Origin of the sequence: Rhizobium beringeri, from assembly GCF_004306515.1 — a bacterium.
Lineage (GTDB): Bacteria > Pseudomonadota > Alphaproteobacteria > Rhizobiales > Rhizobiaceae > Rhizobium > Rhizobium beringeri.
Map to the genome: position 1 here is coordinate 627,579 of NZ_SILG01000001.1, position 84,585 is coordinate 712,163.

Below are 84,585 nucleotides of genomic sequence, written 5' to 3' on the forward strand. Positions count from 1 at the left end.
ACCGATGAGCGGTTTTGCCGAGAGCGCCGATGTCGAGGCGACGATCAAGAAGGTCGACACGGCCAACCTCGTGCTGACGCTCGACGACGGCAAGACCTATCAGGCGCCCGAGGAATTCAATTTCGACGGCCTCGAAGCCGGCGTGAAGGTGATCGTCTTCTATACCGAGGTCGACGGCAAACGCGTCATCAACGATCTCGACATCGTCAAATAGGCAGTTCTCTGGAGAATGATCGGGTGAGGTACGCGCCGATGGCTGCAACCTCTGTGGACAGCACAGGCCGAACAGCTCGTTCGCATTCCAATCCGACCTGTTGGAGCGCCTGGCTGGCTGGCAATCCTTACAGCCAGACGATCGTCCGCTCCGTGGTTTCGATCCTGATGATCCGGTCCTGCGGGATCGCGCCTTCCGCAGCGGTGCTTTTCGGCAGGTCGGCGATCGTCTGGAAAAGCGTGCGGATGACGCCGCCATGTGTCACGCAAACCGTCGGACGATCGACGGAGTTCAGCCATGAGCCGGTGCGCCAGGAGAGGATTTCGTAGCTTTCCGCATCATCGCCGGGCGGGATGAAATCCCATTTCGAGGCATTGCGTTCCGCCACCCGCTCACCCTGCGTCGCCTTCAGCTCCTTGAGCGTCGAGCCCTCCCAGTCGCCGAAGGAAATTTCCACCAGCCTCGGATCGGTGCGATAGGTCAGCGGCGGCAGGCCCATGGCGGTGCGCATGATCTCCATGGTCGCGCGTGTTCGCCCGAGCGGGCTTGCGACGAAATCGAATTGGTCGATCGTGTCGCCGAGAATCCCGGCAAGCGCGATGCCATTCTGCCGGGCCTGTTCCAGGCCCGTGGCATTCATCGGGATATCCTTCTGACCCTGCAGGCGACGCTCGGCATTCCAGGCGGTCTGGCCGTGTCTGATCACGTAGATAAGCACGGTCTCAGCTCCGCTCGAAATGCTCTAGTCCTTGATGACGGAAATGTCGGGCGCGTCGACCGCCTTCATGCCGATGACATGATAGCCGCTGTCGGCATGGTGCACTTCGCCGGTGACGGAGCGCGACAGGTCCGACAGGAGATAGAGGCCGACATCGCCGACTTCCTCAATGGTGACGGTACGGCGCAGCGGCGCGTTATATTCGTTCCACTTCAGAATATAGCGGAAATCGCCAATGCCCGAGGCGGCAAGCGTCTTGATCGGTCCGGCCGAGACGGCGTTGACGCGGATGTTCTGCGGCCCGAGGTCTACGGCAAGATACTTGACGCTGGCTTCGAGCGCGGCCTTGGCCACGCCCATGACGTTATAGTTCGGCATCACCTTTTCGGCGCCGTAATAGGTCAGCGTCAGCATGGCGCCGCCATCCGTCATCAGCTTCTCGGCGCGGCGTGCGACCGAGGTGAAGGAATAGACGGAGATCTGCATCGTCTTGGTGAAATTGTCGGGCGAGGTGTCGACGTAGCGGCCGGTCAGCTCGTCCTTGTCGGAAAAGCCGATCGCATGCACGAGGAAATCGATCTTGCCCCAGAGCTTTTGGACGTTTTCGAAAACGGCGTCGATGGTCGCTTCGTCGGCGACGTCACAGTGGCCGACGAGCGTCGCGCCGATTTCGGCGGCGAGCGGCTCGACACGCTTCTTCAGCGCATCGCCCTGATAGGTGAGCGCAACTTCTCCGCCCTGCGCATGAATGGCCTTGGCAATACCCCACGCAATCGAACGATTGTTGGCGACACCCATGATGACGCCGCGTTTGCCTGCCATGAGGCCGGATGCTTGAGCCATATTTCGCTCCCTAGGATTCTGATCGATCCTGCCTATGGCATAGGCCGTTAATCGGTTCAAGCTTGGCCGGGATCATCAACTGTTAGGGATCGTAATAAAGGGTGCGAATGTCATAAAAATTTCATAGGAACAGGCCTTCGCGCATGCTCCGCATGAGATCGGTGATTTTATCGTCGGGTTTTTCCCACAAGATAATGCGCAATTCGACGACGAGATCGCCTCTGCCGCCCTCTTCGCGGGGCAATCCCTGGCCGGGAATTCTAATCGTCTTGTCCGAGCCGGACCATGCGGGGATCGTCACGTTCAGCGGCCCGCTCGGTCCCTCGATGCGCGCTTCGGTGCCGAGCACGGCATTTTCGATGCTAAGCGGCAGCACGGCGTGCAGATCGAAACCGTCGACCGAAAAACGCGGATCGGGCGCAATGCGAATGTTGATGACGGCGTCGCCGCGCTGCATGCCCGGCAGTTTGAATCCCTGTCCCTTGAGCCGCAGCTCGTAACCGTCCGTCGTGCCGGCCGGCAATGCGAAGCCGATTTCACGGCCCTCCGGCAGCGATGCAGTGATCCAGCCGCTCTTCAACACGTCGTCGATCGTCACCGTCGCCGTCGTCACCTCATCCGGTGCTTTATCGAGGCCGGTATCCTTGGCGCCGGTGAAACGGCGCACCAGGTTTGTCAGGATGCTGAGCGGCAGCGACAGGTTGGCGGCGGCATTTGCCCCAGCTTCGCCCGCTTCCTCGTCGCCCTTGGTGTCGGCCTCGGCGGCATCGCCATCCATGCGCTTGCCGGCATCGCCCTGGGCGTTTTGTGTCTGCTGATTTTGGGCTTGCTGATATTGCGTCTGCTGGGCGCGACCCTGCGCCTGGCCACTGGCAGCTGCGCGGGCCTGGGCGCCGAAAATGCGATCCACCATCTCGTCGGCAGCCTCGGCGGAACCTGCCTGTTGCCTGGAGCCGTCGGCGGCAGCCTTCTGGGCGGCGCGCGCCAATTCTTCCATCACGCGTTCGGCATTGGCCTGCGCCGCCTTGGCGCGCACGGCCGCCTCGCGGGCCGCCTGGCGCTGCTGCATGATCGTCTGTTCGTGCTTCTTGGCTTCGGCCATCCGCAGGGCATTGTCGAACAGGCTGCGTTTGCGCGGATCCTTCAGCGTTTCATAGGCGCGGCCGATCTCGGCGAACCGGGCCGTCGCTGTCGGATCATCCTGATTGTGGTCGGGATGGGCTGATTTGGCCATGTTGCGCCAAGCCGCCTTGATCTCGTCTACTGCCGCGTCGCGCTTGACGCCCAGAATTTTATAAGGATCGCGCATGTCAAAACCGCCGGTGTTGTGATGCGGCAAGCCTCGTCCTTGCCCGGCATCCCCGTCCAATAGAGCGTGTGTGGCGCACCCGCCCCAAAGGCAGGAAGAACCACTCTCAACGCCGATCCTGCGGCGGAGTTGCTAATCACTTGTTATTTCTGTGCAGAGATGTGGGGTGTTTCGCGGCGAATGGTTAGCTCTTTGCTAAGCATTGGGCAGAAAGCGGTCGCGCGTTAACCTGTTGGGGACGGCGCTATGCGTCTTTTCGAACGCGCAAAGGGACGCTGTAATATTTTGAACTACCTTAGAGCCTTTCCTGGTCAGATTGAATCATTCTGTTGGCTCAAACGGAGTCGGATGGTCGACCGGCCGGCGCGCGTCGTAGCCCAGCTCTACGGCCAAGCCGGCCGGTCGATCAGCCGGCCCGTTTCAGCCAACCTTCCCGCAGATTTGCCTGGCAATTCTGCAAGACTTAGAAGCGCCGGACGCACCTATTGCTTCGCATGGCGAAGCAGTGCGGCCGGTGGGCCGGGCATCTTTCCGCCAGGATCAAAGGCGATCGGCTCGGACGTACCAGGAGGTATGCCCTTCGCCAATCGCCTTTGCCCTGACGAAAACCTGCTCCGGCAGAAGGCTTCAATCTAACCCGGAAAGGCTCTAGGAGGATCAGCTCTCCGGCTGGAAACTCAGAAGCTGCCAGTTGCCGCCGCCGACAAGGCAGGTCTTGCCGTAGAATTTGGCGATGCCGACATAGGAATGCCGGGTCGTGCGGAACTGGCGGCAGACCTGGCCGGACTCGTTGTTCTCGACGATCGTCTCGATGACGCCGGCGCTGCCGGTCGATGCATTTGCCCAGGGAAGCGGCTGGCCCTCGAGCCTTTGCACGTCGGCCGAGGTCACGGCATTGCGCACGGTCATCTCGTCGGAAAGCGTGTCGGTGCTCGGCGGCGTCTGCGGCACGGTGCCGGTTGCCACCGACCGGTCGACCTTGGCGTCACTCAAGAAATCCATACCGCCGCTGACGCAGCCGGAAAGCGATAACATCGCGGTGCTGATGACGAAGAACGCGCGGCTGCGTCGCCGCAGGCCCCTTGTATGGCGAGATGACTTTGTTATGACTTCCACCCTGCATCCTGTCCAGTTATCAAAAGCTGGGCGAGTTTTGAATAATCCGGGGCATTTGAACCAATATGTCGGCAAACGAGTTAACAAGCGGTGACTTTACCGAAAGTGGCGAACCCTTCAAGCTCTTTGCCGAATGGCTGAAAGAAGCCGAGGCCTCCGAGCCCAACGACCCGAATGCGGTGGCGCTGGCAACGGTCGATGAGGATGGTCTTCCCAATGTCCGCATGGTTCTCCTGAAGGGATTCGACGACGACGGTTTCGTCTTCTACACCAATTTCGAGAGCCAGAAGGGCCGCGAAATTCTTGGCCAGAAAAAGGCTGCCATGTGCTTTCACTGGAAAAGCCTGCGCCGCCAGGTGAGGCTGCGCGGCCCCGTCGAGATCGTCACAGATGCCGAAGCGGACGACTATTTCAAGACGCGTGCGCGCGGCAGCCGCATCGGCGCCTGGGCCTCCAAACAATCCCGTCCGCTCGAAAGCCGTTTCGCGCTGGAAAAGGCGGTGGCCGAATATACCGCCCGCTATGCCATCGGCGAGATTCCGCGCCCCGCCCACTGGTCGGGCTTCCGCATCCGGCCGACCTCGATCGAATTCTGGAAAGATCAGAAATTCCGCCTGCACGACCGGGTCGAATTCCGCCGGCCATCACCGGAAGGCGAATGGGACAAGGTGCGGATGTATCCGTAACGGGCTTTACCTGCCCATCAGCTTCAGCGGTATGCCGGAAGCAAGCGCCGAGACGTAGCGTCGCTTCTGGTAGAAGCCGTTGAGCGAAATGCGTGGGAGATAGCCGGTCAGCTTCGCTGCCGGCAGCCCGGGTTGCGTGGTGACCGCGAGGGTAAAGCCGAGATTGCGAGCGATGCGCGCCTCGCGGGCGGTCGCAGCCTCCGGCGTGCCATAGGGATAGGCGATCGTCTCGGGACGGATACCGGTCACCGCTTCGAGGTAATCGGCCGAAGCCTGCATTTCTATTCGTGCTTCGGCTTCCGGCAGCCGGGCCAGTGCGCGATGGCTGAGCGTATGGGCGCCGAGCGTTGCGAGCGGATGTGCCGCCAGCCATTGCAATTCGCCAGGCCCCATCACCAGCTCGCGGACGATATCCGTCGGCTCGATGCCGTTTTCCCGCGCCAGCAGATCGATGGCGGCGACGGCGCGCGCCTCGTCGGAGCGGTGGATATAGGCGGCGAAGCGATCGAAGGCATGCCATTGCAGCTGCGGACTGTCGAGCGCGAGCCGCTCCATGCCGCGGCCGAAATCGAAGCGGATTTCCGGCACCTGGCGTAAGAGGATCGCCAGCGTCTCCCACCAGATGCTGTGGGAGCCCTCGGCAAAACCCTTGGCGACGAACACCGTGAACGGCGCTTGATGCCGCTCGAATACCGGCAGCGCATGTTCCAGATTGTTGCTGTATCCATCGTCGAGCGTGAAGGCAGCAAACGGCGCTCCTCCCTCGGGCTCCGCCAGCAGCACCGGCACCTCGCCGAGCGGCACGAAGCGATAACCCTCCCGCCGCAGCCGCCGCAGCGCCGCGTCGAGAAAACGCGGGGTGATTTCGAGATGCGCATTCGGCTCGAAGGCCTCTGGCACGTGCGGGCGGACATGATGCAGCGTGAAGACGACGCCGCGCCCGCGCGCTTCGCGCATCAGCCCGGCCGAGGCAAGCAGCCAGGAAACCTCGAGCCCGGCGCCGATCGCTGCGCGTTTTGCCAGTCGCTTGAATTGTCCCGTCATGCGGCGCCCGTCCCTTGCCTTTGCGGGAAACTAGCAAGTGCGACTTAAGCCTTGCTGAATCCCTGTTCGGAACAGGTCTTTGATTTCCTGTTAACCAAGGTGATGAAAAGACTAGAAAAATGATAGGCGTTGCCTCAAAGTCGCGCCAAACTTGCGGCTTCTGTCACATTACGGCACAAATGCCGGTCTGACCGAGAGCCCGGATCAAGGGCTGCGCATCAGGGGCCAGCATATCAGGGGCCAGCGTATGAGGGGAAAGTGCATGAGAAAGCTTTTGGCGGCTGTTTTGACCGTAACGCTTGCCGTTTCGGCGCCCCTTGCGGCCCTTGCCGGAAATGCTTCGCTGATCCTCGATGCCCGGACCGGCAAGGTTCTCGCCGCCGAAAATGCCGATACGCTGAACCATCCGGCCTCGCTGACGAAGATGATGACGCTCTATCTCACCTTCGAGGCGTTGAAGCGCGGCAAGATCGCCTGGGACACTCCGATCACGATTTCGAAATACGCCGCCGCACGGCCGCCGACCAAGCTTGGCGTCAAGGCGGGCGGCACGATCACCGTGCGCGAGGCGGTCTATGGCATGATCGTCAAATCGGCCAATGATGCCGCCTCCGCCATGGGCGAAAAGCTCGCCGGCTCGGAAAGCGGTTTTGCCCGGGTGATGACGGCCAAAGCCCGCCAGCTCGGCATGAGCCGCACCGTCTTCGTCAACGCATCCGGCCTGCCGGACGGCCGCCAGGTCACCACGGCGCGTGACATGTCGACGCTCGCCGTCGCATTGATGAAGAATTATCCGAACGAATACCGGCTGTTTTCAACGGCAAGCTTCAATTTCCGTGGCCGAACCGTGCGCGGCCACAACAATCTCATGTACCGCTATCAAGGCATGGACGGCATCAAGACGGGTTATACCAACGCTTCCGGCTTCAACCTCGTCAGCGCGGTCAGGGATGGCAACCGCCGCGTGGTCGGCGTCGTGCTCGGCGGCCGCACCGCCCGCAGCCGCGACGCCAAGATGGCTGGTTTGCTCGACCGCTATCTCGGCCGTGCCTCGTCTTCCGGCGGCGCAAAGCTGGTGGCGAGCGTCGGCGCGAAAGAAACTGTCGAAGTCGCGTCCGCCGCTGACGCGTCCGATGTTCCGGTGCCGCTCAACGCACCGCGCCAGACCGACGATCTCGCAGCCAAGAGCCTGGCTTATGCCGATGACTCCGTCGTGCCGCTGGATCGTCCCGTCGCTTTGGACGAGATCCTGAACGCCGGCAAGACGCCAAAGACATCAGCAGAGAAGGCCAATGGCGACTGGCAGATTCAGATCTCGGCCGCCCCTAGCGCCGATGCGGCGCGCGCGCTTCTCGCCCAGGCGAAGTCGGAAGCCGGCGCGCCGCTCGTTTCCGCTTCGCCCTATACCGAGGCGGTCGGGCAGGGGGCCAACAAGATCTATCGCGCCCGCTTCGTCGGCTTCGCCAGCAAGGATGCCGCCGTCTCGGCCTGCGATGCCCTGAAGCAGCGCTCCTATGACTGCATGCTGCTGCCGGATCGCGGCTGATCGCCGCCCCGCACTCTGGGCAATCCTGTTCTGGACAATTGTTGGGAATCAGCGTCTCCTCCATAAACAAAAGGAGAACGTCCATGCTGCGCCGCCTCGCCGATCAGTTCGAAACCTCATCCGCGGCCTATGCCGCAGCCAATGGCATCGAGCGGGACCCCGACTGGTTTCTCTTGAAGCTGCAGGAGGAGGTGGGTGAACTCACCCAGGCCTGGAACCGCCTGACCGGCCGCGGGCGCCGCAGGGACCGGACGCCGGAAGAACTCGACCGCGATCTCGCCGACGAAACCGCCGACCTGCTCGGCCACATCCTGCTCTTTGCCCGCCGCAACGATATCGATCTTGCCGCCGCTATCGAGCGGAAGTGGCGGTTCCAGCCGGCGCTGACGTCGAAGGGCTGATGCAAGGCGCTCCACGTTTACGTGCGGCCGTCGGTCTTCGGAAACTTAAATCAGCCGACCTTATAGCGGTAGAATTTGCTGTCCACCGCCATCAGCGGGAAGGAGCGGGGCAGGGCGCTCTTGGCGATCTCGGTAAAGCCGTTCTTCTCGTAGAAGCGATGCGCGGCGACGAACTTGTCGGTTGTGCCGAGGAAGATATCGGTGAGACCAACATCCCTGGCGTGGGCAAACAGGCGATCGAGGAGCCGCGCCGCGACGCCATGCTCGCGGCCGCGAACCTCAGCTGAGACGAACATCTTGCGTAGCGCCGCATGGTTGTTGCCGATATCCTTGAGCCCGACCGTGCCGACGATGGCGCCATCCTTGACGGCGACCCAGAACTGCCCCTTGCCGGACTGGTAGAAATCCGGGATGACCCTGAGATCCGGCTGCGCATCCACGGTGATATCGATGCCGAATTCCTCGCGCTGGATCGGCAGGATCACCGAAAGCACGGCATCGGCGTCATCGACTGTGAAGGTCCTGATTTCGACGTCCGCCATGACCGATCCTTTTGCCTCAGGTCTGCGTGCCGCCGACCGTTACCTGATCCATGCGCAGATGCGGCTGGCCGACGCCGACGGGAACCCATTGGCCGGCCTTGCCGCAATTGCCGATGCCGGTATCGAGCTTCATGTCATTGCCGATCATCGACACCCGCTTCATCGCATCCGGCCCGTTGCCGATCAGCATCGCACCCTTGATCGGCGCACCGACCTTGCCGTTCTCGATCAGATAGGCCTCGGTGCAGCCGAAGACGAACTTGCCGGAGGTGATGTCCACCTGGCCGCCGCCGAAGGAGACGGCATAGATGCCCTTCTTCACCGAGGCGATGATTTCCTCAGGCGTCTTGTCGCCGCCGAGCATGTAGGTGTTGGTCATGCGCGGCATCGGCACATGGGAATAGCCCTGGCGGCGGCCGTTGCCGGTCGGCGCCATGCCCATCAGCCGGGCATTCTGCCGATCCTGCATATAGCCGACGAGCTTGCCGTTTTCGATCAGCACGTTGTAGGCAGACGGCGTGCCCTCGTCGTCGATGGTGATCGAGCCGCGGCGATTGTCGATCGTGCCGTCATCGACGACGGTGACGCCGGGAGCGGCGACCATCTGGCCGAGAAGACCTGAAAAGGCCGAGGTTTTCTTGCGGTTGAAATCGCCTTCCAGCCCATGACCGACGGCCTCGTGCAGCATCACGCCCGGCCAGCCCGAGCCGAGAACGACGTCCATCGTGCCCGCCGGCGCATCGATCGCCTCGAGATTGACGAGCGCCTGGCGCAGCGCCTCGTCGGCGCCGTATTGCCAGCTGCCTTCGGCGATGAAATCGCCGAAGCCGATGCGCCCGCCGTGGCCATAGGAGCCACTCTCCTGCCGCTCGCCTTCGCCGACCATCACCGAAATGTTGATGCGCGTCATCGGCCTGATGTCGCGGACGCGGTGTCCGTCGGCGCGCAGGATGTCGACGACCTGCCAGCTTGCGGCGACCGAGGCCGTCACCTGCCGCACCTTGTCATCCTTGCCCCTCAGATAGGCATCGATGTCCTGCAGGACCTTGACCTTCTCCTCGAAGCTCGGCTGGCCGATCGGGTTCTCGTCGCTGTAGAATTTCTTGTTGGTGCCTTGCGGTGCTGCCGCGTAGGAGCCGGAATAGCCGCGTGTCACCGCGCCGACCGCATCGGCCGCACGCTTCAGCGCCGCCACCGAGAGATCGCCGGCATGGGCATAGCCGACCGCTTCGCCGGCAACGGCGCGCAGGCCGAAACCCTGTTCGGTGTTGAAGCTGCCGCCCTTCAGCCGGCCATTGTCGAAGGTCAGCGCTTCTGCCTGCGCATGCTCGATGAACAGTTCGCCGTCATCGGCGCCCGAAAGCGCCTCAGCCACGTGCTTGCGCATCGTCGCTTCATCGGCATCGAAAAGCGTCAGGAGATCGGTGGTCATGGTATGGCTCCAATGGGCATGCGTTCAGGAGTGCACTTACTCCTAGATAGGGCTCCACATAATAAGGAGTGAAGCCCCGCCGTCGAATTATTCTTTTTTAATGGGATGTGAGAGTTTCCACCGCCTTGTGCTGCGTGGCGGCGCGGCCTTTCTACATAATCAGCTTGGGAGCCGATTTGTTCGAGATGGCGAGCAAACAAATGCCCCTCACCCTAACCTACCAGGTCGAGCCACTCGTCTCGACCCGTCCTGCGGACCCCCGTAAAAACGGGGCGAGGGGACGTGCCTTGCGCGAGGTGAGTGGGGAACGGAGATGTTGCGGCATATCCCCTTCGCCCCGTTTACGGGGAGAAGGTGCCGGCAGGCGGATGAGGGGGCGGACCTACGGAAGCTGCCAATTGCCCTCAGGGCAGGGCATCGAAACCTTCGGCGAAGCCCTTGAGGTCCACGGGGATGCCGATGCCTTCTTCCGGGGTCTGGAAGACGATGAAGGTTGCCTGGGCGCCGCTGCGGAAGGTCTTGAGCAGCTCGTCCTCGAGCACGACTTCGGCATAACAGCCATCGGCGAAGCAGCGGACGAAATAGGCGCGGCCGATATCCTTGCCGTCGACATTGAGCCCGAGGCCGTTCGGCAGCAGCACGCCGAGTGGCGCCAGCACGCGCAGAATCTTCGACTTGCGATCGGCCGTCTTCAGCACGACCACGGAAAGCCCGACTTCCGGCCGATCCTCGGCGATGACGTTTTGCATCAGCGCGCATTGTTCGGTCGCAGCCCCGGCCGGCTTGTCGCAGACGACAGACCATGCGCCATGATTGGACTTTACCGTGCCGGGCGCCGGCGGCTGCGTCTGGCCGGGTGTCACCTGTTCGACATTCGGTTTGGCGGCGCTCGGCTGTTGCGGCGCCGGAGCAGGGGTCGGCGCCGGCGCCGAAGCGGGGGGCTTGGCCTGTGACGGGGCGGGTTGCTGCTGTGCGAAAACGGGCGTCGTCGCTGCGGCCGCGATGCTGGCAGTCAGGAGAAGTGACTGCGCGAGGGAACGGAAACCCATGGAAACCTCTGGATATCGAATCATTGCGGCTATTGTTGAAGCTGCCCACCAAAAATGAAAAGCCCCACCCCGTGAAAACCGGGGGACTGCGGCGGAAATTGGACCTTTGCGAAATAATGTGTCGCGCGCGGATTGGCCGGAAAGCCGATTTTTCATATGCTGATGAAAAACTTGGGATGTTTTGCCGTTCTGACCTGCCTATGCTTTGAGCAAAAATGCCGCATAGACAATTGCTCTGACCTGTTGCGGCAAATGCCAAACTGTGGTTTGAAGCGCTGAAGATGGCAAGGATTCTGCGTTCTATTTTGCAGGTCAAGCGCTCGAGGGAGATAATAAGGTGATGAAGAAGGCTTATGCAGCCCTGACCACGCTGGTCTGTCTGCTTTTTGCTTCCGGCACATATGCCGACCAGCCCATGCCGTGGCAGGCAACGCTGCAGCCGGCGGCAACGCCGATCATGCGGGAAATCCATTGGTTCGAACAATATACCCTGTGGTTTATCGTTCCGATCACGCTTTTCGTCCTGGTCCTGCTCATCGTCGTCTGTTTCAAGTTCCGCGCCAGCGCGAACCCGGTTCCCTCGAAGACGAGCCACAACACGCTGATCGAGATTGCCTGGACCGTGGGGCCGGTCCTGGTGCTTCTTCTTCTCGCCATTCCTTCGTTCAACCTGCTGACGGCGCAGCTGACGCTGCCTGAAAACCCCGACGTCACGATCAAGGCGACCGCCACCCAGTGGCAGTGGAACTACGAATATGAAGGTTCGGGCGAAAGCCCGCTGGCTTTCGATTCCTACCTCTTGAAGGATCAGGACCGCGCGGCCGCCGGCAAGGAAGACAAGTCGATCTATCCCAGACTTCTGGCCGTCGATAACGAGCTGGTCCTGCCGGTCAACAAGACGGTCCGTGTTCTCGTGACCTCAGCGCCGACCGACGTCATCCACGCTTTCGCCATGCCTTCCTTCGGCGTCAAGATCGATGCCGTGCCGGGCCGCCTGAACGAGACCTGGTTCAGGGCCGAACGCGAAGGCCTGTTCTACGGCCAGTGTTCCGAGCTCTGCGGCAAGGACCATGCGTTCATGCCGATCGCCATCCGCGTCGTCTCCGAGGACAAGTACAAGCAGTGGCTGACCGCAGCCGCCAGCGACCTGCCCGGCGCCTACAAGACACTCATGGCTGCAACCGATGGTCCCGCAAAGACCGTCAACGTCGCCGAAGCACAGTAATTAAGGGGACCGGGACAATGGCTGGACCTTCCGCTCACGACGATCATTCTCATGATCACGCCCACCATGACCACGCGCATGACGATCACCATGATCACGCGCACAAGCCGAGCTTTGCCAATCGCTGGCTGTTTTCGACCAACCACAAGGACATCGGCACGCTCTACCTGATCTTCGCGATCATTGCCGGCATCATCGGCGGCGCGCTGTCGGTTGCCATGCGCATGGAGCTGCAGGAACCGGGCATCCAGATCTTCCACGGACTGGCCTCGATGGTCTACGGCTATGAGGGCGATGCCGCAATCGACGGCGCCAAGCAGATGTTCAACATGTTCACGACAGCGCACGCGCTGATCATGATCTTCTTCATGGTCATGCCGGCGATGATCGGTGGTTTTGCCAACTGGATGGTGCCGATCATGATCGGCGCGCCTGACATGGCTTTCCCGCGTCTGAACAACATCTCCTTCTGGCTCATCGTTCCCGCCTTCGCGCTGCTGCTGCTGTCGATGTTCGTCGAAGGCCCGGCAGGCGCTTATGGCACGGGCGGCGGCTGGACGATGTATCCGCCGCTGGCAACGACCGGCACGCCGGGACCGGCGGTCGATCTTGCGATCTTTGCCCTCCACATTGCCGGCGCCTCGTCGATCCTCGGTGCGATCAACTTCATCACCACGATCCTCAACATGCGCGCTCCCGGCATGACGCTGCACAAGATGCCGCTGTTTGCCTGGTCCGTGCTGATCACCGCCTTCCTGCTGCTGCTGTCGCTGCCGGTTCTGGCAGGCGGCATCACCATGCTGCTCACCGACCGCAACTTCGGTACCTCCTTCTTCTCTCCGGAAGGCGGCGGCGACCCGATCCTTTACCAGCACCTGTTCTGGTTCTTCGGTCACCCCGAGGTCTACATCCTCATCCTGCCGGGCTTCGGCATGGTCAGCCACATCATCTCGACCTTTTCGAAGAAGCCGATCTTCGGCTACCTCGGCATGGCCTACGCCATGGTCGCGATCGGCGCCGTCGGCTTCGTCGTCTGGGCCCACCACATGTACACGGTCGGCCTGTCGCTCGACGCGCAGCGCTACTTCGTCTTCGCGACGATGGTCATCGCCGTCCCGACGGGCGTGAAGATCTTCTCTTGGATCGCGACGATGTGGGGCGGCTCGATCTCGTTCCGCACGCCGATGCTCTGGGCGATCGGCTTCATCTTCCTGTTCACGGTCGGCGGCGTCACCGGCGTCCAGCTCGCCAATGCCGGTCTCGACCGCTCGCTGCATGACACCTATTACGTCGTGGCCCACTTCCACTACGTTCTGTCGCTCGGCGCCGTCTTCGCGATCTTCGCCGGCTGGTACTACTGGTTCCCGAAGATGACCGGCTACATGTACAACGAGCTGGTCGGCAAGCTGCATTTCTGGATCATGTTCATCGGCGTCAACCTGGTGTTCTTCCCGCAGCACTTCCTCGGCCTTGCCGGCATGCCGCGCCGCTACATCGATTATCCGGATGCCTTTGCCGGCTGGAACTATGTTTCCTCCATCGGCTCCTACATCTCGGCCTTCGGTGTGCTGATCTTCCTCTACGGCGTCTTCGAAGCCTTCGCCAAGAAGCGCGTCGCCGGCGACAATCCGTGGGGTGAGGGTGCAACGACGCTCGAATGGCAGTTGCCTTCGCCGCCGCCCTATCACCAGTGGGAACAGCTTCCGCGCATCAAGTAATTTGCGCGGACATCAGGACGCCGCTTTCGATACGGCGTCCTGATGGTAAGACATTCAGGACAGAATGATGACGGTCATCGACAATCACGAGGTGCTTGCAAAGGACGGCGAATTGTCGGAAGCGAGTGCGCGCGATTATTTCGAATTGTTGAAGCCACGGGTCATGTCGCTCGTGGTCTTCACTGCCTTTGCCGGTCTGGTGCTGGCGCCGGGCCACATCCATCCCGTCCTCGGCCTGATCGCCATTCTCTGTATCGCCGTCGGCGCCGGCGCCTCCGGTGCGCTGAACATGTGGTATGACGCCGATATCGACGCCATCATGAGCCGCACCGCCAACCGTCCGATCCCGGCCGGCCGCATCGCACCGTCCGAGGCTCTCGCCTTCGGCCTGGTGCTGTCAGGCTTCTCGGTGGTGATCCTCGGCCTGGCCGTCAACTGGCTCTCGGCCGGCATCCTCGCCTTCACCATCTTCTTCTATGCCGTCGTCTACACCATGTGGCTGAAGCGCTCGACGCCGCAGAACATCGTCATCGGCGGCGCTGCCGGCGCCTTCCCGCCGATGATCGGCTGGGCCTGCGTGACCAACAGCGTGACGATCGAGAGCACCGTTCTCTTCCTCATCATCTTCCTGTGGACACCGGCGCATTTCTGGGCGCTTGCCCTCTTCAAGATGCGCGATTACGAGGCCGTCGGCGTGCCGATGCTGCCGAACGTCGCCGGCGAGCGGGTGACCAAGCATCAGATCGTCGCCTATGCGGTGCTGACCGCCGTCTGCGCGGTATTGCCGTCCTTCCTCGGTTTCGCGAGCCTCGGTTATGGCCTCGTCGCTGCGGCCCTCGGCGCGATCTTCATATACTGTTCCATCGCCGTCTGGCGCATGCCCGACGGCGATGTGAAGATGATCCCGGCGAAGAAGCTCTTCGGCTTCTCGATCTTCTATCTCTTCGCCGTGTTCTCCGCCTTGATGATCGACCGGCTGGCCTCGCTGCTGGTCTCGCATGCGGGAGGTTGGTTCTGATGGAATTGATCAAGCTTACGGAAGCGCAGCGCAAGTCGCGCCGCAACCGCAACGTCGCCCTCGGGCTGGTGCTTGCCGGCCTCGTCATTCTCTTCTACGCGATCACCATCGTGAAGATCGGCGGGGGAGTGGCGGGATGAGCGAAAACGCCGATACACCGAAGAAGCAGGGCCGCAACAACGGCGCCGTCGTGATGATGTGCCTGAGCTTCGTCTTCGGCATGGGCGCGATGAGCTATGCCGCCGTGCCGCTTTATCGCATCTTCTGCCAGGTGACCGGCTATAACGGCACGACGCAGCGCGTCGACCAGGTGTCGAGCGTCGTGCTCGACCGCACGATGCGCGTCACCTTCGACGCCAATGTTGCGCCCGGCCTGCAATGGGAATTCAAGCCGGTCGAGCGCGAGGTCAATCCGAAGATCGGCGAGACGATCCAGGTCAATTTCACCGCCGAGAATCGTTCGAACGAAACCCAGCGCGGCCAGGCGGTTTTCAACGTCACGCCGGGGGAAGCGGGCGTCTATTTCAACAAGGTGCAATGTTTCTGCTTTACGGAAACGGACCTGAAGCCGGGCGAGAAGCTCGACATGCCTGTCGTGTTCTACATCGATCCTGAAATCGTCAAGGCCGTGGAATCCAGGGATATCCACACGGTCACGCTGTCATATACGTTCTACCCGAAAGAGGGTCCGAAGCCGGTGGCTTCGAATGAGGGTGGAGCGGAGAAGATTGAAAAGAAACTTTGATCAAGGCTCGTTTCCGGCTATGCCGGGAGCGGAGTGAAGGAAGACATCCGGGGATAACGACATGGCCGATGCTCACCAGAAGAATCACGACTATCACATCATCGATCCGAGCCCGTGGCCGATTCTCGCCTCGCTCGGCGCCTTCATCATGGCGATCGGCGGCGTCTGCTACATGCGTTATCTCAACGGCGGTTCGTTCAAGGTCGCCGGCGCGGAGCTCGCCAATCCCTGGCTCTTCTACATCGGCTTCGCGCTGGTGCTCTATGTCATGTACGGCTGGTGGGCCGATACGGTGAAGGAAGCCCATGAGGGCGCCCATACCCGCGTCGTCTCGCTGCACCTGCGCTACGGCATGATCATGTTCATCGCTTCGGAAGTGATGTTCTTCGTCGCCTGGTTCTGGGCCTATTTCGACGCCAGCCTCTATCCGAACGAAGCGATCCAGGCCTCGCGCCTGCTCTATACCGGCGGCACCTGGCCGCCGAAGGGCATCGAGGTCCTCGATCCCTGGCACCTGCCGATCTACAACACCGTCATCCTGCTCCTGTCGGGCACGACGGTCACCTGGGCGCACCATGCGCTGCTGCACAACGACCGCAAGGGCCTGATCCAGGGCCTGACGCTGACGGTGGTGCTCGGCGTGTTGTTCTCCAGCGTCCAGGCCTATGAATATGCCCACGCGCCCTTCGCCTTCAAGAATTCGATCTACGGCGCGACCTTCTTCATGGCGACCGGCTTCCACGGTTTCCACGTCCTCGTCGGCACGATCTTCCTGGGTGTCTGCCTGATCCGCGCGCTGCGCGGCGACTTCACCCCGAAGCAGCATTTCGGCTTCGAGGCGGCAGCCTGGTACTGGCATTTCGTCGACGTCGTCTGGCTGTTCCTGTTCTTCTGCATCTACGTTTGGGGCGGCTGGGGCGCACCCCTCGCAGCCGGCTGATCGGAACCATAGTCAAGCAAAAGGCGGGCCTCGTGCCCGCCTTTTTTATTGGCAAATCTCGTTTTGCTTGGCCTCGTGCCACGGCTGTTCGGTTAGAGCTCTGGCTGCCCCTCACCCTCACCCTCTCCCCGTTCTGACGGGGAGAGGGGACGTGCCCTGCGAGAGGTGAGCGGCGAACGGAGAGGCCGCGGCATATCCCTTCTCCCCCGCAGGCGGGGGTCTGAAGGACGGGTCGAGACCTGTGGCTCGACCCCGGTCGGTGCCGGCAGCCGGCAGCGGCAATCTCCTGGCTGAGGTTAGGACCCCTTCGAGCTAGCTCTTTTCGCCTCAGCGCGCCCCGGCGATCCGTTCGAAAGCCGAAGGCTGGGGAATACCGAGATCCAGCTGGTGGCGGATCGCCTCGGCGCATTCGAGCGGTGTCAGCACTGACGTATCGACCTCCATATCGTAGATGCCGGGCCGATGAACCTCGTCCTGCCAGCGTTGCACCGGTTCTGGAACGGGCACGTCCTCCGTGGCGCTGAGATAAACCGTCTCGCGCCCTTCCTGGACAATCTCGCGCCGCTGCATGATTGTCTCGATCGGACAGCGCACGCCGACGAACAGCACGGGGAAGTCTTCCAGGCGCCGGGCGCAATCGCCGAGGATGCCGAGCGGCTGCGAATAGCTGTCATGGTGGCCGAGATCGGCGATGACATTGAGGCCCAGGCTGGCATGGATTGCGATCGATTCGTAGAGTGCCGCATAAAAGAAAGGCACCAGTTCCTCCAGGTCCGGCCGCTCGCCGCCCGGCCGCAGTCCGATGCCCGGCAGGTAGCGCTTCGGTGTCATGGCATTGTAGCCGTCGACGCCGAGGTTGAGCCACGGCCCCTCGAAGTGTTCCTGTACTGCGCGCGCGATGCTTGATTTGCCGCTCCGCGGCGCGCCGTTCAGGATAATGATCTGCACGGAATGGTTATCACTGGTCATCAGTCTTCTTCTTCTGTTTGGCGCGAATCACTACAGCGCCGCGCGACTTTTCAGACGCGGCAAGGACGCTGTAACACTTTGAATTGCTGTTTAGTTCCTCACATCGATTCCGATGTGAAGAACTATCAGCGGGACGAAAAAGCGCAGGCATTTCCATTCGGGATGCGAATACTTTATGGGAGAGTTAAGGCAGCATCGAAAAAGCCGCGGCCGCCAGGCTGTCGGAAGGAATGGCCGGAAGGAATGGAATGAACGAGGACAGCGCCCATTTTCCCCCCGTCGATCCGGTGAAAACCGGCATCAAGGGCTGCTGCCCGCGCTGCGGCCAGGGCAAGCTGTTCGACGGCCTGCTCGGCGTAAAGCCGCGTTGCGCCGCCTGCGGTCTCGATTATTCCTTTGCCGATTCCGGTGACGGCCCCGCCGTCTTCGTCATTCTCATCGTCGGCTTCATCATCATCGGCATGGTGTTGTGGCTGCAGGTGAATTACGGGCCGCCGATCTGGGTGCATATCCTGCTCTTTGCTCCGTTGACGATCGTCCTGTCGCTGCTGACGCTGCGCTGGTTCAAGGGCATCCTGATCGCCATGCAATACCGTCATAATGCCCGCGAAGGACGCCTGAGTGACTGAAATAGTGCATGTAACGCCGCGCCGCCGGCTGCCTGTCTTGACCGGTATCCTGGTGCTGATCGCCCTTGCCATCCTGATTTCGCTCGGCACCTGGCAGGTGGAGCGCCTGCACTGGAAAGAGGGCCTGCTCGCCGATATCGCCGCGCGGCAGGCAGCAAGCCCCGTGCCGCTTGCCGACATCGAGGCGATGGCGGCTGCAGGCGGCGACATCGAATACCGCAAGGTCACCGCCACCGGCCGCTATATCAACAACAAGGAGCGGCACTTCTTCGCCACCTGGCGCGGCCAGACCGGCTATTACATCTACACCCCGCTGGAGCTTGCCGACGGGCGCATTCTCTTCGTCAATCGCGGTTTCGTTCCCTTTGACAACAAGGAGCCTGAAATGCGCATGCAGGGCCAGCTGACGGATCAGCAGACCGTCACCGGCCTGGCGCGCGAAAAGCTTCCCGGCAAGCCCTCCTGGGTGGTGCCCGACAACGACGTCGCCAAGAACATTTTCTACTGGAAGGATCTCGACGTCATGGCCTCCAGCGTCGGGCTGGAGAAATCGAGCGTCATTCCCTTTTTCGTCGATGCCGATTCCACCCCCAATCCGGCCGGCCTGCCGATCGGCGGCGTCACCCAGGTGGATCTGCCGAACGACCATCTGCAATATGCTTTCACCTGGTACGGACTGGCCGCCGTGCTTATCGTCGTGGTGGCGATCTCCTGGTTCCGCAAGGGCGCCAAGACACCTCAGCAATAGTATCACTTCAATTCTCGACCATATTGGGCTAGAGGTCCCTAAATCTCTCAACCCGGAACAGACATGAATATTGCGGCGAAACCTCCTTTGACGATCAGGCTCTGCGGTCCGCGCGGCTTCTGCGCCGGTGTCGACCGTGCCATCCAGATTGTCGTGCTGGCGCTGAAATCCTATGGCGCGCCGGTCTATGTGCGCCACGAGATCGTCCACAATCGTTATGTCGTCGAGGGACTGGAGGCCAAGGGCGCCGTCTTCGTCGAGGAGCTGGACGAGATCCCGGCCGAACATCGTGCCCAGCCGGTGGTCTTCTCCGCCCATGGCGTGCCGAAATCCGTGCCGGAGGATGCGGCAAGCCGCAACCTTTTCTATCTCGACGCCACCTGCCCGCTGGTCTCCAAGGTCCACAAGCAGGCAATGCGCCACAATCGCCTCGGCCGCCATGTCGTCCTTATCGGCCATGCCGGTCATCCGGAGGTGATCGGTACGATGGGTCAGCTGCCGGAGGGGTCCGTTTCGCTGATCGAGACGATCGAGGATGCCGACGCCTATGTCCCCGTCGATCCCGACAATCTCGGCTATGTCACCCAGACGACGCTGTCGGTCGATGACACCGCCGGCGTCATCGCCCGCCTGCACGAACGCTTCCCGAACCTGATGGCGCCGGCAGCGGATTCGATCTGTTATGCGACGACCAACCGCCAGGAAGTGGTGAAGCAGGCAGCCCCGGGCTGCGATCTCTTCATCATAGTCGGCGCGCCGAATTCGTCCAATTCCAAGCGCCTCGTCGAAGTGGCGCTCAGGGCAGGGGCGAAGAAGTCCATCCTCGTGCAGCGCGCCGCCGAGCTCGACTGGGACGAGATCGGCACGATTTCGACGCTCGGCCTTTCCGCCGGCGCTTCCGCCCCCGAGGTCATCGTCAACGAGATCATCGAGGCTTTCCGCGCCCGCTTCGACGCTCGCGTCGAATTGGCCGAAACGGTGCAGGAAACCGAAAACTTCCTCGTCAACCGCGAACTGCGCAATATCGAGCTGACGGCGGCCGACATGGCTTTCGTCAACGGCTAGATCGGCCATTCGGCCTGGCGTGCACTCCGGCAAATCCAATATCAACAAGGCATGAAGGGCGAGACCTCACTTGGCAGTCTATACCGATATCGCCGAAGACGATCTGAAGTGGTTCCTGACGGAATATGACACAGGCACGCTGCTTTCCTACAAGGGGATCGCCGAAGGCGTCGAAAACTCCAACTTCCTGCTTCACACCTCCAAGGATCCGCTGATCCTGACGCTCTATGAGAAGCGCGTGGAAAAGAACGACCTGCCTTTCTTCCTCGGCCTGATGCAGCATCTCGCCGCCCGTGGTCTCTCCTGCCCGCTGCCTCTGCCGCGCCGGGATGGCGCGCTGCTCGGTTCACTCTCCGGCCGCCCGGCGGCGCTGATCTCCTTCCTCGAAGGCATGTGGCTGAGAAAGCCGGAGGCCAAGCACTGCCGCGAAGTGGGCAGGGCGCTGGCCGAGATGCATGTGGCCGGCGATGGTTTCGAGCTGAAGCGGGCGAATGCGCTGTCGATCGACGGCTGGCGGGGGCTGTGGGAAAAATCCGAAGCGCGAGCTGGCGAGGTCGAGCCCGGCCTGCAGACCGAAATCCGCAGCGAACTCGACTTCCTCTCCGCCGCTTGGCCGAGTGGCCTGCCGGCCGGCGTCATCCATGCCGACCTCTTCCCCGACAACGTCTTCTTCCTCGGCGACCAGCTCTCCGGCCTGATCGATTTCTATTTCGCCTGCAACGATCTGCTCGCCTATGACGTCTCGATCTGCCTGAATGCCTGGTGCTTCGAGAAGGACGGCGCCTACAACATCACCAAGGGCACGGCGATGCTCGAGGGTTACCAGAGCGTCCGGCCGTTGAGCGATGCCGAAATCGCTGCCCTGCCGGTATTGTCGCGTGGGTCCGCGCTGCGCTTCTTCCTGACCCGGCTCTATGACTGGCTGACGACGCCTGAGGGCGCCATGGTCACCAAGAAGGACCCGCTCGAATATCTTCGCAAGCTGCGGTTCCACCGCCAGATCAAATCGCCCGCCGAATACGGATTGAGCCTATGAAACACGTCGATATCTTCACCGACGGCGCATGCTCCGGCAATCCCGGCCCCGGCGGCTGGGGCGCGGTGCTGCGTTACGGCGATGTCGAAAAAGAGCTTTGCGGCGGCGAGGCGGACACGACGAACAATCGCATGGAACTGCTGGCGGCAATCTCGGCGCTATCGGCCTTGAAGAGCCCTTGCGAGGTCGATCTCTATACCGACAGCGCCTATGTCAAGGACGGCATCTCCAAGTGGATTTTCGGCTGGAAGAAAAACGGCTGGAAGACCGCTGACAAGAAGCCGGTGAAGAATGCCGAGCTCTGGCAGGCGCTGGAGGCGGCCCGTGACCGCCACAAGGTGACGCTGCACTGGGTCAAGGGCCATGCCGGCCACCCGGAAAACGAACGCGCCGACGAACTCGCCCGCCGGGGCATGGAACCCTTCAAGAAGGGCAAGGCGGTTTCGTTTTAAGTGTGCAGCCTCACGATAGCGACGGTTTTTCCAGCTCCTCAAGCCGCCTGCTGCTGCGGCGCCGTTGCGGCGCCCTGGATCAGCCGGTGCAGATATTCGAGCTTTGCCACGACAGGTGAGGACAGCACGAAGGGGTAGGAGTCCGGCTGCCCCATGCTGCGCTGGATGGCGTTGATCGCCAGGCTGAGCGGCACCCAGGCGCTGACCAGCTGTTCGGCGCTTCTTGCCCTGTAAGGGATGAAATCCACCTCGCCGGCGATTTCCTCATGGCCGCGCGGGTCGATGGCGATGCCGAAGGCGCGCGCCGTTTCGAGCGTATCGACGATATGGAGGTAATGCGCGAAGCATTCGGCGAAATCTTCCCAGGGGTGCGACGCCGCATAGGCGCTGATGAAATTGTCCTGCCATCCCAAGGGCGCGCCGCCGGCATAATGGGTCTGCAGGGCTGCCATATAATCCTGCCGTTCGTCGCCGAAGACGGCGCGGAAATCGGCAAGGCCGCCCCGATCGCGCACCAGCTTGTTCCAGATGAAATGGCCGGCCTCGTGGCGGAAATGACCGAGCAGCGTGCGATAGGGTTCGTTCATCGAGCTGCGCGCCTGTTCGCGCGTCGCATCGTCGGCCTCTGCGGCGCGGATGGTGATCAGGCCTTCCTCGTGGCCGGTCATGGCCGGCACGATATAACCGTTGCTCTCTATCGAATCCTCGAGGAAATCGAAGACCAGGCCGCCTTGCGGGTCTTTCGCCCGATCGGGATGCGGCAGTTTCCAGCGCAGCAGCGAATAAAACAGATGACGCTGCGCCTGGCTGATGCGCCGCCAGCGATCGATGCCGTCCTGGGTATCGGTGTTCGGAACCAGCCGGTTATGGCGGCAGGCAACGCAGAATTCGCTCTCGCCGTCACCGTCCACCAGCCAGTTGCAGATATCGAGGCTGGCATTGGCGCAGAAGTGGACGTCGCGATCGGGATCCGAAACGAGCTGCCAGAGTGTCTCGTCGCGCGGCTCCAGCGCATGCATCGCCAGATCGCCGGGCAGGAAGCCGAGGCGATGGTTGCACCGCACGCATCGACGGTTGTCGAAGTGAACGACCTGATCGCAGTTGTCGCAGGCAAAAAGCTTCATCGTATCTATCTCTGCAGAGCATGAGGGTGACGGATTAAAAATGCCCGCCGCGCGAGGGCGCAGCAGGCACGGTGATAAAGGATGAGCGTCAACTGCGCATTCCTTGAATCGGAAAACACAGCGTCCCGCGTCTTATCGCTGTCGCTCAGAGCCGATCGACGGCGCCCTTGAGCTTGTCCTTGACCTTGCCGGTTGCGACTTGTCCCTTGCCCTTGGCTTCCTGGACGGCGCCCTTGGCCTGCATCTCGCGATCGTCCGTCGCCTTGCCGACGGCCTGCTTGGTCTTGCCGGCAATTTCGTTTGCCTTACCGGAAATCTTGTCGCTGGTGCTACCCATGTGTGATGTCTCCTTGGTCGGCATGGGCCTTTTGTCCATGCTTGCCGAAATGAAACGTCACTCTTGGCTATTCGTTCCCGCTGCCGTCAGATCAGCTGTCGTCAGGCCAGCCTTCAGGCATGGCCGGCTTCGGCCGACAGCATCGCAGCGGTTACGCCCATGCCGGCGAGGGCCCGCTCGTATTTGTCGTCGAGGCTGCGGTCGAAGATCAACTCCTCGTTGGCCGGGCAGGTGAGCCAGCCATTGTTGACGACCTCGCTTTCGAGTTGGCCGGCCGACCAGGAGGAATAGCCGAGCAGCATCGTCGCCCGCGTCGGCCCATTGCCCTTGGAGATGGCGCGCACGATATCGAGCGTCGCCGTGAGGCAGATGTCGTCGCTGACGGGAATGCTGGAGTCGCTGGAATAATCGTCCGAATGCAGCACGAAACCACGGCCGCTTTCCACCGGGCCGCCGGTCTGGATCGGGAATTCGCGCGCCCGCTTCGGCAGCACGATCGAATCTTCCTGCTTGATCATGTCGAGATGCAGCAGCACATCGGTGAAGGTAAGGCTCTGAGGACGGTTGATGACGAAGCCCATGGCGCCGGCATCCGAATGCGCGCAGATGTAAATCACGGTGCGCGCAAAATTGCGGTCTTCCATGCCCGGCATGGCGATGAGGAACTGGCCATCGAAGAAGCCACGTTCCCGTCTGTTCTTCAGCGTCAATAAGGACATCGTTCCTCCTGCTGCTAGACCGCACCAAGGCCTCGACAAAAGAAACATGGGCCAATGTCACACATCAATCAACTGAAAATGAAGATTTAAATCGCCGCGACTTCTGGCGGCCAAACACCACATTCGGTAAACCTTTGTTCCATGATGATTATTTCCTCAGGCCCGCGCAGGCTTTTAATGGCGGTTGTGTCAGTGGCCGCAGCCCTTGTGCCGTTTTATTCCACCCATGCGGAAATGAGCGCCTGGGCGGACAACGAGGGCGGCCGCATGCGCCTCGTGGCGCTTGCGCCCGATGCCGGCGGCAAAATCCGCGCCGCTCTTCAGATCGAGCCGAAACCCGGCTGGATCACCTATTGGAAAGAGCCCGGCGGCAATGGCATTCCACCCCAGATCACCATCGCGGCGGAAAGCGGCGTCACGCTCGATGCCATCGCCTATCCCGTTCCGAAGCATTTTTTCACCGGCGCGATCGAGGATATCGCCTATGACGCGCCGGTGACGCTGCCGCTGTCGCTGACGGCGGCGGGCAAAGGCCCGGTTGCGATCGACGCTGCCGCCTTCATCGGCATCTGCAAGGATATCTGCATTCCCTTCCAGGCGAATTTTCAGCTGAAGCTTGGCCCCGCCATCCAGTCGCACCCGCAAGAGGAGGCGATCCTCCAGGCGGCCGATGCGAGCCTGCCGAAGCCGCCCTCGCAGGATTTCGGCGTGACGGCGCATGCGATGTCGCCCGACAGGAAGACGCTGTCGTTGACACTCGCTCTGCCGGGTGAGGGGCCGAGCGAGGGGAAGGCCGCGCCGGATATCATCGTCACCGGCCCGAGCGGCCATGCCTTCACCAAGCAGATCGGCGGCAAGCGCGACGGCGCCACCTTCAAGGTCGATGTCGCTATCGGCAAACTGCCTGAGAATTACGACATCTCCGGCAAGCGCTGGGGGGTGCTGGTCATCGACGGCGAAAGGGCGATGGAGACCACCCTTGCCTTTGAATGACCGGGTCTTATAGTCGCCGCAGAACCCCCGCGGCGCCCGCCGCCGCGAAGGCAGAACCCCAAAGCCAGAACCCAAGGAGAAGACCATGACCATCGCGATCGGCGACAAGCTTCCTGCCGCCACCTTCAAGGAAAAGACGACTGACGGCCCGGTCGAAATCACCACCGATCAGCTCTTCGCCGGCAAGCGCGTCGTGCTCTTTGCCGTGCCGGGCGCCTTCACGCCCACCTGCTCGCTGAACCACCTGCCGGGTTATCTCGAAAACCGCGACACCATCCTTGGCAAGGGCGTCGACGACATCGCCGTCGTCGCCGTCAACGACTGGCACGTGATGGGCGCCTGGGCGCAATCATCAGGCGGCATGGGCAAGATCCATTTCCTCGCCGATTGGGATGCCGGTTTCACCAAGGCCGTCGGCCTCGACGCCGACCTCTCCGCCGGCGGCCTCGGCCTCCGTTCCAAGCGCTATTCGATGCTGGTGGAAGACGGCGTCGTCAAGGCCCTCAACGTCGAGGAAAGCCCCGGCCAGGCAACCGTCTCGGGCGCTGCCGCGATGCTGGAACAGCTCTGAGCTTTCGAGCAAGCTCTGCCCCTCACCCTAACCCTCTCCCCGTAAAAACGGGGCGAGGGGACGTGCCCTGCGAGAGCGAGCGGGGAACGGAGAGGGTGCGGCATTGTCCCTTCGCCCCGTTTATGGGGGTCCGAGGGACGGGTCGAGACCCGTGGCTCGACCCCGGTTGGTGGCGGCAGCCGGATGAGGGGCGGATGCCCCACGGTGTCGATACAGCCAGGCATGTCGGCACCCTCGATCTCGGTCAGGCAGTGACCATCTCCATAGTGTCACGCCATGTGAAATGCGACGTGCGCTTCGAGATCAGCCACCGACCACCCTGGCGCACATATTCGTCGTTGTAATAAACGGCGTTGGTATTCCTCATCTTTTGCCATCGACAGTATTGGCGAGGACAACGAGGCAGTAAAACCAAAGATCTAAGCGTGGGTGAAAGATCGTGACGCGCTTTAGTCCTTCATCGGCTCGCCGAGTGTATGCATCAGGCGGTTCGCCCAGCCGAAAATCGCCGACGAGAGGACGAGATCGAGAGCCTCCAACTCGTCGAGCCCGACGTCTGCCAGCGCCTGCGCATCGGCCGCGACCGCCTCGGACGGCGTGGTCGACAGTCGTGCTGAAAAGTTGAAGATTGCCTGGAGGTGCTCGTCGAGCGTCGCCTCGAGACCATCGGCGAACACGGCTTCGATGACATCCGTGCGTTTTGTCAGATTGTTGAACCGGGATGCATGGACGGCGGCGCAGTAGATGCAGCGGTTGACGACAGAGGCGGCGACGGCACCCAGTTCGCGCTCGCTGGCCGCCAGTCCGTCCTTGCCGTACATGATCAGGTTGAACAGCGGTGAGCGGACCGCGAGCGTCTCGGGGTCGTGCGCCAGGGTCAGCACATAGGGCGAGATGCCCTTGTTCGACGGCGTCGTCTGCATCGCTGCATGCTGCTCGTCGGTGGCGGTCGCGAAATCGACCGGAACGACATAGGGCTGCCAGCGCGGCACCGTGGTGGTGAAGGTGTGGACGGCCTCGCTCATCGCATTTCTCCCAGCAGCTTCAGGCCGGCGAGAACCCGCACCTGGTAATTGACGAAAGCCGCAAGCTCCGCGAGCCGGACGATGTCGGCGTCGGTTACGCCGACCTGACGCAATGCCTCCACATGGGCACGCGTGGCATCGCGCGGCGCGACCGTGAGCCGGTCGGCATGACGAACGATCTCCGCAGTACGCGGATCCGACACGTTCGTGCCCGGGTCGGCGAGCAAGGCTGTCGCCGGTTCGTCGGCGCGGGCGACGAGCATGTCGTAGTGGCTTGTCAGCGCCGGACTGCGGTTGTGCCGCGCCATGCGGGCGGCGAGTGCCGCCCTCAGGCCGTGCGACAACCCGCCGGGATCGCGTGGCAGAAGCACTGCGTCGTGGGCCGCTTCACTGAGGCGCAGGATCTCCGCGCGTTTCCCCATGGCTTCCGCGAGCGCGGAACCCGGCCTCACAGAGGCAAGAGTTTCGATGAGTGTCAAAACAAGCTCCTCAATATGTCAGCGGACATAAGCTCTAGGTAGGCCGGACCTCTCATTATGTCAAACTCGAATGCTAAACAGCTTTTGATGTGAATTTTTTATCTACTGCCAGTCGTCAAATGAGAATTGTCATGCTTTACTGACATGAAGGAGAGTGTTTGATGTCCATTATGCATTCTAACTCTTTCGATATCCGGCAACTTGAAGCCTTCGCAGCAGTGATGTCCGCCGGCAGCGTGACCGGGGCGGCAAGGCTGCTTGGACGATCGCAGCCGGCGGTAACGCGGCTCATCCAGGATCTGGAAGCCGATATCGGCTATGCGCTGCTGCATCGAAGCGGCCCGCGCATCAGCCCGACCGCGCGCGGTCTGCTCTTTCACGCCGAGGTGGAGCGCCATCTTGCCAGCCTCGCCCACATCCGCGAGCGGGCCAACGCCATCGGTCTCGATGAGCCGCCATCGCTGACGATAGCAGCCACGCCTTCACTTGCGGCCGGCGTTCTGCCCCAGGCGATCTCGGCCGTCGCGCCGGACCTGATACCGCGTCATCTCCATGTGCAGGCGCTGGCGGCCGAGAACGTCGTGCAGGCGGTGCTCGCCCGCTCGGCGGACTTGGGGATCTCAAGCCTGCCGCTGGAGCACCCCGGCCTCGACGTGCACTGGATTGCCGAAGCGCCGTGTGTCGTTGCTCTTGCAGCCAACGATCCGCTCGCCGACGATGAGATGGTGCGTCTTTCCGATCTCGCCGAGCGCCGCATCATCACGCTCGCCAATCCCTACCGCCTGCGGCACCGCATCGACGAGGCCCTGGAGCGGGCGGGTGTGGCGCCGCAACGGATGATCGACGTCAACGCCTCGCTGACGGCCCTGACGATGGTCCGGGCCGGACTGGGCGTCGCCATCGTCGAGCCGGCAACGGTCTGCGGCGTTCCGCTCGAGGGGATCGTGATGCGCGTCCTCGACCACACCATCCCCTTCCTGTTCGGCGCCATCTCGCCTGCCGCGATGCCGCTGACCCCGACGGTCGCCGCCGTGATCGATGCGGCGCGCGCGGTGGCTCTGGCGATGCCCGGTTGCCGGCTGCATGAGGCAGGCGGCGTCGAAGCATTGGCCGACACCGTCTACGGCGGTAGCCCGATGACCGAGGACGTGCCGTCATGAGCGACCTCTCGATGTTTCCGAACAATCTCGAAGCGCTCGAGGCACGCCTGCGCCAAGACCTTGCCTGGCTGGAGCTGCCGGCCAAGTCATGGGTTCCGCCCCGCATCGTCGATGGCCAAGGGGTCGTCGACGTCGTGATCATCGGCGCGGGCATGGCGGGGCTCGTGGCTTCCGCCATGCTGAAACGGCTCGGCGTCGCCAACCACATCCTTCTCGATAAGGCGCCTGCCGGAAGCGAGGGTCCCTGGGTCACCTTCGCCAGGATGCGGACCCTTCGCTCTCCCAAGCAACTGACCGGGCCGGCAATGGGGCTGCCGGCGCTGACGTTCCGCGCCTATTACGAGGCGCTGCATGGCCGCGATGCCTGGACCGCGCTCGACAGGGCGCCGCGTGAGACATGGATGGACTATCTGGTCTGGTACCGGCGCGTGCTCGACCTGCCGGTGCGCAATGGGGTCGCCGTCGATGCCATTCGTCCGCGCGCCGACGGCCTGCTCGATCTCGTCTGCCGTCACGATGGCCGGTCCGAAACGGTGATCGCGCGCCATGTGGTGCTGGCGACCGGCCGCGACGGCCTCGGCGGTCCCTTCGTACCGTCGATCGCTCACGGCATCGAGCGCAAGTTCTGGGCCCATACCGCCGACCCTATCGATTTCGCCGCATTGCGCGGCAAGCGGGTCGGCGTTGTTGGAGCAGGCGCCTCGGCGATGGACAACGCCGCCACCGCGCTCGAGGCAGGTGCTGCCCGGCTGGACCTGTTCGTGCGCAGGACCGACCTGCCTCGGATCAACAAGTTCACCGGCATCGGCAGCCAGGGCGTGGTGCATGGCTTTGCCGGTCTGCCGGATGACTGGAAGTGGCGCTTTCTCGACTACGCCATGCGCGCGCAGACGCCGCCTCCGCGCCCGAGCGTCTTGCGTGTCAGCGCATTCCCGCAGGCCCATCTCCATCTCGGAAGCCCGATCGATCGATTGCAACAACAAGGCGACCATGTCGTTGTGACGACGCCGAAAGGCAGCTATCCCGTCGATTTCCTGATCTTCGGCACCGGCTTCAAGGTCAACCTGACGAACCGGCCGGAACTCGCCGCCGTCGCATCCCATATCCGCCTCTGGCACGACCGCTTTCCCGTACCCGCGGACATGCGAAACGACGAGCTTGAAACCTCGCCAGACCTCGGAGAGGCGTTCGAGTTCCTCGAGGCCGAGCCCGGCGCTTGCCCGGCGCTGGCCCGCATCCACTGCTTCAACTTCCCGGCCACGCTCAGCCACGGCAAGCTCACCGGCGATATTCCGGCGATCAGCGAAGGCGCCGACCGGCTCGCGCGTGGCATCGTCAGGGCGCTGTTCGTCGCCGACCGCGAGCGTCATTTCGCCGATCTCCAGGCCTTCGACACGCCCGAATTGCTCGGAGACGAGTGGGCCGACGACGAGACCGCGACGTTTTCCGACCTATCTGCCGAAAGGACACCGACCCGAAATGCTTGAGCTCAAAGACCTAAAGCTGTCCTACGGAAACACCCAGGTCCTGAACGGCGTCGATCTCTCGGTGAACCGTGGCGACGTGGTATCGATCATCGGCCCCAGCGGCACCGGCAAGACGACATTGCTGAAGTGCATCAACTATCTGGCCAAGCCGGCCTCCGGCACGATCGCCTTCGATCAGGTCAGGATGGATTACCGGAAACCGGACAACACCGCGGTCCAGGCGATCCGGCTGCGGACGGCGATGGTCTTCCAGCAGTTCAACGTCTTCAAGAACATGACCGTCATTCAGAATGTGATGGATCCGCTTGTGGTCGTGCAGCGCAAGTCGAAGGACGAGGCGCGTTCGATCGCCTTGCAGGAGCTTGAGCGGGTGGGCCTTTCGAACAAGGTCGACAGCTACCCGTCCCAGCTTTCCGGCGGTCAGCTGCAACGGACCGGCATTGCGCGTGCGCTGGCCGTCAAGCCGGATGTCATGCTCTTCGACGAACCGACGTCGTCGCTCGACCCCGAACTCGTCGGCGAGGTTTTGAAGGTGATCAGGGACGTCACGTCATCCGGCATCACCTCGCTCCTCGTCACCCACGAGATGCAGTTCGCAAAGAACATCTCGAACCGCATCGTCTTCATGGATCGGGGCGTCGTCGCCGCTCAAGGCAGCCCTGCCGAGATCTTCGACATGTCCTCCAACCCGCGCCTTGCCCAGTTCCTGAGTTCCGAACACTCCATCCAGTAAAGAAAGGATGCCTGACATGTCTTCCATCAAGTCGACTTCCCGCCGTACCTTCGGCCTCGCTGTCGCCGGCGTTGCCTTTGCCCTCGCAACCGCGGGCCTATCGCATGCCGAGGACGTGCGCACCGTCAAGATCGCGACGGCTGCCGAATCCAAGCCGCTCTCCTGGGGCGCCATCGGCGTCGAGCCGCAGGGTTACGAGCCCGACGTCCTGAAGGCGATCAACGCCAAGCTGCCGCAGTACAAATTTGTTATGGAGGGTGCTGCCGACATCGCTCAGGAGACGGGCCTCGCCACCGGCAAGTACGACATCGCGACCGGCGGCTACTACCGGGCGCCCGCTCGCGAAAAGCAGTTCCTCATTCCGGAGAGCCCGATCGGCGCCAGCCTGATCAAGATCTACAGCCGCAAGGATAGCGGCATCAATGAGATGAAGGATCTCGTCGGCAAGAAGATCGTGCCCGTGACGGCCGGCGGCGGCATCTACAAGTTCGCCACTGCCTGGCAGGAAAAGAACCCCGACTTCAAAATCGAGATCACCGCATCCAGCGCCGGCATTCCCTATCCGGATCGCCTGAAAGAGGTCGAGAACGGCAAATACGACGCGCTGGTTCTGCCGTCGAACCTCGGCGAGCAGACGGTCATCGACCAGCAGAAGCTCGACGTCAAGGCGAGCGAGCCGGTCGCGATCAACAACACCTTCGTCTTGATCCATCGCTCCGAAGAGAACAAGGCGCTCTCCGCAGACATCGACAAGGCTCTAAAGGAGCTGAAGGCCGACGGCACGCTCGCCAAGCTCTCGCAGAAATGGTTCGGCGAGGACATCACCACCTACATGAAGTAACGCCGGCCAACGATACTGGCGATCAGGCCCAAGACGTAAACAAGGAGTGTTCCGAAGTGGACCTATCCATCATGATCCCCGAGCTGCTCAAGGCGCTGCCGCTGACGCTTGCGATCACGTTCACGGCCATGATCGCCGGCTTCCTGCTGGCCCTGATTGCGACGACGTTTCGGGTGCGCAGGATACCGGTTCTCAGCCAACTGGCCGACCTCTACGTGTCCTATGCCCGGAGCGTCCCCGTCGTGCTCCAACTGTTCGTTGCCTTCTACGGACTGCCGCTGGTCGTCGCTCTGTTCGAGGTCGAGGACTTCGTGTCCCCGAACGTCGCGGCGATCGTCGGCCTCAGCCTCTACCATGGAGGTTATCTTTCCGAGGTTCTGCGGCCAGCCTACCTCGCCGTCGAACGCGGTCAGCATGACGCCGCCGACAGTCTTGGATACACCTTCCTTCAGAAGATCCTTCGGGTCGTCGGGCCCCAGGCGGTGCACATCGCCCTGCCAGGCTACGGCAACTCGATCATCTACCTCATCCACAACGTCGCACTCGTGATGTACATCGGCGCCGCTGATGTCATGGCGACCGCCCATCTCGTCATGGAGCGCGACTACAACCAGTACCAGTTCGAGACCTACCTTGTGCTGGCGGTGATCTATTCGCTGCTATGCCTCGTGGCATGGATCGTCGTGCGCTTTTTCGAAACGCGAAACGCAAAATTCGCGCCCAATACCGCGCCGGCCAAGGCCACCATGATGGCAAGCGTCTGATCGAATAGGAGGTCATCACATGTTCGATTCCGAAGTCCTTCTTCCCGATCTCTGGGACATCCTCGGCGCGGTCCCGGTGACGCTCGCCATGGCGCTTGGAATCTTCGTCTTCTCTACGATCGTCGGCAGCCTTTTCACGATGGTGGAATATCGGCGGGTCCCGCTGCTTCGGGAACTGGTCGTCGCCTACAAGGTCGTCTTCAAGGGCGTTCCGATGGTCATCGTGATCTTCCTCGCCTATTACGGCCTGCCGCCGACGCTGCAGTTTCTGACCTCGCTCGTCGGCATCGACTATAACGGTCACTCGACGCCGAACTGGATCACGCTCATCGTCGCCCTGACCGCCTGCGTCGCAGCCTTCCAGGCTGAAGTCGTGAAGGGCGCACTCAACTCCTTCGACAACGGTCAGGCCGATGCGGCCTACTCCCTAGGCTACAAGCGCAGCCAGGTGTTCCGCCGGGTGATGTTGCCTCAGGTCATCGTCGCGGCGATCCCGGATCTTGCCAACTCCATCATGGTGATCATGAAGGCGCTGTCCCTCGGATTTGCAATCGAGGTCGTCGACATCTTCGCGCAGTCGCAGCTGACCGCGGCGCTGAACTTCTACTACCTCGAAGCCTTCCTGATCGCGGTCGTCATCTACATGGTGATCGCCTATATCGTCACCTACGCTGCCGACCGGATGGAACGGGCTCTGAGGGTATGGGCCTAGGGGTACTTCGCTCTTCCTCTGAGCACGATGCGCGGGATCAGGATTTCCACAGCCGTTTCGGCTGTAGCGGCCATCCGTCAGGTGACAGCGAACTTTCGCTTCGGGCTCGATGCGCCATCCGCTACGCCGGCGGGGAGTGTGGCAGAAACGCGCCCCAAACCTCCGTCATCCCAGGCCCTGAGCCTGGGGTCCATGCCCGGTGCTGATGGAGGCGAGAGTGGATCCTCGGGTCAAGCCCGAGGAAGACGGAGGTGGGGGTGGCTTCTGGAGCAAGGGCAGCGGAGCGCTGCATCTACGAGCATCCTAACAGATAAAGGGCGGCCATTCGGTCGCCCTTTTCAATTGTGTGAATAACTGCCAAGCCTCGCCTCAATCTCGCCTCAATCGTTATAACATAACCGTAATGTTATTACATTGTAGGATGCGCCATGCCCCCGAGCCCCGACCGCCACTCCGTCAGCCTGCTGGGACAGTCGGCTTTATCTAGGGTGATCGGCATGGCGCTGGTCATTGCGCTCCTCTGGCTGGCGATCCACTGGGCGGTTCTCTTGCCATGACGCCGCTGATCCGTCTTGATAATTTGACCGTCGCCTATAACAGGCACCCCGCCGTGCATCATGTCTCCGGCGCCTTCGCCTCAGGCAGCCTGACGGCGATTGCCGGGCCGAACGGGGCGGGCAAGTCGACGCTGCTGAAGGCGATCATGGGCGAGCTTCGTCCCGCCGAAGGCAGGGTCGAGCACCGGCTGGGGCGGGCGGAATTCGGTTACCTCCCGCAGGCGGCCGAGATCGACCGGCGCTTTCCGATCTCGGTCATCGATACCGTCATGCTCGGCGCCTGGAAGAAGACGGGCGCCTTCGGCCGCATCGCGCCCGCCGAGGTGAAAAGGGCAGGCGAGGCGCTCTCCGCCGTCGGCCTCGAAGGCTTCGGCCGCCGCCATGTCGGGTCGCTGTCGGCCGGCCAGTTCCAGCGTGTGCTCTTTGCCCGGCTGCTGCTGCAGGATGCCGGCATCATCCTGCTCGACGAGCCGTTTACGGCGATCGATGCCCGCACGACCAGGGACCTCATCGATATCGTCACCCGCTGGCATGGCGAAGGCCGCACGGTGATCGCCGTGCTGCACGATTTCGAGCTGGTTCGCGCCCATTTCCCGCAAACCCTGCTGCTCGCCCGCGAACTGGTCGGCTGGGGCCCGACCGCAGACGTCATGTCCTCAGTCAATCTTCTGAAGGCCCGCGCCATGGCCGAGCGCTGGGACGAGGATGCGAATGCTTGCGCACCCGAAGAGGCGCCGGCGGCATGACGGTCTACGATCTCTTCCTGGCACCCTTTGCCGATTACGGTTTCATGCGCCGCGCGCTCGTCGCCTGCCTCTGCCTCGGGCTCGGCTCCGGCCCGATCGGCGTTTTCCTGATGCTGCGGCGCATGAGCCTGATGGGCGACGCAATGAGCCATGCCGTGCTGCCGGGGGCTGCAATCGGTTACCTCGTCGCCGGCTCCCTGTCGCTGACGGCGATGGGCCTTGGCGGCCTCATCGCCGGCCTGTCGGTGGCGCTGCTTTCCGGCGCCGTCAGCCGGATGACCGTGCTGCAGGAGGATGCGAGCTTTGCCAGCTTCTATCTCGCGTCGCTGGCGCTCGGCGTGCTGATCGTCTCGCTGCGCGGCTCGAATATCGATCTCCTGCATGTGCTCTTCGGCACCATCCTGGCGATCGATGCTCCCGCTCTTTACCTCATCGGCGCGATCACCTCGCTGACGCTCGTCATCCTCGCCTTCATCTACCGGCCACTGGTGGCCGAATGTTTCGATCCGGGGTTCCTGCGCGCCGTCGGCGGGCGTGGGCCTGTCTATCACGTGCTCTTCCTGCTGCTCGTGGTGCTGAACCTCGTCGCCAGCTTCCAGGCGCTCGGCACGCTGATGGCGGTCGGCCTGATGATGCTGCCGGCAGCCATCGCCCAGCTCTGGTCGCGCAGCTTAGCCGTGATGATGGCGATATCAGCCGCCAGTGCAGCCGCATCCGGCTATCTCGGCCTGATCGCCTCCTACCATCTCGAACTCGCCTCCGGCCCGACGATCATCATGACGGCGGCGATCCTCTACGGCTTTTCTATTCTTTTCGCGCCCTCCGGCTTGGCCCGGCGCTTCTTTCCCCGCCCGCATTTGAAGGGCTGATCCCAAGGAGGTGGCATGAAAGAGGCCGCGCCCGTTGAGAGAACGGATCACTGAGATGCAGATGATGATCGAGGGACAGTCACACTTCCAGCCTTTCGGCTTATCCTATTGGGGTTTCGAAGATCTCAATAAGGGAGTTGGAAGCATGACTGCCTCTTATGAATACCATATCGGGGTCGACTACCACAAATCCTACAGCCACCTGGTGGTTCAGGACAGCAGCGGCAAGACGCTGAGATCCGGCCGGGTGAAGAACGACCGACAGTCGCTCGGCGGGTTTCTCGAACGCTATCGGGAGAACTCGCATGCGGTTGTCGAAGCGACGCGCAACTGGATGGTGATGTACGACTGGCTCGACGACATTTGTGATGATGTCGTTCTCGCTCATCCGCTGAAGGTCAAGGCGATCGCCGACGCCAAGATCAAGACCGACAAGATCGACGCGACGGTGCTGGCACATCTGCTCAGAGCCGATCTGGTACCCGAAGCCTGGGCGCCAAGCGAGAGATCGCGGGACCTTCGCGTCGCGCTGCGCGAGCGGATGTTTTACGTGCGCCTGCGCACGATGACGAAGAACCGCATCGTCACGGTGTTCGACCGCTATCCGGAGCAGACGGCGCAATTGAAGAAGCTTGGCGACCTGTTTGGCAAGGCCGGCCGCGTCCAGCTGGCTCAAGTGAACGTCTCTGAGATCGACCGCATCCAGATTGACCGTGGTCTCGCCTTCATCGGCGACATCGACATGCGGATCAAACAGTCGGAAGCAACGATCCGGGCGATGACCAAGGCCAATGCCAACGTCAAGCTGTTGAAGACGATCCCCGGCATCGGCGAGTTCTTCGCCCGGCTGATCGATGCGGAGATCGACGACATATCGCGGTTCCGCCACTCGAAGAAGCTTGCCGCCTATGCCGGGCTTGTGCCGTCGACCCATTCCTCCGGCGGCAAGACCTTCCACGGCAAGATCATCAAGCAGGGCAACAAGTGGCTGCGCTGGGCCTTCGTCGAAGCCGTCGCTCCTGCCATCGCCAGCGATCCACAGCTGCGCGCCCAATACGAGCATCTGAAGATCAAAGGAATAAACAAGGCGCGGGTGGCGATTGCGCGCAAGCTTTTGACGATCACCTTCCAGATCCTGCGTGACCAGCGCGCCTACGAGCCGCGCGGCGAAAGCACCATGGAAGGCGCGTCGACGATATCCCGGTTGTCCTGATGGCAGTCTAGCGAGCCCGGCAGGACTGGGCTGCGCTTCTCAAGGAGAATGGGAAACCGGGAGCCGAACGCCACTCTGTGACCGAAGCCCCAGGCATCAGGTCACGCATTGGAGACTGGTTCAAGAACCGAAGGACAGCAAAGCGATCTGTCCGGCGGAAAGAGAGACTTTGCCGATCGGTGCGAATGCCGGTCAAAACTTAACCGAACCCAAGGAAAAGCCGCCAAATGGTGGTGTTCTGCCCCTTGCGTTCTTTCATTGGAGACTTCGATGACACCGCACAGACTGCTTCTCTCCGCAGCAATCCCCGCTTTGATGGCGCTGTCGGCCATGCCCGCCTCCGCCGAGACGCTGAAGGTTGTGGCGTCCTTCACCGTGCTTGCCGATGTTGTGAAACAGGTCGGCGGCGAGCATGTGGAGGTAACGAGCCTCGTCGGGGCGAACGGCGATCCCCATGAATTCGAGCCGTCGCCGGCTGATGCGAAGAATTTGAACGCGGCGCAGGTTACCTTCGTCAGCGGCGAGGGGCTGGAAGGCTGGATGGACCGGCTGATCACCGCCTCGGGCTACAAGGGCAAGCCGGTCACGGTTTCCGAAGGCATCAACACCCGCACCATGGAAGAGGACGGCGAAAAAATCACCGATCCGCATGTCTGGAACAGCCCCGTCAACGTCAAGGTCTGGGTCGCCAATATCGAAAAGGCGCTGTCATCGGCCGATCCCACGGACGCCGCCGCCTTCAAGGCCAATGCCGAGAAATACACCAGGACGCTGGATGAATTGAACGCCTACGCCCACGCGAAATTCGACAAGGTGGCCGACGATCGCCGCAAGGTGCTGACCAGCCACGATGCCTTCGGCTATTTCGGCCGCGAATATAATGTCAGCTTCCTCGCCCCGCTTGGTCTGTCCACAGAAAGCGAGGCTTCGGCCGCCGACGTCGCCAAGCTGATCGAACAGATCAAGGGCGAGCACGTGAAGGCCTATTTCTTCGAGAATTCCAACGATCCGCGCCTGGTCAAGCAGGTCGCCAAGGCAACCGGTGCCGAGCCCGGCGGCGAGCTCTATGTCGAATCCCTGTCCGACGCCAAGGGGCCGGCGCCAACCTATGAAAAGATGTTCAAGTACAATGTCGACCAGCTCGCCGCCGCTATGGCGAAATCGAGCTGAGGATCGAGGGGCTGCGGGGTTTGACCCCGCAGCCTTCACAAATTGAGGTCGAAGACCAGGATGCCGGCAAGGCCTCCATCCGTCGACGAGACGATGCGCTCGCCCACCGTTACATGTTCGGGATGGATGAGGTAGGCATCGCGCGCCTCGGCGCTTTCAAAGGTCACGGCAAAACCGTCGACGAAGCCGCCATGCAGCCCCTCGGGCGAAACGTTTGGCCCGTATTTGATATCCACGATGCCGGGGATGACCTGTTTCAGGGCGACGATTGCCGCAAACAGCGACTGCTTTTCGTCGTTCGTCACCGCGGTCTTCAGCCGCAGGAATACGCAGTGCAGGATCATCCTTGGTCCTCCCGATTTTCTTTGGCCCGATTTTCTTTGGCCCGATTTTCTTTGGCCCGATTTTCTTTGGGAGGACAATAGCGGCGAAAGCCGGGAGAGCAATGAGATTTATTCTCACGCAGACGTTGCGCCGGGAGCCGGCACCCCAACCGATTACATCTGGTCAGTCGCGACCATCGGGCGCTTGTAGATCTTCTGGACGAGATCGCGGGACAAGGCGCGGGCCTGATCTTTCTCGGCCGGCGTCATCGGCCGGCAGGTGTTCCTGAGATTGGAAGCGTCGAGCACTGTCGCAGCGCCCGAATTGGCAATGACGAGATGCCAGCTGCAGGAAGCGACCTTGTCGATGGTGACGGAACCATGGCAACCTGTGGAAAGGCAGAAGGCGACGATCCCCTGCGCGCCGTGATCGCCCTTTTGTGCTTGCTCCAGGGCCGCCTTGAAGTCCTTCGTCCACATCTCGCAGCGCGCCGGTTTCGCCGCCGAGACGCAGCTTTTCATCACGGGAGTGATGTCGCCGGCCTGAAGCGGCGATACGCAAAAAACACCCATCGAGAGGGCGAGCAGGAACTTGAGCATGGGATTTTCCTTGTACAAGGAATGAGTGGCGCACATCGCAGGCGGTTGGTCAATGGCCATCGATAAAAGCGAACGTGGCGCGCCGAGCAGATGTTGGCGCGCCACCGGAAAATCCGAAATTATGTCGATCCGGCGCCGCCGCCTATTCCAGAACGACGGTGGCTTCGACCTCGAAGAGCATGGGATCGATGGCCAGCTTGGGAACGGGAATCAACGTCTGCGCCGGCAGCGACGCGCCGAACATGTCCTTGACGTTCTTGGTCAGCACCTCAAGCTTGGACATATCGTGATCGACCACGAAGACCGTGAGCTTGGCGACCTGATCCGGCCTGGCGCCGAGCGCATCGAGGGCGGTGCGCAAATTCGCATAGGCCTGCTTCACCTGGACGGCGAAATCGGGCGACAAGGCTCCCGTGCTGTCCTGGCCGCCTTGTCCGGAGATGTAGGCCAGCCGGCCTTGGCGGGGCACGATCACTGCCGTGCTGTAGCCATTCGGCGAGGGGTCGTAGAGGTTTTTTGGATTGACGATATCAAGCTTGAGATCGTCCTCATTGGCTGTCGCCGCGGCGGGAACGCTGATGGTCATGATGAAGAGTCCTCCGATAATAAGATGTTTGATTGACACGATTTTCTCTCGGCTTCTCAGGACTGCGAGCAACGGATCCTCGCGGCCTGCAGGGTGGAACTTTATCGCTATAGAATTGACTCGTACGTCGTACGATTTAATTGCATCGTACGGCGTACGAGTCAACCGGTCGGCATCGACATTCCCCGCATTGTCGGCTTAGATCGACGTCTGATGAGCAAAGGGAGACGAATGGCAGCCAAACGCAACGGCGCTGAGAGCAAAGGGTCCGGGCGGAGAGGTGCGTCACCTCGGTCCGGGCAGGAGCCGCGCAGTGAACCGCCTCTCTCCCTGGAACGGATCGTGGCGACCGCAGTGGACCTGCTGGACGCCGAGGGCGTCGACGGATTGAAGATGCGCCGGCTGGCCGATCGCCTCGGCTCGGGCGCGATGAGCCTCTATTGGCACGTCGGCAACAAGGAGGAGGTCTTCGATCTGGCGCTGGATTCGGTGCTCGAATATCGCGGACCGTCTGACATCGTCGAGTCTCGAGACTGGCGCGGGGAAATCGTTCATATGCTCGAAGACTGGCGCGCCAGCATGCTGCGCCATCCCTGGACGGCATCGCTGCTGCCGCGCCGGGCGCTCGGCCCGAACATCCTCAGCCGCCTGGAATTGCTAAGCAAGACCTTGTCCAGAGCCGGTGTCGTCGATGCTGATTTGAACGTCGCGATCTGGTCGCTCTGGAACTTTGTGATCGGCGCGACCACCACCCGGGCGAACTTGGACCTCTCGGACGACGACAGGGCGGCCGCGCAGCAGCGCCTGACAGGTCTCAGCCAACACTACCCGACGATCGAGCGCTCTCGTCTGCTGCTGGATAATGATTGGGACGGCGCTTTCAGCAAGGGCCTCGACTTCCTGCTCGATGGCCTCGCTCCGCGACAATGAACCTTCGTCATTCCTGAACGAGACGGCGCCCGATTCTGCACCAAGCCTCGGGCGAGCTCACGCAAACCTGACTGGCTATTTCCGCAGGATTTTCTCCATCGCTTTCCCCTTCGCGAGTTCGTCGATCAATTTGTCGAGGTAGCGGATTTCCCGCATCGTCGTTTCCCGGATGTCTTCCACGCGGACGCCGCAGATCACGCCTGTAATCAACGATCGGGAGGAATTCATCTGAGGCGCTTGCGCAAAGAAATCCTCGAAGTTGGTCTTCTCAGCCAATTGATCGTCCAGGCTCTGCTGGCTATGCCCCGTCAGCCAACGGATGATTTCATCGACCTCTGCCTTCGTGCGCCCCTTCTTCTCTGCCTTGGCGACATAGTGGGGATAGACGCTCGCGACGCTGACTGAATAGATGCGATGCTTCGTCATGCGTGCTCCTCAGCGTTCCGGATATTTTCCGGCTTGAGATAGCTGACTTCAAGACCTCAACAAGTGGCCGACAATGGGCAACCCTTCCACAGGCGGGAAGTAGCTTAGTGCAAAGGCGGCATCTCTACAGCGCCGCGCATCTTCGACCGGATTGCATCAACAACGGACATCGGCTCGGCTTGGGTAGACGACCGCAACGGGGCCGCAAGGGGACAGGCAGCTTCAGGCTGCGGTTCCTCAACAGCGGACATTCAGGTTGCGCGGGCATCGTCTCGACCACGGCCCAAGCCTGCCAAGCGCGAAGTTGCTCCGCGCAATTTCTGTTGACGTGTCTCAGGCCCCCGTCAATGCGCCATGGACGAGTGCGCGCAGCTCCTTGCGCACCGGAATGGCGCTCGAAGGCAGCAGTTGCGTGAAGAGAATGACAACCAGGTCGTCGACCGGACTCACCCAGAAGAAGGTGCCTGCCGCCCCGCCCCAGCCATAGTCGCCCACTTGCGCCGAAATTTGTGCCTTAGCCGGATCGAGGACGACTGAGCCCAACAGACCGAACCCGACGCCGTCAAACTGGGTTTCGGCCCAAACTTCGGTTGCCATCGAGGCAAGATCTCCCGGTAGGTGATTGCGCGCCGCCAATCTCAAAGTGCGGGGACTAAGGATGCGTTCGCCGTTGAGTTCACCTCCAGCCCGCAGCATTTCGGTGAACCGCCAATAGTCGTCGATGGTTCCCACGAGCCCGCCTCCGCCGCAGAACGTATCAACCTTGCCTTGCCGCCATTCCGAAACCTCCGGCGCTTCGTGCAATGCCATGCCGCCAGCCGTAGCCTCATAGAGCGGGGGAAAACGGCTGATCTCAGATTCCGGCACAGAGAAGCCGGTGTCGGCCATGCCGAGGGGCTCGAAGATGCGAGTCGCGAAGTACTTGTCGAGCGTCATTCCGGAAACGACTTCCACGATGCGGCCGATGACATCGGACCCGGTGCTGTATTGCCATTTCGTGCCCGGCTCCCATTCCAATGGCAGCTCGGCGATCCTGCGCACCATCTTGTCGAGCCCACCGTAAGTAAGAGCGAGGCCGAGTTTTTCTTTGGCATAAGCTTCACCGAGCAGTCCGGGGTTCGTAAAAAGGCTTAGGCCAGATGTGTGGGTCAGCAGATGGTGGATCGTTATCTTCGTTTTGATGGGCACTGTTTGGTCCAGCGACGTTGCGCCCGGTATCAGAAGTTGCCTGTTTTTAAATTCCGGCAGGTAAGCTTCGACCGGATCGTCGAGATGCAGGCGCGCCTCCTCGTACAGCATCATCAGCGCGACGGCGGTGACAGGCTTGGTCATCGAGTAGATGCGGGCGATGAGGTCGCGCTGCCAAGGCCGCTTGGCTTCGACATCGGCATGCCCGGCGCAGTCGAAAAAGGCGAGTTCTCCATGACGCGCAATGAGCACCGCACCGCCCGGCCAGCGCCCGGTGTCGGCATATCGCTGCATCCACCGCTTCAGTCGCGCCAGCCGCGCCTTGTCGAAGCCGAGGTCCGCAGGAACACGAATCGGTTCACTACTAAATTGACTCATCGCCCAAATCCCCTGTCGCAAACGAAGGCCGTTTGGACAATCCTGCGCTCTCCCCGCACTATTGCCAATAGTTGGCTGCTTGACCTCCAGTGAAGCTGCAGACGACGTCTGCTCTCAGGAATCCCAAATGCGGTCCCCTACGGCAGACTTGAAGGCGCATTGCCGCCCGGCAGCATTGGCTCGGTCGGTGGTGTCTCTGACCGCATTTCTGCTAAAGCTCGGAAGCAAATCGCCCGCGATGTCACCAACTGCCGAAGTGTGAAGGGCGCAACGGACTGATGGGCCTCTCGCTCATCAGGCCTCTTGTCTTGAAGGAGGAACGCTAGGATGAGCACCGACCTGGATACCGTGCGGTCCTATGATACGGTCGCGGCAGAGTACGCTGCCGAGGCCGCGGCGATGCCCGCATGGGTCTCCACAGAGATCGATGCGTTCGTGACCGAGCTGGGCGGCTCGGGCAGGGTGCTGGAGATCGGAAGCGGTGGTGGGCGAGATGCACTTGAGCTGGAGAAGCGGGGAATTAGCGTCCGGCGCACCGATATCTCAAAGGGTTTCGTCGAACTGCTTCGCGAAAGTGGCTTCGAGGCCGACCTGTTGGACCCGCTGACCGAAGACTTGGCCGACCCGCAGCGTCCCGGCACGCCATACGACGGGATCTGGGCCTGTGCCTGCCTGATTCATGTCGCGCGCGAGGATTTCGGCACGGTGCTTGGACGGCTTGCCGAGGCGACCCGGACCGGTGGCCGATTGCACGCCTCGGTTAGAGAGGGAGAAGGCGAGGATGTGTCCACACATGGCAGTGCCGCAGCGCCCCGGCGCTACGTCGAGACGTACTGGCGCGAGTTTGCCCTGCGGTCAGCACTCACAGACGCCGGCTGGATCGTCAGCGAGGTACGTCTGTGCGTCGGAAAGCCCCATGATCGGTGGCTCAGCGTTCGGGCGAGTCGGGCGTGACGCACATAGAACTTGCGAGACCAGCCGCTCCGATCACGCCCGTTTCGTCAGCGGAAAGCGGTCCCGCAGCAGCCGCAGCACCGATTCCGACGGGATCGGCGGGCCGAAAAGGTAGCTCTGGCCGTAGTTGCAGCCCATCTTGGCAAGCTCGATCGCATCCTCGTTGGATTCGATCCCCTCCGCCACCACCTTCATCTCAAGCTCGCGCGCCATAGCGATCACCGATTTGAGCACGGTCGCCTTCTTATCGCTGCTGTCGCGCACCAGCGCCTTGTCGAGCTTGATCATGTCGAAGGGGAAGCGCGTGAGATAGGCGAGCGACGAATATCCGGTGCCGAAATCGTCGAGCGCCAGCCCGATGCCGGCTTCCTTCAGCTTCTGTAGCACCAGCCGGGCCTGTTCCGGATTTTCCATCACCATGGATTCCGTTAGTTCGAGCTTGAGACGTGAGGGGTTGCAATGCGTCTTGGCGAGAACCGAACGCACGTCGTCATAGAGCTCGTTGTTGAGCAACTGCACGCTCGACAGGTTGATCGAGACGAAGATCGGCAATTCGCCGGTCTGGTGCTGCCAGCTCATCAGATCGTTGGTCGCCTGCTCCAGCGCGAACATGCCGAGCGGGCCGATAAGATCGGAGGCCTCGGCGATCGGAATGAATTCGGACGGCGGGATATTGCCGCGCTTGGGATGTTCCCAGCGCATCAATGCCTCGAAACCGGCGACCTCTACATCCTCCAGCCGTGCGATCGGCTGGTAGACCATCGACAATTCCTTGCGTTCGATGGCGCGGCGCAGATCCGTTTCGAGCTGCAGCCGGTCGGTGCCGAAGTCGCGGAAGGCCGGCTGGAATGGCTCGACACGGTTGCCGCCGGCCCGCTTTGCCCGGTACATCGCAAGCTCGGCGTCGCTGAGCAGGCCGGTGGCGCTCTCCTGCCGGTCGACCCAGGAGGCAAGGCCGACCGAGGCCGTCAGGATGATCTCGCGATTGGAGAAGTTGATCGGCACCATGATCGCCTTGCTGATCGCATCGGCAAAATCGGCGACCTTGGCCGGATTGTGCTCGGAAACCAGGATGAGGCCGAACTGGTCGCCGGCAAGCCGCGCCAGCGTGTCCTGCGGTTTCAAGAGCCGGCGTAGCCGCCGCGTCAGCGCGATGAGGATGTTGTCGCCGGCGGCAACGCCGAGCGAATCATTGACCAGCTTGTAGCGGTCGATGTCGATCACCATCACCGTCGGTCTGAGCGTATCGCCACCCGGCGCCAGTGCCAGCACCGACTGCAGCCGGTCGAGGAAGACCTGGCGGTTCGGAAGGCCGGTCAGATTGTCGTGCAGCGCATCATGCAGCAGCCGCTCGACGGAGTTCTTCTGCTCGGTCACGTCGACGATCGTGCCGACGCAGCGGATGATTTCGCCGTTCGAGCCGAGCACCGGCCGGGCGCGGATCAGCAGCCAGTGGAAATGCCCGTCCTCGGCGCGGATGCGGAATTCGTGGTTCAGCCGCCCGCGGCGATGTTCGAGCAGCACGTCGAGCGTGGCGCGGAAGCGGTCGCGGTCGTCGGGGTGCAGCCGCGGCAGCCAGTTGCGCGCCGCGCCATGCATGGCGCCCGGCGATAGGCCGAGCTTGATCGAGACGTCGGGAATGGTGACGACGCGGTCGCGCGCCACGTCCCAATCCCACACCATGTCGCCGGAGCCGGTCAGCGCCAGCGATTGCCGCTCGAGATCGGAAAACAGCCCCTGCTGGTAGGCGCCGCCGGCAAAAGCATGCTGCATGACGGTGAAGCCGATCAGCAGCACGATGAGCACCAGGCCGCCGCCGAGTGCGGGCTGGATGATGTCGTTGTCGAGCCGCCCGGTGACCGTCAGCCACGCCCCGAACAGCCAGACGAGGATCAGCGCCCAGGCCGGCACCAAAAGGATGGCGCGGTCATAGCGGTTGAAGCCGAGATAGATGATCAGCAGCAGCCCCATCGTCGCCGTCAGCGCGAAGGAAAGCCTGGCGATGCCGGCCGCTATCGACGGATCGTAGATCGCGACGCCAAAGAGCAGGGCAAGGCCGAGCACCCAGGCAAGCGTGGCGTAACCCAGATGCGCATGCCAGCGGTTGAGGTTGAGATAGGTGAAGAGGAAGATGACGAAACTCGACGCCAGCGCCACCTCCGCGCAGGCGCGCCATATTCGCTGGTCGGCTGAAGCAACGCTGATCAGCTTGCCGAGAAAACCGAAATCGACGCAGATATAGCCGAGCACCGCCCAGGCAAGGGCCGCCGTCGCCGGCAGCATCGAGGTGCCCTTGACGACGAAGAGGATGGTCAGGAACACGGCGAGCAGGCCGGCAATGCCGAGCACGATGCCGCGATAGAGCGTGAAGGCGTTGATCGTGTCCTTGTAGGCGTCCGGTTCCCAGAGATAGATCTGCGGCAGTTCCGGCGTCGACAGTTCGGCGACGAAGGTGATGACGGCGCCGGGGTTCAGCGTGATGCGGAAGACGTCGGCCTCGTCGCTCGGCTGCCGATCGAGCGCAAAGCCTTCGCTCGGCGTAATCGCGCTGATGCGCTGCGAGCCGAGATCCGGCCAGAACAGCTTGGAATTGACCAGGCGGAAATGCGGCGCGACGATGACGCGCTCGAGCTGTTCTTCGGAGACGTTGGCGAGTGCAAACACCGCCCAGTCGCCCTGATGGTTCTCCGAGCTTGCCCTGACCTCGATGCGGCGGCGGATGCCGTCGGCGCCGGCTGCCGTCGAAACCTGGAAGGCCTCGCCCTGGTTGGCGTAGATCTCGGTCGTCGCGGTCAGATCGAGCGCAGTATCGTCACGGGAAATTTTTACAGGTTCGGCCGCCTGGGCAACACCCGCCACGAAGGCGAAGGCCGCCAGGAAAAGGGCTGCGATCACCGCGATCACTCGTCCGGACGGTGACTTGGGCAGCATGCGGTCTCTTGTCATCGGCTGTCGGTTTTCCTGCCTTTATCCGTATCGGTGGCGAGACGTGAAAACATCACATGGTCATGCCACTGACCGTTGATCTTTAAATATCCGCGCAGATAGCCTTCCTGTTGAAACCCGGCTTTTTCAAGCAGACGAATGCTGCGCGCGTTATCTGGAATACAGGCTGCTTCGATACGGTGCAACTCAAGCCCGGCGAAGATGTAAGGAATAACCAATTGAAGGGCGGCGAACATATGCCCCTGGCCGGCATAGCGTTCGCCCATCCAGTAGCCGATCATGCAGCTTTGTGCCGCACCTCTTCTGATGTAGCCGATGGTGACGCCGCCAACGAGCGTCATGTCGCCTTTCAGGAAAATGAACAGCGGCACCGCCTGGCCGGAGGCATATTCCTGCTTGCCGCGGACGACGCGGGCGCGGTAGGCGCCCTCCGTCAACTCGTCGCGCCGCCAGGTCGGCTCCCAGGGTTCCAGGAACTTGCGGCTTTCAGCGCGCAGCCGGTGCCACTGGTTGAAATCCTGATAGCGCGGCAGGCGCAGGAGATATCTGTCGTTCTCCAGCTCCACCGCTTCCGGCTGCCGCTGCAGGAACCGAAAAACCGATTTTGGCATCGATCACTCCCGGCAAGACAGACGTCGGCTCAGCGGCTTGCCTGCAGCGTCTTCGACGCCGGGACCGAAAGCGAGGCGGTGATGTCTTCCATCGGTGCGAGCTTTTCCAACGGACCGATCGCCGAAAGCGTCGGCACCGTGTCATAGAAAAGCCGGCCGGCGAGGTCGGTCAGCCGCTCGATGGTGATGCCTTCCAGCCGCTCCATCATTTCAGGATTGGAGATCGGCCGACCGTAGAGCATCATCTGCCTTGCGATCTGGCCGGCGCGGGCAGCCGGGCTTTCCGCACCCATCAACAGCTGGGCGCGGATCTGGGCGCGGGCGCGCTCGATTTCCTTCTGATGGATCGCATCGGCTGATTTGTGCAGCTCGTCGATGATGACGGGAACCAGCTCCGGCAGGTTTTCACCGCCGGTTGCGGCATGAATGCCGAAGATGCCGGTGTCGGAAAAGCCCCAATGGAAGGCATAGACGGAATAACAGAGGCCGCGGAACTCGCGCACTTCCTGGAAGAGCCTGGAGGACATACCGCCGCCAAGGATATTGGCGAGGATCTGCGAGCAGTAGAAATCGCGGGCGTGGTAAGGCTTGCCTTCGAAGCCGAGCAGGATCTGCGCGTCCATCAGGTCGCGCGGTTCGCGCACGCTGCCGCCGATATAACGAGCCGGTTCCATGACGGGCGACGCGGAAGGGGCCGTCGGCAGGCTCGCGAAACGATCCTCGACCATGCGCAGGAATTCTTCATGCTCGACGGCGCCGGTGGCGACCACGAACATGCGGTCGGTCGTGTAGTTGCGGCTGAGATAGCCACGGATCTGCTGCGGCGTGAAGGAGACGACGGTCTCCGGCGTGCCGAGGATCGCCCGGCCAAGCGTCTGGTCGCGATAGGCGACCTCGGAGAACCGGTCGAACACCACGTCGTCGGGCGTATCGTTGGCGGCGTTGATCTCCTGCAGGATCACCTGCTTCTCGCGCTCCAGCTCCTCTTCCTCGAAGGCCGATTCCGTCAGGATGTCGGCGAGGATGTCGACGGCGAGCGGCACGTAGTCCTTGAGCACGCGGGCATAATAGGAGGTCGTCTCGGTCGAGGTCGCGGCATTGACTTCGCCGCCGACATCCTCGATCTCCTCGGCAATCTGGCGGGCCGTGCGGCGCGCCGTGCCCTTGAAGGCCATGTGTTCGAGCAGATGAGCGATACCGTGCTCGTTGTCCGTCTCGTTACGCGATCCCGATTTGATCCAGACTCCGAGCGCAACGCTTTCAAGATGCGGCATGGTCTCTGTGACTACTGTCAGCCCGGATTTCAGCCGGGTGCACTCAACTGTCATTGGCTATCTTTCTGCGCCTGCTGTCGTCTCGCCGCGGGCATGCTTGCCGATAAAAGTCTCAACGGCTTTCAGCTCCGGTTTGATGATCTGGAAACGCTCCTCCCTGTGCATCACATCAGCAAGCCACGTCGGAAGCGCCGGGTCAATACCGCAGGCGGATTTTACGGCGGCGGGGAATTTCGCCGGATGCGCGGTCGAAAGTGTCACCATCGGCGTATTCGGCTTTTCTTTCTTCTGCGCGACGAAGACGCCGATCGCCGAATGCGGATCCAGCAGATAGCCGGTCTCGGCATGGGTCTGGCGGATCGTCTCGGCCACCTGCTTCTCGCTGGCGCGCCCGGCGCGGAAGTCGCGGCGGATCGCCTTCAGCGCTTGCGCGCCGATCTCGAAGCCGTTGGATTGCTTGAGGCTTTCCATCGCCGCGCGCAGCTTCGAGGCGTCGCGGTCATAGGCTTCGAACAGCAGCCGTTCGAAGTTCGAAGAGATCTGGATGTCCATCGACGGCGAACTCGTCGCCTTGACCGCCTTCATGTCGTAGCGGCCGGTCTTCAGCGCTCGCGCCAGAATGTCGTTCTCGTTGGTGGCAATCACCAGCCGGTCGATCGGCAGGCCCATGCGCTTGGCGCAGTAGCCGGCGAAAATATCGCCGAAATTGCCTGTGGGCACCGTGAACGAGATCTTCCGGTCCGGTCCGCCGAGCGCCACCGCCGCCGTGAAATAATAGACGATCTGGGCCATGATGCGCGCCCAGTTGATCGAGTTGACCCCTGATAGCCGGACCCTGTCGCGGAAAGCCACGTCGTTGAACATCGCCTTCACGAGGTTCTGGCAATCGTCGAAATTACCCTCGACGGCAAGCGCATGCACATTTGGCGACGACGAGGTCGTCATCTGCCGCTGCTGCACCGGCGAGACCTTGCCATGCGGGAAGAGGATGAAGATGTCGGTGCGCTCGCGGCCGGCAAAGGCGTCGATCGCCGCCCCGCCGGTGTCGCCCGAGGTGGCGCCGACGATCGTCGCCCGCTCGCCGCGCTTCTCGAGCGCATAGTCCATCAGCCGGGCGAGCAGCTGCATCGCCACGTCCTTGAAGGCGAGCGTCGTACCGTGGAAAAGCTCCATGATGAAGCTGTTCGGTCCGGTCTGGACGAGCGGCGCGATCGCCGGGTGGCGGAAGGTGCCATAGGCCTCGTCGATCATCGCCCGGAAGGTGTCGTCGGGGATCTCGCCATTGGTGAAAGGCGACAGGATGGTGAAGGCGATCTCCTGATAGGTCTTGCCCCTGAGCGCGCGGATCTCCTTCTTCGAGAAGCTCGGCCATTTCGAGGGAACGTAGAGCCCGCCATCGCGCGCCAGCCCCGTCAAGAGGGCGTCGCAAAAGCCGAGGGAAGGGGCCTCGCCGCGGGTCGAGATATAGTCCACGTTCGTCATCCTTGATCTATCGCTGGAGGAAATCCGGCCGGGCGTCACCATGGCCGCTCTGCCGGAAATCTCGGCCGGAAATCGAAAACGGGCCGCCCAGCGGGCAGGGCTTTGCTTGCATGCTTTTGAAGTTGCCCGCATCCGGCGTCGAAAAGTGCATCAAAACGGCGCTTACCCAATCGATTTTTGTTTGCGCCGCTGATATAGACCATCGCAAACCGTCATGAAAGGCCTCGCGAAAAAGACATGGGGCCTCCAAGAAACGCTTGTACAAGGGATGGAATATGGTGCTCGGCAAGGTCTCGCGTCTCATCGTCTCCGCATCTTTTCTTGCCCTGCTTACCGGTTGCAACTCGCTCGGCATAGGCGGCGACAGCAAGTCGTCGGCGCCGCCGGCCCAGCCGAACGGCACCGCCCAGATCATGCCGCTGGCGCCCGCCAACCCCTCCTCGAACAATCCTTCGATCGGTACGGGCACGACGGCGCAGGGCACGGTCGCCCCCGTCGTCCAGGGCGCCTGCCCGCAGATCTTCATGCGTGACCAGGACGCGATCTTCCGCACCTATGCCAAGGGCAAGAAGGACGATCCGCAGCAGATCGTCTTCCAGGCCTCCTTCGGCGACTACACCCGCCAGTGCACGCTGAACGACACGAACCTCACGATGACTGTTGTCGCCCAGTTGCGCCTCGTTGCCGGCCCGGCCGGCACGCCAGGCCCGGTCACGCTGCCGATCCGTATCACGGTCCTCGACGGCGAGACCGTGCTTTATTCCGAGGTCACCAAGTTCCCGACCGAGATCCCGCCGGGCACGCCGGGCACGCAGGTCATCTTCCGCAAGGACGGCATCAAGATGCCGGTCGGCTCCGGCGCTCTGGTGCGCGTCAATGTCGGTTTCGACACCCAGCCGGCAAAGACCAAGAAGAGCAGCTAAGCAATTCGGGCTTCGACCTGAATATTTCTGCCGGTTAAATGCATCCCATTGCAATAGGGGGATGATGTCGTGTCGTATGACGAAAAATCGGACATCTCTCTGAGATTGCCCGCGCGGACAGTTGAGGCATTCGATCGCATCGATAGCGGCCCCTCATCCGGCTGCCGCCACCTTCTTGGATGACAAAAATGTAGGATACTGACGCTTCCGGGCGGGTGGCCGCCCGCCCGGAAGCTGGTTGTCGGATCGTCACCTTCTCAGTCGTTTGGGACTGTGGGGAGCAGGATCGCAACCGGCTCTTCATCTGGCCCGTGTGGTTGCAGGAACCTTGGGGTTCGTATCCAAGACAGGGACGACGAAGATGACAGATAATAGCATGATCTGTGCCGGAATCGATGTCGGCAAAAGCCATCTCGACATTGCCATCCATCCCGACGACGCAAGGCTGAGGGTGACGTACGACACCGCTGGTCTGAAGGCGCTTGACGCCTTCCTTCAAGAGCATGACGTCTGCCGCATCGGCTTTGAAGCTTCCGGTGGCTATGAATGGCGGCTGATGGTGCATCTGCGGGCCGGCAAGCGGCCGGCGGCGCGTCTGCAGCCAGCGCAATTGCGGTTCTTCGCCAAGAGCCGGCTTCGGCGGGCAAAGAACGACCGGCTCGATGCCGCGCTGATTGCGCTCTTCACTGCAAGTCTCGAGCGGTTGCCGGCGCTGCCGGACGCACGCTTCGACAGCTTGGCGGCCGAACTGACCTATGTGGAACAGATCGAGCAGCAGATCGCGCTGGTGAAGACCTTTGCCGAGACCGCCTTGTCGGAGGCCGTCAAACGCCGTCACGCGCGCGAGATCGCCCGGCTCGAAACCTGCCGCAAGGCCCGTCTGCTGCGGCTCGAAAAGACGGTTCGCGACGATTGTGACCTGGCCCGGCGGCTCGATCTGCTGATCTCCATCAAGGGGATCGGGCTGCGTAGCGCGCTGTGCCTGATCATTCGGCTGCCCGAACTCGGCCATGCCGGCCGTGCCGAGATCGCGGCCCTTGCCGGTGTCGCACCCTATGACGACGATAGTGGAAAACATCATGGCAGACGCCGCATCCAGGGTGGCCGCGAACGCCTGCGCAAGAGCTTGTTCATGTGCGCATTCACGGCAACCCGGCACAATCCGGATCTCGCCTCGTTCTATGCGCGCTTGCGCCGCAGCGGAAAAGAACACCTAAGCGCCGTCATAGCCGTCGCCCGAAAACTCATCATTCTCGCCAACGCCATCCTCATCCGAAACACCGAATGGACGCCACAATACCCGCAAAAATGAAACATGGTTGCTCCCCGCTCGCGGGGCGAAGGGACATGCGGCACCCTCTCCGTTTCCACCTCGCTCTCGCATGGCACGTCCCCTCTCCCCGTCTCTTACGGGGAGAGGGTTAGGGTGAGGGGCAGCCATTGGCGCGAACCTCTCCGCCCGACAGACGGCCAATGACATCGGCAATCGTCTTGGGCGGGCTGAGGCGCATTGAGAGCGGGCTAGTGGCGTTTCAGAGAACGTTGTCCCAGGCCGCCAGTGCGGCGACGACGCCTGGCAGGTCGTTCATGCGGGAGATTGCCGTTTCGGCGCCCGCATCCGTCAGCTTGTCGGCATGGGCGGGATAGCTGTGCGAGGCGCCGGTAAAACCGATGACGCGCATGCCGGCAGCGCGCGCCGCATGCACGCCGTGCACGGAATCCTCGACCACAACAACCTTGTCAGGCGAAACACCCATCTGGCTTGCGCCATGCAGGAAGATGTCGGGCTTCGGCTTGGCGCGGTCGGGGCCAAGATCCTTGGCGGAGAAAATGTTCGGCGCAAACAGCGGCTTCAGGCCCACCTTAGTCAGCATCATATCGAGCCGCTTGGTGCTCGAATTCGAGCAGATGCAGCGCTTGATCGGCAGCCTGGAGACGGCGAATTCGACGCCCGGAATGGCCTGGACGTCCTGCGCCAGCCTGAGGTCGAGCATATGCTCCGACTTCTCCAGCAGCGAGGCCGAAAACGGGATGCTCGCCTCGCGCTCGATCTGCAGCAGGATGTTGCGCCATGTCATGCCGGCGAAGCGCTCGCCCATTTCTTCGACGCCGATCGGATATCCGGCCTCCGTCAGCAGCGCTGATTCGACTTCCGCCGCGATGATTTCCGAATCGACGAGAACGCCGTCGCAGTCGAAGATGATGAGGTCGAAGCCGTCCATATGTTCACGCCTTGCTGAAAGTCTGGGCTGGAAGCCTGGCTCTTGTCCGGGAATGCTGCGGCTTTACACGATGCCCAGCCAAAGCTCAACCGGATCTCAAGCATGGCTGCGATGCGGCAAGCGACCGGCTCCGACGTGTCTGCCGGATCGGCGGCGTTGGCCGCCATCATCCCGGCCTCGACAAGCAGGAACTCGCTCGTCACCGAACGCGCATGGGAGGGAACCGGAAGGCACAATCGCAAGCCGCATCAGTCGGATGCTCGGCTAGCATCGTGCGCGGCTCTATAAAGTGAGAGCGCCTGGAGATGACGGTGGAATGACGTCGGCAGGATTGCCCGCCGACGTCATGGCAAGTTTAAAGCGAGCTCAGAAACGCGAGGGACGGCATAAAGAAATATTCGCCTCCCTTCATCTTCACCGCTTGAGGAACTGTTGCAACGGTCTTGAGGGAGCTGGGATCACCCCAGATGGCGGCTCCTTCCATATCTGGTCGCGCAGCATCTTGTTTTGTTTGACCGATGACCGGATCGACCCCAGGCGGTGGAAAGCCAGCCGGAACGGCCGGGAAACCGGGATTGTTGGCCCAATTTTTCTGCGTGAATTCGAACTGGTTGCCTATGTCACTGTTGAACGCCATGAACAGCAGGCCGACGTATTTACTCGGTTTGTTCTCGATCTTGCCATCGTTCGGATTGTCTGTTCGCACGCCATAGGTTTGGCCGCGTCGGGCCATGAGGTGCTTTCGCTCGCCAGCAATGTTTTCGAACCCGCCCGACCCTCGCGGATTGGTTTTTCGGATATGCCCTGAAAAGGGACACTTCGCGCCGCTCTTGTCGCTGAAGTAGTTGAAGTTGTTCGGGACGGGTGACTCAACTCCGTCTTCTGACTGCATCGTGACCGGCGTTCCGTCCTCAAAGCGCCCGACGACCATGGCGCCGGCCCTTTCGTCATCAGATCCGAATAAGCGATCTGCAAGTTTCTGCTCTTGCCTTTTGAAGCGGCGGACGTTTTGTTCCAGCTTCCGGTATACGAAGTAACTTCCGAAATGAACGGCCGGATCGGGCGCTGCTGGATCTGGAACAATAACCTGCTCTAATGGGAAAGCCGGATCCCAGTTCGCAATCCCATCTGTCGCGTTTTCTTCCGCGTCGATGTCTTCCAGCAGAAACAGCGGCTGGCTGCGCCCATCGACATAGCCAAAGTGTTCGATACCTTCTTCATTGTCATTGTGAAGGCCCAGGCCATCTTGCGTCCCTACGATTGTTACCCCATGCGAGGCTTGGATCAAGTTTACCACCTGATCATGAGCAGTGACCTTGGTGTCATTGAGCATATCTCCCATCAGAACGACCGCATGGATGGGATTGCGAAAATAAGAATCCCACCTGCTGACATCAGGGTCATTCAAGCCGGATTTTTGCATACCCGCGCGGAATATCGGATCGCTCGGTCTTTGGGCGATTTGGAGGGCTTGATAGCCCGCGTCAGTAAGGCCAAGCCCAATATACGGCGTTCCCGGCGTCGAAGGTTTGGCTTTGAATGCTTCAATTTCCATTAAATGTTGCTTTGCCGATTTCATCAGCGTCGTGGAAATTGCCCGAAGGAAGCTTTTCGCAGCCTCCTTATCGTCAAACCGCAGAAAAAATAGAGTCAAAAACTCACGAACATGCGCCTTGATGATGTTCGGTTGAAGATTGTTAAGCATAGTGCTGTCGTCAGCCGATAGATTTTTCCATGAGATTGGAGAGTTTAACGTGACGGACATCTTGCATTCCTCCGTTAATGACGTCGTCATTAAACAACAGGTAGCATATTAGAGTCAACGCAACCATTTATTATTTGATTTGTATTTCTAGTGACGGTTTGAATCTTTTGCCATTTTTGATCTACAAACGAACCTATTGATCTCGGGTGCTCCGCATGTCCTCGATGCTGCGGGTGAGGGACGTGTCGTGGACTTTGATCTGATTTATCACCCGCCCTCTTGGATAGGCTCCGCTGCCAGATCTGCTGAAGAGTGCAGTGACGACTGCCGGTCGTCTTCCGCTGAGAAGAGGATGGAACGACTTTCCGCCGGGCGCGCCCAGCCTTTGTCGAAGAAACTTGACAGCAGAGCCTCGCCGAGACTGCCGGCAAGATGAGCCCGCCTTTCGTTACAGTCGAGGCAGGTGCGGCAGCCGCGATGATCTGAGGTCCCCGACGTCGCGGGAATGGAAATGGCGCGCAGATAGCAGCCGTCAGGCCGCCAGCTGCCCACCCCGGCGTCCCGCTGCAGATTGTGTCGAGGCTGTCGCCCGAAGCCTGAACCGGGAAACCAGTTCGCGCAGCTTGGCAGCTTCCTGGGCAAGCTGGCCGGATGCCGCGGTGGATTGCTCCACCATCGCCGCGTTCTGCTGGGTCACCTGGTCCATGGAATTGACGGCGGTGTTGACTTCGGCAAGGCCGGTCGACTGCTCTCTGGCCGATACGGCGATTGCATCCATGTGCTGATTGATGCGGGCAATCTGCTCGCTGATCGCCTTCAGAACCTGGCTGGTGTCGAGAACCAGTTTGACGCCGCTTTCCACTTCCACCGACGATTTCTGGATGTGGCCTTTGATTTCCTTTGCCGCTTGAGCCGATCTCTGGGCAAGTTCGCGTACTTCCTGGGCCACCACCGCAAAACCCTTGCCTGCGTCTCCGGCGCGTGCCGCTTCGACGCCGGCGTTTAGCGCCAGCAGATTGGTCTGGAAGGCGATCTCGTCGATCACGCCGATAATGCTGGAGATCTGCTGGGACGAAGCCTCGATGCGGCGCATGGCTTCTTCGGCATGCGACACGACTTCGGAAGATTTGGCGGCATTGCGGTTTGCATCGGTCGCCTCGGTGCGCGCCTCATCGGTCCGCTTGCTCGAGTTCGAGACATTGGCGGTGATCTGATCGAGCGCTGCGGCGGTTTCTTCGAGCGAGGCTGCCTGCTGTTCGGTTCGTTTCGACAGATCGCCGGCCCCGGAGGCGATTTCCCTGGTGCCTTCGTCGATCGCGGTAATGGCGGTCGCGATCGCGCTGAGCGTCTGATCGAGCTGCCTGATCGACATGTTGAAATCATGCCGGAGGCCCTCGAAATCGGGCGCAAACGGCTCGTCGATCTGGAAGGCGAGATCGCCGGATGCAAGCCGCTTCAAGCCTGCCGCGAGGCCTGATGTCGCCGCCCGCAGCCGTTCGGCTGCATCTTCGTCGGCCTGCTTGCGCGCTGTGACCCGCTCGGCTTCGCCCTGCAATCGGGCTGCCTCGGCATCTTGCTCGAGTTGCTTATTGGCAATCGCCGCCTGGCGGAAGATTTCGACGGCCGATGCCATCGTTCCGATTTCATCAGTGCGGCCGATCCCGGCGCAGGCAATGGCAGTGTCACCGCCGGCAAGCCTTTGCATGTCGTTGGAAAGCGAAAGGATTGGTTTGGTGACGGTCTTGCGGGTCAGGAAATAGAGGCCAATGGCGAACAGCGCGGCCAAGCCCAGAAGTGCTTTCAGAGCGATATCGACCGAAGCTTTTATCTCAGAGCTGTGCTTGGAAATATCGTCCGACGCAGCCGTAATCTGATCCCCGGCCTGTTCCATGGCCGTTTCCAGCGTCGAGAACTGCGCCATGAAATCCGGCAATGCCTTCAATGCCGCGGTAGGATCCTTGCCGGCGAGATCGACGATGTCAGTGGCGCTTGCAATATAGGCAAGCAGGGGACGTTCGACGCTGGCAAGGATCGTTTTGGTCTTGTCGTCGGTGGCAAGCGCCTTGTTGGCGTCGATCATCTCACGGAACGACGCGTCGTGCTCTGCCAGATCCGCCTTCACCGCGGCGGGGTCTATACCTGCTGCCGGATTGGACGCCAGCATTGACGCCAGCACGTCCGCGCGCATGGCGTCATGCATCATATCGGCCTGCATGTGGTTGCGCAGAATTTGCGCCGACCGGGCAACGTCGGCGTTGTTTTCGGAGAGGGTCGAGGCGGACCAGATGCCGACGCCCGTAGCGCCACCCGCCAATCCGAAAATCGCGATGCTCGCAATGATGATCTTATGCTGGATCGACGCCATGATAGGGCTCTCTCGTTAATTTAGAACGTGAGATTACCAAAACATGCTTAATGATTTCTCAGCACCGTGCCGCTCAGCGGCGCGAAAACAATAGGTTGCCGCGAATATTTCACTTTCGATGAAAAGTTGGGCTCTTTGCGGGTCGAGCGGATGCCCGGATGACGGACCTGCGCGAGTGCCGCGGCGTCGTCGAGGCTCATTGCTGCTTGCCGGTCTGGGGCGTACGATGCATGTGCAATGGGAGAGGGACAATGAGGCTTTCAGCTTTCGTCCGACCGGCAGCAGCCGTAGTGCTGCTGTTTGCCTTCACATCCACCGACGTCATCGCCAAGGGCAAGCACCGAAGCTGCGCGCAGCTGCAGGCGATGAAAGATAATGCCCTGACCGGCGGAAAGCATGCCGGGGATGGCACCGACAAGAGAGCCAAGATCGAAAGGAAGATGAGGAAGAAAGGCTGCTAGAGGCAAGTCGCCGCTAGCTCACGAGCACCGAGAGAACATGGTCTGGAAGCAGGCAAGCCTGTCACCGCGTTGAGGATGGCGCGACATCCATCAAATCCGCGTCATGCCAGACTAACCGCAGCCCGGGGACTACCTTTGGCATTCTCATGCACTAGATGGCGATCGAGGAGGACGCCACCGCCGCTCTTGGGAGGAGAACAAGCGGCATGCCTAGAGAATGGACGAAGAGGAAGACTGCATGACGATCGAGGACATCATCGAAACCCTGGAAAAGACTGACATGCCCGACAGCCGGATCGACGCCTTCATCACCTGTGCCTTTCTGTTGAAGCAACTCCGGCCGGCCGAGCCCAACGATTTCGACGGTCCTAACGATTACCTGCCGAGCAGTATCAAGTCTGAGCACGGCTTCCTGATGGCGCGACCCTTCACACACGACGTCAATCACGCCATCGACCTGTGCCGGGAAATCCGGCCGGATGCGGTTTGGCACCTCGCCCGCGGTCGCCAGACAGCCGACGAGTCGCTCTACGGTGCGCAGCTGCGCGAGATCAAGGAGAGCGAAAGCGTGCTCGGTGAAGCCGAGAGCAATCACGCGGCGCTGGCGCTCACTTTGGCGGCGCTGCGGGCCCATGTGCGGCAGGAAGATGAAAAGAGGGCAGGTGCGTGAGGGCGCCGGATACCGCCTCGGAACGTCTCGCAGGTCCGCAATAACCTACGGATCGACCGGAAAAAGCATCAGGAACTGCCGGTCGCCTTCCGGAGAGAACAGGATCGAGCGGCTTTCGGCCGTGCGCCGCGCCCAGCCTTTGTCGAGGAAGCTTGAAAGCAGGGCCTTGCCGAGGCTGCCGGCGAGGTGGGCGCGTCTTTCGCTCCAGTCGAGGCAGGAGCGGCAGAGCGGCCGGCGCGACGATCTGAGGTCGCCGACATTAATGCCGATGCGTTTGAGATCGCCTTCGCCCTTTTCCGTCAGCGCCAGGCCTTCGCCGACCGCCTCGATCGAGCCGGAGGCAATCAGGCTGTCGAGCATGCGCACGCCGTAATCGCCGGCAAGGTGATCGTAGCAGATGCGCGCCTTGCGCAGCGCCGGCTCCTTCGGTCCCGGCTGGTGACGCAGATGGCCGCGTCCGGCGGCAAAGCCCATCATGCTTTCGATCAGCCGGGCGACGGCCTCGTCGGCGAGCGTGAAATAACGGTGGCGGCCTTGCTTGCGCTGGGTTAGCAGCCCGCCGGCCTCGAGCTTGGCGAGATGCGTGCTGGCCGTCTGCACGGTGATGCCGCCGACCCCGGCAAGCTCGGTCGCCGTCAGCGCCCGGCCGCCGGTGAGTGCCGCCAGCATGTTGGCGCGGGCGGGATCGCCGATGAGCGCGCCGATCTGCGCAATGTCTGGGCCTTCTTTCATACTTCGATCGTAACCGAAGCATCGCCGTCAGGCAATGTGCGAAAACGGGTGGGCAGCCAAAGGAGAAACGATATGATCACCTGCTTCATCCGCTATCAGATCGACCCCTTCAAGAAGGAGGCGTTTGCCGAATATGCCCGCAACTGGGGCCAGGCGATTCCGAAGAATGGCGCCGACCTGATCGGCTATTTCGGTCCGCACGAGGGCTCGGCAACGACGGCCTACGGCGTCTACAATATCGAGAGCCTTGCCGCATATGAGGCCTATCGCGCCAGGCTGGCTTCCGACCCGCTCGGCCGTGAGAATTACGAATTTGCCAGACGCGAAGGCTTCATCCTGAAGGAGGATCGCATCTTCCTCAAAAATGTCTCCGCCCCTCACGCAAAGCTGGTGCTGTCATGATCGCCGTCATCTTCGAAGTCGTGCCCTATATGGGCGAACGCCACAAATATCTGGATCTCGCCGGCGAGTTGCGCGCCGAGCTCGAAAAAATCGACGGCTTCATTTCGATCGAGCGTTTCGAGAGCCTGACGAACCGCGGCAAGCTGCTGTCGCTCTCCTTCTTCCGCGATGAGGAAGCCGTCAAGCAGTGGCGCAATCTTGAGGCGCACCGGGCAGCCCAGCAGGCCGGACGCGGGGGCATCTTCGCCGATTACCGCCTGCGGATCGCCAGTGTCGTCCGCGATTACGGCATGTTCGAACGCGACGAGGCGTCGGCAAAGTCTGCCGCTTACTCATCGGCCGGCCGAATAAATTCCCGAAATCGGCCACCGCTTCAGGCTTTGGTAACTAAGTTGCGTAACCATAACGGACAGTTAAGCGTAGAGCGTATGAGTGAGTATCAGAATGGCATCAGTTTTTCCGCTTGCCGACCTCAAGGCTTCCGTCAAGTCGGATTCCCGGCCGGGATCCCGGTCGGATTCCTGGCCGGCTTCTTGGGTTGACACGATCATCAAGGGCGATTGCGTCAGTGCCCTTGAAGCTTTGCCCAGCCACTCCGTCGATATCATCTTTGCCGACCCGCCGTATAATCTCCAGCTCGGCGGAACGCTGCATCGTCCCGACCAGTCGCTGGTCGATGCGGTCGACGACGAATGGGATCAGTTCGCCTCCTTCGAGGCCTATGACGCCTTTACCCGCGCCTGGCTGCTGGCCTGCCGGCGGGTGCTGAAGCCGACAGGCTCGATCTGGGTGATCGGCTCCTATCACAATATCTTCCGCGTCGGCGCCACGCTGCAGGATCTGAATTTCTGGATCCTCAACGACATCATCTGGCGCAAGACCAACCCGATGCCGAATTTCAAGGGCCGCCGTTTCCAGAACGCCCATGAGACGATGATCTGGGCAAGCCCCAGCGCCAAGGCCAAGGGCTATACCTTCAATTACGATGCGCTGAAGGCCGCCAATGACGACGTGCAGATGCGCTCCGACTGGCTCTTCCCGATCTGCAACGGCAGCGAGCGGCTGAAGGGCGAGGACGGCAAGAAGGCCCATCCGACGCAGAAGCCGGAGGCGCTGCTTGCCCGCGTCATCATGGCCTCGACCAAGCCCGGCGATATCGTTCTCGATCCTTTCTTCGGCTCGGGAACGACGGGCGCCGTCGCCAAGCGTCTGGGCCGTCACTTCGTCGGCATCGAGCGCGAACAGGATTATATCGATGCGGCCTCGGCCCGCATCGCCGCCGTCGAGCCGCTCGGCAAGGCGGAACTGACCGTCATGACCGGCAAGAAGGCCGAAGTCCGCGTCGCCTTCAACGTGCTTGTTGAAAGCGGCCTGATCAAGCCCGGCCAGGTGCTGACCGACGCCAAGCGCCGCTATAGCGCCATCGTCCGCGCCGACGGCACGGTAGCTTCAGGCGGCGAGGCCGGCTCCATTCATCGTCTCGGCGCCAAGGTGCAGGGGCTCGATGCATGCAACGGATGGACCTTCTGGCATTTCGAAGACGGGCAGTCCCTGCGCCCGATCGACGATCTCAGGTCCGTCATCCGCAGTGATCTGGCAAAGGCGGAGTGAGCACCACCTTCGCGAGATCGAGATACCTTCTTCCGATTTCCCTCCAGTTGCGGAAGAAGACCAAGGCGCCCGGGGTCAAGCCCCGGGCGTCCTCTTTTGAGAGCAATTCCAGCAAAAGTGTGCAGCGGTTTTGCGTCCGGAATGCGTAAAACAAGAAATCCTGATCAGAACTCCTGGTAATCGGTGACGTCGACCCGCGTGACGCGCCCTTCCGCATTGAAGGTAATAGTCTCCTCACCCTCGCGGATCAGCGGCTTGCCTGATTTGCTGTGGGTGGCGCGCACCGACCAGACCGATCGGCCGGAGAGCGGCGTCAACGTTTCCACCAGCGAATTTTTCGCCGTCTGATCGGGATAGTCGTCGAAATATTTTCGGAAGGCGGCCATGATCTCAGACCGTCCGGCAAGGCTGCCGACGCCGTTCGAGACATAGGTCGCGTCCTCGGCGAAATAGGCCTCGATGGCGGGAAAATCGAGGGCGTTGATGGCGGCGTGAAAACGTTCGATTTCTTCTGCGGGGTCGAATGCCATGGATCTCAGACCTTCAATCCGTAAGCGGCAAGATCGCTGCGCAGCTTCTCAGGCCCCGAAAACAGCACCGCATTCCAGCCGTAGGCCTTGGCGCCTTCGACATTGACCGGCGCGTCGTCGATGAAGATCGTCGCGGCGGGATCGAGGCCGAAACTTTTCGTATGCGTCTCGTAGATCGCGATATCGGGCTTGATCAGGCCGACATCGCCGGAAACGGTGACGCCGCGCGGTAGGTTGAGGAAGGGGAAGCGCGCCTGCGCCTCACGGAAGGTGTCGGAGGCGAAGTTGGTGAGCATCGTCACATCACGCCCTTCGGCGATCAGCCCTTCCATGATCGCGACGCTGTCGTCATAGGCATGCGGCACCATCTCGTGCCAGTATTTGCGGAAGGCGCGGATATGCTCCTCACGCGCCGGGTGCTGTTCGATCAGCAGCGCTTCGGCCTCCGCCCATGTGCGGCCGCGGTCCTGCTCGATGTTCCAGTCATGGGTGCAGACATTGGCGAAGAACCAGTTGCGCTCCGTTTCATCAGGGATGAGGCGGCTGAAGGGAAGATGCGGATCGTAATGAATAAGGACTTTGCCGATATCGAAAACGATATGTCTTATGTCGGTGGTCATGGTCATCCCTTGGATGTTTTAAACGCGAGAGGAATAGCCGCTGCGATCGCTTTTTTCATGATTGTTGGTAAGGCCTGGGCTTCAAGATTTGTAACCGGCTCCCACCATCCGTCATTGCTATCGATTTTGGTGGCGATGGCCGCACGCCAGATCGAAAGCCTGAGCTCGAAATGGGTGAAGACATGGATGACGGTGCCAGAGGCCTGCCATGCTGCGTCGAAGGGTGCGGCGCTCGCCGAGGTCTCGCCGTCGATGCGCGCCGTCCAGGCCGTCGTCGGCACCTCGGTCATGCCGCCGAGCAGGCCGCTGTCGATGCGCCGCCGCAACAGGATCTCGCCATCACCTGTTACCGCGATGAAAGCCGCGCCGTATCTGACCGGCTTCTCCTTCTTTGCCGCTTTGACCGGAAAGAGCTCGGGATCGGAAAATTTGAGCGCCTCGCAGGCACCCCGGAACGGACAGAGCGAACAGGCCGGCCGCTTCGGTGTGCAGATCGTCGCTCCGAGATCCATCATCGCCTGGGCGAAATCGCCGGGCCGATCGGCAGGCGTCAACAGCGCCACCTTCTGCTTCATCTCAGGCTTTGCCGCCGGAAGCGGCGTGGCGATCGCATAAAGCCTGGAGATCACCCGCTCGACATTGCCGTCCATGACCGCCGCCTGCCGGTTGAAGGCGATTGCCGCGACGGCGGCGGCCGTATAGTCGCCGATCCCGGGCAGGGATCTGAGACCCTCTTCGGTATCGGGAAAGACGCCGCCATGCTCGTTCGCCACCGCTTCGGCGCATTTCTTCAGGTTGCGAGCCCTCGCATAATAGCCAAGCCCTGCCCAGGCGGCCATCACCGCGTCGGTCTCGGCGGCGGCAAGATCGGTCACTTCGGGCCAGCGTTGCAGAAACCGCTCGAAATAGGGTTTGACCGCCTGCACCGTCGTCTGCTGCAGCATCACCTCGGACAACCAGACGCGATAGGGATCGGCCTTGACGCCGCGGGCCGCCATGCCGGGCGCCACACGCCAGGGCAGGTCGCGGTGATGGCGATCGTACCAGTCGAGCAGGGGCTTTGCTAAGGGCGTGTCGAGTGTGGTGATCGTCATGATTTGCCGCGATGGGGGGAAGTGCCTATACTTGGCGGAACAATGCCGCGCGATCAAGTCGCCCATGCGAATTGACGAGCGAATTGACGTGCGAATTGGCGGCGGCGCCGAAGGGTTTCGATGAGTTATCCACGCAAAGATGTGAAGCAGATCTCCGAGCTAGCGAACGGGCTGATCGATCCCGTTCTTGCCCGGCGCGCCGGCATCAGCACGGCTCTGCTCGGCTCGTGGAGCGAAATTGCCGGCGAGGATTTCGCCGATTGCACCCGGCCGGAAAAGATCGCCTGGGCCCGCGGCGGCAATGAGGTCGGCGGCTTCCGCCCCGGCGTGCTGACCATTGCCTGCGAAGGCGCGCGTGCGCTCTTCCTCACCCATGCGCAGGGCGAACTCATCCAGCGCATCAACAGCTTCTTCGGCTTTGCCGCCGTCCACCAGATCCGCATCGTCCAGAAGCCGGTCTCACAACCCATCCGCCGCTCCCGCACCCCGGCGCCGCTGAAAGGCGAAGCCGCCCGCAAGCTCGAAGGCATGATGGAGGGCATCGAGAACGACAAGCTGCGCCAGGCAATCCAGCGCTTGGGGACCGCGGTGATGGGCAAACGGGGGAATCAACGCTGATCAGCAAAACGCCCTATCTCTGCATGCTCAGTTTTTTGATCCCGCCTCAACAAGCTCGCGGGTGACAGCGAATTCCATCCTGCCCGAGATCGAGCTGTACGGCTCGCACTCAGTGATCGCATCAGAGATCAACGGGGCTGCCGTTTTTTCCCATTCGGATGGTGGTGTGCGGAAGTTGACGGATAAAAAGTCGGCAGATCCATCCTTGATGACCGCCACAATCAGGAAGTTATAAGCACTCGGCGCATCCGCAGGCAGCTTTAGACATTTAAGCATCTGATTGAAAACAATATTGCCGCCGTCTTCAGAGGCGTGCGCGCTCGTGACGTTCAGAGCCAATGTTACAGAGGCAATAAGCAAATAATAGAGAAAAGTCTTCGTCAAAGAATGCATTCAAAATATCCCTCTGAATAGTCGTCTGCTATACTTGTAGTGCAGACGGGAGAAAAGTCATGCTGGTCTTGCAGTTGCCCCCTGATATCGAAACGCGGCTGATTGAGCTTTCCAAGCGTACCGGCCGCAGCAAGAGCTTCTATGTGCGTCAAGCCATCCTCGCGCATCTCGACGATCTGGAGGATGTCTATCTTGCCGAAAGGCGCCTCGAAGAACTTCGCCGCGACGAGGGCGATACCGTGCCGCTGGCCGAGCTGACGGCGCGTTACGGGTTGGACGACTGAGTTTCATCGACCAGCCGATACGGGCTGGCAGCCGCCGCGATATCTACCGGCAAAATCCGCAGACGGACCAATCTCGCAATTTTTGGTCTAGTCGTCTTCCCGCGGTCACAATTCTTTGAAGGAAGTTGGCGAACCGTGCCTTGTGAGTGGCCGCCAGCCGTTATATCGCACAGTCATGCCGTCAATCTCATTAGTTATGGGGAATCCATGCAGATGTCCGAAATGCAACTGACGAAACGCCGCCTGCTCAGCGGTATCGCCATCGCCGCAGCTGCCGTAGCGCTTGTCGCCTGCAACGACAGCAAGGACGCTGCCGATGCTTCGTCTTCCGGCAAGACCATGGCGGATGGCACCAATGTCGACACCATGCAGACGGCGGCCACAGCGGCAACCGAAATGCCGGAGTCCGACGGCGATGTCGACATGGCAGAAGTGCTGAAGCCCGGCACGCTGCCGGAGATGGCGCTCGGCAAGGCCGACGCCCCGGTCAAGATCGTCGAATATATGTCGATGACCTGCCCGCATTGCGCTCATTTCCACAACACCACCTTCGACACGATCAAGCAGAAATATGTCGACAGCGGCAAGGTGCAGTTCATCATCCGCGAATTCCCCTTCGATCCGCGCGCCGCCGCAGCTTTCATGCTCGCCCGCTGCAGCTCTTCCAATCCGGAACAGTTGAGCACGCCGGAACAGTATTTCCCGATGGTTTCGATGCTCTTCAAGCAGCAGCAGATCTGGGCCGCCGCCGATGATGGCCGCGCCGCACTGCTGCAGATGTCGAAGCTTGCCGGATTTACTGAGGATAGCTTCACGAAATGCTTGACGAACCAGAAGCTTCTGGATGAAGTGAACGCCACGCGGGAAAGAGGTTCCAAGGATTTTGGCGTCAACGCCACCCCGACTTTCCTGATCAATGGCAAGCGCTACTCTGGAGACATGCCGGTTGAAACCTTGTCGAAGCTCATCGACAGCCTGCTCTGAACCGGATCGTTTCGATAGAACGGGCGACGGCGAAAGCCGTGCGCCCGTTTTTTTGTGGCTGCGTGACAAGCCCGTCCCGCGCTGCGGAGCGGCTGCATGAAGTTCAACAAGCTGCGCCTGGTCGGCTTCAAATCCTTCGTCGAGCCGACGGAATTCATCATCGAACGCGGGCTGACCGGCGTCGTCGGCCCGAACGGCTGCGGCAAGTCGAACCTCGTCGAGGCGCTGCGCTGGGTGATGGGCGAAAATTCCTATAAGAACATGCGCGCCTCCGGCATGGACGACGTGATCTTCTCGGGCTCGGGAAACCGCCCGGCGCGCAACACCGCCGAAGTGGCGCTCTATCTCGACAATGGCGAGCGCACCGCGCCTGCCGCCTTCAACGACAGCGACGAGATCCAGGTCACCCGCCGCATCGAGCGTGAACAGGGCTCGCTCTATCGCATCAACGGCAAGGAAAGCCGCGCCAAGGACGTGCAGCTGCTGTTTGCCGACGCCTCCACCGGCGCGCGGTCGCCGTCGATGGTCGGGCAGGGCCGCATCGGCGAGCTGATCCAGGCCAAGCCGCAGGCCCGCCGCCAGCTGCTCGAAGAGGCGGCCGGCATATCCGGCCTGCATTCCCGCCGCCACGAGGCCGAACTGCGGCTGCGCGCCGCCGAAGGCAATCTCGAGCGCCTCGACGACGTCACCTCGCAGCTTGAAAGCCAGATCGAGAGCCTGAAGCGGCAGGCCCGCCAGGCAAATCGCTTCAAGACGCTCTCTGCCGATATCCGCGCCCGCGAGGCGATGCTGTTGCATATTCGCTGGGTGCAGGCCAAGGAAGCCGAGGCCGAGGCCGACAGCGCGCTGAACCAGGCGACCTCGGTCGTCGCCGAAAAGGCGCAGATGCAGATGGAGGCGGCGAAGAACCAGGGCATCGCCAGCCTGAAACTGCCGGAACTGCGCGAGGGCGAGGCGCGCGCCGCGGCCGCCCTGCAGCGCCTGCAGATCGCCAGAAGCCAGCTGGAGGAAGATGCCGGCCGCATCCTGCGCCGCCGTGACGAGCTGACCCGCCGTCTCGCCCAGCTTGCGGAGGATATAAGCCGCGAGGAGCGGCTGGTGGCCGACAATGCCGTCATTCTCGCGAGGCTCGATGCCGAAGAGGCGGAGATTTCAGAAATCCTCGCCGATTCCGGCCGTTATGCCGAGGAAACCCGCGAGGCCTTTGAGGAAGCGGCGGCAAAACTTGCCGATAGCGAGCGCATCTTCACCCAGCTGACGGCCGAGCGCGCCGAGGCCGCTGCCGGCCGCAACCAACTGGAACGCGCCATCCGCGATCTCACGGACCGGCGGATGCGCCTCGAACGCCAGATGGACGAGGCAAACCAGGAACTGTCAGCCGTCGGCGAGAAGATCGCCGGCCTGCCCGATCCCGACGAAAAACGCGCGATCGTCGAAGCCGGCGAGATCGCCGTCGCCGACGCGGAAGCGGCGGTTCAGTTGGTCGAGCAGGCGCTTGCGGGCGCCCGCCAGACCGAGGCACTGTCGCGCGCGCCGGTCGATCAGGCCCGCTCGAGCCTGAATGCGCTGGAAACCGAGGCCCGCACCATTTCCCGCATGCTCGCCGCCGGTGCTGCGGCTGGCAAATTTCCGCCGGTTGCCGACGAACTGAAGGTCGACCGCGGCTTCGAAACCGCACTCGGTGCTGCCCTCGGCGACGATCTGGAATCGCCGCTCGATGCCGAGGCGCCGGCCCATTGGTCGGACAATGGCGATGGCGCCGCCGATCCGGCATTGCCATCCGGTGTTGCGCCGCTGCTGACCCATGTCCGCGCGCCGGCGGCACTCACCCGCCGCCTGCGCCAGATCGGCCTGGTGGCGGAAGGCGATGCCGAGCTGCTGATGGCGGCGCTGAAGCCCGGCCAGCGGCTGGTGACGAAAGAGGGTGCGGTCTATCGCTGGGATGGCCATGTCACCGGCGCCGACGCCCCGAGTGCTGCGGCGCTCCGCCTTGCCCAGAAGAACCGCCTGGCCGAACTCGAAAGCGAAGCTGCCCTTGCCCGCGACGTGCTTGCCGAAGCCGAGGAGCGGCAGGCTGCCGCCGCCGAGGCGATCCGCGCTGAGGAGCGCCGGCTTGCCGAGGCGCGCGACATGAGCCGTCTTTCGGCACGTCATCTCGCCGAAGCACGCGATGCGCTTGCCGCCGCCGAGCGTGCCTCCGGCGACCTCATTCGCCGCCGCGATGTCGTCAGCGAGGCCGCCAGCCAGTTGCGGTCGCAGCTGGAAGAGATCGCTATCCAGGAAGAAAATGCCCGCATCGAGCTGGAAGACGCGCCTGATCTGACGGCGATCGACGAGCGGCTGCGGTTCCAGCAGGCGGAAGTTGCGACCGACCGCGGCGCGCTGGCCGAAAGCCGCGCCCGCCATGAAAGCCTGGCGAGGGAAAACGAAGCCCGCCAGCGCCGCATCATGGCAATCGGCCAGGAGCGCGAGACCTGGCGCCAGCGGGCGGCAAGCGCTGAAGATCATGTCGCGACGCTGCGCGACCGCGAGGAAGAGGCGCGCGAAGAGGCAGCCGAGCTCGAACTGGCGCCGGATGAATTCGACGACAAGCGCCGCGCTCTGCTCAGCGAATTGCAGAAGGCCGAGGAGGCGCGCCGCCAGGCCAGCGATCTGCTGGCTGAGGCCGAACGCATCCAGCGCGAGGCCGACCAAAAGGCGACGACCGCACTATCGGAACTTGCCGAATGCCGTGAACGCCGCGGCCGCGCCGAGGAGCGCCTCGTCTCCGCCCGCGAGAAGCGGCAGGAAAGCGAAGGCCGCATCCGGGAGGTCCTGAACGTCGCGCCGCATGAAGCGCTGCAGCTGACCGGCCGCCCGACCATGCAGGCGCTTCCCGATCCGCGCGAAGTCGAGCGCGAGCTGGAACGCCTGAGGATCGAGCGCGAGCGGCTGGGTGCTGTCAACCTGCGCGCCGACGAGGAACAGAAGGAGCTGAGCGAGAAGCTTGAAGCGCTGATCAAGGAGCGCGACGACGTCATCGATGCGATCCGCAAGCTGCGCGGCGCCATTCAGAGCCTCAACCGTGAGGGCCGCGAACGGCTGATCGCCGCCTTCGACATCGTCAACGCCCAGTTCCAGCGGCTGTTCACCCATCTTTTCGGCGGCGGCACCGCCGAGCTGCAACTGATCGAATCCGACGATCCGCTCGAAGCCGGCCTCGAAATCCTCGCCCGTCCGCCCGGCAAGAAGCCGCAGACCATGACGCTGCTATCCGGCGGCGAGCAGGCGCTGACGGCAATGGCGCTGATCTTCGCCGTCTTCCTCACCAATCCGGCGCCGATCTGCGTGCTCGACGAAGTGGACGCGCCGCTCGACGACCACAATGTCGAGCGCTACTGCAATCTGATGGACGAAATGGCGGCCTCCACCGAAACCCGCTTCGTCATCATCACCCACAATCCGATCACCATGGCCCGCATGAACCGCCTCTTCGGCGTCACCATGGCCGAGCAGGGCGTCTCCCAACTCGTCTCCGTCGACCTGCAAATGGCCGAGCGCCTGCGCGAGATTGCCTAAAGCAATTCCAGGAAAACTGCGCAGCGGTTTTCCGTCCGGAATTGCGTGAAACGAAGGCAGCAATTCCAGAAAAAGTGTGCAGCGGTTTTCCGTCTGGGATTGGGTGAAATCAGGGAGGCGCAATTTCAGCAAAGGTGCGGCGCGGTTTTGCGTCCATAAATTGCGTAAAATCAAGGGCCGAGCAATAAACACCAAAAAAGGTCGGCTCTCTTGTCGCTTGTACCCCATTTGGGTGATGCTCTTTTCGCTGACTTGCATTAGAAGTTGTTTCAACGCAACCTAATTACTCTGCTGGAAAGCGGGCGACCAAAGGTTGCGCATTGTCGAATTTGCGTGCGGTTTTCCGGGCGAGGGCAAGAACCGGAAACCGAGAGCAAATCTTGGGAAGTAGCGATCTATTTTCTCAGGAATTGCGTATGACGAGGTCAGAGCGGTTCTGTTTACAAAAAGCTGAGCCGTTCCTGGGTTGAGGGACCCCCCGTCCGGTTTTCCTGGCCGGACGGAAACAAGGCTTTGCGGGACATTGTTGCAGTCCCGCAAAGCTTTTTTTGTGCCTTGTTTTCTGTTTGGGCACCTTTCAATCGTTTCGAGACCGGCCGCGGCCAAGATTTATTGTGCAGCGCAACATTCTGCCGCATTTGTCGATTTTCATTTCAACACCAACGGATTAAGCTAATCCCGATTTGGTGTTGGGGGGAAGATGACCAAGTGGGTCTATAGGTTCGGCGACGGGCAGGCTGAGGGCCGGGCGCGCGATCACGAGATTCTGGGCGGTAAGGGCGCCAATCTCGCGGAAATGTGCGCCCTGGGATTGCCGGTGCCGCCGGGGCTGACGATCGTCAGCGACGCCTGCAACACCTATTACAAGAACGGCCGCCATATCGAGGATGCGGTGAAGGCTGAGGTGCGCGCCGGCATAGCGGCGATCGAAGCGGTCACCGGCCGTCACTTCGGCTCCGTCAGCCAGCCGCTGCTGCTCTCGGTGCGCTCCGGCGCCCGTGTCTCGATGCCTGGCATGATGGATACGGTGCTCAATCTCGGCCTCAATGACGAGACCGTGCAGGCGCTCGGCCATGATGCCGGCGACGCGCGTTTTGCCTGGGACAGCTACCGCCGCTTCATCCAGATGTATGCCGATGTCGTCATGGGCCTCGGCAACGACGCCTTCGAGGAGATCCTGGAAGACGAGAAGGCCAAGCTCGGCCATGAATTCGATACCGAACTCAGCGCCTCGGAATGGCAGCATATCGTCTCGCTCTACAAGAAGCTGATCGAGGAGGAGCTGGAGCAGGAATTCCCGCAGGATCCCGAAGTTCAGCTCTGGGGCGCGGTCGGCGCCGTCTTTTCCAGCTGGATGAGCGCGCGCGCCGTCACCTACCGCCAGCTCCACAATATTCCGGAAGGCTGGGGCACGGCGATCAACATCCAGGCGATGGTCTTCGGCAATCTCGGCAACAGTTCGGCGACCGGCGTTGCCTTCACCCGCAACCCCTCGACCGGCGAAAGGGCGCTTTACGGCGAATTCCTGGTCAATGCCCAGGGCGAGGATGTCGTGGCCGGCATCCGCACGCCGCAAAGCATCACCGAGGAGGGGCGGATTTCCTCCGGCTCCGAAAAACCCTCGATGGAAAAGCTGATGCCGGAGGCTTTTCGTGAGCTCTGCCGCATCTGCACCGAGCTCGAGATCCATTACCGCGACATGCAGGATATCGAATTCACCATCGAGCGCGGCAGGCTGTGGATGCTGCAGACCCGTTCGGGCAAGCGCTCGACCCGGGCGGCAATGAAGATCGCCGTCGACATGGTCGATGAGAGAGTGATCACCGAGGACGAGGCGGTGCTGCGCATCGAGCCTTCGAGCCTCGACCAGCTCTTGCATCCGACAATCGATCCGCGCGTCACCCGCCAGGTGATCGGCACCGGGCTGCCGGCCTCGCCGGGGGCCGCCACCGGCGCCATCGTCTTCACGGCGGAAGAGGCCGTCGAGGCGGAAGGCGAAGGCCGCAAGGTCATCCTGCTCAGGGTCGAGACCAGCCCCGAGGATATTCACGGCATGCATGCCGCCGAAGGCATCCTCACCACCCGCGGCGGCATGACCAGCCATGCGGCGGTCGTTGCCCGCGGCATGGGCATACCCTGCGTCGTCGGCGCCGGCACCATGCGCATCGATCAACGCAACGAGCGGCTGCTCGGCGTCGGCGTCACCCTGAAGAAGGGCGATATCATCACCATCGACGGCTCGGCCGGCCAGGTGCTGAAGGGCGAGGTGCCGATGATCCAGCCGGCGCTGTCGGGCGATTTCGGCCGCATCATGGGCTGGGCCGACCGCGCCCGGCGCATGACGGTGCGCACCAATGCCGATACGCCGGCCGATGCGCTCGCCGCCCGCTCCTTCGGCGCCGAAGGCATCGGCCTTTGCCGCACCGAACACATGTTCTTCGAGGGCGAGCGCATCCATGTGATGCGCGAGATGATCCTTGCCGTCGATGAGAAGGGCAGGCGGCTGGCGCTCGACAAGCTGCTGCCGATGCAGCGGCTCGATTTCACCGGCCTCTTCACGGTCATGCACGGCCTGCCGGTAACGATCCGCCTGCTCGATCCGCCGCTGCACGAATTCCTGCCGAAGACCGATGATGAGGTGGCCGAAGTCGCCTTCGCCATGGGTATGGAGGCATCCGTGCTTCGCCAGCGTGTCGATGCGCTGCACGAGTTCAACCCGATGCTCGGCCATCGCGGCTGCCGGCTGGCAATCTCCTATCCCGAAATCGTCGAGATGCAGGCCCGCGCCATCTTCGAGGCGGCGATTGCCGCGGCCCAGGAGACCGGGGCTGCCGTCGTGCCGGAGATCATGGTGCCGCTCGTCGGCCTCCGCTCCGAGCTCGATTACGTCAAGGCACGTATCGATGACGTCGCCGGCGACGTCATGAGCGAGGCCGGCATGAAGATCGATTATCTCGTCGGCACGATGATCGAGCTGCCGCGCGCGGCCCTTCGCGCCCATGTGATTGCCGAAGTCGCCGAATTCTTCTCCTTCGGCACCAACGACCTGACGCAGACCACCTTCGGCATCTCACGCGACGACGCCTCGGCCTTCATCCCCACCTATCAGCGCAAGGGCATCATCGAGCACGATCCCTTCATCTCGCTCGATTTCGACGGTGTCGGCGAATTGATCAGCATCGCTGCCGAACGCGGCAGGCGCACCCGCAACGACATGAAGCTCGGCATCTGCGGCGAACATGGCGGCGACCCGGCCTCGATCCGCTTCTGCGAAACGATCGGCCTCGATTACGTCTCCTGCTCGCCGTTCCGCGTGCCGATCGCCAGGCTGGCGGCGGCGCAGGCGGTGATTGCAGGCGGTTTGGAAGAGATCCGCCGTGGTCCGAAAGACCTGCGGGGAAGCTTGTAAGATATTCGGTGGAGCCTAGAGCAATTCCAGGAAAAGTGCGAAGCGGTTTTCCCAGGCAAAGTGCGAAGCGGTTTTGCCGGGAATTGCGTAAAAACAAAAGGAATAGAGCGGTTCTGCGCTTCCGTTAAAAGCTGAACCGCTCTGGGGCAGGGGCGCTCGTGGCACTCAGTGATGATGCCGCCAGCGATCGCGGTAGATATAAGGCCCGTTCAGCTCCCAGGCCATGTTGTTCATCATCTCCGCACTCTGCGCCCGCGATTCGGCGCGCCGGTCGAGATCGATGCGCTGCAGGCAGGTAGCAAAACCATCCGTGCCGCGCCGGAAGCCATAGCTCAGGCACCGCTGCTCATCCGCCGCCCGCCGCTCCTCCGCCGTCATCGTCTGGCAGGCCGAGAGCCCGGCGACAACAGTGGCCATGACGGTGATGAGAAGACGAATGCGCATTGGTTTATTCCTTGGAATGCATTTCCCCGAGGAAAGGCCATTCGGGCGAGTGCGTCAAGCCGCTCTTGGCCTGGGAGATCGCTGAGGCCAGCCCCTCATCCGCCTGCCGGCACCTTCTCCCCGTAAACGGGGCGAAGGGACCATGCCGCGACCTCTCCATTCCCCACCAGCCTCTCGTGTGGCACGTCCCCTCTCCCCGTCAGAACGGGGAGAGGGTTAGGGTGAGGGGCAGCCTCCTGCACCCAACCTCTCCGCCGTCATTCCTATGACGAGCACAGGAATGAGGGAGGTTGGGGGGTGACGCTCCCACCTGACCTCACGCCGCCCCCGCCGGATCCCCAATCGGCAGCAGCGCCGGATTGAGCGGCGGATCCTGTGGGTTCTTCGTATCGGCGGGATCCTGCGCCGGCGTCAGCGGCGGTTTTTGCTGGATGGGATCGGGAATGCCGGGTGTCGGCGTCGGGCCGCGCGGCGTATCGGCATTGGGTGTCGGGATCGGGTCTTTGTTGGGCATGAGTGCCTCCTTTTCGAAAAAGGAACGGCAGCCTCAGCACTTGGTTCCACTTTCGCCGGCCAACCTTTCTATGCATGAGGGGCATTCCTATGTATGAGGCCTATGTACGAGGAAAGCATGGCCGCGCTACGAGAGGCCGGAAGCAGTGGAACGAGCATGGCCCTTCGCGATCGATTTTCGAAAAAACTGAGCTGTCCGCAATGCGGCAATGAGGGCTTTGCCGAAGCCTCGGAAGTCGATGATCCCAAGCGCAAGCACCCGGATTTCAAGGTCGATCAGCTGCCGCGCGGCTTTGGTGTGCAGCGGCCTTCCAACCATCAGGAAAATTTCGTCATCAAGTGCGAATGCGGGCGCAAGTTCCCCTTCCGCAGCGTTGCGGAAGCTGCGGCCGAGCGCCGCTAACATTTTGATCTAGAACTAGATCCGCTCCAGCAATTCGATGAAGGCATCGGCGAAACGCACCAGCGGCGCGGTCTCTTCGTCGGGGGCCTGCATGCGGATCTCCGTGCCGTTATCGTCGAGCAGCGCCAGCACGACGCGCATCTCCTGGCCGTCGTCAGGAATGCGCAGCACGGCGATGCGCCGGCAATCCTGGACGAGGCCTCCGGCCGGCAGGTCGAACAGCAGTTCGCCGCCGGAGCGTGCCGCCGCCTGGCGCACCGCCTCACAGAAGCCGGCATCGCCGCCGGCATAACCTTCGAGCGAGAGTTCGAGCTCGAGCAGCTCCATCGGCAGCATCGGCTCGGACTGATGGTCGATCCCGCCAAGCGCAGACGCCTGCGGCCTTGCTGCAATCTCGGGTGAAATCATCCCGTCTCTCCTCTACATCTGGAGATGAAACCGCGGCAGAATGGCCTTTTTTTGACATATCAGCAAGGGCTTATGAAGCAAGCCCCGTTTCGTCATGGCCTTCGCCGTGGATTCCAACGCATTGCTTCAGACAATAGTTTCAATTTAGCCGAATCTTGCCCCAGATCCGGATGATTTTAGGCCGGGCCGGCCTAAAATCTGAATCCGGGTCTAAATCAAAGAATAGAGCATGATGTCGTCCGAAAACCGCTTCACACTTTTCGGCATCATGCTCTAAACAGGGTTGAGGCGATTTGCGTGGTCGAACGCGCGGGCGCTGAAGAGCAACCGGTAAGTTTGATGGCCATCCGCTTCGACCGCCCCGTTTCCAACGCCGCCCGCTTTTCGCGGCTGCTCGGGGCGTTTTCCCTGGTGCTGGCGCTGGCTGTGATGATCGCCCACCGCTTCGGCGGCCTCGCCACACCCTATCTGGTGCTGCTCTTGATTGCCGCCGCCGGCGGCGCGCTGCTCGCCGCCATGCTCGCCGCGCTCGGGCTGCGCAGCCTCTGGATGACCGGGGCCGAAGGTGGGCTGGCGGCGCTGGCGGCGCTGATCTATGCCGCCTTTCCGCTCGGCCTCGGCGCCTATGCCACCGAGCGTTACATGACACTGCCTGATATCTACGACGTCTCCACCGATCCGGTCTCGGTGCCGGACTGGCTTTCGCCGCCGCACTCCGACCAGATCTGGCTGAAGCGCAACTTGCAAGTGACGCCGGAGGATCGCGAAAAGCAGCTCGCCGCCTATCCCGAACTCACCGGCCGGCGCTATGAGGGCGCGCTCGACCGCGTGCTGGAAGCGGTGCGCAAGGTCGCCAAGATGAGCGGCATTACCATCACGAAAAGCAGTGGCGACACCGAGCCCGGTCGCGATCCCGAGGACAAGCCGGTCAAGCCGCCGCCGGCGAGCGACGATGCCGTGGCCGATGCGCCCGATATCGTCCCCGTGCCGACGCCGCGCCCCTATGACGACGATGTCGCCAAGCTCATCCGCGGCGCCAACGGCGTGACGCTGCAGGGCACCACCCGCACGCTGATCCTCGGCCTGCGCTTCGATATCATCATTCGGCTGCGCGAAGAGGCCGAAACCACCTTCGTCGACATCCGCGTCGCCTCCCGATACGGCCAACACGACCTCGGCTTCAGCGCCGAAATCGCCGGCGATTATCTGAAGGCGCTGGATGCCGAACTGCTGGGGATTGCGGGTGGGTGAGCAACGGTGGCGCAAAGCGCCAGCAATCGATCCGGCGAATCGATTGGGGTTAGGGTGAGGGGCAGCCATCCGCGAAGGCAGAGACCCATTCACCCCTCCAAATCCAACCACCCCGTATACCGCACCACCAACCCCGTCAGCCGCCCGCCGATCTCCACGTGGAAGTGGAACCGCCCATCCCGCTCCTCCTCGTAAGTATTCCCGCCAGGCGCCAGAAACATCGGCAGTGGAATCCCGAAAAACCGCCAGCCGCGCACCACGAGCCGCAGCTTCTCCCCATCCGGCACCGGCGCCATCAGCACCCGGAAGGGACCGAAGACCTCGGCGAGCAGATGCCGGTCGCGGCCCTTGCCTTCGCCCTGCCAGCTGCGAAAGACTGTGCCGCCGAAATCGCGCGTCCAGTTCTCCTTGTCGCCATCGGCAACGAAACGCACCGTCACCGGCACATCCTCACCCGCCTTGGGAAAGCCGATCACCGCAGCGACGATCCTGGCCAGCAGCCCGCCGCCGCGCTCGATCCGCGCCCGGCCGGAGGCAACGCGTGCGCCGCCGGCATGCAGAGCTGATATCGCAGGCGGCAGCCGCTCCCAGGCGCTGCCGAGAATCCGCCGATACAGCGGCAGGGGTGCCGCCTCGTGTTCCATGCGGATGCCGGATGTGATCGAAAACCGCTGGAAGGCAGCTTCGAAATCTTCAAGCTGCAATTCGCCGGCCGCCGGCCGCGCCCCATTCTCCGGCCGAATGCCGGTCAGCAGCCGGCGCACCAGCGCATCGACGCCGATAACAGGAATGAACGGCCCGTCATCACCTTCGGCAATCAGATGCCAGCCGGAAGTCAGCCGCTCGCCCGCGTGATCGACGCCGCTGATGCGGACGAACATGCCGCCGCGATGTTCGCCGATTGCGAAAGCATGGCTGGCACGCTGCAACAGCCGAGAAAACGGCAGCAGCGACGGCAGGAGCCGGAAGCGGACGAGCCTGGCCGCAAGGCTGAGCAAGTGCTGCAGCCGCTGCGGCTCCGTGCCGACACCGGTGAAGCTGGATTTGAGATCGGCAAAACGGGCCGGCAGCAGCGCCAGGTCCGGCGCATCCACCAGCAGGAATTTCCGGCTGCGCAGCGGTGCCGCCCCAGGTGCTGCCACCGTCACCCGCACCGCCTCGATCAGCCCGCGCCCGGCGGCCTGCTGCCCATCGCGCAGCACCGTGATCTTCTTGCCGGCATAGCTTGATATCGCCCTGACGACATTGAGCCCGATCTTGACATGCGGCGACGGGGCAATGCCGGCCGCGACGCTGTCGACCCGGGAGAAATGCGGCGCCATCGCCTCGAGTGCGGCGAAGGAGAGGGCAGGCAGGCTGCTCAGCCCCGACAGCGCGAAAGTGCCCTGGGCCCTGGCCGCAGCATCGAGCCCCCCGATGCCGGCGACGAAGCCGGTGCTGTCGGCGATATCGGCATAATCGATGTCGAGGCCGATGCAGGCCTCGACCACCTTATAGGCATCCTTCCCGAAGGTCTGGAACGGCCCCGAGGCATCGACGACGAGATGAGGCCTCAGCCGCGTCAGCTGTTCGGTGAGATCGCCGTCTCGGTCGAAGCTGACTGCCTGCACCATCGCGCCGAGATTGTTGCTCCCCAGGCCCTCGGCGCCATCTTTCGGCGTCCGGAGATCGGCAACGAAATCGTCAGCCTTTTCAAGCGAGCGCCCCGCAACCAGCAGCCTGAGCCGCGGTTCATCGCCAAGCAGGCGGGCAAGCCGCCCGCCAAACGTGCCGTAACCGCCGATGATGAGCAGCGAAAACCGGTCGTCGCTCATGTGATGAAGCGGCTTCGCTGTTCCGGCGTCGGCACCATGCAGCTTTGCCGCCCGGCAATCTTCAGCCTGTTGCGGGCGATGAATTCATAGAGCGCATTGGCCGCCCGCCGCGGCAGCAGCCGGAAGATCTTGACCAGCGAGTAGGGAAAGCCGAGCCCCGCCACCATACGGATCGAGCCGTCGGACTTGAAGAAGGCGCGGCCGTTTTCGATCAGGATATTGGTCTCATAGTCGCGCGCGTGGAGCCCGTAATGCCGGTAGAGCGCTTCGCCGAGCGGCGTCTGCGCCGCGAGGAAGCGATATCGCTGCCGCTTGTCATGTTTCAGCGCGAATTTCACCCAGCCGGAGCAGAACACGCATTCGCCATCGAAGACGATCAACGGCCGGTCATCGGCAAAGGCGGGCACATCGGGATCGTCGCGATAGCTGTAATCGGCTCGAGGTTTCATCGTCATGTCCCCATCCTCATGACCTTGCCGCCGGCCGGTAGAGGGCGACCAGCGAAGGCGGCCCATCCACCGCGATCTCGCCGCGCTCCAGGAGGTCCTCGATATGGGCGAGCACGGAAAGGGCGGCTGCCCCATGCAGCTTCGGATCGGTATCGCGATAGATCACCTTCACCATCTCGGCGATCTGCCTGTCGCCCGCCTGGACACGCGCCAGCACCGCCTGCTCGCGCCTGAGGCGATGCGCCTTCAGCGCCTTGAGGAAAGTCGAGGGCTGCGTCACCGGCCCGCCATGGCCGGGAAGCAACAGCCGGTCCTCCCGCGCAATCAGCCGGTCAAGCGATTCCATGTAATCCGCCATCGAACCATCCGGCGGCGCGACGATCGAGGTCGACCAGGCCATGACGTGATCGCCGGAAAAGAGGATGTCGCGACCCGCAAGCGCGAAGGCGGCATGATTGGTCGTGTGCCCCGGCGTCAGCACCGCGCTCAGCGCCCAGCCATCGCCCGACAGGGTCTGACCGTCACTGAGCGCAATATCGGGCACGAAGGATAGATCCGAGCTTTCGGCAAAGGGATTGATCTCGCCCTCGCGCAGCGGCCGCGCCGGCCGGTGCGGCCCTTGCCCCACCGTCACCGCCCCCGTTGCCCTCCGCAGCCGCCTGGCCAGCGGCGAGTGGTCGCGATGCGTGTGGCTGACGAAGATATGCGTCACCTCGCGGCCGCCAAGCGCTGTCATCAACGCTTGAAAATGCGCCTCGTCCTCCGGGCCGGGATCGATGACCGCAACGGAGGAAGAGCCGACGATATAGCTGTTGGTGCCGAAAAAGGTGAAAGGCCCGGGATTGTTCACTGTCACCCGCTCGACGCCTGCAACCACCGGCACGGCCTGCCCATAGGCCGGCTCGAAAGCGAGGTCGAATGCGGGATTGTCCATGAAGGAATGATCTCGGGCCAATGACGTCGCCACTTCCTAGCACGACCGCCGGCACCGCGCAGCGCATAAATCTGCGCCGGGTTAAACTTAGTCATTGTGACAGGCGAAGAGCTTTGCTAATCAGGCGTCGATTTGAGCAACCGGTTTCCGCTCAAGCTCTGGTGGGGCGTCGCCAAGCGGTAAGGCAACGGTTTTTGGTACCGTCATCCCTGGTTCGAATCCAGGCGCCCCAGCCACGATGTTATGGGTCCGTTCTGGACACATAGGTTACGGTTTATTCCTGAGACATAGGTAACACTTTTGGACCGAAAGGGTTCGGCAAAGGTTCAAGCCTGCATGTCTCATCATCGAAGTATCCCAGATCGTAATCCATAAAGCTTGTAAGCCAGATATGGTCTTCGACCTGCTTGATGCCGACGGCCTGACCGGCAAAGACCAGACTGAGATTGATCTTCTTCCGCTTGTAGCAGATGCGTCCGCATGTTGTGACGGTGACTGTCTGGTCGTGGAGCGGGTAGTCGAGATCGGGTAGGCCGCGGTAGGCGCGCGGTGAAGCGTCGTAGCATTCTGCCGGGCAGGCCATGTTGAGCGCCCGGTGGGGCCGCTCGGTGTTGAACTCCTCGACGAAGTCGTCGAAGCGGGCTTGCTGCTGCAGGAAATTGTCTCCGGCCGGCTTGGTTGTCTCAAGTTTCAGTGTCAGATGCATGCGCTCATGGCGGCCGTTCTGCTGCGGGTTGCCCGGCTTGATGCGCTCGATGTCGATACCGAGCCTGAGCCACCAGACGGCGAGCCGAGACAGATTGAACAGTCCGTTGGGGCTGGCGAAAGGCACTCCGTTGTCGGTTCTGATCGCCTTGGGCAGGCCGAACTCCTTGAAGACGCGTTCGAAAACGGTGAAGGCGTAGACCTCCTTGGTCGTGTGCAACGCTTCGCAGGCCAAAAGATAGCGGCTGGCGAAGTCGGTGATCGTCAATGGGTAGCAATAGCGCTTATCGGCAAGCATGAACTCGCCTTTGTAATCGGCGCACCACAGGTCGTTGGGCAGCCCTGGATTGGAGAGGGCTGTTCCTTCAGCCCTGTTGCGCCGCCGCCTACCGTGCTTGACCAGGCCGTTGCGGTCGAGGACGGCATGCACGGTTGAGATCGCCGGCGTGTGAACATCCGGATATAGCCGCGCCAGCCGCTCCCTGATCTTTGGTGCGCCCCAGTTGGGCTTGTCCTGCTTGGTCCGCACAATCAGCTTCTCGATTTGGAAAGGAAGCTGATTGGCGTGCCGGTAAGGCCGTCGCGATCGATCTGTCAGTCCTTCCAGACCGCTGTCGTTGTAGCGGCTGATGATCTTGTGACCGGTCTTGCGGGAGATGGAATTCGCGGCACAGCGCCGCTATCTTCTCGCCATCCAGAACCCGCGCAACGAATTTGAGACGCTCGTCCATGCGGTTGCACTCCTGCCAAGGCACCTTCGCTCTCCTCGCAAAGGCAAAAAGTGTAACCCATGTCTCCGGTATGAACTGTCACCCCTCTCTCGGGAAGGACAATTCGCGCTCAGTGCTCAGGCAAATTTGCTCTTAAGCTCCTCGCGCTGCTGCGCATGTTTCTGCGGGTTGCTCTCGCGCAGCTTGCGCAGGTTCAACACCTTCCATTTTACGGCCGGGAGGTCCTCAGCCTGGGGTAACCCAATAGCGTTGAAGTCAGGTTCGCCGTCATGGAGGGTGAGCAGGAACCGCTGTTCGGGTTCCCTCAGCCTGGCCTTCAAATTATCGATCAGGCGAAGTCGCGTTTCTTCCAGTTCCTTGAGTGGGATATCCACCTCTGTCATGCCTTGGAACTCGCGCGTATAGTCCGCCTCTAATGGCTTTAGCGATGGTTTGAGAATCTCGTGCATTGGCCGACTGGACATCGCAACATAGATCAAGAATGTCCGAACCAATTCATCGGTGATGCCTTCGTTGTCGTAAAGCAGCCTGATGTCATAGAGATCGCGAGGATGCTGCCGATCCAGGGCCGCCACCAGTTTGCCGCCAAATAGATCAGGGAAGGCGACAACCGGTATTTCGGCAAAGCCGTATTCGTCTTCAACCGCCTCAGTCACCTTGCGAAGCTCAGGCTGATGGACTGTCCCTCTACCGACTGGAGTCGTCTCAATCTTGACCTCGACACGGTCCTTCCTGATGAGCAACCTCGTCTCATTGCCACTGCCTCCGGCGATGCGTTGCGATGTCACTCCGGACAGCGCTTTTGGGATCGCATCTCCAAGGCGATCCAGCGTCATATTGATTTCTTCCAGAGCCTCATTGCGCGGCTTCAGCGGCAGATACGTCAAATCGATGTCGACTGACAGGCGCGGGAAGTCTCGATAAAATAGGTTGATCGCCGTGCCGCCTTTCAGCGCGAACGCTTCTTCTTTGGCGATCTCAGGCAGGGCCTGAATCAGGAGGCGCACTTGAGATTTATAGCGTTCACGCGCCAATATTTTCGTCCTTGTGGCCAGGTACGAATTCCGGTGGGACCATCACGCGGTAGATTGGGTGCAGGCGGCCACCCTTTACGACCGAGCGGTCTCCACTGCCCAGATCGACGTTTGCCAAATCCAGATGTTTGCGCCATGCGTGTCCATGCCGCTCGGCAAAAACCAGAAACAGCCGTTTCACCTTTACGCTGCGGCAGTCTTGCAGGAGCCTGGAGAGCTTGCGAGGCCGCAGGTTGCTCAGCGATTGGAAAAGCGTATCGATGTTGTGAAAGCTTTCCTCTGCAGGCAGCTCATCGATCATCTCCAGGATCGCCCGTTCGGGCGACGATATCCGCATCGGCCACGTCCACGGGGAAAGCGCAAGCGATTGCCCCTCGCCACTCGCAAGGCTGAAGTCGGTGTTGTCGACGCCTAAATCCAAATAGGTGAAGAGGCTGGCCGGCCTCAGGCACAGTCTGGCGTTGAGGTCTAATCTCTCGAACCACGTGGGCAGCTTGCCGTAAAGGTATAGCTGGTCGTTCCCACCGAAGGAGAGGTAATGGGTCACCCCGGCGAGCTGCAGTGCGCTCCTCCCGCCAACATGGACTCGGTGGCCCATAAGCCACTGCATCGATAAAACCGGTATCTTCCAATCCTTCAAGACATCCGGTCTGATATCGGCGGAGAATGGTCGCCGGAACAGGCCTCGTCCCAAGCTTTCAAGCCAGCCATTCTGCGTGTACTGATGTGCAGACTGTCGAGAGATGCCGTTGCTGTTCAACCATGCGGAGTCAATCAGGAAACCTTGTGGCACCTGATCCAACAGCCTCTTTAATGAATCTTCTCTTTGTCCATTCATGGTTGACATTTATAGCATGTTTTAAAGTGTGTGTCGATGTGACTTTACAGAAGTGGTAATAAGTCAATTATAAATTGACATATATGGATTTTTCTAAAGGGCTGAGTTTTAGCCTCGACGTCGGTCGTCGTGTCCGCCCAAGCGGTAAGGCGATAACTGAGGTGAAAAGTGTAGGCTCCCTGCAGCCCACAGCTGAGGCCGGTCAGGAAAGCGTCTCAGTCAACGGATGAACTACCGGCTATCGCAGTCGTCGGCGGACCTTCGAGATATCTATGACGCAGTTCACCAGTTTCTGATCGCGCTCGGGGATGATGTGCAGGTAAAGGAATTGAAACACTATACAGCATTTAAGCGGCTGAAGAATTTCGTCTGCATGGAAATCTATCCCCAGGCGCGGACCGTGACGCTTTTCCTAAAGCTCGATCCAACTACCTTGGCGCTTGAAAGCGGCTTTACGCGCGACGTCACCAACGTTGGCCACTTTGGTACTGGTGATCTGCAGGTAACGCTAAAGTCGATGGCGGATTTTGAGAGGGCACAGCCGTTGATGGTTCGGGCTTACGAGGGTGGGTGATCTGGGGAGCGCCACAACTACATCTGTCGTCGGTTTTGACTCAGCGTGGACCGACAATCCTAAGGCGCCAGGTGCAATCTGTGTCGTTCGAATCGAAGCTTGCTATGGGCTGCGCGATTGGCCAAGGAAGGCCTGCTGGCAAACATTGAGCGGGAACCCGGCAACGCCCGCTACCCGGTCTCGCGCCTCACCGGCGCTCTGCAAACAGATGGACGCCAGTCAACCCCGCCAGCGTGTCCACGAGCGTATCCTGAAATCCGATATCGCCTACCTCCGCCGCCACCTCCCGCCGCTGCCGGTGATACCAATACCCGCCGCTAACCTTGGCGGCGCCATCATCGCTTGCCGCAAGCCATGTCTGCGTAAGATGCCCCATTTCGAGGTCATCGGGCGCGCCGGCGCCGCCCATCTTTGTCGGCACCCAGCCGGGATCCACTGCGTTGCTGAGAACATCCGGCCAATGGCGGGCGACAGAAGCTGCGAGCGTCGCGATATAGAGCTTGCTTTCCGAGTAGGCCTGGCTTGCGTTCCACGGCCGCTTCTTCCAGTCGATATCGTCAAGGGCGCTGTTGCCGCTGCGATGCATGCCGCTGCTGAGATAGATCAGGCGATCGGGGCGGGTGATCCAGGCGGTGAGCAGATAGGGCGCAAGCACATTCACCGCCAGCGTCTTGGCGTGGCCTTCCGGCGTTTCGCTGCGGCTCCGCTCGAGGTAGATGCCGGCATTGTGGATGACGGCGTCCATGCGGCCGATGGCGTTGACCTGCTCGGCAATCGATAGCGTCTCGGTGGCGCTGGCGAGATCGCCGATGACAAGCCCAAGTGCCGCAGCCGAAATCTCGGAGATGGCGGAGGCGCGCTCCCGGGAGCGGGCATGCAGCACGACGTCATGGCCTTCCTTCATCAGGGTGCGGGCGGCGGCGAGGCCGAGGCCATCGGTGGAACCGGTGATGAAAATACGGCTCATGGGGTTTCCTTTCGCGTGGTTGCCACAGAGTGCTTGGCCATGGATCCTCGGGTCAAGCCCGAGGACGACGGAGGTTGGGAGGGCGCGATCGGCAAGAGGCGAGATCTCGTTGATCTCTCAAAAATCCCCAATTTTGGATCTTAAGCCAAGTTGACTCTCACGAGCCACACTCAAAATAGTTTGTCTTTCAATATCTGCCTTTTTTGATAGACAAACGTCGTTGAGTTGCTTCTGGGCACGCCAGCCCCTCATCCGGCTGCCGCCACCTTCTCCCCGCTTGCGGGGCGAAGGGGATATGCCGCAAGCTCTCCGTCCCCAGCTCACCTCTCGTAGAGCACGTCCCCTCGCCCCGTTTACGGGGAGAGTGGGGAGAGGCGACCGGCAAGAGGCGCGACGTCGGGCGTCGTTTCCCGTTTCCCTCAACCTTATAAAGTCAAGCGCGCTGTCTCGGCCCGGTCTGTTATCACGCCGGCGATCGCGTCGATCGGGTCTCGATCGGGCGATACGTCTGCGAGCTCATCGGCGACCTTGCCGGTCAATGTCAGCACCTTGTCGCAAAGCTCGTTCACGCGGCGGCGGAACAGCGGATAGCCGACGCCGGCTTCTCCCGCAAAGACCTTCCAGCCCTCGGCATCCATTTCGGCCAGTGTGGCGCGCTTGCCTAATCTCATCGCCAGCTTTGGCGACAGTTCTGGATAGATCACGGTGGAGAGGAGGTCATAGAGTTTTGCCAGCCGCGGGCCTTGGCTATCGTAGAGGATGGAGAAGTTCTTGCCGTGGGCATCGGCATTTCCGGCGATCAGGTTGAAGATGGCCGCGTCCAGCAGCTTCAGCACGTCGACAGCCGGCCTTGCCGAGATCCGTCTTATGAGATCGAAGCAATTGAAGGTCGGCCCGCCTTCACTCGCATATTTCGTTTCCGGCGGTACGCTGAGTGCCTGGCAGAAATCTTCCTGATGGATGCGATGAACCAGTCCGCCGGCACCGCGCAGGCGGTCATATCGTTCGACCAGAAGGAACGGGCGTCCCTGCACATATCTCGGTTCGACGGCTGCGACATCGAGCGCGATGGCGGCCGCAAGCCTCATCACGAAAGCTTCGTTCTCGGTCGTCGCCTTGAAGCGGGCTATCGGTGGCTTCAGAATATGGGTTGTGGCCTGACCGGGCAGGGGAAGCCCGATCCGGCCATCGACCAGAACAACCGGCAGTTTGGACTGCGCGCCGGCGAGCGACAGTCTGAGGCCCTCCTCACCGGCCAGGAGAGGCCGCACGGGCAGTGCCTCCAACACGGCAACGATGCCTGCTTCGTCCAAGGGCACGGGCTGGCGATCTGCAATCGACCCCGTCCCCGCCGGTGCCTCACCTTCGGCAAGCAGTTGCAGCGCACCGGCGACATCGCCGCCCAGGTGATCGAGAAGCGCAAAGTCATTGGCGGGAGACACGCCCAAGGCCCGTGCTGCGGCCAGGCGCTGGCTTTCCTCGGGCAGCAGGCCGCCGAAAAACGGTCGGCATTCCCGGCGGGTAAATCGCTCCGGTCGTTTCGGCAGAGACGCCGAGAGCGGCAGCGTTTTGTCATCGTCAAGCCAGGCTCGCGCATAGACAAAGCCGATATCGCCGTGTCTGTCCTGCGTGAATTGACCGACAATGCGGCCGTCCCACCAGACGTTGAGAAGCCTTGATGTCATTGCCTGCGCTCGCCGGGAGCCAGAATGTCGAGGGAGCAGCCAAGCGTTTGCAGAACCTGGAGGACTTTGCCGATCTGCGCTGTGGGCTTGCCGGCTTCGAGGTCGACGATAAAACGAAGTCCGACGCCGGCAACGCCGGCAAGCTCGTCCTGCCGCAGGTTTTGTTCCTTGCGGGTGCTTCGAACCAGGGCGCCGATGTCGGCTGGACTCTGTACGTGTTTCGCCATGAATTTTTCCCGATCGGGAAAATATAGCGAATGCGGAGCCTGTGTCTAGGGAAATTTACCGATCGGGATTATTTGGAGAAGCGGGAAGGGTTGAGGGTGTGAAATTTCCCGTTCGGTAAAATGGTTAGGAGTTCGTTGGGCGTGCGTGGGGTCCTCGGGCTTGACCCACTGCTGTCCGGTTAGCGCCGACGGCTGCCCCTCACCCAAACCCTCTCCCCGTAAACGGGGCGAGGGGACGTGGCAAACGCTGCGTCGAGGTTGGGGGAAGCCGGTGCGGCATATCCCTTCGCCCCGTTTACGGGGAGAAGGGCCGGCAGGCGGATGAGGGGCTGCTTTCGCCGATCTCCTGAGCCCGGATAAAAACACCACCTCACGCTCCGCCGC

88 protein-coding genes, 1 tRNA gene and 4 pseudogenes (1 of these 93 cut by a window edge) are annotated in these 84,585 nt (G+C 61.7%); 47 read left to right on the forward strand and 46 right to left on the reverse strand.

The features are described from left to right. On the forward strand, positions 1–214 hold the 3' portion of the coding sequence (locus ELH03_RS03135) for a DUF1344 domain-containing protein (protein WP_003569889.1). It extends 47 nt beyond the left edge of the window; 214 of the gene's 261 nt are visible here — the last part of the coding sequence; the start codon falls outside the window, past its left edge; the stop codon is at positions 212–214. A gap of 127 nt (positions 215–341) precedes the next feature. Here the strand turns inward: ELH03_RS03135 and ELH03_RS03140 are convergent, their stop codons facing one another. From ELH03_RS03140 to ELH03_RS03165, 4 genes are all read right to left on the reverse strand, one after another. Next, positions 342–932, reverse strand: coding sequence for a histidine phosphatase family protein (locus ELH03_RS03140; protein WP_130766012.1), 591 nt, complete (start codon positions 930–932; stop codon positions 342–344). Between the two features lie 24 nt (positions 933–956). Continuing rightward, complete coding sequence (fabI, locus tag ELH03_RS03145; protein WP_128411463.1) at positions 957–1,775, reverse strand: enoyl-ACP reductase FabI; 819 nt, start codon at positions 1,773–1,775, stop codon at positions 957–959. 121 nt (positions 1,776–1,896) lie between these two features. Continuing rightward, positions 1,897–3,114 carry a J domain-containing protein gene (locus ELH03_RS03150; protein WP_197729976.1) on the reverse strand — a complete coding sequence of 406 codons (1,218 nt, stop codon included), beginning with the start codon at positions 3,112–3,114 and terminating at the stop codon, positions 1,897–1,899. Positions 3,115–3,741: 627 nt separating this feature from the next. Next, the gene (locus ELH03_RS03165; protein ID WP_128405173.1) at positions 3,742–4,200 is read right to left on the reverse strand and encodes an RT0821/Lpp0805 family surface protein; all 459 of its coding nucleotides are present in this window, start codon (positions 4,198–4,200) and stop codon (positions 3,742–3,744) included. A 65-nt stretch (positions 4,201–4,265) separates the two neighbouring features. Between ELH03_RS03165 and pdxH the strand changes: the two genes are divergently transcribed. Further along, complete coding sequence (gene pdxH / locus ELH03_RS03170) at positions 4,266–4,886, forward strand: pyridoxamine 5'-phosphate oxidase (protein ID WP_012756311.1); 621 nt, start codon at positions 4,266–4,268, stop codon at positions 4,884–4,886. A 6-nt stretch (positions 4,887–4,892) separates the two neighbouring features. Here the strand turns inward: pdxH and ELH03_RS03175 are convergent, their stop codons facing one another. After that, the gene (locus ELH03_RS03175; RefSeq protein ID WP_128410916.1) at positions 4,893–5,930 is read right to left on the reverse strand and encodes a polysaccharide deacetylase family protein; all 1,038 of its coding nucleotides are present in this window, start codon (positions 5,928–5,930) and stop codon (positions 4,893–4,895) included. Positions 5,931–6,192: 262 nt separating this feature from the next. Between ELH03_RS03175 and ELH03_RS03180 the strand changes: the two genes are divergently transcribed. Both ELH03_RS03180 and ELH03_RS03185 read left to right on the forward strand, forming a co-directional pair. After that, complete coding sequence (locus ELH03_RS03180) at positions 6,193–7,476, forward strand: D-alanyl-D-alanine carboxypeptidase family protein (RefSeq protein WP_130766013.1); 1,284 nt, start codon at positions 6,193–6,195, stop codon at positions 7,474–7,476. Between the two features lie 83 nt (positions 7,477–7,559). Further along, positions 7,560–7,877 carry a nucleoside triphosphate pyrophosphohydrolase family protein gene (locus ELH03_RS03185; protein ID WP_012756314.1) on the forward strand — a complete coding sequence of 106 codons (318 nt, stop codon included), beginning with the start codon at positions 7,560–7,562 and terminating at the stop codon, positions 7,875–7,877. 50 nt (positions 7,878–7,927) lie between these two features. On the opposite strand, the gene ELH03_RS03190 is transcribed toward ELH03_RS03185, so the two are convergent. From ELH03_RS03190 to ELH03_RS03200, 3 genes are all read right to left on the reverse strand, one after another. Beyond that, positions 7,928–8,419, reverse strand: a complete 492-nt coding sequence (locus ELH03_RS03190; protein ID WP_128405170.1) for a GNAT family N-acetyltransferase — start codon at positions 8,417–8,419, stop codon at positions 7,928–7,930. Positions 8,420–8,435: 16 nt separating this feature from the next. Further along, positions 8,436–9,851, reverse strand: coding sequence for a metalloprotease TldD (gene tldD, locus ELH03_RS03195; protein WP_128405169.1), 1,416 nt, complete (start codon positions 9,849–9,851; stop codon positions 8,436–8,438). 404 nt (positions 9,852–10,255) lie between these two features. Continuing rightward, positions 10,256–10,924 (reverse strand): invasion associated locus B family protein, encoded by a 669-nt coding sequence (locus tag ELH03_RS03200; protein WP_197727702.1) that lies wholly within the window; start codon positions 10,922–10,924, stop codon positions 10,256–10,258. A gap of 316 nt (positions 10,925–11,240) precedes the next feature. Here ELH03_RS03200 and coxB point away from each other — a divergent pair, with 316 nt between their 5' ends. The 6 genes from coxB to ELH03_RS03225 all read left to right on the forward strand — a co-directional run bounded on the left by coxB (position 11,241) and on the right by ELH03_RS03225 (position 16,546). After that, positions 11,241–12,125 carry a cytochrome c oxidase subunit II gene (gene coxB, locus ELH03_RS03205; protein WP_018449294.1) on the forward strand — a complete coding sequence of 295 codons (885 nt, stop codon included), beginning with the start codon at positions 11,241–11,243 and terminating at the stop codon, positions 12,123–12,125. 17 nt (positions 12,126–12,142) lie between these two features. Continuing rightward, positions 12,143–13,843 (forward strand): cytochrome c oxidase subunit I, encoded by a 1,701-nt coding sequence (gene ctaD / locus ELH03_RS03210; RefSeq protein WP_105005162.1) that lies wholly within the window; start codon positions 12,143–12,145, stop codon positions 13,841–13,843. A 67-nt stretch (positions 13,844–13,910) separates the two neighbouring features. Further along, a complete protein-coding gene (locus ELH03_RS03215; protein WP_130712538.1) occupies positions 13,911–14,861 on the forward strand; it encodes a heme o synthase in 951 nt (316 codons plus the stop codon). Continuing rightward, positions 14,861–15,001, forward strand: a complete 141-nt coding sequence (locus tag ELH03_RS37225; RefSeq protein WP_164902196.1) for a cytochrome c oxidase system small membrane protein — start codon at positions 14,861–14,863, stop codon at positions 14,999–15,001. Before ELH03_RS03215 ends, ELH03_RS37225 begins: the two co-directional genes overlap by 1 nt. After that, positions 14,998–15,606 (forward strand): cytochrome c oxidase assembly protein, encoded by a 609-nt coding sequence (locus ELH03_RS03220; protein ID WP_128405167.1) that lies wholly within the window; start codon positions 14,998–15,000, stop codon positions 15,604–15,606. The genes ELH03_RS37225 and ELH03_RS03220 overlap by 4 nt, the downstream gene beginning before the upstream one ends. A 61-nt stretch (positions 15,607–15,667) precedes the next feature. Next, entirely contained in the window at positions 15,668–16,546 is an 879-nt protein-coding gene (locus ELH03_RS03225) for a cytochrome c oxidase subunit 3 (protein WP_105005164.1), read from the forward strand. 327 nt (positions 16,547–16,873) lie between these two features. On the opposite strand, the gene ELH03_RS03230 is transcribed toward ELH03_RS03225, so the two are convergent. Then, positions 16,874–17,515 carry a chloramphenicol phosphotransferase CPT family protein gene (locus ELH03_RS03230; protein ID WP_130766014.1) on the reverse strand — a complete coding sequence of 214 codons (642 nt, stop codon included), beginning with the start codon at positions 17,513–17,515 and terminating at the stop codon, positions 16,874–16,876. Between the two features lie 248 nt (positions 17,516–17,763). Between ELH03_RS03230 and ELH03_RS03235 the strand changes: the two genes are divergently transcribed. The 5 genes from ELH03_RS03235 (at position 17,764) to rnhA (ending at position 21,445) form a co-directional block, all read left to right on the forward strand. Beyond that, entirely contained in the window at positions 17,764–18,144 is a 381-nt protein-coding gene (locus ELH03_RS03235; protein ID WP_130766015.1) for a DUF983 domain-containing protein, read from the forward strand. Next, on the forward strand, positions 18,137–18,892 hold the full coding sequence (locus tag ELH03_RS03240; RefSeq protein ID WP_130766016.1) for an SURF1 family protein: 756 nt from the start codon (positions 18,137–18,139) through the stop codon (positions 18,890–18,892). The genes ELH03_RS03235 and ELH03_RS03240 overlap by 8 nt, the downstream gene beginning before the upstream one ends. Positions 18,893–18,955: 63 nt before the next feature. After that, positions 18,956–19,957 carry a 4-hydroxy-3-methylbut-2-enyl diphosphate reductase gene (gene ispH / locus ELH03_RS03245; protein ID WP_128405163.1) on the forward strand — a complete coding sequence of 334 codons (1,002 nt, stop codon included), beginning with the start codon at positions 18,956–18,958 and terminating at the stop codon, positions 19,955–19,957. A 70-nt stretch (positions 19,958–20,027) separates the two neighbouring features. Continuing rightward, positions 20,028–20,993: a homoserine kinase gene (locus ELH03_RS03250; RefSeq protein ID WP_128405162.1), complete on the forward strand. Its 966-nt coding sequence runs from the start codon at positions 20,028–20,030 to the stop codon at positions 20,991–20,993. Next, a complete protein-coding gene (gene rnhA / locus ELH03_RS03255) occupies positions 20,990–21,445 on the forward strand; it encodes a ribonuclease HI (RefSeq protein ID WP_003545999.1) in 456 nt (151 codons plus the stop codon). The genes ELH03_RS03250 and rnhA overlap by 4 nt, the downstream gene beginning before the upstream one ends. A 38-nt stretch (positions 21,446–21,483) precedes the next feature. Here rnhA and ELH03_RS03260 read toward each other — a convergent pair whose 3' ends face one another. The 3 genes from ELH03_RS03260 to ELH03_RS03270 form a co-directional block, all read right to left on the reverse strand. Continuing rightward, on the reverse strand, positions 21,484–22,569 hold the full coding sequence (locus ELH03_RS03260) for a zinc-binding metallopeptidase family protein (RefSeq protein WP_130766017.1): 1,086 nt from the start codon (positions 22,567–22,569) through the stop codon (positions 21,484–21,486). A 145-nt stretch (positions 22,570–22,714) separates the two neighbouring features. Next, positions 22,715–22,906, reverse strand: a complete 192-nt coding sequence (locus ELH03_RS03265) for a CsbD family protein (protein WP_003546001.1) — start codon at positions 22,904–22,906, stop codon at positions 22,715–22,717. 113 nt (positions 22,907–23,019) lie between these two features. Continuing rightward, positions 23,020–23,625 (reverse strand): YqgE/AlgH family protein, encoded by a 606-nt coding sequence (locus ELH03_RS03270; RefSeq protein ID WP_105005172.1) that lies wholly within the window; start codon positions 23,623–23,625, stop codon positions 23,020–23,022. Positions 23,626–23,766: 141 nt separating this feature from the next. Between ELH03_RS03270 and ELH03_RS03275 the strand changes: the two genes are divergently transcribed. Both ELH03_RS03275 and ELH03_RS03280 read left to right on the forward strand, forming a co-directional pair. After that, on the forward strand, positions 23,767–24,618 hold the full coding sequence (locus tag ELH03_RS03275; RefSeq protein WP_128410921.1) for a protein-disulfide reductase DsbD domain-containing protein: 852 nt from the start codon (positions 23,767–23,769) through the stop codon (positions 24,616–24,618). A gap of 85 nt (positions 24,619–24,703) precedes the next feature. Next, a complete protein-coding gene (locus ELH03_RS03280) occupies positions 24,704–25,189 on the forward strand; it encodes a peroxiredoxin (protein WP_003546004.1) in 486 nt (161 codons plus the stop codon). A gap of 244 nt (positions 25,190–25,433) precedes the next feature. Here ELH03_RS03280 and ELH03_RS37820 read toward each other — a convergent pair whose 3' ends face one another. The 3 genes from ELH03_RS37820 to ELH03_RS03295 all read right to left on the reverse strand — a co-directional run bounded on the left by ELH03_RS37820 (position 25,434) and on the right by ELH03_RS03295 (position 26,693). Further along, positions 25,434–25,556 (reverse strand): nuclear transport factor 2 family protein, encoded by a 123-nt coding sequence (locus ELH03_RS37820; RefSeq protein WP_222314327.1) that lies wholly within the window; start codon positions 25,554–25,556, stop codon positions 25,434–25,436. A gap of 82 nt (positions 25,557–25,638) precedes the next feature. Then, positions 25,639–26,214 carry a peroxidase-related enzyme gene (locus ELH03_RS03290; protein ID WP_130766018.1) on the reverse strand — a complete coding sequence of 192 codons (576 nt, stop codon included), beginning with the start codon at positions 26,212–26,214 and terminating at the stop codon, positions 25,639–25,641. After that, positions 26,211–26,693, reverse strand: a complete 483-nt coding sequence (locus ELH03_RS03295; protein WP_130766019.1) for a CMD domain-containing protein — start codon at positions 26,691–26,693, stop codon at positions 26,211–26,213. The genes ELH03_RS03290 and ELH03_RS03295 overlap by 4 nt, the downstream gene beginning before the upstream one ends. A gap of 161 nt (positions 26,694–26,854) precedes the next feature. Here ELH03_RS03295 and ELH03_RS03300 point away from each other — a divergent pair, with 161 nt between their 5' ends. From ELH03_RS03300 to ELH03_RS03345, 11 genes are all read left to right on the forward strand, one after another. Next, entirely contained in the window at positions 26,855–27,853 is a 999-nt protein-coding gene (locus ELH03_RS03300; RefSeq protein ID WP_130659548.1) for a LysR family transcriptional regulator, read from the forward strand. Next, complete coding sequence (locus ELH03_RS03305; protein WP_130658489.1) at positions 27,850–29,340, forward strand: NAD(P)-binding domain-containing protein; 1,491 nt, start codon at positions 27,850–27,852, stop codon at positions 29,338–29,340. The genes ELH03_RS03300 and ELH03_RS03305 overlap by 4 nt, the downstream gene beginning before the upstream one ends. Continuing rightward, positions 29,333–30,073: an amino acid ABC transporter ATP-binding protein gene (locus ELH03_RS03310; protein WP_130766020.1), complete on the forward strand. Its 741-nt coding sequence runs from the start codon at positions 29,333–29,335 to the stop codon at positions 30,071–30,073. Before ELH03_RS03305 ends, ELH03_RS03310 begins: the two co-directional genes overlap by 8 nt. Positions 30,074–30,089: 16 nt before the next feature. Further along, positions 30,090–30,914 (forward strand): amino acid ABC transporter substrate-binding protein, encoded by an 825-nt coding sequence (locus ELH03_RS03315; RefSeq protein ID WP_128403108.1) that lies wholly within the window; start codon positions 30,090–30,092, stop codon positions 30,912–30,914. A gap of 56 nt (positions 30,915–30,970) precedes the next feature. Next, a complete protein-coding gene (locus ELH03_RS03320) occupies positions 30,971–31,678 on the forward strand; it encodes an amino acid ABC transporter permease (protein ID WP_105005185.1) in 708 nt (235 codons plus the stop codon). Between the two features lie 19 nt (positions 31,679–31,697). Next, positions 31,698–32,390 carry an amino acid ABC transporter permease gene (locus ELH03_RS03325; RefSeq protein ID WP_130766021.1) on the forward strand — a complete coding sequence of 231 codons (693 nt, stop codon included), beginning with the start codon at positions 31,698–31,700 and terminating at the stop codon, positions 32,388–32,390. 428 nt (positions 32,391–32,818) lie between these two features. After that, on the forward strand, positions 32,819–32,947 hold the full coding sequence (locus tag ELH03_RS38455; RefSeq protein ID WP_261319733.1) for a hypothetical protein: 129 nt from the start codon (positions 32,819–32,821) through the stop codon (positions 32,945–32,947). Further along, positions 32,944–33,693, forward strand: a complete 750-nt coding sequence (locus ELH03_RS03330; protein ID WP_128403110.1) for a metal ABC transporter ATP-binding protein — start codon at positions 32,944–32,946, stop codon at positions 33,691–33,693. The genes ELH03_RS38455 and ELH03_RS03330 overlap by 4 nt, the downstream gene beginning before the upstream one ends. Then, positions 33,690–34,562, forward strand: coding sequence for a metal ABC transporter permease (locus ELH03_RS03335; RefSeq protein ID WP_128403253.1), 873 nt, complete (start codon positions 33,690–33,692; stop codon positions 34,560–34,562). The genes ELH03_RS03330 and ELH03_RS03335 overlap by 4 nt, the downstream gene beginning before the upstream one ends. 145 nt (positions 34,563–34,707) lie before the next feature. After that, a complete protein-coding gene (locus ELH03_RS03340) occupies positions 34,708–35,775 on the forward strand; it encodes an IS110 family RNA-guided transposase (protein WP_011649142.1) in 1,068 nt (355 codons plus the stop codon). A 270-nt stretch (positions 35,776–36,045) separates the two neighbouring features. Next, positions 36,046–36,945, forward strand: coding sequence for a metal ABC transporter substrate-binding protein (locus ELH03_RS03345; protein WP_128403111.1), 900 nt, complete (start codon positions 36,046–36,048; stop codon positions 36,943–36,945). Between the two features lie 35 nt (positions 36,946–36,980). Here ELH03_RS03345 and ELH03_RS03350 read toward each other — a convergent pair whose 3' ends face one another. From ELH03_RS03350 to ELH03_RS03360, 3 genes are all read right to left on the reverse strand, one after another. Next, on the reverse strand, positions 36,981–37,289 hold the full coding sequence (locus ELH03_RS03350) for a Dabb family protein (protein WP_128403112.1): 309 nt from the start codon (positions 37,287–37,289) through the stop codon (positions 36,981–36,983). 153 nt (positions 37,290–37,442) lie between these two features. Further along, positions 37,443–37,868, reverse strand: a complete 426-nt coding sequence (locus tag ELH03_RS03355; RefSeq protein WP_128403113.1) for a hypothetical protein — start codon at positions 37,866–37,868, stop codon at positions 37,443–37,445. A gap of 142 nt (positions 37,869–38,010) precedes the next feature. Next, on the reverse strand, positions 38,011–38,454 hold the full coding sequence (locus ELH03_RS03360; protein ID WP_128403114.1) for a RidA family protein: 444 nt from the start codon (positions 38,452–38,454) through the stop codon (positions 38,011–38,013). 231 nt (positions 38,455–38,685) lie between these two features. Between ELH03_RS03360 and ELH03_RS03365 the strand changes: the two genes are divergently transcribed. Beyond that, positions 38,686–39,384, forward strand: a complete 699-nt coding sequence (locus tag ELH03_RS03365) for a TetR/AcrR family transcriptional regulator (protein WP_130766022.1) — start codon at positions 38,686–38,688, stop codon at positions 39,382–39,384. A gap of 75 nt (positions 39,385–39,459) precedes the next feature. On the opposite strand, the gene ELH03_RS03370 is transcribed toward ELH03_RS03365, so the two are convergent. Beyond that, complete coding sequence (locus ELH03_RS03370; protein WP_128410929.1) at positions 39,460–39,810, reverse strand: DUF2200 domain-containing protein; 351 nt, start codon at positions 39,808–39,810, stop codon at positions 39,460–39,462. 333 nt (positions 39,811–40,143) lie between these two features. Further along, positions 40,144–41,376, reverse strand: coding sequence for a serine hydrolase domain-containing protein (locus ELH03_RS03375; protein ID WP_130654807.1), 1,233 nt, complete (start codon positions 41,374–41,376; stop codon positions 40,144–40,146). 327 nt (positions 41,377–41,703) lie between these two features. Here ELH03_RS03375 and ELH03_RS03380 point away from each other — a divergent pair, with 327 nt between their 5' ends. After that, entirely contained in the window at positions 41,704–42,330 is a 627-nt protein-coding gene (locus ELH03_RS03380; RefSeq protein ID WP_130766023.1) for a class I SAM-dependent methyltransferase, read from the forward strand. A gap of 33 nt (positions 42,331–42,363) precedes the next feature. Here the strand turns inward: ELH03_RS03380 and ELH03_RS03385 are convergent, their stop codons facing one another. The 4 genes from ELH03_RS03385 to thrC are packed head-to-tail and all read right to left on the reverse strand — an operon-like array spanning position 42,364 to position 48,643. Then, entirely contained in the window at positions 42,364–45,276 is a 2,913-nt protein-coding gene (locus ELH03_RS03385; protein ID WP_128403118.1) for a sensor domain-containing phosphodiesterase, read from the reverse strand. Then, entirely contained in the window at positions 45,273–45,887 is a 615-nt protein-coding gene (locus ELH03_RS03390) for a GNAT family N-acetyltransferase (RefSeq protein ID WP_130658496.1), read from the reverse strand. Before ELH03_RS03390 ends, ELH03_RS03385 begins: the two co-directional genes overlap by 4 nt. A 29-nt stretch (positions 45,888–45,916) precedes the next feature. Continuing rightward, positions 45,917–47,215, reverse strand: coding sequence for a M16 family metallopeptidase (locus ELH03_RS03395; RefSeq protein WP_130766024.1), 1,299 nt, complete (start codon positions 47,213–47,215; stop codon positions 45,917–45,919). 3 nt (positions 47,216–47,218) lie between these two features. Further along, positions 47,219–48,643, reverse strand: coding sequence for a threonine synthase (thrC, locus tag ELH03_RS03400; RefSeq protein ID WP_130766025.1), 1,425 nt, complete (start codon positions 48,641–48,643; stop codon positions 47,219–47,221). Positions 48,644–48,918: 275 nt separating this feature from the next. Here thrC and ELH03_RS03410 point away from each other — a divergent pair, with 275 nt between their 5' ends. Continuing rightward, positions 48,919–49,566 (forward strand): hypothetical protein, encoded by a 648-nt coding sequence (locus ELH03_RS03410; RefSeq protein WP_130658498.1) that lies wholly within the window; start codon positions 48,919–48,921, stop codon positions 49,564–49,566. Between the two features lie 361 nt (positions 49,567–49,927). Continuing rightward, entirely contained in the window at positions 49,928–50,878 is a 951-nt protein-coding gene (locus ELH03_RS03415; protein ID WP_130658499.1) for an IS110 family RNA-guided transposase, read from the forward strand. Between the two features lie 220 nt (positions 50,879–51,098). On the opposite strand, the gene ELH03_RS03420 is transcribed toward ELH03_RS03415, so the two are convergent. From ELH03_RS03420 to ELH03_RS37230, 5 genes and pseudogenes are all read right to left on the reverse strand, one after another. Then, entirely contained in the window at positions 51,099–51,788 is a 690-nt protein-coding gene (locus ELH03_RS03420; protein ID WP_128403125.1) for an HAD family hydrolase, read from the reverse strand. A 355-nt stretch (positions 51,789–52,143) separates the two neighbouring features. Further along, a complete protein-coding gene (locus tag ELH03_RS03425) occupies positions 52,144–53,553 on the reverse strand; it encodes a Dyp-type peroxidase (RefSeq protein ID WP_130766026.1) in 1,410 nt (469 codons plus the stop codon). 207 nt (positions 53,554–53,760) lie between these two features. Then, positions 53,761–53,970, reverse strand: a pseudogene (locus ELH03_RS03430) (hypothetical protein); the annotation flags it as partial. Between the two features lie 55 nt (positions 53,971–54,025). Beyond that, entirely contained in the window at positions 54,026–55,858 is a 1,833-nt protein-coding gene (locus ELH03_RS03435; RefSeq protein WP_130658501.1) for a methyl-accepting chemotaxis protein, read from the reverse strand. Positions 55,859–55,905: 47 nt separating this feature from the next. Then, positions 55,906–56,058 (reverse strand): hypothetical protein, encoded by a 153-nt coding sequence (locus tag ELH03_RS37230; protein ID WP_165420515.1) that lies wholly within the window; start codon positions 56,056–56,058, stop codon positions 55,906–55,908. 51 nt (positions 56,059–56,109) lie between these two features. On the opposite strand from ELH03_RS37230, the gene ELH03_RS03440 reads away from it, so the two are divergent. Continuing rightward, positions 56,110–56,319 (forward strand): hypothetical protein, encoded by a 210-nt coding sequence (locus tag ELH03_RS03440; protein ID WP_003557162.1) that lies wholly within the window; start codon positions 56,110–56,112, stop codon positions 56,317–56,319. Positions 56,320–56,557: 238 nt separating this feature from the next. Then, positions 56,558–56,989 carry a hypothetical protein gene (locus ELH03_RS03445; RefSeq protein WP_245485383.1) on the forward strand — a complete coding sequence of 144 codons (432 nt, stop codon included), beginning with the start codon at positions 56,558–56,560 and terminating at the stop codon, positions 56,987–56,989. 45 nt (positions 56,990–57,034) lie between these two features. On the opposite strand, the gene ELH03_RS03450 is transcribed toward ELH03_RS03445, so the two are convergent. Further along, positions 57,035–57,721, reverse strand: a complete 687-nt coding sequence (locus tag ELH03_RS03450; RefSeq protein WP_128403130.1) for an ArsR/SmtB family transcription factor — start codon at positions 57,719–57,721, stop codon at positions 57,035–57,037. A 72-nt stretch (positions 57,722–57,793) separates the two neighbouring features. Between ELH03_RS03450 and ELH03_RS03455 the strand changes: the two genes are divergently transcribed. The 3 genes and pseudogenes from ELH03_RS03455 (at position 57,794) to ELH03_RS03465 (ending at position 59,734) form a co-directional block, all read left to right on the forward strand. Further along, positions 57,794–58,123 carry an NIPSNAP family protein gene (locus tag ELH03_RS03455; RefSeq protein ID WP_033181368.1) on the forward strand — a complete coding sequence of 110 codons (330 nt, stop codon included), beginning with the start codon at positions 57,794–57,796 and terminating at the stop codon, positions 58,121–58,123. Continuing rightward, positions 58,120–58,446: pseudogene (locus tag ELH03_RS03460) on the forward strand (antibiotic biosynthesis monooxygenase family protein); the annotation flags it as partial. The gene ELH03_RS03455 and the pseudogene ELH03_RS03460, both read left to right, overlap by 4 nt. A 121-nt stretch (positions 58,447–58,567) precedes the next feature. Continuing rightward, positions 58,568–59,734, forward strand: coding sequence for a site-specific DNA-methyltransferase (locus tag ELH03_RS03465; protein ID WP_029872739.1), 1,167 nt, complete (start codon positions 58,568–58,570; stop codon positions 59,732–59,734). 164 nt (positions 59,735–59,898) lie between these two features. On the opposite strand, the gene ELH03_RS03470 is transcribed toward ELH03_RS03465, so the two are convergent. The 3 genes from ELH03_RS03470 to mutY are packed head-to-tail and all read right to left on the reverse strand — an operon-like array spanning position 59,899 to position 61,978. Further along, positions 59,899–60,264, reverse strand: a complete 366-nt coding sequence (locus tag ELH03_RS03470) for a nuclear transport factor 2 family protein (RefSeq protein WP_130658503.1) — start codon at positions 60,262–60,264, stop codon at positions 59,899–59,901. A gap of 5 nt (positions 60,265–60,269) precedes the next feature. After that, positions 60,270–60,884: an HAD family hydrolase gene (locus tag ELH03_RS03475; protein WP_130658504.1), complete on the reverse strand. Its 615-nt coding sequence runs from the start codon at positions 60,882–60,884 to the stop codon at positions 60,270–60,272. A 2-nt stretch (positions 60,885–60,886) separates the two neighbouring features. Continuing rightward, complete coding sequence (gene mutY / locus ELH03_RS03480; RefSeq protein ID WP_130766027.1) at positions 60,887–61,978, reverse strand: A/G-specific adenine glycosylase; 1,092 nt, start codon at positions 61,976–61,978, stop codon at positions 60,887–60,889. Positions 61,979–62,098: 120 nt separating this feature from the next. On the opposite strand from mutY, the gene ELH03_RS03485 reads away from it, so the two are divergent. Further along, on the forward strand, positions 62,099–62,596 hold the full coding sequence (locus ELH03_RS03485; RefSeq protein ID WP_018245166.1) for a DUF721 domain-containing protein: 498 nt from the start codon (positions 62,099–62,101) through the stop codon (positions 62,594–62,596). Between the two features lie 27 nt (positions 62,597–62,623). On the opposite strand, the gene ELH03_RS03490 is transcribed toward ELH03_RS03485, so the two are convergent. Beyond that, the gene (locus tag ELH03_RS03490; RefSeq protein ID WP_130658506.1) at positions 62,624–62,989 is read right to left on the reverse strand and encodes a hypothetical protein; all 366 of its coding nucleotides are present in this window, start codon (positions 62,987–62,989) and stop codon (positions 62,624–62,626) included. A 59-nt stretch (positions 62,990–63,048) separates the two neighbouring features. Here ELH03_RS03490 and relB point away from each other — a divergent pair, with 59 nt between their 5' ends. The 4 genes from relB to ppdK all read left to right on the forward strand — a co-directional run bounded on the left by relB (position 63,049) and on the right by ppdK (position 71,224). Further along, positions 63,049–63,273 carry a type II toxin-antitoxin system RelB family antitoxin gene (relB, locus tag ELH03_RS03495; protein WP_027685682.1) on the forward strand — a complete coding sequence of 75 codons (225 nt, stop codon included), beginning with the start codon at positions 63,049–63,051 and terminating at the stop codon, positions 63,271–63,273. Positions 63,274–63,486: 213 nt separating this feature from the next. Further along, positions 63,487–64,257 (forward strand): DsbA family protein, encoded by a 771-nt coding sequence (locus tag ELH03_RS03500; protein WP_409995857.1) that lies wholly within the window; start codon positions 63,487–63,489, stop codon positions 64,255–64,257. Between the two features lie 96 nt (positions 64,258–64,353). Further along, positions 64,354–67,815, forward strand: a complete 3,462-nt coding sequence (locus ELH03_RS03505; protein ID WP_128403139.1) for a chromosome segregation SMC family protein — start codon at positions 64,354–64,356, stop codon at positions 67,813–67,815. Between the two features lie 700 nt (positions 67,816–68,515). Continuing rightward, positions 68,516–71,224: a pyruvate, phosphate dikinase gene (gene ppdK, locus ELH03_RS03515; protein WP_128403140.1), complete on the forward strand. Its 2,709-nt coding sequence runs from the start codon at positions 68,516–68,518 to the stop codon at positions 71,222–71,224. A 165-nt stretch (positions 71,225–71,389) separates the two neighbouring features. Here the strand turns inward: ppdK and ELH03_RS03520 are convergent, their stop codons facing one another. After that, positions 71,390–71,668, reverse strand: coding sequence for a hypothetical protein (locus tag ELH03_RS03520; RefSeq protein WP_130766029.1), 279 nt, complete (start codon positions 71,666–71,668; stop codon positions 71,390–71,392). Between the two features lie 316 nt (positions 71,669–71,984). After that, positions 71,985–72,182, reverse strand: coding sequence for a hypothetical protein (locus ELH03_RS03525; protein ID WP_012756389.1), 198 nt, complete (start codon positions 72,180–72,182; stop codon positions 71,985–71,987). A 156-nt stretch (positions 72,183–72,338) separates the two neighbouring features. On the opposite strand from ELH03_RS03525, the gene ELH03_RS03530 reads away from it, so the two are divergent. After that, positions 72,339–72,584, forward strand: a complete 246-nt coding sequence (locus tag ELH03_RS03530) for a hypothetical protein (RefSeq protein WP_003557210.1) — start codon at positions 72,339–72,341, stop codon at positions 72,582–72,584. A gap of 15 nt (positions 72,585–72,599) precedes the next feature. Here the strand turns inward: ELH03_RS03530 and ELH03_RS03535 are convergent, their stop codons facing one another. Beyond that, positions 72,600–72,992, reverse strand: a complete 393-nt coding sequence (locus ELH03_RS03535) for a hypothetical protein (RefSeq protein WP_027685676.1) — start codon at positions 72,990–72,992, stop codon at positions 72,600–72,602. A gap of 339 nt (positions 72,993–73,331) precedes the next feature. Between ELH03_RS03535 and ELH03_RS03540 the strand changes: the two genes are divergently transcribed. Further along, positions 73,332–74,243 (forward strand): DUF1499 domain-containing protein, encoded by a 912-nt coding sequence (locus ELH03_RS03540; protein WP_128403255.1) that lies wholly within the window; start codon positions 73,332–73,334, stop codon positions 74,241–74,243. Between the two features lie 89 nt (positions 74,244–74,332). Here ELH03_RS03540 and ELH03_RS03545 read toward each other — a convergent pair whose 3' ends face one another. From ELH03_RS03545 to ELH03_RS03555, 3 genes are read right to left on the reverse strand one after another with little or no spacing between them, the layout of a single operon-like run. Continuing rightward, positions 74,333–76,057, reverse strand: coding sequence for a saccharopine dehydrogenase family protein (locus ELH03_RS03545; RefSeq protein WP_130766030.1), 1,725 nt, complete (start codon positions 76,055–76,057; stop codon positions 74,333–74,335). Further along, the gene (locus tag ELH03_RS03550) at positions 76,054–76,512 is read right to left on the reverse strand and encodes a thiol-disulfide oxidoreductase DCC family protein (protein ID WP_128403144.1); all 459 of its coding nucleotides are present in this window, start codon (positions 76,510–76,512) and stop codon (positions 76,054–76,056) included. The genes ELH03_RS03545 and ELH03_RS03550 overlap by 4 nt, the downstream gene beginning before the upstream one ends. A 10-nt stretch (positions 76,513–76,522) precedes the next feature. Beyond that, the gene (locus ELH03_RS03555) at positions 76,523–77,440 is read right to left on the reverse strand and encodes an MBL fold metallo-hydrolase (RefSeq protein WP_130766031.1); all 918 of its coding nucleotides are present in this window, start codon (positions 77,438–77,440) and stop codon (positions 76,523–76,525) included. 162 nt (positions 77,441–77,602) lie between these two features. Here ELH03_RS03555 and ELH03_RS03560 point away from each other — a divergent pair. After that, a tRNA-Gln gene (locus tag ELH03_RS03560) sits at positions 77,603–77,676 on the forward strand. A 38-nt stretch (positions 77,677–77,714) separates the two neighbouring features. On the opposite strand, the pseudogene ELH03_RS03565 reads toward ELH03_RS03560, so the two are convergent. From ELH03_RS03565 to ELH03_RS03575, 3 genes and pseudogenes are all read right to left on the reverse strand, one after another. Further along, positions 77,715–78,900: pseudogene (locus ELH03_RS03565) on the reverse strand (integrase core domain-containing protein). A gap of 92 nt (positions 78,901–78,992) precedes the next feature. Next, the gene (locus tag ELH03_RS03570; protein ID WP_128403146.1) at positions 78,993–79,910 is read right to left on the reverse strand and encodes a nucleotidyl transferase AbiEii/AbiGii toxin family protein; all 918 of its coding nucleotides are present in this window, start codon (positions 79,908–79,910) and stop codon (positions 78,993–78,995) included. Next, the gene (locus ELH03_RS03575; protein ID WP_326889342.1) at positions 79,900–80,757 is read right to left on the reverse strand and encodes a type IV toxin-antitoxin system AbiEi family antitoxin domain-containing protein; all 858 of its coding nucleotides are present in this window, start codon (positions 80,755–80,757) and stop codon (positions 79,900–79,902) included. The genes ELH03_RS03570 and ELH03_RS03575 overlap by 11 nt, the downstream gene beginning before the upstream one ends. Positions 80,758–80,974: 217 nt before the next feature. Here ELH03_RS03575 and ELH03_RS03580 point away from each other — a divergent pair, with 217 nt between their 5' ends. Together ELH03_RS03580 and ELH03_RS37825 are read left to right on the forward strand one after the other, a co-directional pair. Further along, on the forward strand, positions 80,975–81,322 hold the full coding sequence (locus ELH03_RS03580) for a DUF5655 domain-containing protein (protein ID WP_233941996.1): 348 nt from the start codon (positions 80,975–80,977) through the stop codon (positions 81,320–81,322). Beyond that, positions 81,315–81,419 (forward strand): annotated as a pseudogene (locus ELH03_RS37825) (DUF429 domain-containing protein); the annotation flags it as partial. The gene ELH03_RS03580 and the pseudogene ELH03_RS37825, both read left to right, overlap by 8 nt. A 90-nt stretch (positions 81,420–81,509) precedes the next feature. On the opposite strand, the gene ELH03_RS03590 reads toward ELH03_RS37825, so the two are convergent. From ELH03_RS03590 to ELH03_RS03605, 3 genes are all read right to left on the reverse strand, one after another. Beyond that, positions 81,510–82,289, reverse strand: a complete 780-nt coding sequence (locus tag ELH03_RS03590; RefSeq protein WP_128403147.1) for an SDR family NAD(P)-dependent oxidoreductase — start codon at positions 82,287–82,289, stop codon at positions 81,510–81,512. A 425-nt stretch (positions 82,290–82,714) separates the two neighbouring features. Further along, the gene (locus ELH03_RS03600) at positions 82,715–83,974 is read right to left on the reverse strand and encodes a type II toxin-antitoxin system HipA family toxin (RefSeq protein ID WP_130766032.1); all 1,260 of its coding nucleotides are present in this window, start codon (positions 83,972–83,974) and stop codon (positions 82,715–82,717) included. After that, a complete protein-coding gene (locus ELH03_RS03605; RefSeq protein WP_065279083.1) occupies positions 83,971–84,201 on the reverse strand; it encodes a helix-turn-helix transcriptional regulator in 231 nt (76 codons plus the stop codon). Before ELH03_RS03605 ends, ELH03_RS03600 begins: the two co-directional genes overlap by 4 nt. Positions 84,202–84,585: the final 384 nt, after the last annotated feature.

Bases quoted from the DNA above. Each gene is read 5' to 3' on its own strand.
- fabI (WP_128411463.1), bottom strand. From the start codon at position 1,775: ATGGCTCAAGCATCCGGCCTCATGGCAGGCAAACGCGGCGTCATCATG.
- pdxH (WP_012756311.1), top strand. From the start codon at position 4,266: ATGTCGGCAAACGAGTTAACAAGCGGTGACTTTACCGAAAGTGGCGAA.
- ELH03_RS03175 (WP_128410916.1), bottom strand. From the start codon at position 5,930: ATGACGGGACAATTCAAGCGACTGGCAAAACGCGCAGCGATCGGCGCC.
- ELH03_RS03180 (WP_130766013.1), top strand. From the start codon at position 6,193: ATGAGAAAGCTTTTGGCGGCTGTTTTGACCGTAACGCTTGCCGTTTCG.
- ELH03_RS03185 (WP_012756314.1), top strand. From the start codon at position 7,560: ATGCTGCGCCGCCTCGCCGATCAGTTCGAAACCTCATCCGCGGCCTAT.
- ELH03_RS03190 (WP_128405170.1), bottom strand. From the start codon at position 8,419: ATGGCGGACGTCGAAATCAGGACCTTCACAGTCGATGACGCCGATGCC.
- tldD (WP_128405169.1), bottom strand. From the start codon at position 9,851: ATGACCACCGATCTCCTGACGCTTTTCGATGCCGATGAAGCGACGATG.
- ELH03_RS03200 (WP_197727702.1), bottom strand. From the start codon at position 10,924: ATGATTCGATATCCAGAGGTTTCCATGGGTTTCCGTTCCCTCGCGCAG.
- coxB (WP_018449294.1), top strand. From the start codon at position 11,241: ATGAAGAAGGCTTATGCAGCCCTGACCACGCTGGTCTGTCTGCTTTTT.
- ctaD (WP_105005162.1), top strand. From the start codon at position 12,143: ATGGCTGGACCTTCCGCTCACGACGATCATTCTCATGATCACGCCCAC.
- ELH03_RS03215 (WP_130712538.1), top strand. From the start codon at position 13,911: ATGACGGTCATCGACAATCACGAGGTGCTTGCAAAGGACGGCGAATTG.
- ELH03_RS37225 (WP_164902196.1), top strand. From the start codon at position 14,861: ATGGAATTGATCAAGCTTACGGAAGCGCAGCGCAAGTCGCGCCGCAAC.
- ELH03_RS03220 (WP_128405167.1), top strand. From the start codon at position 14,998: ATGAGCGAAAACGCCGATACACCGAAGAAGCAGGGCCGCAACAACGGC.
- ELH03_RS03225 (WP_105005164.1), top strand. From the start codon at position 15,668: ATGGCCGATGCTCACCAGAAGAATCACGACTATCACATCATCGATCCG.
- ELH03_RS03230 (WP_130766014.1), bottom strand. From the start codon at position 17,515: ATGACCAGTGATAACCATTCCGTGCAGATCATTATCCTGAACGGCGCG.
- ELH03_RS03235 (WP_130766015.1), top strand. From the start codon at position 17,764: ATGAACGAGGACAGCGCCCATTTTCCCCCCGTCGATCCGGTGAAAACC.
- ispH (WP_128405163.1), top strand. From the start codon at position 18,956: ATGAATATTGCGGCGAAACCTCCTTTGACGATCAGGCTCTGCGGTCCG.
- rnhA (WP_003545999.1), top strand. From the start codon at position 20,990: ATGAAACACGTCGATATCTTCACCGACGGCGCATGCTCCGGCAATCCC.
- ELH03_RS03260 (WP_130766017.1), bottom strand. From the start codon at position 22,569: ATGAAGCTTTTTGCCTGCGACAACTGCGATCAGGTCGTTCACTTCGAC.
- ELH03_RS03265 (WP_003546001.1), bottom strand. From the start codon at position 22,906: ATGGGTAGCACCAGCGACAAGATTTCCGGTAAGGCAAACGAAATTGCC.
- ELH03_RS03270 (WP_105005172.1), bottom strand. From the start codon at position 23,625: ATGTCCTTATTGACGCTGAAGAACAGACGGGAACGTGGCTTCTTCGAT.
- ELH03_RS03275 (WP_128410921.1), top strand. From the start codon at position 23,767: ATGATGATTATTTCCTCAGGCCCGCGCAGGCTTTTAATGGCGGTTGTG.
- ELH03_RS03280 (WP_003546004.1), top strand. From the start codon at position 24,704: ATGACCATCGCGATCGGCGACAAGCTTCCTGCCGCCACCTTCAAGGAA.
- ELH03_RS37820 (WP_222314327.1), bottom strand. From the start codon at position 25,556: ATGAGGAATACCAACGCCGTTTATTACAACGACGAATATGTGCGCCAG.
- ELH03_RS03290 (WP_130766018.1), bottom strand. From the start codon at position 26,214: ATGAGCGAGGCCGTCCACACCTTCACCACCACGGTGCCGCGCTGGCAG.
- ELH03_RS03300 (WP_130659548.1), top strand. From the start codon at position 26,855: ATGTCCATTATGCATTCTAACTCTTTCGATATCCGGCAACTTGAAGCC.
- ELH03_RS03305 (WP_130658489.1), top strand. From the start codon at position 27,850: ATGAGCGACCTCTCGATGTTTCCGAACAATCTCGAAGCGCTCGAGGCA.
- ELH03_RS03310 (WP_130766020.1), top strand. From the start codon at position 29,333: ATGCTTGAGCTCAAAGACCTAAAGCTGTCCTACGGAAACACCCAGGTC.
- ELH03_RS03315 (WP_128403108.1), top strand. From the start codon at position 30,090: ATGTCTTCCATCAAGTCGACTTCCCGCCGTACCTTCGGCCTCGCTGTC.
- ELH03_RS03325 (WP_130766021.1), top strand. From the start codon at position 31,698: ATGTTCGATTCCGAAGTCCTTCTTCCCGATCTCTGGGACATCCTCGGC.
- ELH03_RS38455 (WP_261319733.1), top strand. From the start codon at position 32,819: ATGCCCCCGAGCCCCGACCGCCACTCCGTCAGCCTGCTGGGACAGTCG.
- ELH03_RS03330 (WP_128403110.1), top strand. From the start codon at position 32,944: ATGACGCCGCTGATCCGTCTTGATAATTTGACCGTCGCCTATAACAGG.
- ELH03_RS03335 (WP_128403253.1), top strand. From the start codon at position 33,690: ATGACGGTCTACGATCTCTTCCTGGCACCCTTTGCCGATTACGGTTTC.
- ELH03_RS03340 (WP_011649142.1), top strand. From the start codon at position 34,708: ATGACTGCCTCTTATGAATACCATATCGGGGTCGACTACCACAAATCC.
- ELH03_RS03345 (WP_128403111.1), top strand. From the start codon at position 36,046: ATGACACCGCACAGACTGCTTCTCTCCGCAGCAATCCCCGCTTTGATG.
- ELH03_RS03350 (WP_128403112.1), bottom strand. From the start codon at position 37,289: ATGATCCTGCACTGCGTATTCCTGCGGCTGAAGACCGCGGTGACGAAC.
- ELH03_RS03355 (WP_128403113.1), bottom strand. From the start codon at position 37,868: ATGCTCAAGTTCCTGCTCGCCCTCTCGATGGGTGTTTTTTGCGTATCG.
- ELH03_RS03360 (WP_128403114.1), bottom strand. From the start codon at position 38,454: ATGACCATCAGCGTTCCCGCCGCGGCGACAGCCAATGAGGACGATCTC.
- ELH03_RS03365 (WP_130766022.1), top strand. From the start codon at position 38,686: ATGGCAGCCAAACGCAACGGCGCTGAGAGCAAAGGGTCCGGGCGGAGA.
- ELH03_RS03370 (WP_128410929.1), bottom strand. From the start codon at position 39,810: ATGACGAAGCATCGCATCTATTCAGTCAGCGTCGCGAGCGTCTATCCC.
- ELH03_RS03375 (WP_130654807.1), bottom strand. From the start codon at position 41,376: ATGAGTCAATTTAGTAGTGAACCGATTCGTGTTCCTGCGGACCTCGGC.
- ELH03_RS03380 (WP_130766023.1), top strand. From the start codon at position 41,704: ATGAGCACCGACCTGGATACCGTGCGGTCCTATGATACGGTCGCGGCA.
- ELH03_RS03385 (WP_128403118.1), bottom strand. From the start codon at position 45,276: ATGACAAGAGACCGCATGCTGCCCAAGTCACCGTCCGGACGAGTGATC.
- ELH03_RS03390 (WP_130658496.1), bottom strand. From the start codon at position 45,887: ATGCCAAAATCGGTTTTTCGGTTCCTGCAGCGGCAGCCGGAAGCGGTG.
- ELH03_RS03395 (WP_130766024.1), bottom strand. From the start codon at position 47,215: ATGACAGTTGAGTGCACCCGGCTGAAATCCGGGCTGACAGTAGTCACA.
- thrC (WP_130766025.1), bottom strand. From the start codon at position 48,643: ATGACGAACGTGGACTATATCTCGACCCGCGGCGAGGCCCCTTCCCTC.
- ELH03_RS03410 (WP_130658498.1), top strand. From the start codon at position 48,919: ATGGTGCTCGGCAAGGTCTCGCGTCTCATCGTCTCCGCATCTTTTCTT.
- ELH03_RS03415 (WP_130658499.1), top strand. From the start codon at position 49,928: ATGACAGATAATAGCATGATCTGTGCCGGAATCGATGTCGGCAAAAGC.
- ELH03_RS03420 (WP_128403125.1), bottom strand. From the start codon at position 51,788: ATGGACGGCTTCGACCTCATCATCTTCGACTGCGACGGCGTTCTCGTC.
- ELH03_RS03425 (WP_130766026.1), bottom strand. From the start codon at position 53,553: ATGTCCGTCACGTTAAACTCTCCAATCTCATGGAAAAATCTATCGGCT.
- ELH03_RS03435 (WP_130658501.1), bottom strand. From the start codon at position 55,858: ATGGCGTCGATCCAGCATAAGATCATCATTGCGAGCATCGCGATTTTC.
- ELH03_RS37230 (WP_165420515.1), bottom strand. From the start codon at position 56,058: ATGAGCCTCGACGACGCCGCGGCACTCGCGCAGGTCCGTCATCCGGGC.
- ELH03_RS03440 (WP_003557162.1), top strand. From the start codon at position 56,110: ATGAGGCTTTCAGCTTTCGTCCGACCGGCAGCAGCCGTAGTGCTGCTG.
- ELH03_RS03445 (WP_245485383.1), top strand. From the start codon at position 56,558: ATGACGATCGAGGACATCATCGAAACCCTGGAAAAGACTGACATGCCC.
- ELH03_RS03450 (WP_128403130.1), bottom strand. From the start codon at position 57,721: ATGAAAGAAGGCCCAGACATTGCGCAGATCGGCGCGCTCATCGGCGAT.
- ELH03_RS03455 (WP_033181368.1), top strand. From the start codon at position 57,794: ATGATCACCTGCTTCATCCGCTATCAGATCGACCCCTTCAAGAAGGAG.
- ELH03_RS03465 (WP_029872739.1), top strand. From the start codon at position 58,568: ATGGCATCAGTTTTTCCGCTTGCCGACCTCAAGGCTTCCGTCAAGTCG.
- ELH03_RS03470 (WP_130658503.1), bottom strand. From the start codon at position 60,264: ATGGCATTCGACCCCGCAGAAGAAATCGAACGTTTTCACGCCGCCATC.
- ELH03_RS03475 (WP_130658504.1), bottom strand. From the start codon at position 60,884: ATGACCACCGACATAAGACATATCGTTTTCGATATCGGCAAAGTCCTT.
- mutY (WP_130766027.1), bottom strand. From the start codon at position 61,978: ATGACGATCACCACACTCGACACGCCCTTAGCAAAGCCCCTGCTCGAC.
- ELH03_RS03485 (WP_018245166.1), top strand. From the start codon at position 62,099: ATGAGTTATCCACGCAAAGATGTGAAGCAGATCTCCGAGCTAGCGAAC.
- ELH03_RS03490 (WP_130658506.1), bottom strand. From the start codon at position 62,989: ATGCATTCTTTGACGAAGACTTTTCTCTATTATTTGCTTATTGCCTCT.
- relB (WP_027685682.1), top strand. From the start codon at position 63,049: ATGCTGGTCTTGCAGTTGCCCCCTGATATCGAAACGCGGCTGATTGAG.
- ELH03_RS03500 (WP_409995857.1), top strand. From the start codon at position 63,487: ATGTCCGAAATGCAACTGACGAAACGCCGCCTGCTCAGCGGTATCGCC.
- ELH03_RS03505 (WP_128403139.1), top strand. From the start codon at position 64,354: ATGAAGTTCAACAAGCTGCGCCTGGTCGGCTTCAAATCCTTCGTCGAG.
- ppdK (WP_128403140.1), top strand. From the start codon at position 68,516: ATGACCAAGTGGGTCTATAGGTTCGGCGACGGGCAGGCTGAGGGCCGG.
- ELH03_RS03520 (WP_130766029.1), bottom strand. From the start codon at position 71,668: ATGCGCATTCGTCTTCTCATCACCGTCATGGCCACTGTTGTCGCCGGG.
- ELH03_RS03525 (WP_012756389.1), bottom strand. From the start codon at position 72,182: ATGCCCAACAAAGACCCGATCCCGACACCCAATGCCGATACGCCGCGC.
- ELH03_RS03530 (WP_003557210.1), top strand. From the start codon at position 72,339: ATGGCCCTTCGCGATCGATTTTCGAAAAAACTGAGCTGTCCGCAATGC.
- ELH03_RS03535 (WP_027685676.1), bottom strand. From the start codon at position 72,992: ATGATTTCACCCGAGATTGCAGCAAGGCCGCAGGCGTCTGCGCTTGGC.
- ELH03_RS03540 (WP_128403255.1), top strand. From the start codon at position 73,332: ATGGCCATCCGCTTCGACCGCCCCGTTTCCAACGCCGCCCGCTTTTCG.
- ELH03_RS03545 (WP_130766030.1), bottom strand. From the start codon at position 76,057: ATGAGCGACGACCGGTTTTCGCTGCTCATCATCGGCGGTTACGGCACG.
- ELH03_RS03550 (WP_128403144.1), bottom strand. From the start codon at position 76,512: ATGACGATGAAACCTCGAGCCGATTACAGCTATCGCGACGATCCCGAT.
- ELH03_RS03555 (WP_130766031.1), bottom strand. From the start codon at position 77,440: ATGGACAATCCCGCATTCGACCTCGCTTTCGAGCCGGCCTATGGGCAG.
- ELH03_RS03575 (WP_326889342.1), bottom strand. From the start codon at position 80,757: ATGTCAACCATGAATGGACAAAGAGAAGATTCATTAAAGAGGCTGTTG.
- ELH03_RS03580 (WP_233941996.1), top strand. From the start codon at position 80,975: ATGAACTACCGGCTATCGCAGTCGTCGGCGGACCTTCGAGATATCTAT.
- ELH03_RS03590 (WP_128403147.1), bottom strand. From the start codon at position 82,289: ATGAGCCGTATTTTCATCACCGGTTCCACCGATGGCCTCGGCCTCGCC.
- ELH03_RS03600 (WP_130766032.1), bottom strand. From the start codon at position 83,974: ATGACATCAAGGCTTCTCAACGTCTGGTGGGACGGCCGCATTGTCGGT.
- ELH03_RS03605 (WP_065279083.1), bottom strand. From the start codon at position 84,201: ATGGCGAAACACGTACAGAGTCCAGCCGACATCGGCGCCCTGGTTCGA.